Annotated in this window: 84 protein-coding genes, 3 tRNA genes and 6 pseudogenes; 55 read left to right on the top strand and 38 right to left on the bottom strand. The window is 72.6% G+C overall.

What is annotated here, in order from left to right; all coding sequences use genetic code 11:
- From ACWDUZ_RS29650 to ACWDUZ_RS29630, 5 genes and pseudogenes are all read left to right on the top strand, one after another.
- Positions 1–164: pseudogene (locus ACWDUZ_RS29650) on the top strand (flavodoxin-dependent (E)-4-hydroxy-3-methylbut-2-enyl-diphosphate synthase); the annotation flags it as partial.
- A gap of 30 nt (positions 165–194) precedes the next feature.
- Positions 195–2,147, top strand: a complete 1,953-nt coding sequence (gene dxs, locus ACWDUZ_RS29645; protein WP_451634861.1) for a 1-deoxy-D-xylulose-5-phosphate synthase — start codon at positions 195–197, stop codon at positions 2,145–2,147.
- Positions 2,144–3,526, top strand: coding sequence for an aspartate aminotransferase family protein (locus ACWDUZ_RS29640; RefSeq protein WP_451634860.1), 1,383 nt, complete (start codon positions 2,144–2,146; stop codon positions 3,524–3,526). The genes dxs and ACWDUZ_RS29640 overlap by 4 nt, the downstream gene beginning before the upstream one ends.
- A 166-nt stretch (positions 3,527–3,692) precedes the next feature.
- A complete protein-coding gene (locus tag ACWDUZ_RS29635) occupies positions 3,693–4,316 on the top strand; it encodes a helix-turn-helix domain-containing protein (RefSeq protein WP_451634859.1) in 624 nt (207 codons plus the stop codon).
- Positions 4,313–4,432 carry a DUF6126 family protein gene (locus ACWDUZ_RS29630; RefSeq protein ID WP_451634858.1) on the top strand — a complete coding sequence of 40 codons (120 nt, stop codon included), beginning with the start codon at positions 4,313–4,315 and terminating at the stop codon, positions 4,430–4,432. The genes ACWDUZ_RS29635 and ACWDUZ_RS29630 overlap by 4 nt, the downstream gene beginning before the upstream one ends.
- Before the next feature lie 31 nt (positions 4,433–4,463).
- On the opposite strand, the gene ACWDUZ_RS29625 is transcribed toward ACWDUZ_RS29630, so the two are convergent.
- Positions 4,464–5,261 (bottom strand): tyrosine-protein phosphatase, encoded by a 798-nt coding sequence (locus ACWDUZ_RS29625; protein WP_451634857.1) that lies wholly within the window; start codon positions 5,259–5,261, stop codon positions 4,464–4,466.
- 244 nt (positions 5,262–5,505) lie between these two features.
- Here ACWDUZ_RS29625 and ACWDUZ_RS29620 point away from each other — a divergent pair, with 244 nt between their 5' ends.
- A complete protein-coding gene (locus ACWDUZ_RS29620; RefSeq protein WP_451634868.1) occupies positions 5,506–6,291 on the top strand; it encodes an SGNH/GDSL hydrolase family protein in 786 nt (261 codons plus the stop codon).
- Between the two features lie 147 nt (positions 6,292–6,438).
- Here the strand turns inward: ACWDUZ_RS29620 and ACWDUZ_RS29615 are convergent.
- Positions 6,439–7,041: pseudogene (locus tag ACWDUZ_RS29615) on the bottom strand (TetR family transcriptional regulator C-terminal domain-containing protein).
- Between the two features lie 259 nt (positions 7,042–7,300).
- On the opposite strand from ACWDUZ_RS29615, the gene ACWDUZ_RS29610 reads away from it, so the two are divergent.
- Positions 7,301–8,485, top strand: a complete 1,185-nt coding sequence (locus tag ACWDUZ_RS29610) for an MBL fold metallo-hydrolase (protein WP_451634856.1) — start codon at positions 7,301–7,303, stop codon at positions 8,483–8,485.
- A gap of 566 nt (positions 8,486–9,051) precedes the next feature.
- On the opposite strand, the gene ACWDUZ_RS29605 is transcribed toward ACWDUZ_RS29610, so the two are convergent.
- The gene (locus ACWDUZ_RS29605) at positions 9,052–11,364 is read right to left on the bottom strand and encodes a hypothetical protein (RefSeq protein ID WP_451634855.1); all 2,313 of its coding nucleotides are present in this window, start codon (positions 11,362–11,364) and stop codon (positions 9,052–9,054) included.
- 209 nt (positions 11,365–11,573) lie between these two features.
- On the opposite strand from ACWDUZ_RS29605, the gene ACWDUZ_RS29600 reads away from it, so the two are divergent.
- Complete coding sequence (locus tag ACWDUZ_RS29600) at positions 11,574–12,083, top strand: hypothetical protein (RefSeq protein ID WP_451634854.1); 510 nt, start codon at positions 11,574–11,576, stop codon at positions 12,081–12,083.
- A 78-nt stretch (positions 12,084–12,161) separates the two neighbouring features.
- Here ACWDUZ_RS29600 and ACWDUZ_RS29595 read toward each other — a convergent pair whose 3' ends face one another.
- The 6 genes from ACWDUZ_RS29595 to ACWDUZ_RS29570 all read right to left on the bottom strand — a co-directional run bounded on the left by ACWDUZ_RS29595 (position 12,162) and on the right by ACWDUZ_RS29570 (position 20,041).
- Positions 12,162–13,688 (bottom strand): MFS transporter, encoded by a 1,527-nt coding sequence (locus ACWDUZ_RS29595; RefSeq protein WP_451634853.1) that lies wholly within the window; start codon positions 13,686–13,688, stop codon positions 12,162–12,164.
- Positions 13,689–13,740: 52 nt separating this feature from the next.
- Positions 13,741–14,097, bottom strand: a complete 357-nt coding sequence (locus tag ACWDUZ_RS29590; protein WP_451634852.1) for a PRC-barrel domain-containing protein — start codon at positions 14,095–14,097, stop codon at positions 13,741–13,743.
- 342 nt (positions 14,098–14,439) lie between these two features.
- Positions 14,440–15,963 (bottom strand): chitinase, encoded by a 1,524-nt coding sequence (locus ACWDUZ_RS29585; RefSeq protein WP_451634851.1) that lies wholly within the window; start codon positions 15,961–15,963, stop codon positions 14,440–14,442.
- A 234-nt stretch (positions 15,964–16,197) separates the two neighbouring features.
- Complete coding sequence (locus ACWDUZ_RS29580) at positions 16,198–17,220, bottom strand: acetamidase/formamidase family protein (protein ID WP_451634850.1); 1,023 nt, start codon at positions 17,218–17,220, stop codon at positions 16,198–16,200.
- A 57-nt stretch (positions 17,221–17,277) separates the two neighbouring features.
- Positions 17,278–18,699, bottom strand: a complete 1,422-nt coding sequence (locus tag ACWDUZ_RS29575) for an APC family permease (RefSeq protein ID WP_451634849.1) — start codon at positions 18,697–18,699, stop codon at positions 17,278–17,280.
- Positions 18,700–18,751: 52 nt separating this feature from the next.
- Positions 18,752–20,041 (bottom strand): ABC transporter substrate-binding protein, encoded by a 1,290-nt coding sequence (locus ACWDUZ_RS29570; RefSeq protein ID WP_451634848.1) that lies wholly within the window; start codon positions 20,039–20,041, stop codon positions 18,752–18,754.
- 48 nt (positions 20,042–20,089) lie between these two features.
- On the opposite strand from ACWDUZ_RS29570, the gene ACWDUZ_RS29565 reads away from it, so the two are divergent.
- The 13 genes from ACWDUZ_RS29565 (at position 20,090) to ACWDUZ_RS29505 (ending at position 32,198) form a co-directional block, all read left to right on the top strand.
- Complete coding sequence (locus ACWDUZ_RS29565) at positions 20,090–20,575, top strand: MarR family transcriptional regulator (protein WP_451634847.1); 486 nt, start codon at positions 20,090–20,092, stop codon at positions 20,573–20,575.
- Between the two features lie 278 nt (positions 20,576–20,853).
- Positions 20,854–23,193 (top strand): ATP-binding protein, encoded by a 2,340-nt coding sequence (locus tag ACWDUZ_RS29560; protein ID WP_451634846.1) that lies wholly within the window; start codon positions 20,854–20,856, stop codon positions 23,191–23,193.
- A gap of 203 nt (positions 23,194–23,396) precedes the next feature.
- Complete coding sequence (locus ACWDUZ_RS29555) at positions 23,397–23,831, top strand: roadblock/LC7 domain-containing protein (RefSeq protein ID WP_451634845.1); 435 nt, start codon at positions 23,397–23,399, stop codon at positions 23,829–23,831.
- Complete coding sequence (locus ACWDUZ_RS29550; protein ID WP_189904055.1) at positions 23,828–24,205, top strand: DUF742 domain-containing protein; 378 nt, start codon at positions 23,828–23,830, stop codon at positions 24,203–24,205. The genes ACWDUZ_RS29555 and ACWDUZ_RS29550 overlap by 4 nt, the downstream gene beginning before the upstream one ends.
- A complete protein-coding gene (locus tag ACWDUZ_RS29545; RefSeq protein ID WP_451634844.1) occupies positions 24,183–24,887 on the top strand; it encodes a GTP-binding protein in 705 nt (234 codons plus the stop codon). The genes ACWDUZ_RS29550 and ACWDUZ_RS29545 overlap by 23 nt, the downstream gene beginning before the upstream one ends.
- Positions 24,884–25,552, top strand: a complete 669-nt coding sequence (locus ACWDUZ_RS29540; RefSeq protein WP_451634843.1) for a GAF domain-containing protein — start codon at positions 24,884–24,886, stop codon at positions 25,550–25,552. The genes ACWDUZ_RS29545 and ACWDUZ_RS29540 overlap by 4 nt, the downstream gene beginning before the upstream one ends.
- 161 nt (positions 25,553–25,713) lie before the next feature.
- Positions 25,714–26,742 (top strand): L-threonine 3-dehydrogenase, encoded by a 1,029-nt coding sequence (tdh, locus tag ACWDUZ_RS29535; protein WP_451634842.1) that lies wholly within the window; start codon positions 25,714–25,716, stop codon positions 26,740–26,742.
- A gap of 38 nt (positions 26,743–26,780) precedes the next feature.
- On the top strand, positions 26,781–27,980 hold the full coding sequence (locus ACWDUZ_RS29530; RefSeq protein ID WP_451634841.1) for a glycine C-acetyltransferase: 1,200 nt from the start codon (positions 26,781–26,783) through the stop codon (positions 27,978–27,980).
- A 123-nt stretch (positions 27,981–28,103) separates the two neighbouring features.
- Positions 28,104–29,006, top strand: coding sequence for a LysR family transcriptional regulator (locus ACWDUZ_RS29525; protein ID WP_451634840.1), 903 nt, complete (start codon positions 28,104–28,106; stop codon positions 29,004–29,006).
- 79 nt (positions 29,007–29,085) lie between these two features.
- Complete coding sequence (locus ACWDUZ_RS29520) at positions 29,086–29,688, top strand: helix-turn-helix domain-containing protein (protein WP_451634867.1); 603 nt, start codon at positions 29,086–29,088, stop codon at positions 29,686–29,688.
- Between the two features lie 26 nt (positions 29,689–29,714).
- Positions 29,715–30,230 (top strand): N-acetyltransferase family protein, encoded by a 516-nt coding sequence (locus ACWDUZ_RS29515; RefSeq protein ID WP_451634866.1) that lies wholly within the window; start codon positions 29,715–29,717, stop codon positions 30,228–30,230.
- Positions 30,231–30,260: 30 nt separating this feature from the next.
- A complete protein-coding gene (locus tag ACWDUZ_RS29510) occupies positions 30,261–30,620 on the top strand; it encodes an MmcQ/YjbR family DNA-binding protein (protein ID WP_451634839.1) in 360 nt (119 codons plus the stop codon).
- A gap of 153 nt (positions 30,621–30,773) precedes the next feature.
- Positions 30,774–32,198 carry an MFS transporter gene (locus ACWDUZ_RS29505; protein WP_451634838.1) on the top strand — a complete coding sequence of 475 codons (1,425 nt, stop codon included), beginning with the start codon at positions 30,774–30,776 and terminating at the stop codon, positions 32,196–32,198.
- A 31-nt stretch (positions 32,199–32,229) separates the two neighbouring features.
- Here the strand turns inward: ACWDUZ_RS29505 and ACWDUZ_RS29500 are convergent, their stop codons facing one another.
- Together ACWDUZ_RS29500 and ACWDUZ_RS29495 are read right to left on the bottom strand one after the other, a co-directional pair.
- Positions 32,230–33,150 (bottom strand): transketolase family protein, encoded by a 921-nt coding sequence (locus ACWDUZ_RS29500; protein WP_451634837.1) that lies wholly within the window; start codon positions 33,148–33,150, stop codon positions 32,230–32,232.
- Positions 33,151–33,193: 43 nt separating this feature from the next.
- On the bottom strand, positions 33,194–33,901 hold the full coding sequence (locus ACWDUZ_RS29495; RefSeq protein WP_451634836.1) for a transketolase: 708 nt from the start codon (positions 33,899–33,901) through the stop codon (positions 33,194–33,196).
- A gap of 171 nt (positions 33,902–34,072) precedes the next feature.
- On the opposite strand from ACWDUZ_RS29495, the gene ACWDUZ_RS29490 reads away from it, so the two are divergent.
- Positions 34,073–34,146 (top strand) — tRNA-Pro (locus ACWDUZ_RS29490).
- A 167-nt stretch (positions 34,147–34,313) separates the two neighbouring features.
- Here ACWDUZ_RS29490 and ACWDUZ_RS29485 read toward each other — a convergent pair.
- From ACWDUZ_RS29485 to ACWDUZ_RS29465, 5 genes are all read right to left on the bottom strand, one after another.
- The gene (locus ACWDUZ_RS29485) at positions 34,314–36,131 is read right to left on the bottom strand and encodes a bifunctional metallophosphatase/5'-nucleotidase (protein WP_451634835.1); all 1,818 of its coding nucleotides are present in this window, start codon (positions 36,129–36,131) and stop codon (positions 34,314–34,316) included.
- A gap of 210 nt (positions 36,132–36,341) precedes the next feature.
- Positions 36,342–36,869, bottom strand: a complete 528-nt coding sequence (locus ACWDUZ_RS29480) for an NUDIX hydrolase family protein (protein WP_451634865.1) — start codon at positions 36,867–36,869, stop codon at positions 36,342–36,344.
- A 16-nt stretch (positions 36,870–36,885) separates the two neighbouring features.
- Entirely contained in the window at positions 36,886–38,070 is a 1,185-nt protein-coding gene (locus tag ACWDUZ_RS29475; protein ID WP_451634834.1) for an amidohydrolase family protein, read from the bottom strand.
- Complete coding sequence (locus ACWDUZ_RS29470; protein ID WP_451634833.1) at positions 38,070–39,473, bottom strand: glutamine synthetase; 1,404 nt, start codon at positions 39,471–39,473, stop codon at positions 38,070–38,072. The genes ACWDUZ_RS29475 and ACWDUZ_RS29470 overlap by 1 nt, the downstream gene beginning before the upstream one ends.
- A gap of 103 nt (positions 39,474–39,576) precedes the next feature.
- Positions 39,577–40,389, bottom strand: a complete 813-nt coding sequence (locus ACWDUZ_RS29465) for an SAM-dependent methyltransferase (RefSeq protein WP_451634864.1) — start codon at positions 40,387–40,389, stop codon at positions 39,577–39,579.
- Between the two features lie 299 nt (positions 40,390–40,688).
- Between ACWDUZ_RS29465 and ACWDUZ_RS29460 the strand changes: the two genes are divergently transcribed.
- Positions 40,689–41,594, top strand: a complete 906-nt coding sequence (locus tag ACWDUZ_RS29460; RefSeq protein ID WP_451634832.1) for a Cof-type HAD-IIB family hydrolase — start codon at positions 40,689–40,691, stop codon at positions 41,592–41,594.
- A gap of 4 nt (positions 41,595–41,598) precedes the next feature.
- Here ACWDUZ_RS29460 and ACWDUZ_RS29455 read toward each other — a convergent pair whose 3' ends face one another.
- From ACWDUZ_RS29455 to ACWDUZ_RS29440, 4 genes are all read right to left on the bottom strand, one after another.
- Positions 41,599–42,258 (bottom strand): endonuclease, encoded by a 660-nt coding sequence (locus tag ACWDUZ_RS29455; protein WP_451634831.1) that lies wholly within the window; start codon positions 42,256–42,258, stop codon positions 41,599–41,601.
- Positions 42,255–42,602: a DUF3140 domain-containing protein gene (locus ACWDUZ_RS29450; protein WP_451634830.1), complete on the bottom strand. Its 348-nt coding sequence runs from the start codon at positions 42,600–42,602 to the stop codon at positions 42,255–42,257. The genes ACWDUZ_RS29455 and ACWDUZ_RS29450 overlap by 4 nt, the downstream gene beginning before the upstream one ends.
- Positions 42,603–42,683: 81 nt before the next feature.
- A complete protein-coding gene (locus ACWDUZ_RS29445; RefSeq protein WP_451634829.1) occupies positions 42,684–43,166 on the bottom strand; it encodes a Dps family protein in 483 nt (160 codons plus the stop codon).
- Positions 43,167–43,277: 111 nt separating this feature from the next.
- The gene (locus ACWDUZ_RS29440; RefSeq protein WP_451634828.1) at positions 43,278–44,096 is read right to left on the bottom strand and encodes an alpha/beta hydrolase; all 819 of its coding nucleotides are present in this window, start codon (positions 44,094–44,096) and stop codon (positions 43,278–43,280) included.
- Between the two features lie 138 nt (positions 44,097–44,234).
- Between ACWDUZ_RS29440 and ACWDUZ_RS29435 the strand changes: the two genes are divergently transcribed.
- Complete coding sequence (locus ACWDUZ_RS29435; protein ID WP_451634827.1) at positions 44,235–45,422, top strand: thiolase family protein; 1,188 nt, start codon at positions 44,235–44,237, stop codon at positions 45,420–45,422.
- 192 nt (positions 45,423–45,614) lie between these two features.
- On the top strand, positions 45,615–46,388 hold the full coding sequence (locus ACWDUZ_RS29430) for a sulfite exporter TauE/SafE family protein (protein WP_451634826.1): 774 nt from the start codon (positions 45,615–45,617) through the stop codon (positions 46,386–46,388).
- A gap of 61 nt (positions 46,389–46,449) precedes the next feature.
- On the opposite strand, the gene ACWDUZ_RS29425 is transcribed toward ACWDUZ_RS29430, so the two are convergent.
- A complete protein-coding gene (locus ACWDUZ_RS29425; protein WP_229903750.1) occupies positions 46,450–46,623 on the bottom strand; it encodes a hypothetical protein in 174 nt (57 codons plus the stop codon).
- A gap of 198 nt (positions 46,624–46,821) precedes the next feature.
- Between ACWDUZ_RS29425 and ACWDUZ_RS29420 the strand changes: the two genes are divergently transcribed.
- Entirely contained in the window at positions 46,822–47,922 is a 1,101-nt protein-coding gene (locus ACWDUZ_RS29420; protein WP_451634863.1) for a protein kinase domain-containing protein, read from the top strand.
- Between the two features lie 53 nt (positions 47,923–47,975).
- On the opposite strand, the gene ACWDUZ_RS29415 is transcribed toward ACWDUZ_RS29420, so the two are convergent.
- A complete protein-coding gene (locus tag ACWDUZ_RS29415) occupies positions 47,976–50,783 on the bottom strand; it encodes an AAA family ATPase (protein ID WP_451634825.1) in 2,808 nt (935 codons plus the stop codon).
- Between the two features lie 214 nt (positions 50,784–50,997).
- On the opposite strand from ACWDUZ_RS29415, the gene ACWDUZ_RS29410 reads away from it, so the two are divergent.
- From ACWDUZ_RS29410 to ACWDUZ_RS29390, 5 genes and pseudogenes are all read left to right on the top strand, one after another.
- Positions 50,998–52,191 carry an epoxide hydrolase family protein gene (locus ACWDUZ_RS29410; RefSeq protein WP_451634824.1) on the top strand — a complete coding sequence of 398 codons (1,194 nt, stop codon included), beginning with the start codon at positions 50,998–51,000 and terminating at the stop codon, positions 52,189–52,191.
- A 186-nt stretch (positions 52,192–52,377) separates the two neighbouring features.
- On the top strand, positions 52,378–52,875 hold the full coding sequence (locus tag ACWDUZ_RS29405) for an ATP-binding protein (RefSeq protein ID WP_451634823.1): 498 nt from the start codon (positions 52,378–52,380) through the stop codon (positions 52,873–52,875).
- 107 nt (positions 52,876–52,982) lie between these two features.
- A pseudogene (locus ACWDUZ_RS29400) lies at positions 52,983–53,183 on the top strand (GNAT family N-acetyltransferase); the annotation flags it as partial.
- Between the two features lie 95 nt (positions 53,184–53,278).
- Complete coding sequence (locus ACWDUZ_RS29395) at positions 53,279–53,641, top strand: hypothetical protein (protein ID WP_451634869.1); 363 nt, start codon at positions 53,279–53,281, stop codon at positions 53,639–53,641.
- An 839-nt stretch (positions 53,642–54,480) separates the two neighbouring features.
- The gene (locus ACWDUZ_RS29390; protein WP_451634822.1) at positions 54,481–55,266 is read left to right on the top strand and encodes a class I SAM-dependent methyltransferase; all 786 of its coding nucleotides are present in this window, start codon (positions 54,481–54,483) and stop codon (positions 55,264–55,266) included.
- 107 nt (positions 55,267–55,373) lie between these two features.
- On the opposite strand, the gene ACWDUZ_RS29385 is transcribed toward ACWDUZ_RS29390, so the two are convergent.
- Positions 55,374–56,117, bottom strand: a complete 744-nt coding sequence (locus tag ACWDUZ_RS29385) for an AraC family transcriptional regulator (protein ID WP_451634821.1) — start codon at positions 56,115–56,117, stop codon at positions 55,374–55,376.
- A 54-nt stretch (positions 56,118–56,171) separates the two neighbouring features.
- On the opposite strand from ACWDUZ_RS29385, the gene ACWDUZ_RS29380 reads away from it, so the two are divergent.
- The 3 genes from ACWDUZ_RS29380 to ACWDUZ_RS29370 all read left to right on the top strand — a co-directional run bounded on the left by ACWDUZ_RS29380 (position 56,172) and on the right by ACWDUZ_RS29370 (position 59,343).
- Positions 56,172–57,347 (top strand): MFS transporter, encoded by a 1,176-nt coding sequence (locus ACWDUZ_RS29380; RefSeq protein ID WP_451634820.1) that lies wholly within the window; start codon positions 56,172–56,174, stop codon positions 57,345–57,347.
- Positions 57,348–57,521: 174 nt separating this feature from the next.
- Positions 57,522–58,778: an ATP-binding protein gene (locus ACWDUZ_RS29375; protein WP_451634819.1), complete on the top strand. Its 1,257-nt coding sequence runs from the start codon at positions 57,522–57,524 to the stop codon at positions 58,776–58,778.
- Positions 58,779–58,884: 106 nt separating this feature from the next.
- Positions 58,885–59,343 (top strand): RpiB/LacA/LacB family sugar-phosphate isomerase, encoded by a 459-nt coding sequence (locus ACWDUZ_RS29370; protein ID WP_451634818.1) that lies wholly within the window; start codon positions 58,885–58,887, stop codon positions 59,341–59,343.
- Positions 59,344–59,377: 34 nt separating this feature from the next.
- Here ACWDUZ_RS29370 and ACWDUZ_RS29365 read toward each other — a convergent pair whose 3' ends face one another.
- Entirely contained in the window at positions 59,378–60,649 is a 1,272-nt protein-coding gene (locus ACWDUZ_RS29365; protein ID WP_451634817.1) for an MGDG synthase family glycosyltransferase, read from the bottom strand.
- 168 nt (positions 60,650–60,817) lie between these two features.
- Here ACWDUZ_RS29365 and ACWDUZ_RS29360 point away from each other — a divergent pair, with 168 nt between their 5' ends.
- The 4 genes from ACWDUZ_RS29360 to ACWDUZ_RS29345 all read left to right on the top strand — a co-directional run bounded on the left by ACWDUZ_RS29360 (position 60,818) and on the right by ACWDUZ_RS29345 (position 64,618).
- Entirely contained in the window at positions 60,818–61,666 is an 849-nt protein-coding gene (locus tag ACWDUZ_RS29360; protein ID WP_451634816.1) for an SDR family NAD(P)-dependent oxidoreductase, read from the top strand.
- A gap of 90 nt (positions 61,667–61,756) precedes the next feature.
- Entirely contained in the window at positions 61,757–62,704 is a 948-nt protein-coding gene (locus ACWDUZ_RS29355; protein WP_451634815.1) for a DMT family transporter, read from the top strand.
- 157 nt (positions 62,705–62,861) lie between these two features.
- Entirely contained in the window at positions 62,862–63,737 is an 876-nt protein-coding gene (locus ACWDUZ_RS29350) for a polysaccharide deacetylase family protein (RefSeq protein ID WP_451634814.1), read from the top strand.
- Between the two features lie 134 nt (positions 63,738–63,871).
- Positions 63,872–64,618, top strand: a complete 747-nt coding sequence (locus ACWDUZ_RS29345; protein WP_451634813.1) for a cobalt-precorrin-6A reductase — start codon at positions 63,872–63,874, stop codon at positions 64,616–64,618.
- Positions 64,619–64,646: 28 nt separating this feature from the next.
- Here the strand turns inward: ACWDUZ_RS29345 and cobF are convergent, their stop codons facing one another.
- Positions 64,647–65,417: a precorrin-6A synthase (deacetylating) gene (gene cobF, locus ACWDUZ_RS29340; protein WP_451634812.1), complete on the bottom strand. Its 771-nt coding sequence runs from the start codon at positions 65,415–65,417 to the stop codon at positions 64,647–64,649.
- 95 nt (positions 65,418–65,512) lie between these two features.
- On the bottom strand, positions 65,513–66,052 hold the full coding sequence (locus ACWDUZ_RS29335; RefSeq protein WP_451634811.1) for a DUF309 domain-containing protein: 540 nt from the start codon (positions 66,050–66,052) through the stop codon (positions 65,513–65,515).
- A 100-nt stretch (positions 66,053–66,152) separates the two neighbouring features.
- Here ACWDUZ_RS29335 and ACWDUZ_RS29330 point away from each other — a divergent pair.
- A tRNA-Pro gene (locus tag ACWDUZ_RS29330) sits at positions 66,153–66,226 on the top strand.
- Positions 66,227–66,317: 91 nt separating this feature from the next.
- On the opposite strand, the gene ACWDUZ_RS29325 is transcribed toward ACWDUZ_RS29330, so the two are convergent.
- The 6 genes and pseudogenes from ACWDUZ_RS29325 to ACWDUZ_RS29300 all read right to left on the bottom strand — a co-directional run.
- On the bottom strand, positions 66,318–66,461 hold the full coding sequence (locus ACWDUZ_RS29325) for a SpoIIE family protein phosphatase (RefSeq protein ID WP_451634810.1): 144 nt from the start codon (positions 66,459–66,461) through the stop codon (positions 66,318–66,320).
- Positions 66,462–66,579: 118 nt separating this feature from the next.
- A complete protein-coding gene (locus ACWDUZ_RS29320) occupies positions 66,580–67,365 on the bottom strand; it encodes a GntR family transcriptional regulator (protein ID WP_451634809.1) in 786 nt (261 codons plus the stop codon).
- Positions 67,366–67,422: 57 nt separating this feature from the next.
- Positions 67,423–69,294 carry a 3D-(3,5/4)-trihydroxycyclohexane-1,2-dione acylhydrolase (decyclizing) gene (gene iolD / locus ACWDUZ_RS29315; RefSeq protein WP_451634808.1) on the bottom strand — a complete coding sequence of 624 codons (1,872 nt, stop codon included), beginning with the start codon at positions 69,292–69,294 and terminating at the stop codon, positions 67,423–67,425.
- Positions 69,294–70,199, bottom strand: a complete 906-nt coding sequence (iolB, locus tag ACWDUZ_RS29310) for a 5-deoxy-glucuronate isomerase (protein ID WP_451634807.1) — start codon at positions 70,197–70,199, stop codon at positions 69,294–69,296. Before iolB ends, iolD begins: the two co-directional genes overlap by 1 nt.
- Before the next feature lie 94 nt (positions 70,200–70,293).
- The gene (locus ACWDUZ_RS29305) at positions 70,294–71,172 is read right to left on the bottom strand and encodes a Cgl0159 family (beta/alpha)8-fold protein (RefSeq protein WP_451634806.1); all 879 of its coding nucleotides are present in this window, start codon (positions 71,170–71,172) and stop codon (positions 70,294–70,296) included.
- Between the two features lie 137 nt (positions 71,173–71,309).
- Positions 71,310–71,414 (bottom strand): annotated as a pseudogene (locus ACWDUZ_RS29300) (5-dehydro-2-deoxygluconokinase); the annotation flags it as partial.
- 352 nt (positions 71,415–71,766) lie between these two features.
- Here ACWDUZ_RS29300 and ACWDUZ_RS29295 point away from each other — a divergent pair.
- The 6 genes from ACWDUZ_RS29295 to ACWDUZ_RS29270 all read left to right on the top strand — a co-directional run bounded on the left by ACWDUZ_RS29295 (position 71,767) and on the right by ACWDUZ_RS29270 (position 77,965).
- Positions 71,767–72,780, top strand: a complete 1,014-nt coding sequence (locus ACWDUZ_RS29295) for a sugar ABC transporter substrate-binding protein (RefSeq protein WP_451634805.1) — start codon at positions 71,767–71,769, stop codon at positions 72,778–72,780.
- The gene (locus ACWDUZ_RS29290; protein ID WP_451634862.1) at positions 72,780–73,856 is read left to right on the top strand and encodes an ABC transporter permease; all 1,077 of its coding nucleotides are present in this window, start codon (positions 72,780–72,782) and stop codon (positions 73,854–73,856) included. Before ACWDUZ_RS29295 ends, ACWDUZ_RS29290 begins: the two co-directional genes overlap by 1 nt.
- 5 nt (positions 73,857–73,861) lie before the next feature.
- Positions 73,862–74,776 carry an ATP-binding cassette domain-containing protein gene (locus ACWDUZ_RS29285; RefSeq protein ID WP_451634804.1) on the top strand — a complete coding sequence of 305 codons (915 nt, stop codon included), beginning with the start codon at positions 73,862–73,864 and terminating at the stop codon, positions 74,774–74,776.
- 1 nt (position 74,777) lies between these two features.
- On the top strand, positions 74,778–75,680 hold the full coding sequence (locus ACWDUZ_RS29280) for a sugar phosphate isomerase/epimerase family protein (protein ID WP_451634803.1): 903 nt from the start codon (positions 74,778–74,780) through the stop codon (positions 75,678–75,680).
- A 177-nt stretch (positions 75,681–75,857) separates the two neighbouring features.
- A complete protein-coding gene (locus tag ACWDUZ_RS29275) occupies positions 75,858–76,463 on the top strand; it encodes a GOLPH3/VPS74 family protein (protein WP_451634802.1) in 606 nt (201 codons plus the stop codon).
- A 218-nt stretch (positions 76,464–76,681) separates the two neighbouring features.
- Complete coding sequence (locus ACWDUZ_RS29270) at positions 76,682–77,965, top strand: serine hydrolase domain-containing protein (RefSeq protein ID WP_451634801.1); 1,284 nt, start codon at positions 76,682–76,684, stop codon at positions 77,963–77,965.
- A 6-nt stretch (positions 77,966–77,971) separates the two neighbouring features.
- Here ACWDUZ_RS29270 and ACWDUZ_RS29265 read toward each other — a convergent pair whose 3' ends face one another.
- Genes ACWDUZ_RS29265 through ACWDUZ_RS29255 form a run of 3 tightly spaced genes read right to left on the bottom strand, consistent with a single transcriptional unit; the run spans position 77,972 to position 81,016 of the window.
- Positions 77,972–78,976 carry a Gfo/Idh/MocA family protein gene (locus ACWDUZ_RS29265; RefSeq protein ID WP_451634800.1) on the bottom strand — a complete coding sequence of 335 codons (1,005 nt, stop codon included), beginning with the start codon at positions 78,974–78,976 and terminating at the stop codon, positions 77,972–77,974.
- Positions 78,977–79,027: 51 nt separating this feature from the next.
- Positions 79,028–79,813, bottom strand: coding sequence for an SDR family oxidoreductase (locus ACWDUZ_RS29260; RefSeq protein WP_451634799.1), 786 nt, complete (start codon positions 79,811–79,813; stop codon positions 79,028–79,030).
- Between the two features lie 9 nt (positions 79,814–79,822).
- Positions 79,823–81,016 (bottom strand): phytanoyl-CoA dioxygenase family protein, encoded by a 1,194-nt coding sequence (locus ACWDUZ_RS29255; RefSeq protein ID WP_451634798.1) that lies wholly within the window; start codon positions 81,014–81,016, stop codon positions 79,823–79,825.
- Between the two features lie 120 nt (positions 81,017–81,136).
- Here ACWDUZ_RS29255 and ACWDUZ_RS29250 point away from each other — a divergent pair, with 120 nt between their 5' ends.
- Together ACWDUZ_RS29250 and ACWDUZ_RS29245 are read left to right on the top strand one after the other, a co-directional pair.
- Positions 81,137–82,186, top strand: a complete 1,050-nt coding sequence (locus ACWDUZ_RS29250) for a LacI family DNA-binding transcriptional regulator (RefSeq protein WP_451634797.1) — start codon at positions 81,137–81,139, stop codon at positions 82,184–82,186.
- Positions 82,187–82,464: 278 nt separating this feature from the next.
- Complete coding sequence (locus ACWDUZ_RS29245; RefSeq protein ID WP_451634796.1) at positions 82,465–82,977, top strand: hypothetical protein; 513 nt, start codon at positions 82,465–82,467, stop codon at positions 82,975–82,977.
- 115 nt (positions 82,978–83,092) lie between these two features.
- On the opposite strand, the gene ACWDUZ_RS29240 is transcribed toward ACWDUZ_RS29245, so the two are convergent.
- Together ACWDUZ_RS29240 and ACWDUZ_RS29235 are read right to left on the bottom strand one after the other, a co-directional pair.
- Positions 83,093–83,869, bottom strand: a complete 777-nt coding sequence (locus ACWDUZ_RS29240) for a DUF2690 domain-containing protein (RefSeq protein WP_451634795.1) — start codon at positions 83,867–83,869, stop codon at positions 83,093–83,095.
- A 203-nt stretch (positions 83,870–84,072) separates the two neighbouring features.
- Positions 84,073–84,513, bottom strand: a complete 441-nt coding sequence (locus ACWDUZ_RS29235) for an SH3 domain-containing protein (protein ID WP_451634794.1) — start codon at positions 84,511–84,513, stop codon at positions 84,073–84,075.
- Between the two features lie 241 nt (positions 84,514–84,754).
- On the opposite strand from ACWDUZ_RS29235, the gene ACWDUZ_RS29230 reads away from it, so the two are divergent.
- From ACWDUZ_RS29230 to ACWDUZ_RS29195, 8 genes and pseudogenes are all read left to right on the top strand, one after another.
- The gene (locus tag ACWDUZ_RS29230) at positions 84,755–85,285 is read left to right on the top strand and encodes a MarR family winged helix-turn-helix transcriptional regulator (RefSeq protein ID WP_451634793.1); all 531 of its coding nucleotides are present in this window, start codon (positions 84,755–84,757) and stop codon (positions 85,283–85,285) included.
- 124 nt (positions 85,286–85,409) lie between these two features.
- Positions 85,410–85,483, top strand: a tRNA-Pro gene (locus ACWDUZ_RS29225).
- A gap of 508 nt (positions 85,484–85,991) precedes the next feature.
- Positions 85,992–87,269, top strand: a complete 1,278-nt coding sequence (locus ACWDUZ_RS29220) for an ABC transporter substrate-binding protein (protein ID WP_451634792.1) — start codon at positions 85,992–85,994, stop codon at positions 87,267–87,269.
- Between the two features lie 142 nt (positions 87,270–87,411).
- Positions 87,412–88,302, top strand: a complete 891-nt coding sequence (locus tag ACWDUZ_RS29215) for a carbohydrate ABC transporter permease (protein ID WP_451634791.1) — start codon at positions 87,412–87,414, stop codon at positions 88,300–88,302.
- Positions 88,302–89,204 carry a carbohydrate ABC transporter permease gene (locus ACWDUZ_RS29210; protein ID WP_451634790.1) on the top strand — a complete coding sequence of 301 codons (903 nt, stop codon included), beginning with the start codon at positions 88,302–88,304 and terminating at the stop codon, positions 89,202–89,204. The genes ACWDUZ_RS29215 and ACWDUZ_RS29210 overlap by 1 nt, the downstream gene beginning before the upstream one ends.
- Positions 89,205–89,296: 92 nt before the next feature.
- Positions 89,297–90,010, top strand: coding sequence for an LmeA family phospholipid-binding protein (locus tag ACWDUZ_RS29205; RefSeq protein WP_451634789.1), 714 nt, complete (start codon positions 89,297–89,299; stop codon positions 90,008–90,010).
- A 137-nt stretch (positions 90,011–90,147) separates the two neighbouring features.
- Positions 90,148–90,921, top strand: a pseudogene (locus ACWDUZ_RS29200) (acyl-CoA dehydrogenase family protein); the annotation flags it as partial.
- Positions 90,922–90,969: 48 nt separating this feature from the next.
- Positions 90,970–91,428 (top strand): RrF2 family transcriptional regulator, encoded by a 459-nt coding sequence (locus tag ACWDUZ_RS29195; protein ID WP_451634788.1) that lies wholly within the window; start codon positions 90,970–90,972, stop codon positions 91,426–91,428.
- Positions 91,429–91,519: 91 nt separating this feature from the next.
- On the opposite strand, the pseudogene ACWDUZ_RS29190 reads toward ACWDUZ_RS29195, so the two are convergent.
- Positions 91,520–91,768: pseudogene (locus ACWDUZ_RS29190) on the bottom strand (ABC transporter permease); the annotation flags it as partial.

Here is a 91,768-nt window from a genome sequence, read left to right as displayed (position 1 = left end):
AGGGGCAGATCTTCGTCAAGGGCGAGGTCATCAAGACCGTCCCCGAGTCGAAGATCGTGGAGACCCTGATCGAGGAGGCCATGAAGATCGCCGAGGAGACGGAGCGGAACAAGGTCGCGGGCGCCCCCACCGTCATGGGGACACCGACAGTGACAGTGAGTTGATACACGGCACGGACCGAGAGGGGGCCCTGCGTGACCATTCTGGAGAGCATCCGGGGACCACGCGACCTGAAGGCGCTGTCCGAGGCGGAGATCGGGGAACTGTCCGACGAGATACGTGACTTCCTGGTGCACGCGGTAGCCAGGACCGGGGGTCACCTCGGGCCCAACCTGGGGGTGGTGGAACTCGCCATCGCACTGCACCGGGTCTTCGAGTCGCCGGTGGACCGGATCCTGTGGGACACCGGTCATCAGAGTTATGTGCACAAATTGCTGACGGGACGTCAGGACTTCTCCAAGCTGCGCGGAAAGGGAGGCCTGTCCGGCTATCCCTCGCGCGAGGAGTCCGAGCACGACATCATCGAGAACAGTCACGCCTCCACCGCCCTGGGCTGGGCCGACGGACTCGCCAAGGCGCGCCAGGTGCAGGGGGAGAAGGGCCACGTCGTGGCCGTGATCGGGGACGGCGCGCTGACCGGCGGCATGGCCTGGGAGGCGCTCAACAACATCGCGGCCGCCCGGGACCGGCCCCTGATCATCGTCGTCAACGACAACGAGCGGTCGTACGCGCCGACCATCGGCGGCCTCGCCAACCACCTGGCCACCCTGCGCACCACCGACGGCTACGAGAAGGTCCTGGCCTGGGGGAAGGACGTCCTGCAGCGCACCCCCGTCGTCGGCAACACGATCTACGAGTCACTGCACGGCGCCAAGAAGGGCTTCAAGGACGCCTTTGCCCCGCAGGGCATGTTCGAGGACCTGGGCCTGAAGTACCTCGGTCCGATCGACGGGCACGACGTGCGGGCCGTCGAGTCGGCGCTGCGCCGCGCCAAACGCTTCCACGGGCCGGTGCTCGTGCACTGCCTCACCGAGAAGGGGCGCGGCTACGAACCCGCCCTGGCCGACGAGGAGGACCACTTCCACACCGTGGGAGTGATGGACCCGCTCACCTGCGAACCGCTCGTCCCGTCCAGCGGCCCCTCCTGGACCTCCGTGTTCGGCGACGAGATCGCGAAGATCGGCGAGGAGCGCGACGACGTCGTGGCGATCACCGCCGCCATGCTGCACCCGGTGGGCCTGGGCAAGTTCGCCGAGCGCTTCCCGGACCGGGTGTGGGACGTCGGCATCGCCGAACAGCACGCCGCCGTCTCCGCGGCGGGCCTGGCCACCGGGGGCCTGCACCCGGTCGTCGCGGTGTACGCCACCTTCCTCAACCGCGCCTTCGACCAGTTGCTCATGGACGTGGCGCTGCACCGCTGCGGAGTCACCTTCGTCCTGGACCGGGCCGGCGTGACAGGCGTCGACGGGCCCTCCCACAACGGCATGTGGGACATGTCCGTGCTCCAGGTCGTGCCGGGCCTGAGGATCGCCGCGCCGCGCGACGCCGACCAGCTGCGCGCCCAGCTGCGCGAGGCCGTCGCCGTGGACGACGCACCGACGCTGGTGCGCTTCCCGAAGGAGACGGTCGGCCCCGACATCCCGGCCGTGGACCACGTGGGCAGCATGGACGTCCTGCACCGCGCGGAGCGGTCCGACGTGCTGCTGGTGGCCGTCGGCGTGATGGCACCGGTGTGCCTCCAGGCCGCCGAGCTGCTCCAGGCGCGTGGCGTCGGCTGCACGGTCGTCGACCCGCGCTGGGTCAAGCCGGTGGACCCGGCGCTGCCGGGGCTGGCCGCCGAGCACCGGCTGGTGGCCGTCGTGGAGGACAACAGCCGGGCGGCCGGGGTGGGCTCCGCGGTCGCCCTGGCGCTGGGCGACGCCGACGTGGACGTACCGGTACGGCGGTTCGGCATCCCCGAGCAGTTCCTGGCGCACGCCAAGCGCGGGGAGGTGCTGGCCGACATCGGCCTCACGCCGGTCGAGATCGCCGGACGGATCAGCGCGAGCCTGGCGGTGACGGACGCGGCCGGCGCCAGGCCGAAGCGTACGGTCCCGGCCCAGCAGAGCGCCCCGGCCGTCACGGCAGTCAAGGAGAAGACTGAATGACCACGGAGTTCGACCTCGGCGCCCTGCTGGCCGAGCGCGGCGCCGAGCGCTACGAGCTGCACGCCAAGCACCTGAACCACCAACTGCCGCGCATGCTGCACACCATCGGCTTCGACAAGGTCTACGAGCGGGCGGAGGGCGCCCACTTCTGGGACGCCGAGGGCAACGACTATCTGGACATGCTCGCCGGGTTCGGGGTGATGGGCCTGGGGCGGCACCACCCCGTGGTGCGCAAGGCGCTGCACGACGTCCTGGACGCCTCGCTCGCCGATCTGACCCGCTTCGACTGCCAGCCGCTGCCCGGGCTGCTGGCGGAGCGGCTGCTGACCCACAGCCCGCACCTGGACCGGGTGTTCTTCGGCAACAGCGGGACGGAGGCGGTGGAGACCGCGCTGAAGTTCGCCCGCCGCGCCACGGGCAAGCCGCGGATCCTGTACTGCGAGCACTCCTTCCACGGCCTGACCACCGGCTCCCTGTCGGTGAACGGCGAGGAAGGCTTCCGGGAGGGCTTCGCCCCGCTGCTGCCCGACACCGCCGTCCCGCTCGGCGACCTCGACGCGCTCGCCCGGGAGCTGAAGAGGGGCGACGTGGCCGCCCTGATCGTCGAGCCGATCCAGGGCAAGGGCGTGCACGAGGCCCCGCCCGGCTATCTGCGCGCCGCCCAGGAGCTGCTGCACAAGCACAAGGCGCTGCTCATCGCCGACGAGGTGCAGACCGGTCTCGGCCGCACCGGCGACTTCTACGCCTACCAGCACGAGGACGGCGTCGAGCCGGACCTGGTGTGCGTGGCCAAGGCGCTCTCCGGCGGATATGTGCCGGTCAGCGCAACCCTCGGAAGGGACTGGATCTTCAAGAAGGTCTTCTCCTCGATCGACCGGGTGCTGATCCACTCGGCCAGCTTCGGGTCCAACGCCCAGGCCATGGCTGCGGGGCTCGCGGTGCTGTCGGTGATGGAGAACGAGCAGATCGTGGCCAACGCGCGGGCCACCGGCGAGCTGCTGAAGTCCCGGCTGGCGGCACTGGTCGGCCGCTACGAGCTGCTCGCCGACGTGCGCGGCCGGGGCCTGATGATCGGCATCGAGTTCGGCCGGCCGAAGTCACTGAAGCTGCGCGGCCGGTGGACCATGCTCCAGGCCGCCCGCAAGGGCCTGTTCGCGCAGATGGTGGTCGTGCCGCTGCTCCAGCGGCACCGGATCCTCACCCAGGTCTCCGGGGACCACCTCGAGGTGATCAAACTGATCCCGCCGCTGGTCATCGGGGAGGCGGACGTCGAGCGGTTCATGGACGCCTTCACCGCCGTGATGGACGACGCACACGGCGGCGGACTGATGTGGGACTTCGGAAAGACGCTGGTCAAGCAGGCGGTCGCCAACCGGTAGGCACTGCGGCTCAGGCCCCTGTGGTCACACTCCCGCCCGCCCTGGGGGCGGGAGTGTGACGACAGGGGCCCGGCCAGGGCTCGGGCGGTACGGACCCGGTTCCTTCCGAGTTTGCCCCTCAGGCAAGAAATTTGCCTGAGGGGCAAGAGTGCGGCTCAATGGAGCCATGAGCTCCCCCGACTCCGGGCCCCCGGAGGGGCAGGCGCAGAGCCTGCCCGCCGTGGCGCCCCAGCTGCGGGCGCTGCGCCGACGCGCCTCTCTCACCCTGGAGGCCGCGGCACGCGCCGCCGGGCTGTCGCCCGCCCACCTCTCCCGCCTGGAGACCGGGCAGCGCCAGCCCTCACTGCCGATGCTGCTCGCGCTGGCCCGTATCTACGGTACGACGGTCTCCGAACTGCTCGGCGAGACGGTGGCCGACCGTGACGCGATCGTCCGCGTCGCGGACATGGAACCCACCGAGGCCGGCGGCTGGACCTACTGGCAGGCCGGCTCACCCGGCCGCGGGATGCAGGCGCTGCGGGTCCGTGTCCCGCAGCGCTCCCAGGGCGACATCGTGCGCGTGCACCCCGGCGAGGAGTGGCTCTACGTCCTCAAGGGACGGCTGCGGCTGCGCCTGGGCGACACAACGTACCTGCTCTCGCCCGGCGACAGCGCGCACTTCGACTCGCTGACCCCGCACCGTATCGCCGCCGAGGACCCCGACGGACTCGAACTGCTGTTCGTCCACACCCTGCTGCAGAGTCCCACCGCCACGCTGTGCCTGGGCCCTCACATAGGAGAGACGCCATGAGCAACATGGAAGACAAGTTTCCGCGCGCCCTGTGGGTCCGCCTGATCATCTACATCGCCGTCGGGCACCTGTTCGCCGCGTTCATCTGGCTGCTGTTCGAGATCGGCGCCAAGTAGCCGCCACGGGGCGCGGCCGCGCGGCAGCGACTCAGTCCAGCAGCCGCGCCCGCAGCCGCTCCCGGGTCTCGGGGGCGAGCCGCAGCCCCCGCTCCAGGTAGGCGTCGACGCCACCCCAGGTCTCCTCCATGGTCTCCATGGCCGCCGTCAGGTACTCGGCGCGGGCGTCGAAGAGCGGGTCGAGCAGCTCCATGACCTCGGGGGAGTAGGCCGAGGACGAGGTGCTGCTGCGGTGCACCTTGTAGCGGCGGTGCTTGGCACTGGACTCCAGGTAGTCCGCCACGATCGCGTCCCGCTCCACGCCCAGGGCGAGCAGGGTCACGGCGATCGAGAGACCGGCACGGTCCTTGCCTGCGGCGCAGTGCATCAGGGCCGGCACGCTGTCCTCCGCGAGCGCGTGCAGCACCTGGGAGTGCTCGCCGGTGCGCTCCTTGATGATGGTGCGGTAGGAGGCGACCATTCGGGCCACGCCCTTGCCGTCCGCGAGGATCCCCCGCAGCTGGTCGAGGTCGCCGTCGCGGACCATCTTCCAGAACTCGGCGCCGTCCGCCGGATCGCTCAGTGGCACGCCCACGTTGCGCACGCCGGGCAGCTCGACGTCGGGCCCGTCGAGCTTCTTGTCGGCCGCGTTGCGGAAGTCGAAGATCGTGTGCAGGCCCAGGGAGGCGAGGAAGGCCGCGTCCTCCTCGGTCGCGTGAGCCAGGTGGCCGCTGCGGAACAGCATCCCGTTCCGCACCCTGCGTCCGTCCACGGTCGGCAGCCCGCCCACATCACGGAAGTTGCGCACACCGGCCAGCTCCGGCTCGGTCGACGGGACCTGCTGCGTCACGGGGACTCCTCCCTCTCGGCCCCGCCGTCACCGTTCGCCGGCGGGCACGGCTTCGACGATACGACACGGCTTCCTGGGGCAACGAGGTGTCCCCGGGCCCCCGGTCAGGTATTCCCGGCCGGGCACCGAAGACGGAGTGGCTTTTCTCACCGCCCGTCAACCCTTGCCTACGGTCGCGTAGGTCACATTCCAAGGGGAATGATGGGCCGACGTGGCAGACGATTCGAAGAGTGACAGCAGATCAGTGATCGGGTCGTACGTGGCGGTGGGGGACAGCTTCACCGAGGGCGTCGGCGACCCCGGCCCCGACGGGGCGTTCGTCGGCTGGGCCGACCGGTTCGCCGTCCTGCTCGCCGACCGGCGGCCCGAGGGCGACTTCCAATACACCAACCTCGCCGTGCGCGGAAAGCTGCTCGACCAGATCGTGGCGGAGCAGGTCCCGCGGGCCGTCGAACTCGCCCCCGACCTGGTCACGTTCAGCGCGGGCGGCAACGACATCATCCGCCCCGGCACGGACCCGGACGACGTGGCGGAACGCTTCGAGAAGGCGGTCGCCCGGCTCGCCTCGGCCGCCGGCACCGTCATGGTGACGACCGGCTTCGACACCCGGGGCGTGCCCGTGCTCAAGCACCTGCGCGGCAAGATCGCCACCTACAACGGCCACGTACGGGCCATCGCCGACCGCTACGGCTGCCCCGTGCTCGACCTGTGGTCCCTGCGGGCCGTCCAGGACCGCCGCGCCTGGGACGAGGACCGGTTGCACCTCTCACCCGAGGGACACACCCGCGTGGCCCTGCGCGCCGGCCAGCTCCTCCATCTCGACGTCCCCGCCGACCCGGAGCAGCCCTGGCCGCCGCTGCCGCCCCGCGGCACCCTGGAGATCCGCCGCGACGACGTGCACTGGGCGCGGGAGTACCTGGTGCCGTGGATCGGCCGCCGCCTGCGAGGGCAGTCGTCGGGCGACCATGTGACGGCCAAGGGCACGCTGTCCCCGGACGACATCAGGACGCGGATCGCACCGGTGGCCTGACGGACACGGCCGCAAGGCGGGTGTGCCGGGGCGGGACAGGGCACCCGGGCCCGGCCCGCCCCTGCCACGCCGCACCACCTGCGCCGTCCCGGCCTCGCGCGACGCTGTCGGCCGCACCGTCACCCCGTGGCGGTGTCGGCCGTACCGTCACCGTATGACGGACGCAGTCAACGCCTCCCGCTCCAGACCGAGTTCGCGGGCGAGCGCCTCGTCCACCCACTCCCGGGCCCGGGCCCGGGACACCGTGCCCCCGTAGGACGTCAGTTGTACGGCCGGTCCGTCGAGCAGGGCCGTCAGACGCAGGGCCGTGGCCGCCGGGTCCGGGCACCGGAACCCGCCGGCCGCCACCCCGTCGGCGACGACGTCGGCGACGGCCGCCTTCCACTGCCGGTCGAGATGGCGTGCGACGTCCCGCAGAGCGGGCTCGCGCAGCGCGGCCGCCCAGCCCTCGATCCACAGCCGTTATCCCTTGGCCGTACCGGTGGGCGCGTACCAGCGCACGGCGGCCCGCAGCCGGCGCAGCGCCGTGATACGCCGGCCGAGCAACTCGCGCAGCCGGGCGAGGTCGTCCTCGGCCGCGTGCGCGAACGCGGCGGCGACCAGCTTCTCCTTCGTCGAGAAGTGGTAGAGGACCAGTGCGTTGCTCACCCCCAGCACCGAGGCCACGTCGGAGATCCGTACCGCCGCCACACCGCGCGCCTCGATCTGCCCGATGGCCGCACGCAGCAGTTCCTCGCGCCGCTCGGCCACGCTCAACCGCACTCTCGCCACGCGGTCACCTCAGTGGCTCCTGACCCGGAGGAAATGCGCGCGCGAGACCCGGCCGGAGACGAGCGCGGAGCGCGGGCGGCGGACGGGACGCAGCGCGGAACGCGGGGCAACGGGCGGGACGGAGAGCGGAAACGGACGACGTCCGGCCGCCCGCGGCGATTCGGCGCCCCGGCCCCGGCCGGGCCGTCGGAGGGTCCCTTCATAATGGAAGGCCTCACCGACTCCATTGGGAGGCACCGTGGCCGGCATCCGATCCCTGAGCTCCGGACTGCGTGCGCTGGGGCCCCCGGCCTTCGGCGCGGACCCCGACGGAGAGCGCATGGCGCGCATCCGTCGGTCCCCCCACTTCAAGGACGGCGTCTTCCAGAACCCCGGAGGCGCCGCGCGGATCCGGCCCTCCGGCTCGATGCTGGACTTCGCCAAGGTCTACTTCGACAAGGAGCAGCGCCCGCACCGCTCCCCGCGGGGCCCCGTACCGGTGCACCCGACCACGTTCGCCGACCTCGCCCGGCCCCCGGCGACGGGCCTGCGCCTGACCTGGCTCGGGCACTCCAGCGTCCTCGCGGAGATCGACGGCCACCGGGTGCTCTTCGACCCGGTGTGGGGCGAGCGCTGCTCCCCGTTCCCCTTCGCCGGCCCCCGCCGTCTGCATCCGGTTCCCCTGCCGCCGGCGGCCCTCGGCCCGGTCGACGTGGTCGTCGTCTCGCACGACCACTACGACCATCTGGACATGCCCACCATCAAGGAACTGGCCGGCACGGACACGGTCTTCGCCGTGCCGCTCGGCGTCGGCGCCCACCTCGAACACTGGGGCGTGTCCGCGGACCGACTGCGCGAACTCGACTGGCACGAGTCGGCCGAGGTCGGTGGGCTCACCCTGACCGCCACGCCGGCCCGCCACTTCTGTGGCCGCGGCCTGCGCAACACCCAGCACACACTGTGGGCGTCCTGGGTCGTCGCGGGCGAGGAGCACCGCGTCTACCACAGCGGTGACACCGGCTACTTCGACGGCTTCCAGCACATCGGCGCCGAGCACGGCCCCTTCGACGCCACGATGATCCAGCTGGGCGCGTACTCCGACTTCTGGCCCGACATCCACATGACCCCGAAGGAGGCACTGCGCGCCCACCTCGACCTCCAGGGCGGTGAGCCGCGCGGCGCTCTCCTGCCCATCCACTGGGCCACCTTCAACCTCGCCCCGCATCCCTGGGCCGAGCCGGGGGAGTGGACGCTGGCCGCGGCCGGTGCGGTCGGACAGGCGGTCGCTCTGCCCGTTCCAGGCCGGCCCTTCGAGCCTGCCGGCGACCTGCCGGCGCGTCCTTGGTGGCGGGACGTGTCCTTGCCGCTCAGCCGCGAGTGGCCGGTTCCGGAGATCCTGCCGGCCGCGTCACGCGAAGATCTGGATCTCGTGGGCGAGGGATGAGCGCGGGGGAGCTGCGGCGCCCGACGGAAATCCTCGCCGCCGTCTCGGAGGCCGAGCGAGAGCCGGTCCTGCGGGTCGTCGACGGGCCGGTGCGCCGGCAGATCCAGGAACGGGCCTCCGAGTTCCGGCCGCCGCCCACGGACAGCGCACCACCGCCGAAGGCTGTCGCAACCGGCTGGAGCAGTGGCGCGGCCCGGCCACACGATGCGACGACCTCGCCATCGCCGACCAGACCGCACTCACCTCGCCGCCGTGCCCGTCCGGGCACCGCGCCGACCGTGGCCAGCGGGTGTCAACAGTTTCGGTAGGGGTCTCGAAATCTTTCTGGCTGGTGAATTTTGCCGGTGAGATCGTAGTGCCTGGTCAAAGGCTATTTCTCGCGATCTGACCGGCGTTCTCTTTCGGGCAGGGCAAGGAGTTGCGCACCTGACGGATCGTCGACTGGTCTTGGGCTTCGAAAGTTTCGAGAGCCACTTGCGGCCGGCGGACGCGGTGGCACGGCAACGCGAGGGGCCCGCACGCCGGCTGCGTGCGGGCCCCAGGGTGGTGTTCCCTCGCCGGGGGAACTACTCCCGGGCGGTCTTCCGGCGCCGCATCCACCACAGCAGGGCTCCGCCGGCCACGGCGAGTACCGCGGCGATGCCGCTGATCAGGCCGATCGGGGCGTCGTTGCCGGTGTGGGCGAGGTCGCCGCCCGGCTCGCCGGGCGCGGGGGCCTGGGAGGTGGGGGCGCCGGCGCTCGGTGCCGGGGTGGGGGTGCTGCCGCCCTGACCGCTGTGGGTCGGGGAGGGCGTCGGTGCGGTGGTGTGCGACGGGGTGGGCGTCGGCGGTTCCCCACCACCGCCGCCGGTGTCATCGGCGGCGGTGGTGCCACCGAGGATCAGGCGTCCCTTCGCGTCGGTGTCGTCGGTGAGGGTCCGCACGCCGGTCTGCGTCTGCCGGGGCAGATAGCGGTGCTCGGCGGTGAAGCGGGCCTTGCTGACGTTCTGCTTGGGCTGCTTGCTCATGTCGACGCCGCCCACGATGTAGATCTGCGTGGTGCCGTTCGCGGGGATGTCGTACTGGAACTCGCCGTGCGTGTAGATGTAGCGGTACTTCTGGAACAGGGCCTCGCGGGTCCAGTTCTGGTTGGGGGCGCGCAGCGGCCAGCGGGAGACGTCACCACTGTCGATGATCTTGTGGTAGTCGGTGGGCGACTTGGCGTCCTGCTGGCGGATGTACTCGGCCGCGACCCGGGCGGTGTAGACGCGCCGCAGATCCGCGTACTGGGGCGCGGTGTTGATGGTCTTCTCCACCGCGGGCACGATCATGCGGTCGATGACGCGCTGGGCCGCCTCGGTCTCCGCCTCGTCCGGCGTGCAGATCGGTTCGCCGGGGCCCGGGGTGCGCGTGGTCTGCGCGGTCGACTTCAGGCGCAGCGGGGTGTCGAGGATGTAGATCCCGCCGTCCTGCTCGCGGACCTGCGCGGTCTTCGGCTCGATCCAGTTGCGCAGACCGGGCATGCACGGGCGGCCGTTCTCCTTGGGCAGGGCCGCCCAGTACCGCTTGCCCAGGTCGGTCCTGGGGTCCATGGCCTTGTAGAAGTCGTGCTTCATCTGGAGGTCGGCCTCCAGGAGCACGCGACCGGCGTCGGTCCTGCCGAACTTCGCGTCCATGATGCGGTCGGGCTCGTCCGGGTTGAGGTTGACCCAGAACTTGTCGGGGGTCAGGGCCAGCCAGGTGAAGAACGCGTCGGAGATGAGCTGGGCCTTCGCCTTGCCGCCCCAGCCGGACCGCTCGCTGGGATCCTCCTTCGCGTCGAACGCGAAGTCGACGCCCTTGCCCTTGACCGGCTTGCCGATGTACTTCAGGTCCAAGGTGGAGAAGTCCACACCGCCGGGGCCGCGCGGAAGACCGCCCGGATTGGCCATCCGGGTGCGCTCCAGCTGCCGCGCCATGTCCGCCGGAGTCGGCCGGGACTGGCGGATGAGGTCGGTGGCGCCGCCCCGGCTGCTGCCGGACCGGCCGGGTGGCTGCAACAGGTTGCTCGTCGCCCGCTGGCCGCCCTTCGGGGCGAGTTCCACGCGGTCGGAGCGGTAGTTGTACTCGGTGACCCGGTTGCCGCCGGCGGTCTGCCTCAGCTCTCGCAGGAAGTTCTTCGCGTCGCTCTTCTGCTCCTCGGCGAAGACATACTTCATCCGGGAGTCCTTCCAGGCGGGGTCCTTGGCCCACGCCCGGTCCTTGGGTATCCGCTCCCGCTCCGGGGAGCCGTTGGACTTGATCTCCAGGATCTGCTTCGTCCGCGTGTTGTAGGCGTCGAGCTTGCGCCGGTAGGTCTTGCCGGTGTCGGGGTCCTTGAACTCGACCTCCTTCTGGCAGATCCAGTCCGGTCCGACCAGCCCGTGGTCCTTGATCACCTTGCGTTCGAAAGCGTAACCCCGCGGGTAGTTCCCGGAGTTGGTGATGTACTTGGCGTCACGCCAGTCCGTGAACTTCGCCCACGCGCTGGGGTTCTTCTTCCTGGCCTGGAGCCAGGACCACCAGATCCGGTCGACCGGCTTGGACTTCGGAGGCTGCTTCGCCAGCTTGTCCAGCCGGTCGATGTCCTCCTGGGACGGGCCCTGGAGGCCGTCCCACTGCTTGGCCGGGTTGACGTACTCGTAGGTGTCCCACTGGGACTTGGCGCGGGAGGCGTCGAACCGCGGCAGCGGGACGGTCGGGCTGGTGCCGCTGGGCAGGCCGTACATCTCGTCGCAGCGCTTGCCCGGATCCAGCGGCTTGGGCGCCGGAGCGGCCTGCGCGGACGTCAGGCCGGTGACGGCCACGACGGATGCGCACAGCAGAGTGAGCGAGGAGCGGCCCAGAGCGCGCAGTCGCCCTGTTCTGGTCGATAAAGTCACGATGCGTGTGTCCCCCTGGGGGCCCAGCGAGGCAGGGCTCTGTGGCGTCAGGGGCCCCCGTGCTGTGTGTGACGTCGCAGAGCAACCCCTACCTTAAGAAGTTCCTGTGTGCGGGAGTCGCCGACCCGTTCGACGCGTACACGGTCAACTCGGTTCGTTCGCAGGACCGTTACAAGGGCGATTCCCGGCGGAGGCTACGGTCGGTTGTCATGACCGAAGAGGAGTACGAGAGCCTGCGGGAGCTGGACCGGCTGCGGTCGGACAATCCGCTGCTGAACGGCTGGCTGGAGTCGATGCGGAAGAAGTTCCCGGCCTGGAGCGAACGCCACAACGGTGGCTGGGACTTCGCGCCGGCGTCCATCGGACGCCTTCAGGAGCTGGTGCGGAACGTCTACGACGGCAGCTGCGCGAGGGCGGACGCCGACAAGGGCGGCGACTTTCTCCAGGTCGCCTCCTGGTATCTGGGGGAGGTCCACAACCGGCACTACGGGTCGGTGTGGCAGTGGCACCCGGACTCGCTCACGGTCGATCCGCCCGTCCACCCGTTCGTCATCCAGCCGTTCGAGCGGCTGGAGGAGTTCCCCGACGAGGACGGCGTCGAGGAGGACGGCCGCCCCGTGTACACGCCGGTGGACCGGCTGTGCGGGTTCATGCTCCCGGGCCAGGGGGACCTGGTCGAGGACACGCTGATCCACGTACCGCCTTCGGACCGCCCTTGAGGCCGCAGGACCGCTCGTGCGGGGTCCGTGCCTGTGGTTCCGGAGCCGTCTCGCGCCGGTCGGCCGGTCCGTGGACCCTCAGGCCGCTTCCCGGTCGGCGCGGTGGAGAGCCTCGGAAACGGTGATCAGTTCGCGCTGTTCCCGCTCGGAGCCCACCATCGGCTGAGAGCCGTTGAGCGGCACCTGGGCGCTCTCCGGCAGGAACTTCACGGTCAGCAGGCCGACGGCGCCGGCCAGCATCAGGTAGTAGGCGGGCATCATGGCGTCACCCGTGCCGTTGACCAGGGCCGCGGTGACCAGCGGGGTGGTGCCGCCGAACGCGGCGACGGCGAAGTTGAAGCCGATGCCCATCGCCGCGTAGCGGACGGCGGTCGGGAAGAGCGCGGGCAGGGTCGCGGCGCTGGGCGCGGCGAAGCAGGCCAGCAGGGAGGACAGGATCAGCACGCCGAGGACCGGCGGCCAGGTGCCGTGCATCCTGATCAGCAGGAAGGCGGGGACGGAGAGGACGATCATAGCGGCGGCCGCCACCGCGTAGACGGGGCGGCGGCCCACGTGGTCGCTGAGCCGGCCGATGAAGGTGATCAGCAGCACGATCCAGACCATGCCCACCAGCACCAGGAGGTCCGCGGAGCCGCTGGAGCGGTGCAGGGTCTCCGTCTGGTAGGTGGGCAGATAGCCGGTCACCATGTAGTTGGTGACGTTGTACAGCAGCACGATGCCCATGCAGACGAGCAACGCCTCCCAGTGGTTCTTGACGATGGCCCGCAGCTCGCTGCCCGCCGACTTCTGGGCGAGGCTCTTCTCGTGCTCGTCCAGCTGCTGCTGGAAGGCGGGCGACTCCTCCAGCTTCAGCCGCATGTACAGGCCGATGGCGCCCAGCGGCCCGGCGATCAGGAACGGGACGCGCCAGCCCCAGGCGATCATCTGGGTATCGGTCAGAGCGAAGTTGAGCAGGGTGACCAGGGCGGAGCCCAGCGCGTAGCCGACGAAGGTGCCGAAGTCCAGCCAGCTGGAGAGGAAGCCGCGGCGGCGGTCGGGGGAGTACTCGGCCACGAAGGTGGTGGCCCCGCCGTACTCGCCCCCGGTGGAGAAGCCCTGGACCATACGGGCCAGCAGCAGGAGCACCGGCGCCGCCAGGCCGATGCTGGCGTAGCCGGGAATGACGCCGATGCCGAACGTGCCGATCGCCATCATGATCATGGTGGTGGCGAGGACCTTCTGCCGGCCGAGGCGGTCGCCGAGGGGCCCGAACACCAGACCGCCCAGCGGGCGCACCACGAACGCCGCGGCGAAGGTCGCGAAGGAGGAGATCACCTGGGCGCCCGGTGAGGCGCCGGGGAAGAAGACCTTTCCGATGACGGCGGCGAGGTAGCTGTAGACGCCGAAGTCGAACCACTCCATGCAGTTGCCGAGGGCGGAGGCCCCGACCGCGCGCCTGAGCAGCGGCGGCTCCACGATCCGGACGTCCTCCTCGCGCAGGGCGCGTCGGCTCCGGCGGAGCCTGCGGGTCAGCTCCTGACGCACCTGACGGGGCAGGTGCGCGACGGCGTCCCGCAGCCGCTCCGCGCCGAAGGGGCCGCCCTGGCCCTCTGGAGTCACATCCACACCGCGCCGCCCTGCCCGCTCGTCCTGCGACCCTGACGGGTGCCTCGCCCGGTCAGCGGCGGGCCAGACGTCGCTCGCCGGCTGCGCCGGGGTTGTAGGCCAGCTCGTAGTGGCCGAAGACGGCGGGTTCCTCCGTGGCGGGCAGGACGCCGTCGGTGTCGATCGACGGTGCCTGCTTGACCACCTTCTTCGGGTAGGCGACCTTCACGTAGCTCGGGCCGACGGTCGCGCCGATGAGCGGGACGAACGCCAGGCGGCGCCGGGTCGGCACGCCCATCGTGACCGTGGCGAAGAAGGGCTGGTCGGTCGTGGTGTCGACATAGACGGACTCCAGCGTGCCGATCTTTGCGCCGTCCGTATCGACGACGTCGTGTCCGCGCCATTCGCGGATGTCGCCGGCCTCGAACATCACTGACCTCCTGGGGGAGCTGCTCCGGGATCTCCTTCTCGTGTTCCCCGCATGCCGGGCTTCATCGTGGTCCGCGCGGAGGGTCCGTCCGGACGGGTCACAAACCCGTGACCCGGTGGGGCCGGGTGAGGGGCCGCCGGGGCGCCGCCGGCCGCGTCCGGGCCGCCGGAAGCGGGCGAGCGCCCGGAGCCCGCCTCGGGGTGCGGGCTCCGGGCGCTCGCCGGGAAGGCGCCGGCGGTCGTGGGGGAAGGCGCCGGCGCCCCCAGGGGGTGTCCCGTCTCGATCAGATCGAGGCACCCCTTCGGGGGGACGGGAGGAGGTCCCGGGGGAGCGGGCCGCCGGTCAGCAGGGGCCGAGGTCCTGCCAGACGCCCCACTCGCCGGTGGTTCCGGGCTCCTCGCCCAGCGTCCACCACTTGGCCTTCCAGGTGTGGCTCTCGTGGGAGACCGTCTGCCCGCCGGTGTAGATCTCCGTCCTGTCCCAGGGGGCCGCGGTGCACTGGTTGCCGCTGCTGCCGGTGACGGTCAGCGTGTACGTCGCCGAGTGGCTGCCGGCGGGGCCGGCCCCGGTGACGGTCACGGTGTACGTGCCGTTGAGAGCCGCCGAGGTCGTGGAGAGGGTCAGTGTGGAGGAGCCGCCCGCCGTCACGGAGGCCGGGCTGAGGGAGGCGCTGACGCCCGCCGGAACCCCGCTGACGCTGAGGTTCACCGTCTGGGCGCCGCCCCGCGTCACGGCCGTCTTCACCGTGGCGGTGGTGGACCGGCCGGCCGCCACCGAGCCCGAGGCCGGGGCGAGCGCGACCGAGAAGTCGTCGGACGGGGTGGTGCTGCCGCTGGTGAAGGGCTCGAAGATGTGCGAGAAGTCCCAGGTGTTCTGTTGGATGCCGGAGCAGTTGTCCGCGGCCGAACCGCCCGGGCAGCCGCCGTTGTCCCGCTGGAGGGCCCAGAAGGACAGAGTGTTGATGCCCTTGGCGACCGCCCAGTCGTACACGGTGCGGGCGTTGGCCAGGCTGAAGGTCTCGGCCGGCCCGAAGTCGTCCACGCCCGGCATCTCGATGACGCCGATCATGTGCCACAGCTGCGCGGGAGTCTTGCTCGGGTAGAGCGAGGCCAGCGTGTTGTACAGCCCCTGGGCGGCGGTCTGGGTGTCCTTCGCCATGTCGTGGGGTTGGTTGTCGTAGTAGTCGAACGTCATGATGTTCACGACGTCCACCCGGGTGCCGTTGGTCACCGCGTTGCGCAGCACCGCCTCGGCGTTGTCCGCGAGGCCGCTGGTGGTGGTCGGCAGGGTGTAGGAGATCTCGAGCTTGCGGCCGTTGGCCGCCGCCCAGTCCTCGACCATCTTGATGGCCTTGTTGCGCCGGTCGATCCCGGCGGACCTGTCCAGCGAGTCGACCTCGATGTCCATGTCGAGCCGCGCGATGTCGTAGGTGGTGATGACCTTCTCGTACGCGGCGGCGATCTGCGAGACGTCGGTGCAGCTGTCGGCGATCTCGGTGCCGGTGGTGTCGGCGGTGTAGCCGCCGAACGACGGGATGACGTCGCCGCCGGCGGCCTGGATGGCCCTGATGTCACTGCCGAAGGTCGAGGCGGCGATCGGCATGCTCGTGTCGCCGTTCCAGTAGGGCGTGCAGGAGCCCGCGGAGGCCGTCTGCAGGAACGCCATCGTCAGGTGCTTGGCACCGGACTGCGCGGACAGGGCGGCGGGGCTCTCGCCGGTCCATGCCTCGAAGTAGGGGGCGAAGACATGGCTCGGCAGCGGTGTCGCCGCCTGAGCCGTGCCCGTGCTCGTCAGCGCGAGGCCCACCGAGGCCGCGGCCGTGGCGGCCGCGGTCAGGGCCACGCGGAAGGAACGCATGAGTCTCATGTCAGTCCCGGTGTGAGGAGGGGGGTTTCGCCAATTCCCTTACGCAGGGGAATGGTTGGTGTTCTCTGGGATATCGCCCGCTCCCCGGGTGGGTCAATGGTCTGGACCAAAAAGGGACTAGACCATATCCCGGCCCCGGGCCTCCTCCGCCTGAACAGAGCCCACGGGGCCGGGCTGGACCACCTGCGTCACGACATGGTTCGGTGCCCCTCGGCCCTGCCGGGCGCCGGTCGTTCAGCGCTTGCGCAGGTGATCCGCGCCCAGCGCCCGCAGCCGGTCATGGACACCGTCGTAGGCGCGGGCGCGGCCGAGAACGCGCTTGGGCAGCTTCGCGACCATCGTGTACTGGGTGTCGCAGACGTTCGCCGCCGGCGCCAGCCCGGCCTGACTGACCAACTGGTAGGCGTCCAGCTGGTCCAGCCCGAGCAGCTCCGCCGTCCACTGCACCAGGTCGTGCTGGCTGATCCGGAACGCGTCCTCGAGCGGCCGGGCGTGACCCGTGCTCAGCAGGAAGTCGTCGTTCTCCAGCCGTGGCACGGCCGGTGCGCCGCCCTTGACGAGGTCGACGGCCACCACCGTGTGCATGGCGGTCTCCACCGCCGTCCCGCACACCTCACCCTCGCCCTGCCGGGCGTGGCCGTCGCCGATGGCCAGCATGGCGCCCTCCACGTTCACCCCGAAGTAGACCGTGGTTCCGGCACGCACCTCGGGCGTGTCCATGTTGCCGCCGTGGACGCCGGGGGAGATGGACATCAGCCGTTCACCCGCGGCGGGGGCGACACCGACCGTGCCGTGCATCGGGTCCAGCGGCAGGTCCACCGCGAAGTCGCCGCGGGTCGCCTCGAAGCGGCAGGTGCCGGCCTTGGCGTCGATGGCGTAGACCCAGACCTGTTCCTCCAGCGCGGGATGCAGCATGGCCGTCGCGTGGGTGGCCGTCAACGCGCCGAAGTGCGGGAAGGTGCTGGACACACCCCAGTCGCGGCCCGGTGAGATGTCCACGAAGTGCACCGCGAGCGCGTCCCCGGGTTCGGCTCCGGCGACGGCGATGGGCCCGGTGACCGGGTTCAGGTACGGGAACGTGCACACCCGGCTGGGCAGGTCGCCCGCCCCGCGCACCCGGCCGCCGAAGCAGTCCTCGGTGGTCAGCTCCACGATGCTGCCGGGCGCCACGGTCACCACGGGCGACCCGCCGCCGAACGAGTAGGCGTACCGCTCCGGGTCGTCGGGAACGCTGATCACCTGGACGGGCGTGTTCATGCGGATGGTTCCTCCTGCCGAGCGGGAAACGGATGGGAAGTGCGGTGCCGGTGCGGGCTATCCGTTGCGGGGCGGCGCCGCCACCGGCTCGTCCGTGCTCTGCACCGCCGGCAGCTCCGGGCGCCGGCCGGCCAGCAGCAGCCCGGCCAGCACCACGACGCCGATGCCCAGCCAGACGAAGCCCAGCCGCTGCGCGGCGATGTCGGCGTTGACCACCACGTACGCCAGGATGGCGAAGCCGATGGCGGGCGCGATGAGGTGCCGCCAGTAGTCGCGGCTGCGCCGGCGGATCAGATAGTGCACGACCACGGACACGTGCAGCACCAGGAAGGTCGTCAGGGCACCGAAGTTGACCAGACTGCTGAGCAACGTCACCCCGTCGTCACGGGAGTTCATGTAGAGGCCGAGGCCCAGGGAGACCGCCGCCGTGAGCAGGGTCGCGTTCACGGGGACCCGGTGGCGCGGATGAACCCTGGCGAGGAACGAGGGCAGTTGCCTGTCCCGGGCCATCGCGTACAGCAGCCGGGAGGTGGCGGCCTGGGCCACCAGCGAGTTCGCGAAGCCCCACGCCACGGCGGTCGCCGCCGCGGTCAGGGTGGCCAGCCACTCGCCGGAGGCCACCCTGGCCGCGTCGTAGAAGGCGGTGCCGTCCGGGTCGCCCCGGCTGATGAGCCCGCCGGGGTCGGGCACCAGCAGGGAGGCCAGCCACGTCTGGACCACGAACAGCGCGCCCGCCAGCAGCAGCGCCGCCACCATGGACCGGCCGATGGCACGCGCGGAGTCCTTGTTCTCCTCGGCCAGCATCGAGATGCCGTCGAAGCCCAGGAAGCTCAGCACCGCGATGGAGACCGCGCCGAAGACCAGCGACCAGGAGAAGGTGTCGGCGTTGTAGACGGCCGTGAAGTCGAAGCCGCGGCCCTTGCCCTGGGCCAGCGCCACCACACCGACCACCACGAACACGGCCAGCACCAGCAGTTCGGCCAGCAGCATCACCTTGTTGACCCGCGCCGTCATCCGGATACCGGAGTAGTTGACGGCCGTGTTGAGCACCACGAAGCCCACCAGCCACAGCCACACGGGGACCGACGGCACCAGTGAGTTCATGGCGATCCCGGCGATCAGATACAGCAGCCCGGGCACCAGCACGTAGTCGAGCAGGATCATCCAGCCGGCCAGGAACCCGACCGGGGCGGCGATCCCGCGTCCGGCGTAGGCGTAGACCGAGCCGGACATCGGGAACGCCCGCGCCATCTGCGCGTAGCTCAGCGCGGTGAACATCATCGCCACCATGCCGATCGCGTACGTCAGCGCGACCATGCCGCCCGAGCCCTCGAAGACGCTGCCGAAGATCCCGAAGGGCGCGATCGGCACCATGAAGACCAGCCCGTAGACCAGCAGGTCACGGAAGCTCAGGGAGCGGTGGAGTTCCTGGCGGTAGCCGTAGCTCCCCAGTGAGCCGGGGGCCGGTTGTTCGGTCATCGCGTTCTCCTCGCTGCCGGGTGCCCGCGTCGCGGGGAGAGCGTACGGCCGGTTATTTCCAGATGGAAGTATCCGGTGCGGGGGAGGAGGCGCCCGATGCGGAGGAGCGGGCGGAGAACGGGAACGACCGGACGACCCGCAGCTCCGCGTCCTGAGCCCGGGCCAGGTGCATACGGGGGTGCGACGGCCCCAGCGGCGCCGACCGCCACGCCCGGCGGGCCGCCGCGTCCGTGCCGTGCAGCAGCCGGTGCACCGCCAGGGGCAGTCGGCCGTCCGGCCGCAGGGCCCCGCGCGCGGCCAGCGCCGCGACCAGGTGGACGCCGTCGTACAGGCCGCGCGCGTAGGCGTCCAGCACCGGCGCGGACGGGCCGAACAGCGCGCGGTGCCGCTCGGTCAACGCCAGCGCCCGGTCCTCGGCCAGCGAGGCGAAGGAGTCCATGCAGGAGTACAGGCCACCGGTGTCGTCCCCGCCGAGGGCCAGCAGCCCGTTCTCCTCCAGCGCCCCGGACAGCCGTATCAGCCGGCGATCGAGGCCGCTGTGCCGCAGCCCCCGGTTGAAGCACACCAGGTCCCGGCCGATCAGGCTCACCAGCACCGCGTCCACCCGGCGCCGGCGCAGCTCCTCCACCAGCCGCTGCAACGCCGGACCCACCCCGCCCAGAGGCACCCAGCTCTCCAGCACCACCTGGGCGTGCGCCCGCGCGATCGCCCGCCGTGCCGCCCCGTGCACGGCCCTCGGCCAGATGTAGTCACTGCCCACCAGGGCCCAGCGTCGCACCCGGTGACGTCGCGTCAGCCACGCGAGCGAGCCGGCGAGTTGCGGTCCGGGGTCGACGCCGGTGCACACCACGCCCGGCAGCCGGCCGCCGCCCTCGTGCGGCGGGGTGAAGACGTACGGCACCCGTCCGGACACCACCGGCTCGACGGCCCGGTGCACATCGCTGGCGTGGAAGCCGGCCACGGCCTCCACCACCCCGGCCCCGACCAGGCCCGCGACCTCCGCCGCCACCGCACGCGGCGCACGGCCACCGTCCACCAGCACCAACTCCAGCCGGCGCTCGGCGGGCCGGACCGGGACCGGCCGGGCGGCTCCGGTCGCCCCCGCGACCGTCCGTCCGCACCCCTCGCCCCCGCACACCTCGATGCCGCCCCCGGCGTTGACCTCGTGCGCCGCCAGCAGGGCCGCGTCCAGTGCGGACGGCCCGATCATCCCCAGCGCGCCGGACTGCGGCACCAGCAGACACAGCCGGAAGGCCGCCGGGTCCAAGGGCCCGTGCAGCGCGTCGAGCGGCTCCAGCAGCCGCGACTGGAGGTCCACGCCGAAGTCCCCGCCGAGATCCACGCCGCGAGTATGCTCCAGGAACGCGGGCGACGGAGGAGGTGAGTACGCATGGAGCGCGTACGGCCGACTCCGACCGGACCCGCCCCGGCACCGTCCGGCGCGGCGGACGGCGGCGACCGGCGGCCCGCCGCGACCCCGCTCGTCGAGGTGCTCACCCTGGCCCAGCGCCGGCTGGCCCAGGGCCTGGCCGCGGTGCTCGACGAGGAGCACTGCACGGTCGACCAGTGGCGGGTCATGCGCGCCCTCGCCGACGACGGCCGCGCGATGGGCGAGCTGTCCCAGGCACTGCTCATCCCGCAGGCATCCCTCACCCGGCTCGTCGACACGCTCGCCGACGACGGCTGGGTCCACCGCCGCCAGTCCGACACCGACCGGCGCCGCATCCGCGTCCACCTGTCCCGGCGCGGCCGGACCCGGCTCGCCCGGCTCGACGCGCTCGCCGCCGCCCACGAGTCGGCCCTGCGCGCCGCCGTCGGCACCGACGCCCTCGGCCCGCTGGTCACCCACCTCGCGGCAGGCCGCGAGACCCGCTGAATCACTGAGTGAGAGTGCCGGCCGAGCCGGGCGAGATCGGTCTGCCGTACGACCCGTGATTCCGGACTGCCGTACGACCCCTCATACCAGAGCGGGGTGATCCCCGGGCGATTTTGTCAACTGCCCACCGCACATGATGCGCGGGTGACTACGGTGAGTGGTCGTCGGGAGACGCTGTGCCGCTCTTCGCGGACCGGCCGACCGGCACAGCGATGGCGCATGCCCGCTCGCGCCCCACGTGCGAGCACACAGGCCCGACGGACCAGTACGAGGATCAGATGTCTCACCTCCGTGCACCGGCCGCCCGCGCAGACCGCCGTGAGGGCGGACGGCACGGTCGCCCGGTCGCCCGCACCGTCCCCTCGCTGCCCCAGACCCACATACGGCCCCAACTGCTCCGCCTCGCGGTGCTGCCACCGACCGCGGTCGCCCTCGCCGCGGGCGCCGCCGTGCTCTTCACGGTGCGCTCCGCCGGCGCCCGCCCCGGCCCCGTCCTGTGGGCGGTGCTCGCCGGGGCGTCGGCGGTGGCGCTCGCGGGCATCGTCACCGCCGCCGTCGCCGCGGGCCGGGCCGCCCGGTCCGTGACCGAGCGGCTCGACGCGCTGCGCCGCGGCACGGTGCGCCGCGAGGACGACCTGGGAGCCCTCGTCGACGCGCTGCGCCACGGCGAGAGCCCGCCCGAGCGCACGCCGCGCGGCGTACCGCCGGACGGCGCCGACGAGTTCGAACTTCTCGCCGCCGACCTGGCCCGCGCCCACGACGGGGCGGTCGCCGCGGTCGTCCAGGCCAGCAGGCTCTCCAGCCAGGCGGGCAGCGAGCAGAAGCTCGAGGTCTTCGTCAACCTCGCCCGGCGCCTGCAGTCCCTGGTGCACCGCGAGATCTCCATCCTCGACGAGCTGGAGAACCGGATCGAGGACCCCGACCTGCTCAAGGGCCTCTTCCACGTCGACCACCTCGCCACCCGCATCCGCCGCCACGCCGAGAACCTCGCCGTGCTCGGCGGCGCCGTCTCCCGCCGCCAGTGGAGCCACCCCGTCTCCATGACCGAGGTACTGCGCTCCGCCATCGCCGAGGTCGAGCAGTACTCCAGGGTCAAGCTCGTCCCGCCCGTCGACGGACGGCTGCGCGGCCACGCCGTCGCCGACGTCATCCACCTGCTGGCCGAACTCGTCGAGAACGCCACGGTGTTCTCCGCCCCGCAGACCCAGGTCCTGCTGCGCGCCGGCCTCGTCACCTCCGGACTCGCCGTGGAGGTCGAGGACCGGGGCCTCGGCATGCCCGTCGACGAACAGGTCAGGATGAACTCCCTGCTGGCCGACCCCGACCAGGTCAACGTCGCCCGTCTGCTCGCGGACGGGCGGATCGGCCTGTTCGTCGTCTCCCAACTCGCCAAGCGGCACGGCATCACCGTCCGGTTGCAGACGAACATCTACGGCGGCGTACAGGCAGTCCTGGTCATCCCGCAGGCGCTGCTGGGGGCCGGACCGGGGCCGGACGCCGACGCTCCCGCGGACGTACGGCCACCGCGGCGACCGCAGCCCGCGACAGGCGACGGCCCACACCGCACCGCGGCGGCAGGACCGCCGTACGCGGCCGGACCGGTCCCCGCTCCCGTCGGCGCGACCGGCCCCGGCACGCCCGCGCAGGGCGGCGCAGGGAACGACGGTGACCGCGGCGATCGCCGGACCGGGGACGGCGATGGACAGGGCGGCGTGCGTGACGGCCGTACCGGCAGGCACTCGGCGCCTCCGGCCGGGCGGGCACCCGGGCCGGCGTCCTTCGGCGGAGGCATCCCCACGGTGGCCGCCCCGAACGGCGTCCGCGTACGTCCTCCGGCCGGAACGCCCACCGGTGGCGCGCTTCCCCCGGTCGGCGGACACCTCCTCGGCCCCGTCCCGTCGGCAGGGGGCAACGGGACGGACGGGCCCGCGGTCACCGGCGTGGAGCCCGCCCGCGAGCTCCCGCCGGCCGGCCCACCGGCACCACCGGCGGCTGGCGGCGGTCCCGCGCCCCTGCCCCGGCGCGGCGCCCGTACGGGACGGGCGAACCCGGCGGAGGCGGTGCCCGGCATCCAGCCCGAGGACCGCGCCACCGTGGCCGCGAACGAGGGGGTCGTGCCCGGCCCGCGCGATGGCCTGGTACGCGGCACCATGGGCAAACCGCAACTGCCCCAGCGCCGTGCGCAGCAGCACATCGTGCCCCAGTTGCGCGGCGGCCCGGCACCCCGCCAGGGCGGCGAGTCCTTCGCGGGGCACGACCCCGGCCTGATGGCCGCGTTCCAGCGCGGGATCGGACTCGCCGATTCCGATCACCGCCGGCAACCGCACCCGCCGGACCAGGAGACCGCGGCCGAGGCGGGGACACGGGCCGACGGGGAGACGGCGGCGAACCCCCCGGACGAGGGGCCCGGCTCCGCCACCCTGCCGACCACGGCCGCGTCCTGGGGCGGCGCGCCCTCCACGGACACACCACCGCACGACACGCCACCGGCCCCGCAGGCCGTTTCGCCCGAACCCGTGCCGCCCACACAGGGGCGGCCCACGTCACCCCTGTCGGCGCCCATGCCGTCCGTGCCCGACCTCACCGCTCGGCACGACGGGAGCGCGCCGCCCGCATGACCCCCACCAGCACGATCGGCGTCACCGGCAGGACCGGCCCGCGGCCCCCTCGATCCCGGGGGCACGTCCCCGCCCGGGCCCCCTCGCCGGTCTCCGCGACCGCTCCCGTCCCCGAACCGGCCCCCACGTCCACCGCCAATCCCCCTGCCACCCCCATCTCCAGCGCTCCCGCAGACCTTCGTACCCCAAGGAGTCGATCCACCATGGCGAGCGATGCGCCGACCGGCCACGTGTCCGACCTCGACTGGCTGATGAGCGGCCTCGTGCAGCGTGTACCGCACACCACCAGCGCGGTCCTGCTGTCCTGCGACGGACTGGTGAAGTCCGTGCACGGCCTGGACCCCGACAGCGCCGACCACATGGCCGCGCTGGCCTCCGGCCTGTACTCCCTCGGCCGCAGCGCCGGGATCCGCTTCGGCGACGGGGGTGACGTACGGCAGGTCGTCGTCGAACTCGACTCGACCCTGCTGTTCGTCACCACGGCCGGCTCCGGCACCTGTCTCGCCGTGCTCGCCGGCCGTGAGGCCGACGCGGCGGTCCTGGGCTACGAGATGGCGATGCTGGTCAAGAGCGTCCGTCCCTACCTCGTGACCGCGCCCCGCCAGTACACCGTCGAACCCCCGGCGCTGCGGCCTTGAGCGCGGCGGCGGCCGGCGACGGGCCCTGGCTCGACGACGCGGCCGGACGGCTGGTGCGCCCCTTCACGGTCAGCAACGGCCGCACCCGGCCCAGCATCGCACTCGACCTCATGTCGCAGGTGATGGCGACCGGGGTGACGCCGCTGGGGTATCTCGGCCCCGAGCACGGGCAGGCGCTCGAACTGTGCCTCGCACCCGTCTCGGTGGCCGAGATCGCCGCTCATCTGAGGTTGCCGGCGGCGGTGGCCAAGGTGCTGCTGTCCGACCTCGTCGACTGCGGCGCCCTCACCACGAAACCCCCCGTGACCCACCACCACCCCACTGACCGGGCTCTTCTGGAGGCAGTGCTCGATGGACTACGACGACAGCTCTGACCACGGCGGCGGCCACCACCGCGGCGGCGGGTACGACGGCGGCGGGCACGACTACGGCGGGCACGGCCACGGCGGGCACGAGAACGGCACGCAAGCCCGGGGCGGCGGCTCCGACCCGTTTCCCACCGCGCTCAAGGTCCTGGTGGCGGGCGGGTTCGGCGTGGGCAAGACGACCTTCGTCGGCGCCGTCAGCGAGATCGCGCCGCTGAGCACCGAGGAACTCCTCACCACCGTCAGTGAGGGCACCGACAACCTCGACGGCGTCGAGAACAAGGTCGAGACGACCGTCGCGATGGACTTCGGGCGTATCACCCTCGACCCGCGGCACGTGCTCTACCTGTTCGGAACGCCCGGTCAGGAGCGGTTCTGGTTCATGTGGGACGAGTTGTCGGAGGGCGCGCTGGGCGCGGTGATCCTCGCCGACACCCGCCGCCTCCAGGAGTGCTTCGCGGCCGTCGACTTCTTCGAGCAGCGCGGTCTCTCCTTCATCATCGCCGTCAACGAGTTCGACGGCGCCTACCGCTACCACCCCGACGAGGTGCGCTCCGCCCTCGACCTCGACCCGGAGATCCCGGTGGTCCGTTGCGACGCCCGAATCTCCAGCTCGGGCGTGCAGACCCTGCTGACCCTCGTACGGCACCTCCTCGCCCAGACCCCGCACAGCGCCGGAGCCCGGCCATGAGCTACGACCCGCCGCGCCCGGCCGGTCGCCTGCTGCTCACTCCCGAGGACACCGAGGCCCCCGCCCGCACCCTGCGGCTGCGCGGCCTCGGTCTGGGGGAGCGTCCCGAGCCGGCCCTCGACGCCTTCGCGGACCGGCTCGCCGAGCGCACCCGGGCGCCCTACGCGATGGTCAACTTCCCGCACGAGAACGGCCAGTTCTTCGCCGGCCTGCACCGGCCGGCACGGGACGTCCTGAACGTCGACGCTCCCGCCCCCGTCGCCTCCGCCGACGGCGGCGACGGACGGGCGGCCCGTGCCGTTCCGGCGGACGTGACGGCCCTCGCTCCCGCCGACGGCGAGAGCCCGCGCCCCGAAGTGGGCCGCCACCTCGCCCGCGACCACAGCTTCTGCCCCCATGTGGTGGCCCGGCGCAGGGCACTGGTGCTGGAGGACGTGCGCGACTATCCGCGGTTCGCGGGCAACCCGGTGGTCGACGAGTTCGGCATCCGTTCCTACCTCGGTGCCCCGCTCATCGACAGCACGGGGATGGTGCTCGGCACGGTGTGCGTCGTCGACGTCGTGCCGCGCCCGTGGGGCCGGGAGGGCCTGGACACGATCAAGTCGGCGGCGGCCGAACTCACCCGGCGGCTGGAGGAGAGGGCGGCGGACGGCTTCGGCAGGTGAGGGGGTGTGAAGGAAAGCTGTGGCCGCGTTTAAGAAATCCTCGATGGACCCGCGCGCCGTCGTACGGCAGATTGCTGTCCGATCCCACCCCCTTCCCCGGACGCGGGTTCCTCCGGCATGCCCGGATCCCGCCCCGGGCGCCGAGTACAGGAGCCGTTGCGTTGAAGGCGCTGGTCAAGCAGAAGGCGGAGCCCGGACTGTGGCTCGCGGACGTGCCCGAGCCCGTCATCGGGCCCGGTGACGTACTGATCAAGGTGCTGCGCACCGGTGTCTGCGGCACCGACCTGCACATCCGGGCCTGGGACGGCTGGGCGCAGCAGGCGATCAGCACGCCGCTCGTGGTCGGTCACGAGTTCGTCGGCGAGGTCGTCGAGACCGGGCGCGACGTCGTGGACGTCAAGGCCGGCGACCGGGTCAGCGGCGAGGGTCACCTGGTGTGCGGCAAGTGCCGCAACTGCCTGGCCGGGCGCCGCCATCTGTGCCGGGCCACCGTCGGTCTGGGGGTGGGCCGCGACGGCGCCTTCGCCGAGTACGTCGCCCTGCCCGCCTCCAACGTCTGGGTGCACCGCGTCCCGGTGGACCTCGACATCGCCGCGATCTTCGACCCGTTCGGCAACGCGGTGCACACCGCGCTGTCCTTCCCGCTGGTCGGCGAGGACGTGCTGATCACCGGCGCCGGACCGATCGGCCTGATGGCCGCCGCGGTGGCCCGGCACGCGGGCGCCCGTAACGTCGTGATCACCGACGTGAGCGAGGAGCGCCTGGAACTGGCCCGCAAGATCGGCGTGAGCCTCGCGCTCAATGTCGCCGCGTCGACGATCGCCGAGGGGCAGCGCTCGCTCGGCCTGCGCGAGGGCTTCGACATCGGCCTGGAGATGTCCGGCCGTCCCGAGGCGATGCGCGACATGATCGCCAACATGACGCACGGCGGCCGGATCGCCATGCTCGGCCTGCCCGCCGAGAAGTTTTCGGTGGACTGGGCCCGGATCGTCACCTCGATGATCACCATCAAGGGCATCTACGGCCGTGAGATGTTCGAGACCTGGTACGCCATGTCGGTGCTCCTGGAGGGCGGCCTCGACCTCGCCCCGGTGATCACCGGCCGGTACGGCTACCGCGACTTCGAGGCGGCGTTCGCGGACGCGGCCAGCGGCAAGGGCGGCAAGGTCATCCTCGACTGGACCGCGTAACCCCCGTCATCCGCAAGCACTTTCAGGAGATCTGCCCCATGTTCGACACCGTCCGCGACGACCTCCGCGCCACCCTCGACGAGATCCGGGCCGCCGGTCTGCACAAGCCCGAGCGGGTCATCGGTACCCCGCAGTCCGCGACCGTCGAGGTCACCGCGGGCGGCCGCCCCGGCGAGGTCCTCAACTTCTGCGCCAACAACTACCTGGGCCTGGCCGACCACCCCGAGGTGATCGCCGCCGCCCACGAGGCCCTGGACCGCTGGGGCTACGGCATGGCCTCCGTGCGCTTCATCTGCGGCACCCAGGAGGTGCACAAGGAGCTGGAGGCCCGGCTGTCGGCGTTCCTCGGCCAGGAGGACACGATCCTGTACTCCTCCTGCTTCGACGCCAACGGCGGTGTGTTCGAGACGCTGCTCGGCCCCGAGGACGCGGTCGTCTCCGACGCCCTCAACCACGCCTCCATCATCGACGGCATCCGGCTGTCCAAGGCCCGCCGCTTCCGCTACGCCAACCGCGACATGGCGGACCTGGAACAGCGGTTGAAGGAGGCGAACGAGGGCGGCGCCCGGCGCAAGCTGATCGTCACCGACGGCGTCTTCTCCATGGACGGCTACGTGGCCCCGCTGCGTGAGATCTGCGACCTCGCCGACCGCTACGACGCGATGGTCATGGTCGACGACTCGCACGCCGTCGGCTTCGTCGGCCCCGGCGGCCGCGGCACCCCCGAACTGCACGGCGTGATGGACCGCGTCGACATCATCACCGGCACCCTCGGCAAGGCCCTCGGCGGTGCCTCCGGCGGCTACGTCGCCGCCCGCGCCGAGATCGTCGCCCTGCTGCGCCAGCGCTCGCGGCCGTACCTGTTCTCCAACACCCTCGCGCCGGTGATCGCCGCCGCCTCGCTGAAGGTGCTGGACCTGCTGGAGTCGGCCGACGACCTGCGGGTCCGGCTGGCCGAGAACACCGCGCTGTTCCGCTCCCGGATGACCGAGGAGGGCTTCGACATCCTCCCCGGCGACCACGCCATCGCACCGGTGATGATCGGCGACGCGGCCAAGGCCGGACGGATGGCCGAGCTGCTGCTGGAGCGGGGGGTGTACGTGATCGGCTTCTCCTACCCGGTCGTCCCCCAGGGCCAGGCCCGCATCCGTGTCCAGCTCTCCGCGGCGCACTCCACCGCGGACGTCGACCGCGCCGTCGACGCCTTCGTCGCGGCCCGCGCGGAGCTGGAGGGCTGAACGAGACGCACGGCTGACCGGCCCGCGGCCTCCCGGCCGGCGGCCTCCCGGCCCGCGGCCTCCCGGCCCGCGGCCTCCCGGCCGGCGGCCCGGACTGCCGGCGGTCTTGCGATAATCGATCTCATGATCGAAGCGCGGCGGTTGCACATCCTCCGTGCGGTGGCCGACCACCGTACGGTCACGGCGGCTGCCGCCGCGCTGTACCTGACGCCCTCGGCCGTCTCGCAGCAGCTGACGGCCCTGGAGCAGGAGACCGGGCACCGGCTGGTGGAACGCGGCGCGAAGGGCGTACGGCTCACCCCGGCCGGCGAGATCCTGCTCGGCCACACCAACGCCGTCCTCGCCCAGCTGGAGCGGGCGGAGGCCGAGCTGGCGGCCTACGGTTCGGGCGCGGCCGGCACGGTCACCGTCGCCTCCTTCGCCACCGGCATCGCCGAGGTGGTGGCACCCGCGGTGGCCCACCTGGTCGAGGCGGCGCCCGGCATCCGTATCCGCGTCCGGGACGCCGAGGGCGACGCCAGCCTTCCGATGGTGCTGGACCGGCAGGTCGACGTGGCGGTCGCCGTGGAGTACCGGGGCGCGCCGCCCGCGGACGATCCCCGCCTCGCCCACCTCCCGCTGTACGCAGAGCCCTTCGACGCGGTCGTCCCGGCCACCCACCGCGTGGCCGACGCGGCCGAGGTGCCGCTGGCCGAGCTGGCCAAGGACCCGTGGATCAGCCCCTACCCGGGCAACCCGTGCCATGACGTGGTGGTCCTTGCCTGCGAGAACGCCGGGTTCCAGCCCCGTATCGACCACTCCTCCGACGACTTCCGCGCGGTCGTGGCCCTCGCCGCGGCCGACGCCGGCGTGGCCCTCGTGCCGCGCTCCGCGCTGCGCGGCATGGACCTGGGGGGCGCGGTCGTCCGGCCGGTCGACGGGGTGGCGCCCACGCGCCGGGTCTTCGCGGCGGTGCGCCGGGGCGCCGAGGAGCATCCCCTGATCCGCCCGGTGCTGGACGCCCTGGGCGAGGCCGCCCGGGAATGAGGACTCCGTAACACTGCTGTCTCATATCCGGGGTAACTTCCCGGATATGAGACGCACCCAGGAGAGCTCACCGGACTCGATGAGCCTGCCCGACCGGACGACGGACCGGACGAGCCCGTCGAACCCGGATCCGGTGGACGCCCGACTCGGCGCACGGCTGGCCCAGCTGAGAACCGAGCGCGGCTGGTCGCTGGGGGAACTGGCGGAGCGCAGCGGAGTGAGCCGGTCCACCCTGTCGCGGGCGGAACGCGCCGAGACCAGCCCCACCGCCGCGCTGCTGAACCGGCTGTGCCACGTCTACGGGCGGACCATGTCCCAGTTGCTCAGCGAGATCGAGGCGGAGCCCGCCCCGCTGGTACGGGCCGCCGACCAGCCGGTGTGGGAGGACCGTGACTCCGGCTTCGTACGGCGCTCGGTGTCGCCGCCGCACACCGGACTGCGCGGCGAACTCGTCGAGGGCCGGCTCGCCGCCGGCGCCGACATCGCCTACGACCGTCCGCCCGTCGCCGGTCTGGAGCAGCACATCTGGGTGCTGGAGGGGGCCCTGGAGGTGACCGTGCGGGACACCGTCCACCGGCTCGGGGCCGGCGACTGCCTGCGGATGCGCGTGTGGGGGCCGACGCGGTTCCGGTGCGCGGACGACATGGGTGCGCGCTATCTGCTGGCGGTGGTGCGGCCGTGACGGCGCGATCCCCGGCCCCGGAGGCCATGGACCCGGACCGGCTGGAGAACATGGCCGAGGAACTGGCCGCGCTCCTGGTCGACACGGTGGACGGTGGCGCCTCCGTGGGCTTCCTCGCGCCCATGGAACCGGCCGAGGCCCTGCTGTGGTGGCGGGAGAGTGCGCGGGCCGTGGCCGCCGGGCGGCTCGCGGTGTGGGTGGCGTACGACGCCGGCGGCCCGGCCGGCACCGTGAGCCTCGCCCTCCCCGACAAGCCCAACAGCCGCCACCGCGCCGAGGTCGTCAAGCTGATGGTGCACCGCTGTGCCCGCGGACGCGGGCTGGGCCGCACGCTCCTGGCCACCGCCGAGGCGGCGGCCGCCGCGGCCGGGATCACCCTGCTGCACCTGGACACCGAGACCGGCAGCCCCGCCGAGGCCCTGTACCGCTCCGCCGGCTGGACCCGCGCCGGGACGATCCCCGACTACGCGGCGAGCCCCGGCGGCGGGCTGCGGCCGACGACCCTGTACTACAAGCACGTGGGGGCACCCGCCGGCGGCTGACTGTCAGTGCCCGCGACTACGGTGCATGCCATGCCGGACGCCGAAGACGTACGCCGTATCGCCCTTTCCCTGCCGGACACGACGGAGAAGACCGCCTGGAGCATGCCCACGTTCCGGGTCGCGGGCAAGATGTTCGCCACGCTGCCGGAGGACGAGACCTCCATCGCCGTGCGCTGCCCCAAGGAGGAGCGCGACGAACTGGTCCTGGCCGAACCGGAGAAGTTCTGGATCGCGGGCCACGAGGCCCAGTTCGCCTGGGTCCGCGCCCGACTCGCCGCGCTGGACGACGAGGAGGAACTGCGTGACATCCTCGCCGACTCCTGGCGCCAGGCCGCCCCGCCCCGCCTGCTGGAGGCCCACCCCGAGCTGGGACAGCCCACCGCCCGCTGAAATCCCCTCGGGCGCTGTCGGCGGGCCATGGCATGATCCGGAACACGGAGGCGGTCGGCGCGGAGGGGATCTCGGCTGCCGCCGCGGGGAGGAGACAGGGGCGAGCGGGGCACGGACCGGGCGGGGTCCGGCCGGGGAGGGAGTGTCGAGGGGATGACCGGGACATCATCGCAGTCGTCACCGGGGGAGGCGGCACGGCAGGCCGGCGGTGCCGGAGCCGGTGCGTCGCGCGCCGCCGGTGGGCGAGCCGACGCCGGAGCCCGGGCGGCGGCCGGGCCGGGGCCCGAGGACGGAGCGCGGGAGCGGCCGGTCTGGTCGCGGGACTTCGCGCTGTTCTTCGTCGCGCGAGCCGTCGCCCGTCTCGGCGACACCATGCTGCCCGTCGCGCTCGCCGCGGGCCTGCTGGAACACGGGTACGGTGCGGGCGCGGTCGGCCTCGCCATGGCCTCGACGGCCGCCGCCTTCGCCGGACTCGTGGTCTTCGGCGGGGTCATCGCCGACCGGTTCAGCACCCGCAAGCTGATGATCGGCGCCGACCTCGTCCGGCTCGGCACCCAGTCACTGGCCGCCGTCCTGTTCTACTCCGGGCACGTCGTGCTGTGGGAGATCTGCGCGATCGGCCTCGCCAACGGTGTGGCGGGCGCGGTGTTCCAGCCCGGCGTGGCCAGTACGGTGCCCCGGCTCGCCGCCGACATCCAGGGGGCCAACGGCGCCATACGCATTGCCGAGTCCGCCGCCCAGCTCGCCGGCCCGGCCGTCGCCGGCCTCCTCGTCGGCTTCGCCTCGCCCGGCGGAGTGTTCGCGGCCCACGCCGCCACCTACGCGGTCAGCGCCCTGTGTCTGCTGCTGCTCAGGCTGCCCGCGCTACCCGCCGGGAGCGACCCCACGGCCGGCCACGGCTCGGGGACGTTCAAGGCCGACCTGGTCGAAGGATGGCGGGAGTTCAGAGCCCGGACCTGGCTGTGGGGTGTCATCGCCGTCTGGTGCCTCTACATGATCGCCGTCTGGGGGCCGACCGTCCCGCTGGTGGCCACGGAAGTGGTCCAGCAGCACGGCCCGCGCTCCTACGGCCTGGTCAACTCCGCCCTGGGCGCGGGCACCGTCGTCGGCGGCTTCCTCGCGCTGCGGCTGCGGCCACGCCGGATGCTGCGGGCCGGCGCGGTCGCCCTCTTCGCCTTCGTCTGCTTCCCCGCGGCCGTCGGGGCCGGCCTGGGGGTGCCGCTGATGGCGGCGGGCGCCGCGGTCGCCGGTGCGGGCATGTCGTTCTGGGGTGTGATGTGGGCGACCAGCGTCCAGACCCAGGTTCCACCCGACGTCCTGAACCGCATCCACGCGTACGACGTGGCGGGTTCCCTGGCCATGATGCCCGTCGGCCAGGCCCTCGCCGGGCCCGCCGCCTCGGCCCTGGGCGCCGGCCATGTGCTGCTGGTGTCCGCCGCGGTCAGCCTGGTCGTGCCGACCGCGCTGCTCGCGGTCCCCGCGATACGCGACCTGATACGCGCCGACGCACGGCCTGCCGCCCCCGTGGCGGGCGCGATGGCCGGACCGGGGCGGCCACCGCACCCGGAGAGGCCGTAGCCCGCCGAACGGCACCGCGACCCCGTCGGTCTCACACGCGCCCCGGCACCGGTCCACCGCCGAGGAACGCCGAGATCCGCTCCCGCAGTGATCGGGCGTCGAGCCCGTGCGCGGCGGTGTGCTCCGCGACGGTTCCGTAGCGTCGCAGTTCGGCGCGTCCCACGCCGAGACCCAGGATGCGGTGCGGGACGTCGGACAGCGCCTCGTTCGCGGCGGCCGTCGAGGTGCCCGCCAGGTACGGTTCGACGAGGACGACGTCGGTCCCGGCCGTCCGCGTGGCCTGCCGCAGGGCGGCCGCGTCGAAGGGCCGTACGGTCGTCGCGTACAGCACGGTCGCATCGAGCCCCTCGGTCGCGTCGAGCACCGCGTCGAGGGACGGGCCCACGGCGACGACGACGCCCGAGCGGCCCTCGCGCAGGGTGGTGAAGCGCTCCCCGTCGACGGGGCGCGCCTGTGCGTTGGACTGCGCGGAGAGCCGTACGTAGACCTTGTCGTCGCCCGCGGCGACCGCGTGCCGCAGCAGGGTCTCGGCCTCGTCCGGATGGCCGGGCACATGGACGGTCCAGCCGTCCAGGGTGTCCAGCAGCGCCACATCGCCCGGCGCCATGTGGGTGTAGCCGCCCGCGGGCCAGTCGTAGGACGCGGCGGCGCTCACCAGCACCGCGCCCACGCCCTGGTGCCCGAGATCGAGTTTGACCTGCTCGAAGGGGCGCTCGACGAGAAAGCTCGCGAAGGTGTGCACCACCGGCCGCATCCCGGTCAGCGCCAGCCCCGCGCCGGCGCCGACCAGGAGCTGCTCACGGATGCCCACATTGATCACCCGGTCGGGATGCCGGCGCCGGGCCTCGGCGAAGCCGTCCTTGCCGATCTCGGCGAGGACGACCGCGACCCGCGGATCCTCGTCGAGCAGACGGGAGACGACGGGCGCGAAACGGTCACGCATGGTGTCCATGAGGATGGACCCTTTCCACGGAGAGGGAGAAGGCAGGAGGAGGTCAGGCGTTCTTCGGCTCGACCCGGGCCACCACCACGTGCGGCCGGCCGGGGTGCGGTGCGGTGAAGGCGGCGTACAGCGCCTCGTGGTCGCGGCCGTCGACCGTCAGCGCCGACCAGCCGGCCGCCTCGAAGCGGGCCGCGATCCCGCCCGGACGGGCGTGGCTGGCGGAGGCGTTGTCGACGACGACGGTGTGCAACTGCTCGAGTCCCGCCGGTCCGGCGAAGGCGAGCGCCTCGTGGTTGCTGCCCTCGTCCAGTTCGGCGTCCCCGGTCAGCACCCACACCCGGGGCCGGTCGTGCCCCTGGGCACGCAGCCCCAGGGCGGTGCCCACGGCGATCGGCAGTCCGTGCCCCAGCGACCCGCTGCCGATCTCGGCACCCGGCACGAGGGTGCGGTCGGGATGGTGCCCGAGCGGGGAGTCGTAGGCGCCGAACCGAGGCAGCCAGTCCACGGGCACGAAACCCTTCGCGGCGAGCACCGCGTAGTAGGCCATCGGTCCGTGCCCCTTCGACAGCAGGAACCGGTCCCGCTCCGGGTCGTCCCGCTGCTCCGGGCGGATGCGCAGCACCCGGTCGTAGAGGACCCAGAGCACGTCGAGCGTGGAGGTGGCGGCGGGTCCGTGCTTCTCGTCGCCCGTCATGAGCCCCATCAGGCGCGGCAGGTCGGCGTACCCGTGGGTGCGCCCGCGTTCTTCGGTGATCGGCATGGGTACGATCGTGCGACCTCAATCAAACTTGAGGTCAAGTGCCGTTGTCCTCGCCGGCGGGTGAAGCCCTCGCCGAGCGCGTCGGCCAAAAGGGGTGCGCGACCACCGGCCCGAGTGCGGTATTGTTTTCCTGCGCGTTCGGCCGGGGGAAACCCCAGGTCAGACGGGCAACGGGACGTGGCGCAGCTTGGTAGCGCACTTGACTGGGGGTCAAGGGGTCGCAGGTTCAAATCCTGTCGTCCCGACGTGTGAAGACGCAGGTCGGAGGCCGTGCCGGAGAAATCCGGCACGGCCTCTCCGTCATTCCGTCGGGTGCCCGCGCACCCGGCGAGGCGCCCACGCACCCGGGAGGCGCGCGGGCGCCTCACCGGGTGCCTCGAAGGGGTGAGGCGGGACGGTCGGTGGGGTGCCGCTACCGCAGGACGGTGATCCGGTCGGCGGGCGTCGGCGCGTACGGCGCGGACGGCGACGAGTGCGCCGTCAGATAGTCGACCAGCGCCGCCAGGTCGTCCTCGCCGACCAGCTGGTCGGTGCCCTTGCCCAGTTCGGTGAAGCCGTCGCCGCCGCCGGCCAGGAAGGAGTTCATGGCGACGCGGTAGGTGGCCGAGGGGTCGATCGGTTCGCCGCCCAGCCGGACGGAGTCCGCCACCACCCGATCCGCGCCCGACTTGGACAGGTCGAGGGTGTAGGTGAGTCCCTCGGAGATCTGGAGGATCTTCGGTGCCTCGGCGTTGCCGCCGCTGACCTGCTGCTGCAGCGCCGTGATCAGCTGGGCGCCGGTCAGCGACTTGATGTTGACGGTGTTGCTGAACGGCTGCACGGCGAAGCCCTCGCCGTAGGTGACGACCCCGTCCCCCTCGTCGCCGGAGGCGGCGTGGACCAGGTCCGCGCGGATGCCGCCGGGGTTCATCAGGGCCAGGTCGACGTCGCTGTCGACGGTCCTGGCGTAGGCCAGCTGGGCGTCGGCGATCAGGTCGCCCAGCGGCGACTCGGGCGCGCCCTGGGTGCCCCGCGTGATGTCGGCCGAGATGTAGCCGACGGCCTTGTCGGCGACCGGGGCGGCGAGCGTCTTCCAGTGGTCGATGAGCCGGGTCAGGTCCGGGGCCGCCTGCTGGGTGCGGTCGACGACGTGGTTGGCGCCCTTGACCGAGGTACGGACGATGTCGTGGGTGCGCCAGTCGTACTTCATCTCCAGCTCGGTGAAGAGCCGTCCGTAGGAGGCCGCGCTGGTCACCAGGCGCGGGTGGCCGGCCGGGTCGGGGACGGTGCAGACGTAGGCGTTGTGGGTGTGGGCGGTGACCAGGGTGTCGACCTCGGGCGAGACCTTCTGGGCGATGTCCACGACGGGACCGCTCAGGCCGGAGCCGTTGCCGCCCGCGTCGCAGTCGTAGTTGTACGCCGACGAGGCCGGGTAGCCGCCCTCGTGGATGAGCGCGACGATCGCGTGCACGCCCTGCCGCTGGAGGACCTTGGTGTACTTGTTGATCGTCTCGGCCTCGTCGAGGAACTTCAGCCCCTGGACGCCCTCGGCGGAGACGATGTCGGGGGTGCCCTCCAGGGTGACGCCGATGAAGCCGATCCTGACGCCCTTGACGTTCTTGACGCTGTAGGGCCGGAGCAGCGTACGGCCGGTCTTCTCGTCGATCACGTTGGCCGACAGGATCGGGTAGTCGGCGCCCTCGAAGGTGCGGCCCGTCTCGTAGCAGCCGTCGTCGGGGTGGCAGCCGCCGTTCTGCAGGCGCAGCAGTTCGTCCTTGCCCTCGTCGAACTCGTGGTTGCCCACGCTGGTGACGTCCAGGCCGAGCTTGTTCATGGCCTCGACGGTGGGCTCGTCGTGGAAGAGGCCGGACAGCAGCGGGCTGGCGCCGACGATGTCGCCGCCGGCCACGGTCAGCGTACGGGCGTGTCCCTTGCGCGCGGAGCGCAGACTGCTCGCCAGGTAGGCGGCACCGCCGGCGTCCACGGACTTCGTGGTGCCGTCCGGCTCCTGTTCGGTGACCCGGCCGGAGGATCCGGCGGGCGGCTCCAGGTTGCCGTGGAAGTCGTTGAGCGCGAGCAGTTGCAGGTCCGTGGTGTGGCTCGGGTGCCCGCCGGGGCGGCCCTGGGCGGAGCCGGCCTGGGCGGGAGAGGCGGCGCCGAGCGCGCCCAGCGTGGCCAGTGCGGCGGTGGCGGCGAGAGCGGTGGTGACGGCTCTTCTCGGGGTGCGGCGGCGTTGACGTGTCGGAGACATGGTCCCCCCTCTGACGTGACCGGATCAAGAACAGACCAGTGGCCGCAGCCTAGGGTCAACGCGCGTAGTTGTCAGGAGCTTTGCGCTGAACGGAGGAGCACACCTGAGCCGCATCTACGGCGAATTCGGCGACGGCGCCCGTGCGGGCGCCGTCGCCGGGGAGCAGCGCCGGCTGCCCCGAGGGGCGGGCAAGAGCGCGTGCGGGAAGGTTCAGTACACGTAACCGACGTGCGCGAGCGCCTGCTTCAGCAGCACCCCGTGCCCTCCGGGCATCTCGCTCTGCACCGCCGGGGAGGCCGCCTCCTGCGGGCTGAACCAGACCAGGTCCAAGGCGTCCTGCCGGGGGCGGCAGTCGCCGGTGACCGGGACGATGTAGGCGAGCGACACGGCGTGCTGGCGCGGGTCGTGGTACGGCGTGATGCCGGCCGTGGGGAAGTACTCGGCGACCGTGAAGGGCTGCAGGGAGGCGGGCACCCGGGGCAGCGCCACGGGCCCGAGGTCCTTCTCCAGGTGGCGCAGCAGGGCGTCGCGGACCCGCTCGTGGTGGAGCACCCGGCCGGAGACCAGGGCCCGGCTGACCGTTCCGTCCGGGCCGATGCGCAGCAGCAGGCCGATGCTGGTCACTTCGCCGCTGTCGTCGACGCGCACCGGAACCGCCTCGACGTACAGGATCGGCATGCGGGCGCGTGCCGACTCCAGTTCGTCGGTGGTCAGCCAACCGGGCGTTGTTTCGGTCATGTCAGACATCGCTTGATCATACTTTCCGGGTGGGGCGCCCGCCGGGGTCGCGGGCCGGTTCGGATAGGGGCGGTCCGTAGAGTCGGCGGGCGTTGTCGCGGCCCGTCCAGGCGACGATCCGCAGGGCGTCGGGCAGGCTCAACTCGTCGGCGTCCACGCGGCTCTGCAGCAGACCGGCCAGCCCCTGCCGGAAGGACAGCGCACCCAGGTGGTGGAACTCGGCCACCCCGTAGGCATCGGAGCTGTACAGCAGCTTGCGGAACGGGGTGATCTCCAGCGCCTCCTCCAGCACCGCGCGCGAGCGGGCCGGGCCGGTGTAGTGCAGCGCCAGCCCCACGTCCAGGTACACCTGCTCGAAGACCGTGGCGAGGTAGGCGGCCTGGCGCTGGTAGGGCCAGCAGTGCAGCAGCAGGACGGGGATCGTACCGGCGGTCAGCCGCAGCCAGTCGGTGAGCAGCGCCGGGTCGGCGCGGTGCAGCCGTACGTCCGCGTCGCCGAAACCGGTGTGCAGTTGCAGGGGCAGACCCAGGTCGACGGCCGTCCACAGCAGGTGCCGGGTCAGGACCGGGTCCACGAGGCGGCCGCCGTGCGCGAGCCAGCGGGCGGCCGCCCCGGTGACCTCCGCATCGGCGGGCCGCTCGGGGTCCAGGCCGAATCCGGTCCGGTAGGCCGCCACCGACTTCACCGCCACCACACCGGGCCGCCGCACGGCTTCCTCGGCGGCCGACCGCACCGAGGCCGCGTACTCGCCCGCCTCGACGCCCCGCGCGGCCACCGTCTCGGCGAGCTGCTCCAGCCGTACGACCTCGCGGCCCGCGGCGCCCGCGCAGCGGCCCAGTTCGGCGGGGGAGGTGACGGGGTGCGGGGCGTAGCCGGTGTCGACGAAGAACGACTCGGCTCCCGCGGCGGTCAGGAAACGGCGGTTCACCTCCTGCCAGCCGAGTGCCGCACGCCGGGCCAGGTAGTCGGCCGGCGACGCGTGCCGGGGGAGGTCCAGCAGGGGTGCGCAGTGGCGGCGCACGGCCACGCCGACGGGGCTGTCGAACGGCGAGACGCCGGGCCAGGCCTCGCCCTCGGTGATGAGGGACGCGAACTGCTCCGGGGTGAGGTCGGCCGTGACGGCGCCGTGGCAGTGGTGGTCCACCAGGCGCAGCGCGGCGAGCGCCTCGTGGACCGGCCCGGCTCCGGCCGGCCCACCCATCAGTACCTCCACCGGTAGGCCGCCGCCACCTGCTCGTCGTCGAACCCGGCGACGGCCGCGATCTCCCCTTCGCGCACGGCGGCCACCGCGTCGGCCAGGACGGGACCGAGGGCGGTGCGCAGCACGTCGTCCTCGCGGAACGCGGCGACGGCCTCCGCGAGGGAGGTCGGCAGGCGTCGTACGCCCCGGTCCGCCGCCTCCCTCTCGTCCAGCCGGGCCGGGTCGCCGGTGGTCTCCTCCGGCAGCGGCGCCGACGACGTGATCCCGTCCAGACCGGCGGCGATCAGGCAGCCGAGCGCCAGATACGGGTTGGCCGCGAGGTCGACCGGCTTGATCTCCAGGTTGGCGGCCCGGTCGCGCACCCCCAGGGTCCCGGTGACGACCCGCAGCGCGGCCTCGCGGGTCTCCCGGCCCCACGCGGAGAACACCCCGGCCCACTGGGAGGGCCGCAGACGCAGATAGCTGGCCGGGCTCGGTGCGGTCACCGCGGTGAGCGCGGGCAGGCGGGCCAGCAGACCGGCGGTGAAGGACTCCGCCTCGGCCGTCATGCCGTACCGGCCGTCGCCGCCGGCGTGCAGGTTCGTTCCCCCGCGCCACGCCGACAGGTGGACGTGGCCGCCGTTGCCGACGCCGTCGCCGCGGACGGCCGGGGCGAAGGAGACCCTCAGCCCGTGCCGCAGGGCCACCGCCCGGATCGTCTGCCGCACCAGCACGCTCAGGTCGGCCGCCGCCACCGGATCCAGGGCGCCGAACGACATCTCGAACTGCCCGGCCGCGTACTCGGGATGGAACTGGTCGACGTCGACGCCCTGCGCCGCGCAGGCCGCCAGCAGGTCGGCGGAGCAGTCGCTCAGCTCGACCTGGCGGATCGCCCCGTACGCGGGCCCCGACACCGCGGGCTCGAACGCCTCCTCCGGGGCGCTCGCCCGGCCCACGGCCCACTCGATCTCGACGGCCGCCCTGAAGGTCAGACCGTGGCGCCGCTCGGCGTCGGCGACGACCCGGCGCAGGAAGGTACGGCCGCAGCCGGGGTGGCGCTCGCCCTCCTGGGTGATCCGGTCCACCGGCGCCCAGGCCCAGCCGGGCTGCGCGGACAGCGCCACCACGCGGTCCAGGTCCGGGTAGAGCCGCAGGTCGCCGTCCGGGGAGCCGAGGACGTCGGTGGTGACGACCGAGTCGTCGGCCAGGAACGTGTCGAACACCGGCGACATCCCCACGCCCCAGGCCGCCGCCGCGGGCAGCTTCGCCACCGGGACCGTCTTGACCCTGCCGATCCCGGCCGTGTCCACAGAGGCCAGGACGACCCCGTGCACGCCCCGGCCGGCCAGTTCGCCGGCGAGCGCGACGGCCCGTTCTTCGTCACCGGGGCGCCCGCCGGGCACGGGATCGGCAAGGCGGGTCATGCGTCCTCCGTAAGTTGTTAGGCGGCCCGGGAGGGCCGGGTGTGGCTTATGCGTTCTTGCCTCAGTGGCTTCCGACAACTCGGGCGCGGTACGCGGACCTGCGTCAGGGTTTCACGGCCACCGCGCCGAACTGCGGCACCGCGGCGGGGGATCCCGACGCCGGCCGCCACCGGGAGCACGGAACCAGGCCCGGTTCCACCAGGTCCAGGCCCTCGAAGAAGGCCGCGACCTCGGCGCGCGAGCGGGCGGTGATGGCAGGCGTGGCGTTCTCGTTCCAGAAGCGCATGGCCGCCGCGTTGCCCTCGCCGCCGAGGTCGGCGTCGAAGGTGGGGTGGGTCAGGGCCAGGCAGCTGCCGGGCGGGACCGCGGCCATGAGCCGGCGGACGATGTCGCGCGCCCTGTCCGTGTCCAGGACGAAGTTCAGGATGCCGAGCATCATGACCGCGACCGGCCGGCCGAGGTCGAGGGTCGCGGCGGCGCGCTCCACGACGGCGTCCGGGTCGTTCACGTCGGCGTCGACGTAGTCGGTGCGGCCCTTGGGGGCACTGGTCAGCAGGGTGCGCGCGTGAGTGAGGACGATCGGATCGTTGTCGACGTACACGATCCGGGACTCGGGGGCGATCCTCTGGGCGAGTTCGTGGGTGTTGTCGACCGTCGGCAGGCCGGTGCCGATGTCGAGGAACTGCCGCACCCCGCGCTCGCCGGCCAGGAAGCGGACCGCCCGCCCGAGGAACTCGCGGTCCGCGCGGGCCACCTCCCGGATCACCGGGAACAGCCCCGCCACGTGTTCGCCGACCCGCTGGTCGACCAGGTAGTTGTCCTTGCCGCCCAGCCAGTAGTTCCACACGCGCGCGTTGTGCGCCACCCCGGTGTTCACGCTCGGCGACTCGCCCGAGGGGGAGCGGCTCTCACTCACGTCTGCGCTCACGCCTGCGCTCCCGTCTCGTGGTCGACCGTGTCGTCGGTCTCGCGGTACGTCCGTGCCGCCGCCATTGTGCCGCCCGGCGATCACCCTGTCCTGGGAATCGGCGCAGACGACGGCACCGGACCGGCCGCGCGGCGGGCGGGGCTCCGGGCCCGGCGGCGTGAGACGTGTTTGCCCCGGGGCCCTCGCACGTGTTTGCCTCGGAGATCGGCGCGGGCGCCGTCACCCACGGCGCCGGCCCACGACCCCCCGCCCCGGCGCGCCCCTCGCGCCCCGACCGAGACCAGGACATGCCCAGCACCTCCCCGCCCCTGCTCATCACCCCCGCGACCGACGCCGGGACCGGCCCCGGAGCCGCCGACGGTCCCGTCGACATACGGCTGATCGTCACGGACATGGACGGCACGCTCCTCGACGACGCCCATCGGATCCCGGCGGGCCTGTGGCCCATGCTGGCCGAGCTGCGCCGCCGCGGGGTGCTGTTCAGCCCGGCGAGCGGCCGGCAGTACGCCACGCTGGCCGAGCAGTTCGCGGGCGCGGACGAGGGCATGGTCTTCATCGCCGAGAACGGCACGTACGTCGTGCGTGACGGCCAGGAGCTGAGCTCGGACCCGCTGGAGACGGCCGTCGCCGTACGTCTCGTCGAGGCCGTGCGCGACCTCACGGCCCGGGGCGTGGACGTGGGCGCCGTCGTCTGCGGCAAGCGGTCCGCCTACGTCGAGCGCACCGACGAGGCCTTCCTGGCCGAGGTGCGCAAGTACTACGTGCGGCACCGGGTGGTGCCGGACGCGGCCGCCGTCGACGACGACGTGATCAAGGTCGCACTGTTCGACTTCGGGTCGGCGGAGCGGACCACCGCCCCGGCCCTGGCGTCGTTCGCCGCCACCCACAAGGTGGTCGTCTCGGGCGAGCACTGGGTCGACGTCATGAACCGCACCGCCGACAAGGGCGCCGCCGTACGCAGACTCCAGCGTGACCTGGGCATCACCCCCGCGCAGACCCTGGTCTTCGGCGACTACCTCAACGACCTGGAGATGCTGGACGCCGCCGAGTGGTCGTTCGCCATGGCCAACGCGCACCCCGAGGTCGTCCGCCGGGCCCGGCACCTGGCCCCCTCCAACAACGACCACGGCGTGCTGCGCACCGTCGCCCGGCTGCTCCACCTGCCCGAGCCGGGACGCCTGACCTCGCAGTGACGGATCAGGTGACGGACTCGGCCACCTTCTTGTCCAGCGCGGCCCGTACCAGCGCCGCCGCCAGGGTGTCCGGCTCCGTGTCCCCGGCCAGCTCCACGAGCCGGCCGGGGTCCTTGGGCAGCCCGAGGCGTTCGGCGCCGGAAAGCGTCTTGGCGTCCAGGTAGGGGGCCACCTCGGGCCAGACGTGCTGGACCTCGCGCAGGAAGATGTCCGCGCCGGCCGGGCCCAGGCCGGGGACCTCCTGGAGCAGCTCGCGCAGCGTGCCGACGTCGCCGTGGGCCTCGCGCCGCAGCCGGCGCAGATCGCCGCCCCAGCGTTCGGCCACCAGCTCGGCGCCGTCCCCGAGCTGGGTGGCGGTGCGCTCGTCGTAGCGCCGGTAGCCACCGCGGCCGAGCGCGTCCACGCGGTCCTGCCAGTCGGACCCGGCCATGCCTCGCGCGTCGCGCAGCCCCGCGTCGTACAGCTCGCGGGCGGCCGCGACGGCGACCGAGGCACGGATACGGGCGCTGAGCAGCACGGCGAGGACCAGCAGCCGGTACAGCGGCTGCGGGGTGTCCTTCAACGTGATGCCGGCCTCCTCGGAGAACGTCTCGCCGTGCGCCTCGACCAGCTCGTGCAGCACCCGCGACTCGCGGGAGCCACCGGAGTCGCGGGCTGCGTTCACCGGGTCGCCTTCAGCGCATCGTGGCCGACGGCCATCAGCCGGTGCCGGCGTTCGGTCCCCGCCGCGCTCTCGGGCTCGGGCTCGTTCTCCAGATCCGCCTCCGACGTGACGAGGTCGACCACCTCGTGCATCACGCGGACGTCGTCGTCGGTCAGGTCCATGCGCCGCTTCTGCAGGATGGCGAGGACATGCTGCCCGAGCGGCGAACCCGCCTCGTCGGGCACGGGTTCGGTCCGTTCGCCGGCGTCCCGGACCCGCAGCCATGCCGCGAGCTCCTGCGAGGTCATGTTCACCACGCGGTGGAACTCGTCCCACAGTGCGTCGGCTTCGAGGGGGTCGCTCACAGGTGCCCCTTTCGTGCGTGGTGCGCGGAGAGCGCGCTCGTCCCGTCCGAGCAGCACGGAGAGCGGGCGCGGGCCGCCGGTTCAGTCCTCCCGGGACACGTTCTCGGCGGCGAACATCCAGCGCTGCTTCTCGAGCTCGGCGGTGATCGTGATCAGCAGGTCCTGGGTGACCGGGTCGGGCGTCTCGGTCGCCTCGATGCGCTCGCGCAGCCGGGCGATGGCGGCCTCCAGGGATTCGACCATCACCTCGACGACGTCGTTGTCGCGCACCCAGCCGTCCTTGGGACTGGGCAGGGTGAAGGCGGAGGCGATCGTCTCCGGACGGCCGTCCGGCGGTACGCCGATGGCCGCGGCGCGCTCCGCCACGGTGTCGGCGAACTCGCGGGCCGCCGCCACCACCTCGTCGAGTTGCAGGTGGACGGAGCGGAACCGCGGTCCCACGATGTTCCAGTGCGCCTGCTTGCCGATCAGCGAGAGCCCGAGAAGATCCACGAGCGTGTTCTGCAACGCCTCCCCCGCGACCTGGCGGGCGGAATCGGGGAGCGTGCTCTTCACGACAGTCATACGGCGGTTCTCCTTGGAGGGTCGTCTCTGGCGGTACCGGGCGGGTGCCCCGTGCCTGCCACCGCAAACAAGGGCGCGCGAGGCGGGCCAGGGACGTCCCCGCGAGGCCGCTCAGACGGCGAGGACCCGGTCCAGGAAAGCCGTCACGTCCGCGAACACCTCGGCCCGGTTCGTCTCCAGGAACACCTCGTGCCGGGCACCCGGGTAGATCCGCTCGGTCAGCCGGCCGGGGGCGCCGCCGGTGAGCCGTTCGACGCCGATCCGGCTTCCGGGCAGCGGCACCAGCCGGTCGTCGTCGCCGTGCAGCCACAGCACGGGGAGCCGGCCCACGTCGCCGCCCTCGGCGACGGTTTCGAGGGTCCGTGCGAACGCCTCCACCGTGGGCCGCTTCATCGGTCCGTGCCACACCAGCGGGTCCGCCGCGTAGGCCGCGCCGACGGACGGGTCGCGGGACAGCGCGGCCGGGCTGACCGGCGTGTCGGGGATCTTTTCGAGGGCGAGCAGCCGCCCGGGCAGCTCCCAGGCGCCGACGACCGGGCCGGACAGCACCAGCGCGGCGAGCTCCTCGCCGTACCGCTGTGCGTAGCGGGACGAGATCAGGCCGCCCATGGAGTGGCCGACGAGCACGAGCGGCAGTCGGGGGTGCGCGGCCCGGGCCAGGTCCGCGACCGCGTGCACGTCGGTCACCACGTCCTCGAAGTCGGTGACGACCACGCGCTCGCCGGCCGATCTCCCGTGGCCCATGTGATCGGGCGCGTACACGGCCGCGCCGTGCTCCCCCAGGACGCCCGCCACCTCCTCGTACCGCCCGGCGTGCTCGCCGTACCCGTGGACCAGGAGGGCGACGTAGCGCGGCTGCGGGTGCGGCCACTCGTGCACGAGGAGCGCGCCCCGGGTTCCGGCGAGGGCGTGCTCGCGGGCGTCGGGCATGGTTCCTCCAGCGGCGTCGGCGGTCCGGGGGATGGCCGAGGGGATCTTCCCAGGCGGCCGGTCCACGGTCTATAGTCAAAAACTAGCAGTGCTAATTAACGGCCGTTGCGGCCATGAGCCGTCCGAGGAGTCCCGCCCGTGCGCCCCGTCCATTTCGCGGCCGCCCGCCGCACCCCGATCGGCAAGCTGCGCGGGGCGCTGTCCTCCGTGCGCCCCGACGACCTGGCCGCGACCGTGATCCGTACCCTCGTCGCCGACGTACCCGGGCTCGACCCGGCCCGCATCGACGACGTCTACTGGGGCGCCGCCAACCAGGCCGGTGAGGACAACCGCAACGTCGCCCGCATGGCCGCACTGCTCGCCGGGCTGCCCGACTCCGTGCCCGGCGCCACCGTCAACCGGCTGTGCGCCTCAGGACTCGAAGCGGTCACCGCCGCGGCCCGCACCATCGCCGCCGGCGAGGCCGACATCGTGCTCGCCGGCGGCTCCGAGTCGATGAGCCGCGCCCCCTTCGTGCTGCCCCGCCCCGACGAGGCGCTGCCGCACCGCATCGAGACCTACGACACCCGGCTCGGCTGGCGCCTGGTCAACCCGGCCATGAAGGACCTGCACGGACTGCTGTCCATGGGTGAGACCGCGGAGGAGGTGGCCGCGCGCCACGGCATCCCGCGCGAACGCCAGGACGAGTTCGCGCTGCGCAGCCACCGGCTGGCCGCCCAGGCCCGCAAGGACGGCCACTTCGACCACGAACTCCTGCCCGTCGAGTGCCCCGACCACGTGGTCGTCGACAGTGACGAGTGCATCCGCGAGGACACCTCATACGACAAGCTGGCGCGCCTCAAGCCCGTCTTCCGCGCGGGCGGCACGGTCACCGCGGGCAACGCCTCCCCGATGAACGACGGCGCCGCCGGCCTCCTCCTGGTCAGCGAGGACGCCCTGAACGAGCTGGGCCTGGAGTCCCTGGGCCGCTACGTCGCCGGCGCCTCCGCGGGCGTCCACCCGGACGTCATGGGCATCGGGCCGGTCCCCGCCACCCGCAAGGCGCTCGCCCGCGTGGGCTGGAGCATCGGGGACGTCCAGGAGGCCGAGTTCAACGAGGCCTTCGCGGCCCAGGCCCTGGCCTGCGTCGACCAGCTCGGCATCGACGAGGAGCTGGTCAACCCGAGCGGCGGCGCCATCGCCCTCGGCCACCCCCTGGGCTGCTCCGGCGCCCGCATCCTGACCACCCTGTTGCACCGCATGCGCCGCACCGGCGCGGCCCGCGGGCTGGCCACGATGTGCGTGGGCGTGGGACAGGGCACCGCCGTGCTCGTCGAGCGTCACTAGCCACCGGATACCGGCCACCGAGGAGTGCCGGGAACGCTAGTGCTGTGACCGGAAAGGTTCACCGGCTCGCGACGCCCGGCACGGCACCTCGCCGCGTTGTCGCATCACACCCAGGACGGCGGCGCCGGGCGGCCACCTGGTGAGACAGCGCTTTCGTCCGGTGCTTGTCCGGACATAGCATCCGGTCTCGGCATGAACACAATGACGCTCTGGCACATATCCGGTTGGGACTTCGCGGCGCTCGCCTTCGCGGCCCTGCTGGTCGGCTTCTCCAAGACCGCCGTCAGCGGGGCCAACACGGTCAGCCTCGCGATCTTCGCGGCCGTTCTTCCGGCCCGCGCCTCCACCGGGGTGCTGCTGCCGGTACTGATCACCGGGGACGTGCTCGCCGTCCTCACCTACCGGCGGCACGCGCACTGGCCCACCCTGTGGCGGCTGTTCCCCGCCGTCGGTGCCGGAGTGGTCGTCGGCACGCTGTTCCTGGTGTGGGCCGACGACACCGTCGTACGGACCTCGATCGGCGCGATCCTGCTGCTGATGGCCGCCGTGACGGTGTGGCGCCGCCGGGCGGCCGACCGGGCGGTGGAACCGGAAGCGGTCACCACCCGGACCGGCCGCGTCAAGGCCCGTTCCTACGGCGTCCTCGGCGGCTTCACCACCATGGTCGCCAACGCGGGCGGCCCGGTGATGTCGATGTACCTGCTGTCGGCCGGCTTCCGCAAGCTCGGCTTCCTGGGGACGTCGGCGTTCTTCTTCCTCGTCGTCAACGTCTCCAAGGTGCCCTTCAGCGCGGGGCTCGGCCTGATCGACGGCCGCTCACTGTTCCTGGACGCGGCGCTCGCGGTGTTCGTGCTGCCCGGGGCGCTGCTCGGCAGATGGGCCGTGCACCGGATCAACCAGCGGCTCTTCGAGCAACTGGTGATCGCGGCGACGGTCGTGGGCGGCGTGCAGCTGCTGCTGCGTTGACGGTTGGTCAGGGGGTGGTCAGGAGGAGGCGGTCAGGGGTCTTCGGGGGTCTTCGGGGTGTTCAGGGGGTGGAGGGAGCGGCGGCGGCCGCGCGTGCCAGTGCCGCCCGCAGACGGTCGTAGCGCTGTACGTCCGTCCAGTCGTCGGCGCGCCGTCGGCGCCCCGTGCAACAGCTCCAGAGGCTTGCCATGATCGCGGTTGCCAGCGGGATGAGCAGCCACGTCAAAGGGTCCAAGGTCGTCCTCCCTTTCCCGAGCGGATCAGCGGGTACGGCGACCATGACATACATGATCAGCTCTACATATTTGTACGTTGGCGATTCTGTGCATTTCACCCGTAGGGGCGCGGCCGGCGCCGGTCGTCGACATGCCAAGTGATCGTTAAGATGGGCCGGTTGAGGGCGGGACTTTCGGGGAACAAGGGCGGGTCACGGGTGCTGGTGGCGGATCGATACCGGATGGACGCGGTCATCGGGCGCGGCGGAATGGGCGAGGTCTGGCGGGCCCTGGACGAGGTGCTCGGCCGCCCGGTCGCGGTCAAACTGCTGTTGAACGACGCGGACGCCTCGGCCGAGGCGCGCTTCCGGCTGGAGGCGCAGACCTCGGCACGGCTGCACCATCCGCACGTGGTGGCCACGCTCGACTTCGGCACCTGGCAGGGACGCTGCTTCCTCGTCATGGAACTCGTCGAGGGCGACAGCCTCGCCGGGGAACTGGCCGTCGGCGGCCCGCTCGCACCGGACCGCCTGGCCCAGGTGGCGCTGCACGCGGCCGAGGGCCTGGCCGCCGCGCACGCGCAGGGCATCGTCCACCGCGACATCAAACCCGGCAACCTGCTCAGCGACCGCGACGGCTCGGTCCGCATCGGCGACTTCGGCATCGCGCGCTTCGTCGACGACCCGTCGGCGGGGCTCACCACCACGGGCCAGATCGTCGGCACCGGCCTGTACCTGGCGCCCGAACGCGCCATCGGCACCCCCGCGAGTCCGGCCTCGGACCTGTACTCGCTGGGCTGTGTGCTCTACCAACTGGCCGTGGGTCACCCGCCCTTCGAGGCGGAGTCCGCGACCATGCTGCTCTACCAGCACGTCGACGCCCCGCCCGTGCCGCCGCACCGACGCGGCGCCGTGCTGCCGCCCGCCTTCGAGGCCTACCTGCTGAGCCTGCTCGCCAAACGGCCCGAGGAGCGTCCCACGGCACGGCAGACGGCGGACTGGTTCCGCAGCGGCGCCTGGCGCGGCACCCCGGAACCGCTGCCGCCGGAACGGGCGGGCACCGGCCACGCACCCCACCCGGAGGTCCCGCCGGCACACCACCACGGCCCCGCCCACGGCGCCCCGGGACATACCGCACGGTCACAGCCGAAGCCCCCGGCCCCGGCGCTCGACGCCGGCTGGAACACCAGCGTGCACCGGGTGCCCGCGCGCCGGCCCGGCCTGCGTACCTCGCTGCGCCGTCACTCCCGCACGGTCGCCGTGGTCGGCGGCACGGTCCTGTTCGTCTCCGCCGTTCTCGTCGGCATGAACGTCTTCTAGGGGTGCTGTCCGGTTCGTCCTGGTCGTAGGCCGCGAGGTGCCGACCCCGGCCGTCACGGCGTGCGCGTCCCCGGGTGCCGCGAAGGAGACAGCGCCGACCGGAGGTGTCGGCGAGAGGTGACGCCGAGCTTGGTGAACACGTTGCCGAGATGCCACTCCACCGTGCGCGGGCTGATGAACAGCTGAGCGGCGATCTCCGCGTTGGTGTTCCCGTCACCGGCCAGCCTGGCGATCTGGGCCTCCTGGCTGGTGAGTCCGGCGACGGCGCCGAGCGTCCGCTTGCGTACGGTCTCCCCGGTCGCGAGCAGCTCCCTGCGGGCGCGTTCGGCGAAGCCCTCCGCTCCGATCCGGCCGAACACCTCGTAGGCGGGGCCGAGCTGAGTACGGCTTTCCTGACGGCGGTTCCGGCGGCGCAGCCACTCGCCGTACAGCAGACGGGCGCGGGCCAGCTGAACGGCGACGCGGCAGCGCCCGAGATGCTCGATCGCCTCCCGGTAGAGCGCGTCGGCAGCCTTGCCGTCGCTCAGCAGCGCGCGCGAGCAGGCGCCCACGCCCAGGGCCCACTCGGTACCGCTGGCGGCTGTCCGCTCGGTGAGCGCGTCCAGGGCGGAGGCGGCGGCCTCGGGCCGGCCACCGCGTACGGCGGCCTCGACCAGCTCGGCCAGCGCCCACCCGAAGAACCCCAGATCCTCGTACGCGCCGGCGCGCTGGGCGGCCGCCAGAGCGGTGTCGTAACGGCCGAGGCCGTTGTTCAGCAGTGCGGTCGCGTACTCCGCGAGGCCGAGCGAACGGCCCTCGCCCCGGGCGACCACCTCTTCGGCGGTGGTCCCGATGAGCTCCACCGCCTGGGTCTCCTGCGCGCGCCATGCGGCGAGCAGGAGCGAGGTGTACATCATGGGCGCGCCGCCCGTCGCCCGGGAGATCGCCGTCGCTTCGTCGATCAGAGCCGCCGCCGTGTCGAACTCACCGGTGTGCAACTGGAAGCACGCCTGGTAGGTCAGTGCCATCGGGAGGACGGCGAGCGCCCCCGCCGCACGGGCGAGGCGGACGGCGCCGTTGGCCAGGTCCTGCCAGGCGTCGTCGTCCCACAGGTCCGGCGCGAGAGGCTCGGGCGCCACACGGAACGCCAGCCACAGCCAGCGCCTGTCCCTGCCCCTCGCTCCGTTCCCCGCCTCCGCTCTCTGCGCGCGCCGGACGACGCCCAGTGCGCGCCTGAGCGCGTCGGCGCCCGCGGTGTGACCGTCGACGATCCGGCTCGCCAAGCCGTCCAGGAGGACGTCGACCATGCGCGGTGGTGTCGGTGGCGGCGGTCCGGCGCGAGCCGCCTCGGCCACCTGCCGCTGCCCGGGCCCTTCCCCCAGGCGCCCCGCGAAGATCGCGGCCCCCAGGGCTTCCAGCAGCGTGTCACGGGCGAGGCCGGCGTCGACGGGGGCCAGTCGATGCGCGGCGTCGAGCAGCAGCCGGGGCGCGTCGCCGCCGCGTACCTGGGAGAACACCAGACGGGCCCGCAGCCGCTCGAAGCGGGCGCGCTGCCGCTCGTCGAGTGGGCCCGCCTCCGCGGTCGCCAGCATGCTGCGCGCCCGGTCGGCCCCGCCGGCGTCGACGTGGGCCTCGGCCGCGGCCAGCGCACGGGCGACACGACGTGCGGGATCGGGGGTCGCTTCCGCCGCGCCCTGCAGGAACGCGGCTTCCGCGGCGGCCCCGCCCCTGCCGCGTGCCCGGTCGGCCGAGCGCTCCAGGTCCAGGGCGACGCTCTCGTCGGGACCACTGACGGCGCGAGCGCGATGCCACGCCCTGCGATCAGGATCGCGGTCGGGATCGGTGGCCTCTGCCAGCGCTCGGTGCGCCGCCCGGCGATCAGGCGCGGACGTCCCCCGGTAGACGGCCGAACGCACCAGAGGGTGGTGGAAGCGCACCCCGGTGCCGAACTCGACGAGTCCTGAGGCCTCCGCCGGCGCGGCGGCGTCCACCGGTATCCCCTGCGCACCGGCCGCGCGCCACAGCAGACCCGCATCACCGGTCGGCTCCGCCGCGGCGGTGAGCACCAGCCGCCGGCTGTCCTGGGGGAGGGATCGGAACCGCTGCTGGAAGGCGTCTTCGATGCGGCCGGCCAGGGGGCGCCTGCCGGGGAGCCAGAAACCGCCCGCGAGCTCCGCGGGTGCGTGCGGCAGGTGGAGCAGCGCCATCGGGTTGCCGTGGGCCTCGGCGACGATCCGGTCCCGTACCAGCGGGTCGAGCGGCGCGCGGACGGCCGAGGCCAGCAGGGCACGCGCGTCGGTCTCGCCGAGCCCCTCGACGGTCAGCTCCGGCAGACCACTCAGCGCGTGCGCGCCGCCCGGGTCCCGCAGGGCGAAGACCAGTGCCACGGGTTCGGCCATCAGCCGCCTGGCGGCGAACGCCAGGACCTGGAGGGATCCGTCGTCGAGCCACTGCGCGTCGTCCACCAGGCAGGCCAGGGGCTGAGCCTCGGCGGCGCCGGCCAGCAGACCGAGCACGGCCAGGCCCACCAGGAACCGGTTCGGCGGCTCGCCCTGCTGGAGTCCGAACGCGACGGACAGCGCCTCACACTGCGGTCCGGGCAGCTGACGCAGCCGGTCCAGCATGGGCCCGCAGAGTTGGTGAAGGCTCGCGAAGGGGAGCTCCATCTCCGATTCGATGCCGGCGACACCGGCGACACGGAACCCGACGGCCCTGCGCTGTGTGCGGTCCAGCAGCGCCGTCTTGCCGATGCCTGCCTCACCGCGGAGGACCAGCACCGCGCTGCTGCCCGATCGCGCTCGGGTCAGCACCCCTTCCAGAGCCGCCAGCTCACGGTCCCGGCCACGCAGCCCGACCCGCGGATCTTTGACAGGCATGCCCATGAGTCACTCCTGGTCCGCCGCCCGACCAGGATTTCACCGTAGTCGAGGATTCTCCATTCGATGAGGGGACGGGCACGGGCGGGAGCCCGCATCCCCGGGTCCGCGACCACGGGAGCGAACCCCGGGGTTTTCCCCGGGGCGACCCGGACCCGCCTGCGGCGACGGTGGATGAGCCGGTGACACGGGGTCGCCGGTGACACCTGAGGAGACCCATATGTCCTTCGCCGAGAAGTCGGCCATCCGGCCGTTCACGTTCGAGTTCCCCGAGACCGAGCTGGAGGATCTGCGGCGGCGCATCCTGGCGACGCGCTGGCCCGAGAAGGAGACCGTCGCGGATCAGTCGCAGGGCACCCAGCTCGCGACGGCCCAGGAACTCGCGCGGTACTGGGCGACGGAGTACGACTGGCGCGAGGTCGAGGCCAAACTGAAGGCGCTGCCGCACTTCATCACCGAGATCGACGGTCTGGACATCCACTTCATCCACGTCCGCTCCCGGCACGAGAACGCCCTGCCGCTGATCGTCACGCACGGGTGGCCCGGCTCGATCGTCGAGCAGCTGAAGATCATCGAGCCGCTGGTCGATCCCACCGCCCACGGCGGGAGCGCGTCGGACGCCTTCCACGTCGTCATACCGTCGATGCCCGGCTACGGCTTCTCGGGCAAGCCGGCCACGACCGGCTGGGGTCCCGAGCGCATCGCACGCGCCTGGGGAGAGCTGATGCGGCGCCTGGGCTACACCAGGTACGCGGCGCAGGGCGGTGACTGGGGTGCCATCGTCACCGACTTCATGGGTGTCCAGGAGCCCGAGGGTCTGATCGGTATCCACACCAACATGGCCGGTGTGATCCCGCCCGCCGTCGACGCCGCGCTGATCGCGGGCAACCCGCTGCCCGCGGACCTGTCGCTCACCGACGAGGAGAAGGCGGCGGTCGAGCAACTGGACTTCGTGTACCGGCACGTCTACTACGCGTACATGATGGGATCGCGCCCGCAGTCGCTCACCGCGCTCGCGGACTCTCCCGTCGGCCTGGCGGCCTTCTTGCTCGACCACGACAAGGCCAGCCTCGCGCTGATCTCCCGGGCCTTCGCGGGCCAGGACGAGGGCCTGACCCGGGACGACGTGCTGGACAACATCACCCTCTTCTGGCTGACCAACACCGCCCTCTCCGCGGCCCGCCTCTACGCGGAGAACACGACCTCCTTCTTCCGCGTCAAGGGCGTGAAACTGCCGGTCGCCGTGAGTGTCTTCCCCGACGAGCTGTACCAGGCGCCGAAGAGCTGGGCGGAGCAGGCCTACCCGCGCCTCGTCCACTACAACCGGCTTCCCGTGGGCGGTCACTTCGCCGCCTGGGAGCAGCCCGCACTGCTGGTCGAAGAGATCCGCACGGGCCTGAGGCCGCTCCGCTAGACAACCCGGGTCCGGCCTCCTGCCAAGCCCCGGTTTCGACAGCGCGGCCGAGTCGCTCGACGGCGAGCGCTCGGCCGCGCCCCCCGCGATCCGCAAGACCGCACGGAGACGACGCGCAATGTTCACCATCACCCACGCCCACCCGGTCCCCACGCCGAGTCCGGCACCGGCATCGGCGGCCCCGGCATGACCGGGCACGACAGCATCGCCGGCGCCCTCCGCCAAGCGCGCGGGAGCGGCGAGCCGCGGATGCCGCTCGCCCGGACGGAGGCGCTCCCCGCGGACCAGGTGCTGGCCACCATCCTGCCGGCAGGCCCCGAGGCCGTCCCGACGGCTCGTCAGGTCACCCGCCGCCGGCTGAAGTTCTGGGGGGTGGACGAGGAGACCGCCCGCACCACCGAGCTCATCGTCAGCGAACTGGTCGGCAACGCGGTCCGCCACGGCACCCCGCCCGTGCGTCTCCGTCTGATCCGTGACCGGATGCTGACCTGCGAAGTCGGCGACGCCGCCGCCGGCGCTCCGCGCGTCGGACAGGCCGGCAGTGTCGACGAGACCGGCCGGGGGATGTTCATCGTCGCGAGCCTCGCCGACCAGTGGGGCACCCGCCACGAGACACGAGGAAAGATCGTCTGGACCCGGCAGTCGCTGCGCGGCAGGCACGGGCCCGACGGGGAGATCCTCTGACGCGCGCGACAGGCCCGGTTTCGACGGCAGCCGGGCAGGCAAGGACATCGCCGATGTCGGCGGGCGGTGACGGCACCGCCGCGCGATCGAGACGCTGAGGACCTTCCGTGTCGCACCATGAACCAACGCTTGGCTACACCGAGGTCGCGGATCAGCACGTGCGCAGTCTGCCGGTGCGCTACTGCCGGCTGCGGACCGCTGAGGGCGAACCGGTCGCCGAGCTGCAAGCGCTGTCCTTCCGGCAGCGGTTCGGTGCGGTGGCCGTCGCCGCGGAGGGGATCGGCGGTGTGGAGACCTTGCCCGAGTTCCGCCGCCGCGGACACATGGGCCGCCTTCTCCGCCAGGCGTTGGCGGGCATGGCGCAGCGGGTGGACGTCGCCTTCGTGTCCGAAGGTGCCGAGGGGTGTACGAGCGGTTCGGTTTCGTCGGAGCCGTCGCCGAAGGGCACCTGGTCATTCCCGTGCGCAACGTCGAACAGGCGGCGGGAGGCGCTCTGGACGCACCGGTCCCCGGCGTCCGCAGCGGCTCTCCGGCCGATCTGCCCGCGATGATCCGGTTGTACAACACCGCGCACGCCCACCGGCCCTGGCCGATGAGGCCATCGGCCGGCTCCCGCACCGTGAACTCGCTCAGCCGCCGCTCCCAGCAGAGTCGGGCGACGGCCACGAGCAGCCGGCGTGCCGCGGCGGCGTTCTCGGCCACCAGTTCGTCCACGGTCACGGAACGCGAGGGGTCTCCGAAGGAGTGGCCCTCCAGCACGGCGTAGCCGGCGGGAGCACCGCCGGTCTGCAGGACCAGGGTCTGCGATCCGGGCGAGTGGCTCGCCAAATGGGCTGCGCCTACCGGCAGAGGTTTCCGCCGAGCGGCGGCATGATGGCCGCCGTCCTGAACCGCTCGTCCCTGATGCTCGAACTCGAGCCCGAACTGCGCCGCCGGGCCGCCGCGCGGCAGTCGGACAAGGTCTTCGCCGAGGGCTTCGACGCGCTGCGACGCGGCGACCTGATCCCCGATGACACGGCCCTCGTCCGGTTGCTCCTCGGCCACTGGTCGACCGATGACGCACACGTGCACCGCACGCCGATCCCGGAACCGTACCGGGAGCTCTGCACGGCCTGGTTCCCCGGCGGCGGCACGCCGTCACTGCCGGCCCCTTACGCGCACCGCCTGGACCGGTACCAGTGCTGCGAAAGGCACCGTTTGCCCGTTGAGGAGCGGCGTCCGGTGCGTGCTCTGGGTGTGCCGGCCGGAAGCACTCGACTGGGACGTACTCGGGCTTTCGGCCGGTGCGGCGAGAGGGCGTGCAGGGCGTCGCGACGGGGCGAACGTTGCCTGGCGCAGCACTGGCTAGCACCGCGGCACAGCACCGTCGGCCCTGTGGCGCCCCTGGAGAACTCGTCGAAAAAGTCTCCCCGCCGCAGCCGGGAACGGCCCCGTCCCGGCCCTCGACGACCGGCTGGGCGCACGGGAAACCAAGATCCGGAGTGGGCTGCCCGCCGGTCGTCCCGGGGGTTCGCAGCAGCCCGTTCCAGCCGTCGCCACACACTGTCTGAGCTGGTCTTTTGTCCTGCTCATACCTACGATCGAGATCGCTGGAAAGGGGGCCGGATGGACCGGACCGTACGCACCGTCGAGGACGTTCTCGCGCTCTTGGACGGGCTCTTCACCTCTGATCCCGAGGCCGGCGGCTTGGCGACGGGCGACGGCAAGGACTTCTGGGACCGCTTCTATGCGGACCGGTCGAGGCCGGTGCCGTTCTTCGTGCCGAAGCCGGACGAGAACCTGGCCGCCTACCTCGACCAAGGCCTGATCGCCCCCGGCCGGGCCCTGGACCTGGGATGCGGCCCCGGCCGCAACGCCCTCCACCTCGCCGCCCGGGGCTTCGAGGTGGACGCCGTGGACCTCTCCCCGGTGGCCGTCGCCTGGGGCGAGGACCGGGCTCGCGAGGCCGGAGTCGACGTCCGTTTTCTCTGCGGTGACGCTTTCGCTCTCCCCGCCGCCGAGCTGAGCGGCCCGTACGACCTGGTCGTCGACTCGGGGTGCTTCCACCACCTGCCGCCGCACCGCCGCGTCAGCTACCTGGCCCTCCTCGACCGGGTCCTCGCTCCCGGCGGCCATCTCGCCCTCACCGCCTTCGCCGCGGGCGAGGGAGGAATGGGGTCGGAACTCACGGACGCCGACCTCTACCGTGCGGGAGAGCTGCGGGGTGGCCTCGCCTACGCTCCCGCATCGCTGCGCTGGATCTTCTCCGACCTGGAGGAGGTGGAGCTGCGCCGCATGCGGAAGGAGCCCGCCGAGTCGGAACTGTTCGGCGAGGCCTTCCTGTGGACCGCGTTGTTCCGCCGGGGCGCTGCCGCCCCGGACGACGTTCACCCGGTTCACGAGTCCGCGTAGGCACTCGCCCTGGCCGGCGGCCTCCTTGGGACGACGCGGCGGCGCATCGTGCCGCCGCGTCGTCCCGGTGCGGCATGGCCGAACCGCGCCGTCGGCAGGGTCCGTTGTCAGACCCCGGGCCGGGAGCCGGGGGTCTGGCCGAAGGTGCGGCGGAAGACGTCGATGAAGGTGCTGGCGGATGACCAGCCGCACCGGAGGGCGACGGTCGTGACGGGGGTGTGGTCGGCCAGGAGGATCAGGGCGTGATGGAGCCTGAGCTGGGTGCGCCACTGGGGGTAGGTGAGGCCGAGGTCGTCGTGGAGGCGGCGGGAGAGGGTGCGGGCGCTGGCGCCGACCTGGCGGCCGAGTGCGTCGAGGGAGCGGTTGTCCGCCGGGTCGGCGCGCAGGATGTCGTGCAGTTCCCGCAGCAGCGGGTCGGTGGGGGTCGGCAGGTGCAGCGGTTGCTCGGGGGAGGCCTCGAGCCGGTCGAGCAGGACGGCGCGCAGGCGCAGACGGGGCGGGCTGTCGTCCTCGGGGGTGCGTGTGTACTCGATGAGGAGTTCGCGCAGCAGGGGGTCGACGGCGAGGACGGCCGGCTTGTCGAGGCCGAGGGGATTGTCGGTGGCGGACAGGCCGACGAGGTGGAGGTCGACGTCGCCGTGAGCCTGGTGGTGGTGGACGGTGCTTGCGGGGATCCAGATCGCGCGGGTGGCGGGGGCGACCCAGGAGCCGGCGTCGGTGGTGACGGCGATGGTGCCCCGGCCGGCGTAGGCGATCTGGTGGTCGTCATGGCGGTGGGCTTCGATCTCGCCGCCGGACGACAGGCGCCGGGTCCGGGTCGGCGCGACAGGCGTGTGGCGGACTTTCTGCATGACCTGGCAATCTATCGAAAGCGGGACACAGGCTGCTCCTCCCAGCATGAACGCATGCGCAGCAACACGTCGATCTCGCTGCTGGCCACGGGGCATGCCTGCGTCGACATCTACCAGGGTGCCGTCGCGGCGCTGGTCCCGTTCTTCGTGGCGGAGCGCGACTACAGCTATGCCGTGGTCTCCGGCATCGTGCTGGCCGCGTCCCTGCTGTCGTCGGTCACCCAGCCGGTGTTCGGCGTGCTCACCGACCGCTGGGCGATGCCGTGGCTGCTGCCGGCCGGCACCTTGCTGGGCGGTGTGGGCATCGCGCTGAGCGGCCTGAGCGGCTCCTACGGGCTCACCCTCGTCTTCGTCGCCGCCTCCGGGACCGGTGTCGCCGCCTACCACCCCCAGTCCGCGCGCGTGGTCCGGCTGGCCGGCCGGGGCAGCCACCGTGCGATGAGCTGGTTCGCCCTGGGAGGCAACATCGGCTTCGCGCTCGCCCCGATCATGGTGTCGCTCGTGGTCGGACACGGCTCACTGCGCTGGACCCCGGTGCTGGTCCTGCCCGCGCTCGTCGGCGTCGCCCTGTGCGTGCCGCTGCTCCGGACACTCGACCGACGTCAGGCCGGTACGTCCCCGAGGTCCGCGGACGCACGCGCCGACGACCTGGCATCGTTCGTGAAGCTGTCGTTGGCGGTGGTCTGCCGTTCCATCGTCTTCACCGGCTTGAGCACCTTCATCTCCCTCTACGCCCGGCAGCGCACGCACGGCGGCGCCACCGCGGGGAGCATCGCCCTGTTCCTGCTCTTCCTGGGAGGCGCCGTCGGCTCGGTGCTGGGCGGCTTTCTGGCCGATCGCTTCGGCCGGGTCCGTGTCTGCCGCACGTCCTACCTGGTCTCGATCGCCGCCGTCGCCGGGGTGATCTGCACGCCCGGTCCGGCCATGTTCCTCTTCGTGGCGCTCACCTCCGCCGGCCTGTACGTCCCCTTCGCTCTGCAGGTCACGCTCGGCCAGGACTATCTGCCCTCCCGCATCGGCACCGCGGGCGGTGTCACCCTCGGCCTCACCGTCAGCATCGGCGGCCTGGTCAGCCCCCTGCTGGGACGCGTGGCCGACTTCGCCTCCCTGCAGACGGCCCTGACGCCCCTGATCGCCATGCCCGCCCTGAGCTGGCTGCTCTTCCGTGCCCTGCCCGAACCCGTCGTCCTCGGGCCCCCGCCCGTCGCACCGGCGCGACAGGACGCCTAGCCTGCATGCACCGGCGCGGCAGGAGGCCTGGCCTGCACGGACCGGCCCGACAGGAGGCCTGGCCTGCACGGACCGGCCCGACAGGAGGCCTGGCCCGCACGGACCGGCCCGACAGGACGCCTGGCCCGCACGGACGGCCTTCGACCGGTCGTGGGTCGGGGGCACACTGGCTGTATGGCCAGCCCCGCCCCCGGAGGAGCTCCGGAATGCCGGCTCCCGCCGCGGCCACAGAGCGTGTCCGTGGCCCGGCGGTTCGTGCGCGATGTCCTGGAAGAGAGCCCACCGGATGTGGTGGACACGGCGCAGCTGCTGGTCAGCGAGCTGGTGACCAACGCGGTGGTCCATGCGAACACCGAGGTGGAGGTCCGGGCCTGGGCCACCGACGGCAGGGCGCACGTCCAGGTCAGTGACCGCAAACCCGCGCACGGCCTGGTGTCCCAGCGGTTCAGCAGCTATGCCAGCACGGGACGTGGCCTGGGGATGGTCGAGCAGCTCGCCTCCAACCACGGCGTACACATCGGCCGGGACCACAAGACGGTGTGGTTCGAGCTGTGGACCGGCACCGCTCAGCCGCCGACGCCGGGCTGGGACACCTCGTTCACGTCCCGCGGGCCGAACGTCACCGTGACACTGATCGACCTGCCGGGCGCGCTCCACAAGGCTGCCCAGCAGCACCGCGAGGCGCTCCTGCGTGAATCACTGCTCACCGCCCTGTCCGACGACCGGCCCACCTCCCTGCGGGACGACCTCCGCACCGCGCACGAGTGCAACCACATGGTCAAGGCGGCCCTGGCCGCCGCACCGGAACAACTGGCCGCCCACGGCGACCTGCGCACCCTGCGCGTACCGATCCCCGCCGACGCCGGCCCGTCCCTGCGCACCCTGGACCGCATGCTCGATCACGCCCAGGAGGAGGCCTGCGCGGGACGGCTGCTCACCCGGCCGGCCCTGCCCCAGACCCGTGCGGCCAACCACTGGATCCTCGACCAGTTCATCAGCCAGCTGGCAGGCCGACCCCCCACTGCCTGGACCTCGACCGTCCTCGAGCCCTGTGCGGTCCCGCCGAAACCGACACCATGGGACCCCAGCAGACTCCATGCCGGCCGCACCCCCACCGTCGCCGCCGACGACGCGGACCGGATCATCGCCGTGAACGCGCCGGCGGCCGACCTGCTCGGCTGGCCGGCGGACGAACTGGTCGGACAGCGCATCACCGTACTCATCCCCGAACACCTGCGTGAACGCCACATCGCCGCCTTCACGTCCCTGCTGCTCACCGGAGAGCCGCGCATCCTCGGCCGCCCGGTGACCATGACCGCGCTGCACCGCGACGGCAGGCTGATCCCCATCACTCTGCTCATCCAGACGCAGGAGGCGAGAGACGGCCGCAGCGTGTTCGTGGCCCGCCTCGACCCCGCCCGAGACCGATGATGACCGGCTTGTCCCCGGTCGACCCGGCGTGAGCCGACGCAGACGATGTCACGATCGACGCCGTGGAGCCGTTCGGGCTCCCCGACACGAGAGGACATGTCCGCGGATGAAGATCTCCGTCTCCTCCGACATGGACGAGCCCGTGGCCCGCGCCCTGGTCGCGAAGCTGCGTGAACGTGGGCACGAGGTCGTCACCCATGGCGCTCTGCGTCCCGGCGACGATCCGCAGTGGGCGGCGTGCTCACAGGCCGCGGCCCGGGACGTCGCCGAGGGCCGCTCCGACCAGGCGGTCGTGTGCTGCTGGACGGGTACGGGCGCGTCCATCGCCGCCAACAAGGTGCCCGGCGTACGGGCGGCCCTGTGCACCGACGCCTACACGGCGGACGGAGCGCGCCGCTGGAACGACGCCAACGTGCTCGCGCTGGGCCTGCGGCTGACCTCCGAACCCCTGCTCGCCGAGATCCTCGACGCCTGGTTCGCGGCGGCGCCCAGCCAGGACGACGAGGACCGCGAGAACGTCGCCCGTGTGCGGCGGATGGACTCCGGCAGGACGGTCCGGCCGTGACCGAGGACGTGCGGCGTCCACGTGACCTTCATGGCTACGGCCGGCGCGTCGGGCCGGGGTCCGGGGACGCCGACGCGCGCACGACCCACGACAGCGCGTCGCCCCGGAACAGCGCGCGCCCGGCCGCGATCCGCCGTTCGCGTTCCGGTCCCCGCGCCGTGAGCCGGGTCAGGGACAGCAGCAGGCCGGCCTCGTCCGGGGCGTGGTCGGACACCCCGAGGGCCGCCATACGGCGGACACCCTCCGCGCCGTGCCCGGGCAGCGGCCGGTATCCGACGACCGGGAGTCCGGCCGCGAGCGCCTGGGCGGCGGTCTGCCCGGCCGCGTTGTCCACCAGGGCCGCACACGCGTGCAGCAGCTCCGGCATGTCGCTCACCCAGCCAGGGGTGAGGACGCCCGGCACACCGGACAGCTCGCGCCGCAGCCGCTCGTTGCGGCCGCACAGCACCACGGGCTGGAAGCCGTGCGCGGCGAGCAGCCGCGCCGTGCCGGCCAGCTCCGTCCCGGCGCCCCAGGCGCCCGCGGAGACCAGCACGGCGGGCCGGGCCGGCCCGTGCCGTTCGAACCGGCGTCGCCACCCGGCCGACCCCGGCCCCCCGGTGAAGAAACCGGGAGCCACCACCGGCCCCGTCGCCTCGGCCGGCCGGTCCAGGGCGCGGCGGACCACGTCGGCGGCCTCCCGTGTCACACACAGGTGCAGGTCGTTGCCCGGATGCAGCCACTGCCGGTGCACGGCGAAGTCGACCACGACCACCGCGCTGGGTACGCGCAGCACACCCCGGGCCCTGAGATGGCCGGTGAGCTGCGCCGCCAGATGGAAGACGGGCACGACGACGTCGGCGCGCGTCTCACGGACCAGGCCCATCAGGCGGTCGCTCGCGAGCCGCGCCAGCGGAGTGCCGCTGGGCCGGGGCCGGGGGCCGGGGCGCAGGAAGACGTCGTAGATACCGGCGTAGACCCAGGGGCAGTGCCGCACGGCGCCCTGGTAGAAGCGGCGCAGCGCGGCCCCGAGGCCGTACGGCAGCAGCGCGAGCACGTCCACGACGTGCGCCTCCCGGCCGGTGGCGCGGGCCCGGCGCACCAGCTCGGCGGCCACCGTGTCGTGACCCGAGCCCATGCTCGCGCTGACCACGAGCAGACGTTCGGCCCCGGGCGGACCGGCCGCGGCGAGGGGTACGGGCGGATCGTCCGGGGCAGCGCGTACGGGCGCGTGCTCGGACTCCGGGCCGGGCCGGGCGGGAGGGTGCCCGCTCTGCGGGCCCCGGGCGGCGGGCAGCGGTGGCGGCACGGGCGTTTCGGACGACACTGATAGTGAGTAACCCTCACCCACCGCAGTCAAACGAACAGGCACACTCCCGCCCGTCCCACGTTTCGGGCCCGGCCTCCGGGATACTTCAGCCCGGCAGGACAAGGCCGGACCGCCGGGGCCGCACCGGCGGCCCGCGGTATCCGTCGACCCTCGAGGTGCGCCCCGATGTCCCACGCCCCTTCCCGCCCTCGGTCCGGCTCCGGGATCCCCTTGGAGGCACCGGCGACGCCCACCGCCGCGAGCCGGCGCGCCGCCGACGGCGCGCTGCCGGGCGGCGGCGCGCTGGTGACCGGCGCCTCATCCGGGATCGGGGCCGCCGTGGCCCGGCGGCTCGCCGCCGAGGGCGGCTGGCGGCTGGTGCTGAACGGGCGCGACCGGGCGCGGCTGGAAGAGGTCGCCCGGGGTACCTCGGCCGTCGTCTACCCGGCGGACCTGTGCGGCCCCGGCGCCGAACGGCGGCTCGCCGAGTTCGCCCTGGACCACGTCGGGCAGGTCGACCTGCTGGTGGCCGGCGCGGGCATCGGATGGGCCGGGCCGTTCAGCACCATGCCGCAACCCGCCATCGACGAGGTGTTCGATGTCAACGTGCTGGCCACCCTGCACCTGATCCGGCTGCTCCTGCCGCACATGGTCGGGCAGGGCACGGGCCGGGTGGTCATCATCGGCTCCCTGGCCGGCACGGTCGGCGTGCGGGACGAGGCCGTCTACTCCGCCGCCAAGGCCGCGCTGGCCGCGTTCGCCGACGCCGTGCGCTACGAACTGCGCGGCACCGGCGTCGGCATCAGCCACGTGGTGCCCGGCGTGGTGGACACCCCGTTCTTCGACCGGCGCGGGGTGCCCTACCGGCGGGCGCGGCCCAGGCCCGTCCCGGCGAGCCGGGTCGCCGACGCGGTGTGGGAGGCGGTCTCGCGCGGCCGGGACGAGGTATACGTCCCCGGGTGGACGCGTCTGCCCGGCCGGGTCCGCGGCGCCGCACCTGCCCTGTACCGGCGCCTCGCCGCACGGTTCGGGTGAGGCGGCCGGGGAGAGCCGGGTCGAGGCGGGGAAGGGCCAGGAGGAGGCGGCGAGGGACCGCATGAGGCGGGAAGGCGGAGGTCGGGCCGGGTGAACGTCATCACCGTCGTCCTCGCGCTGCTCGCCGCCTGCGCCAACGCGGCGGCTTCGGTACTGATGAGACGCGCGGCCACGGAGACGCCACCGGACGGGGCGGCCGGGCGGGCGCGGGCCGGGCGGGCGCGGGACAGGCGGAGAGGACGACGACGGTTGTTCTGGACGGCCGGTGCCGGGCTGCTCGCCGCCTCCGGGGTGGTGCAGGCGGCGGCGCTGGCCGTGGCGAGTCTGTCACTGGTTCAGCCACTGCTGGCCACCGAACTGCTGTTCACGCTCGCGATCGGCAGCGTCGTCTTCCACCGTCGGCCGGACCGGACCACCTGGTTGTCGTTCCTGGCGCTGGCCGTCGGGCTCGCCCTCTTCCTCGGGGCCGCCGCCCCGTCCTCCGGACGGACCACCATGGAACCGGGCCGCCGGCTCCCGGTCGGAGCGGCGGTGGTGTGCCTGGTGCTCAGGCCGGCGGGCGCGTCCCGGCTCGTGCGCGGTGCCCCGCGGGCGGCCCTCCTCGGGCTGGCCTCGGCCGTGATGTTCGCACTGACGGCCGCCCTGCTGAAACAGGTGACGGGACAGCTCCCGAACGGACTGACCCACCTGGCGGGCGACTGGACGCCGTACGCCACCGCGGTCACCGGACTGGTCGCCTTCGGGCTCCTCCAGTGCGCCTTCCGGGCAGGCACCCTGGTCGCCTCCCAGCCCGCCCTCACCCTCGGCGACGCACTCACCAGCGTGGCGCTCGGCTGGGCGCTGTTCGGGGAACACATCGCCCTGGGCGTGCGGATGGTGCCCGAGGCGATCGGCATCGGCCTGCTCGCGGCGGGCACGGCCGGCCTGGCCCGCGCTCCGGCGGTGTCCGGCCAGTGGGACACCGAGCCGACGCCGTCCGGCCGCCGCGGCCACCATGGTCGCCGTGAGGGCAGCACCGTACGGGCGCAGAGCACGTGAGCACGGACGAAGGGCGGCGGATCCGGGAGAGGAGCGCGCGAGTACGGGCGGGGAGCACCCGCCTGCGGCCGGAGAGCGCGTGTGGAGACGGGCGGAGACGGGCGCGTGTGGAGACGGACGCGGGAGAGGAGACGGGCGCGTGAGGAGACGCGGACACATGGGAGTGCGAGCAGGCGTGGCACGAGAGCCGCACCGCACGGGTGGGCGCCTGGCGGTGGGAGTCCTCGCCCCGTCCGGCGCCGCAGTGGCCGTCGCGGGCGCCGTCGTCGCGGGCGCGCACATCGTGCCGGCCGCCACCTGGCTGCCCCGCTTCCGCGCCGTCTGCTTCCCGCGCCTGGCCGGCCTCGGCCGCCCCGACCACGTGGCGCTCACCTTCGACGACGGCCCCGACCCCGGCTCCACGCCGCACTTCCTGGACGCGCTCGACCGGCTCGGCGTCCGCGCCACCTTCTTCGTCCTCGGCGAGAGCGTCGTCCGTTTCCCGGAACTCACCCGGGACATCGCGGAGCGCGGCCACGAACTCGCCGTGCACGGATGGACCCACAGCCGCCCCTGGGTCCCGGTCCCCGGCCGGGACCTCCGGGAGACCGCACGCACGGTTCACGCGCTGCACGAGATCACCGGCCGCCGGCCGACGTGGTACCGGCCCCCCTACGGGATCCTGACCGGTGGCCGCTGGGCCGCCGCCCGGCGGCTCGGCCTGCGTCCCGTGCTGTGGACCGTCTGGGGGCGGGACTGGACGTCGGACGCGACGGCCGCCTCCGTCCGCGCCACCGTGCTCGCGGACCTGCACGGCGGCGGAACGATCCTCCTGCACGACTCCGATCACGCCTCGTCCCCCGGCTGCTGGCACGCGGCGCTCGGTGCTCTACCCGGCCTGGTCACCGGAGCCCGGGACGCGGGATGGCGGGTGGGCCCCCTCGGCGAGCACGGGATCGCGCAGGACGACCGGCCCGGCGCCCCGGGCGCCGAGGCCGCCCGAACCGGGGACCGCACCCCGGCCCCGGGCCGGCCGGCCCGCCACCCGATGTGACCGCGGCACCCGGCCCTCAGACGCCGTCCGAGCCGAGAGCGTCGCGGGTCCGCCGACGATGCACCAGGCCCACACCGTCCGGACCGCCCGCCCCGAGCCGGGCCCGCTCCAGCGCGCCACATAGTCTCGGTCCCATGTCTGTGCACGTCCTCGTCCTCGGCGGCACCACCGAGGCGCGCGAGGTGGCCGCGGCGCTGGTGGGGCGCCCCGGAGTTCGGGTGACCAGCTCGCTGGCGGGGCGCGTGAGCCGGCCGGGACCGCTGGACGGTGAGGTGCGCGTCGGCGGCTTCGGGGGCGCGGACGGTCTGGCGGCATGGCTGCGCGAGCACCGGGTGGACGCCCTCGTCGACGCCACCCACCCCTTCGCCGAGTCGATCACCCGCAACGCGGCACGGGCCGTCACCGCCACCGGCGTACCACTGGTGGTGCTGCGCCGCCCCGGCTGGCGGCCCGAGCCCGGGGACCGCTGGCATCCGGTCGCCTCCATGGCCGCCGCCGCGCGGCTGCTGCCGGGACTGGGCCGACGGGTGTTCCTGACCACGGGACGACTGGACCTGGCGGCCTTCGCCCACCTCGCCGACCTGCACTTCGTCGTACGGTGCGTGGAGCCGCCAGAGCCCCCGGCACCGCCCGACGTCCGGGTGGTGCTGGCCCGCGGGCCGTTCACCCTCGCCGACGAGACCGACCTGCTGCGGGCCCACCGCATCGACGTGCTGGTGACCAAGGACAGCGGGGGAGCGGCCACGGCCGCCAAACTCACGGCGGCACGGCAGCTCGGACTGCCGGTCGTCGTCGTACGGCGGCCGCCGCTCCCGGAGGGGGTGACGACGGTGCCGGACGTGCGAGCCGTCCTGGAGCGGCTGCCCCTGCCCGCACCCTGACCACCTGGCACAGGCTGCCCCCGGCGGCTTACTCCTTCGGTCTGCGCCGCAGCAGATAGGTGTCCATGATCCAGCCCTTGCGCTCGCGCGCCTCGTTCCGCAGTCGCTCGATGCGCGGGGCGGCCTCGGCGATCGGTCCGGAGGCGAGGAGCTCGTCCGGGGTTCCTATGTAGGCGCCCCAGTAGATGTCGATGTCCTGGTCGGCGTACTGCCGGAAGGTCTGGTGGGCGTCGAGCATGACCACCACGTCGTCCACGCCCTCCGGGAGCCCTTCGGCGAGCCGCCGGCCCGTGGTGATCTGCACCGGCCGGGCCACCCGGTTCAGCCCCGTCCGGTGCCGGGCCGCCAACGCCGAGACGCTGCTGATGCCCGGCACGACGTCGTACGCGAAGTCCACCGCGCCGCGCGCCAGCACCGCCTCCAGGATGCCCAGCGTGCTGTCGTACAGCGCGGGATCCCCCCACACCAGGAACGCGCCCCGCTGCTGTTCACCGAGTTCCCCGGCGATCAGGCGCTCGTAGATGTCCGCGCGGGCGCTGCGCCAGTCACCGACGGCGGGGGAGTAGCCGGCACCGCCCGCCGACCGGTCCCGCTCCGGATCCGGCACCTCCACCACGCGGTAGGTCCCCTGCGGAACATGTGCGTGCAGGATGTCCCGGCGCAGCCGCACGAGGTCCGACTTCACCTCGCCCTTGTCCAGGACGAAGAACACGTCCGTGTCGCGCAGCGCCCTGACCGCCTGCAACGTGAGCTGGTCGGGGTCGCCCGCGCCGATGCCGATGACATGAATCTTTCGCACGCCCCCGAGTCTGCCGTACGGCACTGACAACGCGTGCACCGGTGCCGCACCCAGCGCTACGACGCCCGGCGGCGGAGCGCCCCGGGCCCGCTCGCTCAGCCGCCGCCGCGCAGCCGGGGCGCGTTCCGTGCCGCGTCCACGACCCCCGCCGACCCGCTCTCCGCCGCCCTCTCCACGGCGTCGGCCAGCTCGCGTGCCCAGGCGGTGAGCCCGGTCGCGTCCATGCCGTGGGGTTCCGGCACGCCCGTGGCGGTCACCCACTCCTCCACCGCGCCCGCCCCGCGCCGCAGCAGCCGGGCCCCGCCCGTGGTGTTGCCGCGGGCCGCGTGCGTGAGCCCGACCGCCAGCTGGGCCAGTCCCCGCCACAGGGTGCGCTCGCCCTCGGGTCCCGACTTCCAGGCGTCCTCGAAGACCTCGTGCGCGTGGAACGGCTTGCCCTCGTCCAGCAGCGCCTGCGCCTCGTCGACCGTCTCCTCGGGCGTACGCACGACACCCTCCGGCTGCCGCGGTACGCCGCCCGCGCCGTAGGGCAGGGGCCGCCCCAGCCCGTCCCGCGGCCGGGCGTTGCGCGCCCGCCCCGTACTGTCCCGGTCTCGTGCGCCGGCCGCCCGGCCGGAGGAGGAGGTGTCGCTCATACGCCGATTCTCCCCGAACCCGCGCCCTCTTCGGCGCCGCCCCCGACGTGCGGTAAAGTGACGTTCGCGCGATCACACGGGGCACCGTGCGGCAGCGCGACGGGACGTGGCGCAGCTTGGTAGCGCACTTGACTGGGGGTCAAGGGGTCGCAGGTTCAAATCCTGTCGTCCCGACTCGCGAGAGTCGCATCTCGGGGTCGTTCCGGAGGTCATCCGGGACGGCCCTTTCGCATGTCGGAGAGCGGGCGGTCCGATCCGATGAAGATCAGTGCCGGCGCGTCCGGCAGCCGGTCCAGTTCCGCCCGGAACCCCGTGCGAGCACCCGGGCGTGCAGCATGTTGCGGGTGGCGGCCATGACGGCCGCCGCGTGAAGGCCGTGGCCGACGACGTCGCCGATGACGACCCCCACGACGTTGCCGGGCAGGGGATGGCGTCGTACCAGTCCCCGCCGAGCTGACCGGGCTCGGCGGCGGGCCGGTGGACGGGTCCGCAGCCCGGACGTCCCAGGGGTGATCACGGACCTGCGCTCAGGGCCGTACCAGCAGCCGGAAGTCGAAGGCGTAGCGGGAGGCCCGGTACACGTGGGTGCCGTACTCGACCGCCCGGCCGGTGTCGGCGTAGGCCGTACGGCGCATGGTGAGGAGGGCGGCGCCCTGCCGTTCGTCGAGGCGTTCGGCCTCCTCGGGGGTGGCCGTGCGGGCCCCGACGGTCTGGCGGGCGCTGTGCAGGGTGATGCCCGCCGCGCGCATCATGCGGTACAGGCCCGTCGACTCCAGCCGGGCAATGTCGAGTTCGAGCAGGCCCGGGGGCAGGAAGTTGCACAGGAACGCCAGCGGCCGGCCGTGCGTGAACCGCAGCCGCTCCAGCGCCGTGACCTCGGCGCCCTCGGCAAGGTTGAGGGCGGCCGCGACGTCGGCGGTGGCGGGGACCGGTTCGAGGCGCAGCACGCGCGTGGTGGGAGCCTGCCCGGCCGTCTCCAGGTCGTCGTAGAGGCTGCTGAGCTCCAGGGGGCGCTTGACCCGGCTGTGCACCACCTGGGTGCCCACTCCGCGCCGCCGGACCAGCAGGCCCTTGTCGACCAGGGACTGGATCGCCTGGCGGACCGTGGGGCGGGACAGGCCGAGCCGTGCCGACAGGTCGACCTCGTTGCCCAGGAGGTTCCCCGGGGGCAGCGCCCCCCGCTCGATCGCCGCCTCCAGCTGCTGGGCGAACTGGTGGTACAGCGGTACCGGACTGGACCGGTCCAGCACGAAGTCCAGGGCCTCGAGCGGGGAGACGGCGGCGGCACGGACGCGGTCACCGGTCGTCGCCACGCCGGCACCTCCTTCGGGTCGGGCAGGCGTCGGATCGGTCCGCGGCCCGTCGCCGCGTCACAGGTGGCGGCGGCGCCCCGCCGCCTCGCGGTCGTAGCGTGCGCGGGCCAGCACGGCGGGCTCGCGGCCGGACACCTCGGCCACCGGCACGTCCCACCAGGCCTCGGCCGGCGGCGCGGTCGGAGCCGGGTCCGTCTCGACGTACACGCAGGTCGGGCGGTCGGAGGCGCGGGCCGCACGCAGCGCCTCGCGCAGCTCGCCGACGGTCTTGGCGCGCAGCACGTCCATGCCGAGGCTGCCGGCGTTGGCGGCCAGGTCCACCGGGAGCGGGGCGCCGGTGAAGGAGCCGTCGGCGGCGCGGTGCCGGTAGGCGGTGCCGAAGCGTTCGGCGCCTACCGACTCCGACAGGCCGCCGATCGAGGCGTACCCGTGGTTCTGCACCAGGACCACGTTGACCGGCAGGCCCTCCTGGACCGCGGTGACGATCTCCGTCGGCATCATCAGATACGTGCCGTCCCCGACCAGCGCCCACACCGGGGTGTCCGGCGCGGCCTGCTGCACGCCGACGGCGGCGGGGATCTCGTAGCCCATGCAGGAGTAGCCGTACTCCAGGTGGTACTGGCGCGGGGAGCGGGCCCGCCACAGCTTGTGCAGGTCGCCGGGCATCGAACCGGCCGCATTGATCACCACGTCCTCGTCGCCGACGACCGCGTCCAGTGCGCCCAGCACCTGGGTCTGGGTCGGCACGGCGCTGTCGTCGTGCGCGCGGAGCGCATCCTCCACCACCCGCTCCCAGCGTTCCTTTTCCGCGCGGTACCCGGCCTCGTAGGCGGCGTCCACGCGGTGACCGGCCAGCGCCTCGGTGAGTGCGGTCAGGCCCGCGCGCGCGTCGCAGACGAGCGTGATGGCCGCCAGCTTGTGGGCGTCGAACGCGGTGATGTTGAGGTTGACGAAGCGGACGGCGGGGTTCTGGAAGAGGGTGCCGGAGGCGGTGGTGAAGTCGGTGTGCCGGGTGCCGACGCCGACGACCAGGTCGGCGGTGCGCGCGAGGTGGTCGGCCACCGCGGTGCCGGTGTGGCCGATGCCGCCGACGTCGGCCGGGTGGTCGTACCGCAGCGAGCCCTTGCCCGCCTGGGTGGAGGCGACGGGGATGCCGGTGGCGTCCGCCAGCGTCCTCAGCGCGTCCTCGGCCGCGCTGTGGTGGACGCCGCCGCCGGCGACGATCAACGGGCGGGACGCGGACCGGATCGCGTCCGCCGCGGCGGCGAGTTCGTCCGCGTCCGGTGCCGGGCGCCGTGCCCGCCACACCCGCTCGGCGAAGAACTCCTCGGGCCAGTCGTGCGCCTCGGCCTGCACGTCCTGCGGGAGCGCGAGCGTGACCGCGCCCGTCTCGGCGGGGTCGGTGAGGACCCGCACGGCGTTCAGCGCGGAGGCGATCAGGGCCTCCGGGCGGGTGATCCGGTCGAAGTAGCGGGAGACCGGGCGCAGCGTGTCGTTGACGGACACGTCGGCCTCGACGGGGTGCTCCAGCTGCTGGAGCAGCGGGTCGGCGGGGTGCGCGGCGAAGTAGTCGCCGGGCAGCAGCAGCACCGGCAGGCGGTTGATCGTGGCCAGTGCCGCGCCCGTGACGAGGTTGGTGGCGCCGGGACCGATGGACGTGGTGACCGCCTGTGTGGACAGCCGGCCCCGCTGGCGGGCGTACCCGACCGCCGCGTGCACCATCGCCTGCTCGTTGCGGCCCTGGTGGTACGGCATGAGGTGCGCGTGTTCGACGAGTGCCTGGCCGAGGCCCGCCACGTTGCCGTGACCGAAGATGCCCCAGGTGCCGGCGATCAGCCGCTGTCGTACGCCGTCCCGCTCGGTGTACTGCGCGGCGAGGAACCGCACCAGTGCCTGAGCGGTGGTCAGTCGGTGGGTGGCAGTGCTCATCAGGACCTCTCCGGTGCCGTGTAGAGGGGGAGGCGGGGGTCGACGGGCTGCTCGGGCCAGGTGGAGCGGATCCAGGCGTGGTCCGGGTGGTCGCGGATCAGCCAGGCGCGTTCGTCGTCGGGGCCCGCCATGACGTTGAGGTAGTACATGTGGTGGCCGGGCACCGCCATGGACGGCCCGTGCCAGCCGTCGGGGATCAGGACGACGTCCCCGTCGCGCACCTCGGCCAGCACGTCGGTGTCCCGGCCCGGACCGGACGGGGAGACCCGCTGGTAGCCGAGGCCGGGCGTGGCGCCGTGGGCCGCGAACTCGAAGTAGTAGATCTCCTCCAGGACCGACTCCTCGCCCGGTCGGTGCTCGTCGTGCTTGTGCGGCGGGAAGGAGGACCAGTTGCCGCCGGGGGTGATCACCTCCACGGCGATCAGCCGGTCGCAGTCGAAGACCCCGGCGGCCGCGAAGTTGTTCACCTGGCGGGAGCAGGCGTCGGTGCCGCGCAGCTCCACCGGCACGCCGGAGGCCGGTCCGTGGCGGGCGGGCAGCCGGCGGGTGCAGCGGGCGCCGGTCAGCGCGAACCGTCCGCCGGCGGCGGAGGTGACGGTCGCACGGGCGTCCCGCGGGACGTAGGCGAAGTCGCTGACGCCGCTGAACACGTCGTCACGGCCGGACAGTTCGAAGGTGTCGTGGCCGAGGTCGTCGGCGCAGGCGACCGTGCAGCCGCCGCTCAGCGGCAGCACGATCCACTCGCTCTCGCCGGTGTCGAAGGTGTGCGAGCCGCCGGGCGCGAGCTCCAGGACGCGCAGACCGGAGTATCCCCAGCCGGCGGATCCGGGCGTGACGTGGACGGCGTAGGGGCCGTCGGCGGCCTTGGGCGCGGGGAGGTGGTAGGGGCTGGTCGGGCTGGTCATGCGGTGCGTCGCCTCCTTGTCACGACGGGACCGGCGAGGGCGCGGTCACGACGGAGCCGGTCACGGCTCGCCACGCCTTCGCCGCGGGCTCCGGTCACAGCAGGCCCACCGCCGTGTCGACCGCGTCCTCGACACTGCCGTCGGCCGGGTACAGCAGGGAGCGGCCGACCACCATGCCCTGCACGGTGGGCAGCCGCAGGGCTTTGCGCCAGCGCTCGTAGGCGCCCTCCTGGTCGTCGCCGACCTCGCCACCGAGCAGTACGGCCGGCAGCGTGGAGGCCTGGAGGACCTCGGCCATGTCGTCCGGGTCCTCGGTGACCGGCAGCTTCAGCCAGGTGTAGGCGGAGGTGCCGCCCAGGCCCGAGGCGATGGCGATGGAGCGGGTGACGGCCTCGGCCGACAGGTCGTTGCGGAGCCTGCCGCCGACGCGGCGGGAGATGAACGGTTCGACGAAGACCGGAAGGCGCAGTTCGGCCATCTCGTCGATGACGCGGGCCGTGGCCGCCAGGGTGGCCAGTGAGCCGGGATCGTCGTAGTCGATGCGCAGCAGCAGCTTGCCCGCGTCGAAGCGGAGCCGCGCGATGTCGCGGGGGCGGTGGCCGGTGAAGCGGTCGTCCATCTCGAAGGACGCGCCCGCCAGGCCGCCGCGGTTCATGGAGCCCATGACCACCTTGCCGTCGAGCACCCCGAGGAGCAGCAGGTCCTCCAGTATGTCGGCGGTGGCGAGCACCCCGTCGACGCCGGGCCGGGACAGTGCCACGCACAGGCGCTGGAGCAGGTCGGCGCGGTTGGCCATGGCGAGCCGGCGGTCGCCCACGGCGAGCGCGCCGCGGGCCGGGTGGTCGGCGGCCACGATCATCAGCCGACCGTTGTCGCCGAACAGCGGTCGCCGCACCCGGCGGGCGGCGGCCTCCGCGATGGCCTCGGGGTGCCGGGCTCTGACCGCGGTGAGGTCGGGGATGCTCACGCTCAAGGGATGGCTCCGTTCAGGCAGTGGCTCGCGTGGGAGGCCGCCGGCGCGCGGTACGGGTGGCGTACGACGCCGGGGAGGCGGCGCACGGTCCCGCGCTCCCCGGCCGAGCGTGCTTCTCGGTGCTCCGGCCGGGCGGACGTCTCCGCTCCCGACAGGGGTACGCCGGAGCGTGGCGGGTAGAGATCCACTCCGATGCGGCCGATCGTGATCGGATCGAAGGACAAGGCGGACGAGGGCGACAGGGACCGGGAGGCGACAGGCCGATGAGGTGGGGCGGGCTGGACGGGGCGGACTCGACCGGCCCCGGCGCCGGAGCCCGCCGCGCTCCCAGGTGTAGGGCCCCGGGACCCCCACTGTCAATAGTTTGTACTTACATTCGGACCTGAGCGTGAAAGGATGTCTTGACAAAGTTGTTGACAGCGGGCGCGCCAGGGGATTGGATCCCGTCCCAACACAGCCGAACAGCCGGCCCGCCGCGCCGCCCAGGCGGCAGGCGCTCGGCCACGTTCCGGAACCGGTCCGTACCGGCTCCGGTCCACCGGATCCCTCCCGATCCCCCCCTTCCCCCTCGTCGCACAGTGAGGTGCCGGAAAGATGGACCGTTCTTCTCGCTCCCGCAGACTCCTCCCCGCCGTGGCCGTCGCCGCGGCGGCGGCCCTGACCCTCGCCGGCTGCTCCAGCAGCTCCGGTGGAAAGAAGGCCACGGAGGGCGGGGGCGCCGCCTCCGCGGGCAAGGCCACCACGCCCCGGATGACGGTCGCGCTGGTCACGCACCAGGCGCCCGGCGACACCTTCTGGGACATCGTCCGCAAGGGCGCCGAGGCAGCCGCCGCCAAGGACAACATCAAGCTCGTCTACTCCGCCGACCCCAACGCCGGCAACCAGGCCAACTACGTGCAGAACGCCATCGACCAGAAGGTGGACGGCATCGCGGTCACCCTCGCCAAGCCGGACGCCCTCAAGAGCGTCGTCGGCAAGGCGATCGCCGACGGCATACCCGTGGTCGGCCTCAACTCGGGTCTGAGCGACTGGAAGAACCTCAAGCTGCTGGAGTTCTTCGGGCAGGACGAGAGCGTGGCGGGCGAGGCGTTCGGCAACAAGCTGAACGAGGTCGGCGCCAAGAAGGCCGTCTGCGTGATCCAGGAGCAGGGCAACATCGGGCTCACCCAGCGCTGCGACGGCGTGAAGAAGACGTTCAAGGGCACCACCGAGATCCTGTACGTCAACGGCACCGACATGCCGTCCGTGAAGTCCACGATCACCGCCAAGCTGAAGCAGGACAGCGGCATCGACTACGTCGTCACCCTGGGCGCCCCCTTCGCCCTGACCGCGGTGCAGTCGGTGGGCGACGCGGGCAGCAAGGCGAAGATCGCGACCTTCGACCTCAACAAGCAGCTGACCGGCGCCATCAAGAAGGGCGACATCCAGTTCGCCGTCGACCAGCAGCCCTACCTCCAGGGCTACCTCGCGGTCGACTCCCTGTGGCTGTACAAGAACAACGGCAACTACAGCGGCGGCGGTGCGCAGCCGGTGCTGACCGGCCCCGCCTTCGTCGACAAGTCCAACGTCGACAAGGTCGCCGAGTTCGCCGCGAAGGGCACCCGGTGATCGACATGTCCCAGCAGGCCGCGCCGGCGGTGGGCACACCGCCGGCTCCCGGCGGCAGGCAGACCGACGGCCGTACGGTACGGCGCTCACCGGTCCTGCGGCTGCTGGCCCGCCCCGAGGTCGGCGTCTTCCTCGGCGCCGTCGCCGTCCTCGTCTTCTTCCTCGCCGCCGCGTCCTCGGTCCGCCAGGGCAGCTCGATGGCGACGATCCTCTACCAGTCGTCCACCATCGGCATCATGGCCCTGCCCGTGGCCCTGCTGATGATCGGCGGCGAGTTCGACCTGTCCGCCGGTGTCGCGGTGATCACCTCGGCGCTCACCGCGAGCATGCTCAGCTACCAGCTCACCATGAACGTGTGGACCGGCGTGATCGTCGCCCTCGTCCTCTCCCTGGCCATCGGCGCGTTCAACGGCTGGATGCTGGTGAAGACCGGACTGCCCAGCTTCCTGGTCACCCTCGGCACCTTCCTCATCCTCCAGGGCGTCAACCTGGCCGTCACCAAACTGGTCACCGGGAACGTGGCCACCGACGACGTCAGCGACATGGACGGCTTCCGCCAGGCCAAGGCGGTCTTCGCCTCCTCCTTCCACGTCGGCGGGGTCCAGGTGAAGATCACCGTCGTCTGGTGGCTGGTCTTCGCCGTGCTCGCCACCTGGGTGCTGCTGCGCACCAAGTACGGCAACTGGATCTTCGCGGTCGGCGGCAACAAGGACAGCGCGCGGGCGGTCGGCGTCCCGGTGACGTTCACCAAGATCTCGCTGTTCATGCTGGTCGGCTTCGGGGCCTGGTTCGTCGGCATGCACCAACTGTTCTCCTTCAACACCGTGCAGTCCGGCGAAGGCGTCGGCAACGAGCTGATCTACATCGCCGCCGCGGTGATCGGCGGCTGCCTGCTGACCGGCGGCTACGGCTCGGCGATCGGCCCGGTCTTCGGCGCGTTCATGTTCGGCATGGTCAACCAGGGCATCGTCTACGCCGGCTGGAACCCCGACTGGTTCAAGGCGTTCCTGGGCGTGATGCTGCTCGGCGCCGTACTGATCAATCTGTGGGTCCGGCGCACGGCGACCCGGAGGTGACCGACATGACCACGGACAAGACAGCGGCCGCCCCCGGCACGGCCGTGAAGGACACCCCGCCCGAGGGCGCCGGCCCCCTCGTCGAACTCCGGGGCGCAGGCAAGTCCTACGGCAACATCCGCGCCCTGCACGGCGTCGACCTCGCCGTGCACCCCGGCCGGGTGACCTGTGTGCTCGGCGACAACGGCGCCGGCAAGTCCACCCTGATCAAAATCATCTCCGGCTTGCACCAGCACACCGAGGGGGAGTTCCTGGTCGACGGGGACCCGGTGCGCTTCACCACTCCCCGCCAAGCCCTGGACAAGGGCATCGCCGCCGTCTACCAGGACCTGGCGACGGTCCCGCTCATGCCGGTGTGGCGCAACTTCTTCCTCGGCTCGGAGCTCACCAAGGGCCCCTGGCCGGTCCGCCGGCTGGACATCGCCCGCATGAAGCGGACCGCCGACGAGGAACTACGCGCCATGGGCATCGTCCTGGACGACCTGGAACAGCCCATCGGCACCCTGTCCGGCGGCCAGCGCCAGTGCGTGGCCATCGCCCGCGCCGTCCACTTCGGCGCCCGCGTCCTCATCCTCGACGAGCCCACCGCCGCCCTCGGCGTCAAGCAGTCCGGGGTGGTCCTGAAGTACATCGCCGCCGCCCGCGACCGCGGCCTCGGCGTCATCTTCATCACCCACAACCCCCACCACGCCTACATGGTCGGCGACCACTTCAGCGTGCTGCGTCTGGGCACCCTGGAACTGTCCGCGGCACGCAGCGAGGTGAACCTGGAGGAGCTGACCAACCACATGGCCGGCGGTGCCGAGCTCGCCGCCCTCAAGCACGAACTGTCCCAGGTCCGCGGCGTCGACGTGCAGGGACTGCCCGAGGCGGAGGCTCTCACCGCACCCCGGCCGGACTCCGTCGAAGGGAACTCCTGACATGGCCCCCGTGCTGGACCGCATCCGGGTCGGCTCGGCCCCCGACTCCTGGGGCGTCTGGTTCCCCGACGACCCCCGACAGGTCCCGTGGCAGCGCTTCCTCGACGAGGTCGCCGAGGCCGGGTACTCCTGGATCGAGCTCGGCCCCTACGGCTATCTGCCCACCGATCCCGCCCGGCTCACCGACGAGCTGGCCCGGCGCGACCTGACGGTCTCGGCGGGCACGGTCTTCACCGGACTGCACCGCGGACCGTCGGTGTGGGAGTCGACGTGGGAGCACGTCGGCCGGGTCGCCGCCCTCACCCAGGTCATGGGCGCGCACCACCTCGTCGTCATCCCCTCCTTCTGGAGGGACGACAAGACCGCCGAGATCCTGGAACCGCCGGAGCTGACGGGCGAACAGTGGGCCCACCTGACCAAGGGCATGGAACGCCTCGGCCACGAGGTCAAGGAGACGTACGGCCTCGACATCGTCGTCCATCCGCACGCCGACACCCACATCGACACCGAGGCGCACGTCGAACACTTCCTGGACTCCACCGACTCCGACCTGGTCAACCTGTGCCTGGACACGGGGCACTACGCCTACTGCGGCGGCGACAGCGTCAAGCTGATCGAGACCTACGGCGAACGGATCGGCTACCTGCATCTCAAGCAGGTCGACCCGGAGATCCTGGCCGACGTGGTGGCGGGCGGGGTGCCGTTCGGACCGGCGGTCCAGCGCGGTGTGATGTGCGAACCCCCCACCGGCGTGCCGGAGTTGGAGCCGGTACTGGCGGCCGCGCAGCGCCTCGGCGTCGACCTGTTCGCGATCGTCGAGCAGGACATGTACCCCTGCCCGCCCGACAAACCCCTCCCCATCGCCACCCGCACCCGCCGCTTCCTGCGGTCCTGCGGCGCGTGACGCTCCGGGGCCGACGGCGGACACACGAGCGTCGGCGGCCCCGTCCTCCTCCGAGGTCCGGGCATCCCCGTGCGCGGTCCGGCTACAGTCGGGCCGGTAACGGGAAGCCCGGCGGCACGGACCGCGCCGGCGGTCCGGGAACGCGGCGGCGGTACGCCCTCCGACGAGGAGAGCCTCATGAGCACAGCGCGTGACCTGATGATCGTGGCCCTGGGCCTGACACCGAGCCGGCCCCTGCGGCGCGGCGACCTCTCGCTCGCGCTGGCCGGGGCCGAGGCGTACGACCTGCTCCGCGCCGAGGCGATCGAGCTGGTGGGCGAGCGCATGGTCCCGCGTCCGCCGCCGGACCTCGAGGATCCCCTGCTGGACGCGGCCGCCTCCGCGCTGGTGCACGAGGCGCCGCACGAGTCCCTTCAGGACTGGCTCTGGCGCCGGGGACGCGACCTGGCGGCGGCGTACCTGACCGCGCTGGAACGCGAGGGACAGGTCGCGTGGGAACGGCACCGCTGGTTGCCGTTCCGCGGTGGCCGCGGCGTGCTCGGCGACACCGAGGCGCGGCGCCGGGCGATGTACCGCTGGGCGGCGGACGAACCGGTGCTGCTCGCTCTGGCCGCGGCCGTCGGGATCTGTGACGAGCCGGCGCCGGCCGACCTGTGCGTCACCGACGACGCGGCCCTCGGCGTGCTCGCCGCCGTGCACGACGCGGTCATGGAACTGGAGGCCGTGCGCCGCAGACGCGCCATCGAGGAGGCGGCGTTCGCCAACGTCTGGCGGGGCGCCTGAGAGCCGGGCCCGACAGGCGGCGGGGCAGAGCCGCTCCTATGCTGAGGACGTCGGTTCGGGTGCCGAGGACATCGGGACGTGAGGTCCGCGAGACGGCGGGCACTCCGCCCGCGTCGTGGCCCCTCCCCTCGGCGTCCGCCGCGCAAGGGCGCCCTCCGCAGCCCCGCGTCCCGTCCCCCGGCGGCGCGGGCGACGTCTCACGCGCTCGGAGTCGGCCCATGACACTCGCGTGCACCACAGGACTGCGCCGCGGCGCCGTCACCGCGACCGCCGTGGGGGTGCTCGCCGCCCCGCTCGCGGCGGGTCCCACCGTGGCGACCGCGGCCGTTCCCGCCGGCCCCGGCGTGCCGGGCGTGGCCCCCGCCGCCGCACCGGCCGATCCGTCCCCGCCCTCCCCGTCGGCCTCCTCGGACGTGCGCCCCCTGACCCCAGATGTGGTCCGGCAGGTCGACCAGGCCGTCCGGCGCGTCATGCACCAGGCCGACGTGCCCGGAGTGATCGTGGGGCTGTGGACACCGGACCAGGGCCGCTATGTGAAGTCGTTCGGAGTGGCCGACAAGAGCACCGGCCGCCGGATGTCCGCCGACCTGTACATGCGCATCGGCAGTGAGACAAAGACGTTCACCGTGACCGCCCTGCTGCGTCTCGTCGACCGGCACGAGGTGAGTCTGGACGACCCCGTCGGGAAGTACGTCGACGGCGTGCCCGGCGGCGACCGGATCACCCTGCGGGAACTGGCCGGCATGCGCAGCGGGCTGTTCAACTACTCGGAGGACGAGGACTTCGTCAAGGCGCTCACCGCCGACCCGCGGCGCTCGTTCACCCCTCGGCAACTGCTGGCGTACGCCTTCGCCCACCCCGCGCTCTTCCCGCCGGGCCGGCAGTTCGACTACTCCAACACCAACCTGATCCTGCTCGGCCTGGTGATCGAGAAGGTCAGCGGCCGGTCCCTCGCCGACTACGTCCGCGCCGCCGTCCTGGAGCCGGCGGGCCTCGATCACACCTTCTTCCCGAGCGGCGCCGAGTTCCCGCGGCCGCACGCGCAGGGCTACACGAACCAGACCGCGTCCGGGCAGGTGCAGGACGCGGCGGACTGGAACCCGTCCTGGGGCTGGGCGGCCGGCGCGATGATCTCCGACCTCGACGACCTGCGCGTCTGGGCCCGCACCGTGGCCACCGGCGTGCTGCCCGACGGCCGCACGCTGATCAGCCCCGCCACGCAGAAGCAGCGGCTCACCGCACCGCCGTCGGCGATCCCCGGCGCCGGATACGGCCTGGGCATCTTCGACGTCCACGGCTGGCTCGGTCACAACGGCTCCCTGCCCGGCTACGAGTCCCTCACCGTCTACCTGCCCTCCGCCCGGACCACTCTGGTGGTCCTGCTCAACACCGACATCGACCACCAGGGCAGCGAGCCCAGCACGCTCTTCGGCAAGGCCATCACGGAGATCGTCACGCCGGGGCACGCCTTCGACCTCCCGGCACAACCCGCCGCCCGGTGACGCGCGTCAGACGGCGCGGATCTCCTCGATCCGCACCGGGCGGTGCTCGTGCAGCGACAAGGTGCACGCCTCCGCGATCCACCCGGCCTCCAGCGCGTCCGCGACCGTGCACGGCGACGCCAGACGCCCCGCCACGACCTCGGTGAACGCGGCGAGTTCGGCCCGGTAGGCGGCGGCGAAGCGGTCCATGAAGAAGTCGTGCGGGGTGCCGGCCGGGAACACCACCCCCGGCTCGAGGGACCTGAGCGGCAGCTTGTCGTCCAGGCCGACCGCGACGGAGTCGGCGAAGCCGTGCAGTTCCATGCGCACGTCGTAGCCGCGGGCGTTGTGCCGGCTGTTGGAGACCACCGCGATCGTGCCGTCGTCCAGGGTGAGGACCGCGCCGGTGGTGTCCGCGTCGCCCGCCTCCTTGATGTACTCCGCGCCCCGGTTGCCGCCGACGGCGTACACCTCGGTCACCTCCCGGCCGGTCACCCAGCGGATGATGTCGAAGTCGTGCACCGAGCAGTCGCGGAAGATGCCCCCGGAGGTGGCGACGTACGCGGCGGGCGGCGGGGCCGGGTCCAGCGTGGTGGACCGTACGGTGTGCAGCCTGCCCAGCTCACCGCCGTGCACGGCCGTGCGGGCGGCGACGAAGCCGGCGTCGAAGCGGCGGTTGAAGCCGATCTGCACGGGGACGTCACCGGCCTCGACGGCCTTGAGCACCTCCAGTCCCTCGGCCATGGTGCGGGCCACCGGCTTCTCGCAGAAGACCGGGACGCCGGCGTCGACCGCGGCGCGGATCAGCGCCGGATGCGCGTCGGTCGCGGCCGCCACCACGACGCCGTCCACCCCGGCGGCCAGTACCGCCTCGGGCGAGGCCGCTACCTCGGCCCCGAAACGTTCCGCGGCGGCACGGGCCGCCTGAGCCACCGGGTCGGCGACGACGAGCGACTCGACGGCGTCGAGTCCGGACAGTGTCTCGGCATGGAAGGCGCCGATGCGGCCGAGGCCGAGGATTCCGATGCGCATGATGGTGCGGCTCCTGAGGTGCGGTGGTGCGTGCGGGGTGCCGGGCAAGCCCTAGTCGAGGCCGCCGAGGACGTTCTGGTCCCAGTCGATCACCGATCCGGTGACCACTCCGGACCGGTCGGACAGCAGGAAGACGACGAAGTCGGCGATCTCGTCGGGCTGGCCGAGCCTGCCCATCGGAAGTCCCGCGGCGGCCTCCTCCCGCCAGTCGTCGCCGGCGCCGTGGAAGGCACGCTGGGTGGCGTCCTCTCCCTCGGTGGCGGTCCAGCCGATGTTCAGGCCGTTGATACGGACCCGGTCGAAGCGGTGCGCGTGCGCGGCGTTGCGGGTCAGTCCCACCAGCCCGGCCTTGGCGGCCACGTACGGGGCGAGGAAGGGCTGACCGCCGTGCGCCGAGGACGTGATGATGTTGACGATGGTGCCGGGGGCCTTGCGCGCCACCATGTCGGTCACCGCGGCCTGCATCGCGAAGAACGGCCCCTTCAGATTGACCGCGACGTGCGCGTCGAACAGTTCGGGCGTGGTGTCCAGCAGCGTGCCGCGGGAGGTGAGCCCGGCCGAGTTCACCAGGCAGTCGATCCGACCGTAGTCGTCGACCACCTCGGCCACGGAGCCCTTGGCCTGCTCCGCGTCCGCCAGGTCGGCCTGGACGAACATCGCACGGCCGCCGGCCGCGGTCAGCTCCGCCACCAGTGCCTCACCCGGCTCCGTGCGCCGCCCCGTCACGGCCACCACGGCGCCCTCGCGGACGGCGGCCCGCGCGATCGCGGCGCCCACGCCCTGGGTGCCGCCGTTGACGAGGACGACCTTGCCGTCCAGAAGTGCGGTGCGTGCCATGAACCCTCCTCAGTCGCTGCTGCGGCGCTCGGCGGCGGCCCGGAGTTCGTCCCGCAGAGCGCCCGGGGCCCACTCCTCCCGCAGTGCCCGCCGGACGAGGTCCGCCTGCGAGGACGGGGCCAGACCGTCGACCGGTGGGTCCCTGTCCAGGTCGGTGGGGAACGGGTAACCCTCGGCGCTCGCGGCGATCACATGCTCCAGCCAGTCCTCGCCCACGCCTTGTGCCTTGCGCTTGAGCAGCACCGGGTACACCGCGTTCACCACCGCCTCCCGGTCCACCGTCTCCATCGCGCGGCCGAAGGCGGAGGAGATCTGGAGCAGGTTGGCCATGCGCCGGATGTCCGGGGACCGGTTCGCCCCGGCGGCGTGGAAGAGCGCCGGGTTGAAGAAGACGGCGTCGCCCTTGGCCAGCGGAAGCTGGACGTGGTGCTCCGCGAAGTACGCCTGGAACGCGGGCAACCGCCAGGCCAGGTAGCCCGGCTCGTACCGCTGCGAGTACGGCAGGTACGTCGTCGGGCCGGACTCGAGCGGCATGTCGCACTGCGCCACCGCGCCCTGGAGGGTCAGCACGGGGGAGAGGCGGTGGACGTGCGCGGGGTAGGCGGCCGCGGCCTCGCCGGTGAGGAAGCCGAGGTGGTAGTCGCGGTGCACGGTCTGGGCGGCGCCCTGCGGGTTGACCACGTTGACCTGCGAGGTGACCTGGTAGCCGGGGCCCAGCCAGGCCTGCGAGACGAGGGCCAGGACGTCGTTGGCGTAGTAGTCGGCGAAGCTCTCCGGGTCGTACCGGGCAGCCTTCTCCAGGGCGTTCCACACGCGGTCGTTCGCGCCCGGCCGCGCGAAGTGGTCTCCGGGGGCGGTGCCCGCCGCGCGCTGCTCGTCGATCAGCGCGTCGAAGACCGTGGTGGCCCGGTCCACCACCGCCGGGTCGGGGAAGGCGCCTCGTACGACCAGGACGCCGGGCCCCTCGTCGAGCACGCGGACCAGTTCGGTCTGCACGGCGCGCCGGTCCCCGGCCGCGACGAGCCGGTCGCGGTCGTAGACGAGGACGCCCTGCTCGACGGCAGAGGCGTGCGGATGACCGGCGAGGTCGGTGGTGCGCTCGACCAGCGCCCGGAAGGCGTCGAGGTTGCAGTCCCGCTCGGTGAGCCAGGTGCGGCGGCGCGGGGAGTGCTGCGGGGAGCCGTGCGGCGGGGGAGAGGACATCGTCGTCCTTTCGGGAACGGGGGCGACGCGGCCCTGTCATTCTTGTCAGTACAAACCCCTCGAACAACCATCAGCAAGCCATCAAAAACCCCTCAAGCGCGCCAGGCGAGGAGCCGTTCCGTGGGCCATCCCTTCCCGATCCGCGAGATAGCCCGTCAGGCCGGGCTGAGCGAGGCCACCGTCGACCGCGTGCTCAACGGCCGGGGAGGGGTGCGCGAGAGCACCGCGCGCGAGGTGCGCCGGGCGATCGCCGACCTGGACCGCCAGCGCACCCAGGTGCGGCTGGTCGGCCGTACGTTCATGGTGGACATCGTGATGCAGGCCCCCGAGCGGTTCACCACCGCCGTGCGGGCCGCTCTGGAGGCCGAACTGCCGTCCCTGCACCCGGCCGTGGTCCGCTCCCGCTTCCACTTCCGTGAGACCGGCCCGGCGGACGAACTGGTCGCGGCGCTGGACCGGATCGCGCGGCGCGGCTCGCAGGGCGTGATCCTCAAGGCCCCGGACGTCCCCGAGGTCGGTGCCGCCGCCGGCCGGCTGACGGCGGCCGGGATCCCGGTCGTCACGCTGGTCACCGACCTGCCCGCCGCCGCCCGGCTCGCCTACGTCGGCAGCGACAACCGGGCGGCGGGCGCCACCGCCGCGTATCTGACGGCCCAGTGGCTCGGCGACCGGCCCGGCAATGTGCTCACGTCGCTCAGCAGCGGCTTCTTCCGTAACGAGGAGGAGCGCGAGATGGGCTTCCGCAGCGCCATGCGGGCCGCCCGGCCGCGCCGCACCCTGGTCGAGATCGCCGAGGGTCAGGGCCTGGACGCCACCCAGTACGACCTCGTCCGCGCCGCTCTGGAGCGCGACCCCGAGATCCGCGCGGTCTACTCGATCGGCGGCGGGAACATCGCCACCCTGCGGGCGTTCCAGGACCTGGGCCGTGAGTGCGCGGTGTTCATCGCCCACGACCTCGACCAGGACAACACCCGCCTGCTGCGCGAGCACCGCCTGTCCGCCGTGCTCCACCACGATCTGCGCCAGGACATGCGGGAGGCCTGCCGGCTGGTGATGCGCGCCCACGGCGCTCTGCCGCCCGCCGGGCCGGCCCTGCCGTCCGCGATCCAGGTGGTGACCCCGTACAACATGCCGCCGCAGGCCCGCCCGGACGACGGCGGCGTGGCCTGAGGGCTGTCCCGCGATCCCCGGCGGGCGCGCGGCGTCGGCTACGGCACCTCGCCGCGTCGTGGGGACGTCCGCATACGCCCGGTGTGCGGACGTTCCTCCGCCGTGCGACGCTCCCCCACTGCCTGAACGGCGTGGGAGGTGCTTCCGGCATCCGACGCCGCGCGCTGATCCACCGCGGACAGGGGGACAGCTCTTGGACGGCCGCGCGGTGGCGAGGGCCGGCGGCTTCGGTGATCGTTGAGACGACCGTCTCAGCACGCCCGGGAAGGGAGCAGCCCATGGCAGACCCTCCGGCGGCCGGCCCGCAGCGGGCCGCGCACGACACCCGCTCCCTTCTGCTCTTCGGCGGCGTCTACGGCGCCGTCATCGCCTGTGCCATGGTCGCCGCGCTCACCGTGGCCGGACACAACTCGGCGGCCAGCCGCCGCTACGACTCCGCCTGGCTGCTGGTGACCGCGTTCGCCTCCGCGCTCGCGCACGGCTACGCCCACTACATCGCCGAACGCGGCCCGCACCGGCGCGGCCAGGCCCTGCGTGCGCTGGCCGCCGAATGGCCGCTGGTCGCCGCCACGCTGCCCAGTGTGCTGATCCTGGCGGGCGGGGGCTGGGGCTGGTGGCCCGCGGACGGGGTGGAGTACCCGGCGTTCACCTTCAACGTGGCCCTGCTGTTCGTCCTGGGTCTGGTCTCCGCCAGGTGGGCGGGGCGCAGCTGGCCGACTGCGCTGCTCACCGGGGTCGGGGACGCCGTGTTCGGCCTGATCGTGGTCGTGGCCAACGCGCTCATCAAGTGACGTCGTCACCGGCGTCGGGGCCGAGCGTCCACCGAAACGGTCTCCGCCGGGCACGACGGGAGGGGATCCGAACAGGAGCCGCGCCCAGGGCGGTCGCCGAGCGACCCGGGCCGCCTCAGGGCCGGTCGTCCGCATCGGCGTCCAGGCCCGTGCACGCCACCTTGCCGTTCACCTCCGCGCACGCCTCGACGCCGTTCGGTGAGGACACGGCGAGCATCGGGCTCGTGTCGCCCCGGCCGTCGGCGGCGGAGTACGTGGCCGACAGCACGTCCCCGCCCGTGCGCACGGAGACCTCCCGGGCCACCGCGCCCCGCACCCGCACCTGGGACCAGGCGGTGCCGCAGGAGGGGGACCAGCGCAGGAGGACGGTGTACGCCGCGTCGCTCACGGCGCTCTCGGTCCGCGCGTCCCCGGCGCACGCCGATGCGCCCGGCAACTCGCCCTGGCAGGAACGGTCCTGACAGTGCCGGGAGACGGGCTCGACCCGCGTGCCGGGTGCGGTGCCGCGCGAGGAGGCGGCGAGGGCCGTGGCCACCGCCGCGACAGCCGTCAGCAGGGTGAGCGTCGGCAGCAGCGGCAGCCGTCCCCGGCGCGTCCGCGGCGCACCGGCGGGTTGCGACGCGGGCACCGTGGGCGCGGGCGCCGCATCGTCGCCGGCCGCCTCCCACAGGGCCAGGACCGGTGCCGGATCGGCGCCCGCGAGCCGCGCGAGCGCCTCCACGGCCGAGCGGGGCGGGTACTTGGCCCCGGTCAGGTAGCGGTGCCAGGCGGACTTGCTGTAGGGGGTGCGCGTGGCGAGGGCGGCCAGGCTCAGGCCCGTACGGTCCCTCAACTCGCGCAGGGTCGCCGCCAGCGGCCCGATCGACGGTTCCGCTTCCTGGGCCTGCCGCATCATGCTGCTCCCGACTCGACTTCCGTTATGGGCGTTTCACCCCCAGTTGTCGAGATGGATTCCCTGGTTCGGGTCACCGCCACACATCCGCGCGGTGTGAGGTCGCGGCGTCGGTGCGGCATGCGGCACGCCGGGGCCCGTCCGCCGGCCCGCGGTGCGGCGGAACGGGCCCCGGCCTCAGGATGTGGGGAGCCGAGGGGGCGTCAGCACCAGGGGACGGTGCCGCGGACGCGCAGGTAGCGCGCCGAGACGTAGCCCCGTACGTGTGCGAGCCGGTACCACTGACGGGCGCCGCGCACCCAGGACCCGTACGTCCGGCACTTGAGCGCGACCAGTCGGCCCGTGTGCCGCACGCCGATCACCCGGTACCCGGTGCCGGGGCCGGAGCGGACGTTCAGCGGGGAACGGTGCGTGGTCACCCGGCCGAGGGGGTGACTCGAACGTGAGTGCTCGGCGCGGTGGTTGACGTGGTGTGGGTGCCGTACGCGATGCGTGGCGGGCAGTGCAGGGAGCGATTGCCGCTCGGTCACGGCCGAGGCGGGGCGGGCGGTGGGCGCGGCCGGGGCGGCGTCGGCGGTCGCGGGCACGAGCGCGAGCATCGCGACCGTGGCCAGCAGGCCGCCGGTGAGGGTCCGTCGGATCATGGAAGCCTCCGGGCTGTCGTTCCGGTGACCACATGGCGTGATCACACGTCGCCCAGCGTTTCCGCGGTGGCCGCCGGCGATGCCGTCCCCGTGTCCCGGGGACGGCGGGGACGTCCCGCGGGACCTGCGGCCGCGGGCGGTTCCCCGGCGCCGCCCGCGGCGAGCCGGCGAACGAGGGTCGCAACAGCGAACAGCCCAGCAAACTACTTGAGTAAGTCAACGATATGGTAGCCTCGGGGTCATGTCCACCGCATCGTCGCCCACCGGACCCGTCATCTCGCCCGAGGTGGCCGAGATCGAGCGCGCCCTGACGCGCATCACCTATCTGAGCACACGGGCCCGGCAGCACGAGCGGCTGATGGGGTTGGCCGGTGTGCCTCTGGACCGGGCCGCGGTGGCGCTGCTGCGCCAGATCGCCGACTCCGAGCCGCAGCGGCCGGGCGAACTGGCCAACCGCCTGGGCGTGGAGGCCTCTCATGTGACGCGTACCGTCCAACAGTTGGAGAAATCCGGCCATGTCACCCGCGTCCCCGATCCGGACGACCGCAGGGCCCAGCGCATCCGGCTGACCGAAGCGGGCCGGGAGGCCGTCGCCCGTGTCCGCGAAGCCGGCGCCCGCGGTATGCAACTCGCTCTGTCCGGCTGGTCCGCCGAGGAACTCCACCAGCTGGCCACGCTGTTCCACCGCATGGTGGACGACTTTCTCGCGTACGCCAACGACATGGACGCGGCGCAGGACATCCCGGACGCGGCGCGGCGGCGCACCGGCTGAGCGCGGCGGTGCACCGGCTCGGTGCGGTGCCGCCCCCGCCGATCGGGGCCGACCGCCATGGGCCGCTCACGTACGGTAGGGTTTACCCGGGTGCTCGGCGCGGATGATCGCGCGAAGTGCCCGACGGGACGTGGCGCAGCTTGGTAGCGCACTTGACTGGGGGTCAAGGGGTCGCAGGTTCAAATCCTGTCGTCCCGACTTTTCGAAGTCGCGGGTCAGGGGCCGTTTCAGAGGAGATCTGAAACGGCCCCTCTGCCATGTCCGGGGCCGATCGTGGCCGGATGGACGTGATCGACAGCAGCCGTCGAAATATTTCGATGCGGCGCCCTGCGAGGCATTCGGAAGTTTCGAAGAACTTTCGGAAACTAGTCATTGACTGCCGCTCCGCGGCTCGCGCATACTCACGATCGATCGAAACCCCCCGTAACGGAGACGACTCCGTACGGTTACACCCGTCCACCAGGCACGTCCACACGTGCATGCCCGGTGCCGGGGAAGCACGGGTTGCAGTGATCGTCGCGAATCCGCGCGCGTGACCGACCCTCACTGTTGCCACGGCCGACCGCCCTGTCGAACACCAGGATCACCGCACGTACGAGAAGACTTTCGACGCCCAACGGGCCATTAATTCCGGCAGATATTTGCACTCATTGTGCCTATGACGACAGATCAGGGAGATTTCACGATGGCGAGGAAGATACGCGGCGTGACGGCTGCAACGATCGGCTTGAGCGTCGCACTCGCCGCCACCGGTTGCGCCGGCAACGGCGACAGCGGCGGCGGCAGCGGTGGCAGCGGCGGCAAGGTCACCGTGACCGTCTGGCACAACGCGCAGCCCGGGCCCGGTGCCGTGTACTGGCAGACCGCCGCGAAGGAGTACCACAAGCTGCACCCGGACGTCACGATCAAGATCCAGGCGGTCCAGAACGAGGACCTCGACGGCAAGCTGCAGACCGCGCTCAACTCCAACTCCGCCCCGGACGTCTTCCTCCAGCGCGGTGGCGGCAAGATGCAGGCCATGGTCAACGCCGGCCAGCTCCAGGCGCTGAACCTCACCGATGCCGACAAGAAGAACGCCAGCGAGGCCGCGATCGCGGGCTACTCGATCGACGGCAAGGTCTACGCCATGCCGGTCGACACGCAGCCGGAGGGCATCTACTACAGCAAGGACCTGTTCAAGCAGGCCGGCATCAGCTCGACGCCGACGACGATGGACGAGCTCGAGGACGCCGTCGCGAAGCTGAAGAAGATCAACGTCGCGCCGATCGCGGTCGGCGCCAAGGACGCCTGGCCGGCCGCGCACTGGTACTACAACTTCGCCCTGCGCGAGTGCAGCCAGGACACCATGAACGACACCGCCAAGTCGCTCAAGTTCGACGACCCCTGCTGGACCAAGGCCGGCGAGGACCTGTCCGCGTTCCTGAAGATCAAGCCCTTCCAGAAGGGCTTCCTGACCACCTCCTCGCAGCAGGGCGCCGGATCGTCGGCGGGCATGCTGGCGAACCACAAGGCGGCCATGGAGCTCATGGGCAACTGGGACCCCGGTGTGATCAAGAGCCTGACCAAGGACCAGAAGCCGCTCCCCGACCTGGGCTGGTTCCCGTTCCCCGCCGTCCCCGGCGGCAAGGGTGAGCCGTCCGCCATCATGGGCGGCCTCGACGGCTACTCGCTGTCCAAGAACGCGCCGAAGCAGGCCTTCGAGTTCCTCGAGTGGCTGCTGACGAAGGAACAGCAGGAGGAGTACTCCAAGGCCTTCGTCACGATCCCGGTGAACAAGGAGGCCCAGGGGGTCGTCACCGACTCGTTCAACGTCTCGGCGCTCGAGGCCTTCAACAAGGCCGCCTACTCCATGATGTTCCTTGACACCCTGTACGGCCAGAACGTCGGCAACGCCATGAACACCGCCGTCGTGAACCTGCTGGCCGGCAAGGGCAGCGCCGCGGACATCCCCAAGGACACCAACGCCGCTGCCGCGAAGGGCTGAGTAAGCGACAATGAGCAACCCCCTGGGTACTGACACGGCCACGGGCCGCCAGTCGCAGGGCACGCCTGAAGTCGGGGGCGCGGCCACGGCCGCGGCCCCGGCTTCGCCGCGAGCGGCTGCGCGCCGCCGCGGCCGTGCCAAGGTGCGGCTCGAGATCGCGCTCCTGTCCGGGCCGGCGATCCTGATGTTCCTGGCGTTCGTGATCTTCCCGGTCGCGCTCGCCGCGTTCTACGGTTTCTACCGGTGGCACGGCTATGGAGCGCCCACCGACTGGGTCGGCCTGAACAACTACAAGCTGATCCTCACCGACCCCGCGTTCCAGCAAGTGCTGTGGCACAACGGCCTGATCCTCGTGCTCTCGCTGGTCATCCAGGGCCCGGTGGCGATCGCCCTCGCGCTGCTGCTCAACCAGAAGATCCGCGGCCGCTCGATCATCCGCGTCCTGATCTTCGCGCCGTACGTGATCTCCGAGGTCATCGTCGGCACCGGTTGGAGCCTGATGCTCCAGAGCAACGGCGCGCTCAACGACATGCTGTCCCACATCGGCCTGGGCTTCCTGCAGGAGGAGTGGCTCTCCAACCCGAAGCTGGCCCTCTGGACGCTGATGGGCATCATCTCGTGGAAGTACATCGGCTTCGCGGTGATCCTGATGCTCGCCGGCCTGCAGTCGATCCCCGACGAGCTCTCCGAGGCCGCATCGATCGACGGCGCCTCCTACTGGCAGATCCAGCGCCGTATCACGTTGCCCCTGCTGGGGCCGACGATCCGCATCTGGGCGTTCCTGTCGATCATCGGCTCGCTGCAGCTCTTCGACCTCGTCTTCATCATCTGGGGTCCGTACGTCTCGAGCACCGCGGGCACCTCGACCATGGCGATCTACATGGTCGCCCAGGGCCGCAACGCGGGCAACTACGGCTACGGCAGCGCCATCGCGGTCGTGATGTTCCTGATCTCGCTCGTCGTCGCGCTGCTTTACCAGCGCTTCGTCCTGCGCCGCGACCTCAAGGGTGCCGTCACCGAAGGAGACTTCTGATGAGCGCGACGACCGCCAACTCCTGGACCTCCTCCTCCACGGAGTCGAAGGGGCCCACCGGCCGTCGCGGGCGTCGTGACAAGCCGCAGAAGTGGGGTACTCCCTTCACCTACTTCATCGCCCTGCTCTTCGTCGGGGTCTGCGTCGCACCGGTGCTCTACATCGTGCTCGGTGGGTTCCGCACCAACTCGCAGATCTCCACGAGCCCGGCCGGCCTGCCGCACCCGTGGGTCTTCGACAACTACATCAGCGTCCTGAAGACGGTGACGTTCTGGGGCGAGTTCGCCAACTCCCTCATCGTCGCGCTCGTCAGCACCGCCGGCACCGTCATCCTCGGCCTGATGGCGAGCTTCGTGATCGCGCGCTACGACTTCAAGCTCAAGGGCGCGATGTACTCCCTGTTCGCCGCCGGCCTGATGTTCCCGCTGGTCATCGCGATCACCCCGCTGTACATCGTGGTCAAGGACCTGGGCCTGGTCGACAACCTGCTCGGCGTGATCATCCCGCAGATCGCCTTCGGCCTGCCGATGACCGTCATCATTCTGGTGCCGTTCCTCAGGGCCATTCCGAACGAGATCGAGGAGGCCGCCGCGATCGACGGTGCGAGCCGACTCGGGTTCTTCTTCCGCATGGTGATCCCGCTGTCGCTGCCCGGTGTGGTGACCGTCGGCATCCTCGGGTTCATCAACAGCTGGAACAACTACGTCCTGCCCCTGTACGTCCTCAACTCGAAGGCGAACTACACCCTGCCGCTCGGCGTGCAGCAGTTCTCGACCGAGTACTCCGTGGACACCGCGAAGGTCCTCGCGTTCACCTCGCTCGCCATGCTGCCCGCACTGGTCTTCTTCTCGATCTTCGAGAAGCGCATCGTGGGCGGTCTCACCGGCGCCGTGAAGGGCTGAACCGGGATTGTCGCGCGCGGCGGCGGCCGTGCATGATCGGTTCCCGGACCGATCATGCACGGCCGCGAGGCCGTGACAACGGGGAGACGCACATGAGAAGCCGCTGGGTCAAGATTCTCGGGATCACGGTGCTGGTGCCGGCCGTTCTCTTCACCGTGGCCGACCGGGTCGCCGTGCACTACGCCGACAACGAGGCCGGCCGTCTGGTCGCGGAGAAGTACGGCTACAGCAACAGCACCGACGGCGACCTCGACGTGTCCATAGCGGGATTCCCCTTTCTGACGCAGGCGTTCAGCCAGAGCTTCGACCATGTCGAGCTGAAGGCGTCGAAGTTCACCATCGACACCGAGAGCAATGCCCGGGGCGGCTACCTGCCCGTCGAACAGTTCCAGCTCGACCTGCGCGGCGTGCAGGTGACCTCGCTCGCCGCCCGCAGGGCCGAAGCGAATCTCGCCACGGGCTCCTTGATGCTGTCGTACGACGCGCTGTCCGGCGTGGTCACGCGACTGGCGGGCCGCGGCGGCTCCCTCCGGATCGCGCAGGCCCCGGGTTCCACGGAGCAGGCGGCGCGGGTCGAGGTCACGGGCACCGCGGGGGGGAGCGACGTGAACGGTACGGGCACTGTGCTCGCCCAGGGAACGGAGATCTCCCTGAACCTCCCCGGCAGCGAACGGCCGGTGGCCACGTGGCGGGTGCCCCTCCCCGAGAACGTCGGCTTCACCTCGGCACGGGCCACCTCGAAGGGCGTGCTGATCAGCATGACCGGTCACCTGGTGAACCTCGGCTCGTCGCGTTTCACCAGGTGATCCGCCGCGCCACCGGCCACGGGCCGGGGCTACGGGCCGACTTCGGCCCCACGGCGACCGTCCGGGGCGCGCCCTGGGCCATTTCCCAACTAAATCACTAGGGAAATGAGGTACGTGGTGACGAGGGGAGTGAGGACGAGAGGTACGGCGCCGGGGTGGGCATCGCCGACCGGCTGGTGGTTCGAGCGGCCAGGTACGGCACCGGTGAGCCGCTGGCCGTCCTCGTCGACGCCACCCTCCCGGGCGTCGTGAGCGGCAGCTCCGGGCACACCTTCGGCCTGCGGTCGGCGGCCGACGGCGGCGTGGAGTTCGACTCCGTCCCCGTCGCGCCGGACGACGTCTTCGGCTCCCTCTCGCCCGACGAGGACGTCCTGTCACCCTTCGCCTCCCTGGCCGCGCCGACCGCGCGGCTGGTCTCCGTCCAGTTCTGTCTCGGTCTCGCCGAGGGACTGCTGTCCGAGGTCCGCGAGTACGGGCGGTCCGCGCGATTCTCCTGGCAGCCCTTCTCGCCGCAGCCCTGGCCGGTCGGTGCACCGCACGACCCGCACGCGCTGACCGCGTACGGTGAGCTCGCCGTGGTCGCACGTGCCGCGTCCGCCCTCGCCGACCAGGCGGTGGACGCCCTGATGTGCGGTCTCGCACGGGGTGAGGACCTCGACGGCGAGGAGTGCGCGGAGATCGCCGTCCTCGCGAGCGTGGCCGAGGCCGCCGCCTCCCGCGCCGCGCAGGAGATCACCACCCGTGCCCTGGACGTCATCGGAGCCGGCGCCGCCTCCTCCCGCCACGGCTTCGACCGCTTCTGGCGCGACGCCCGGACGCACACCCTCCGTGAGCCGGTCGCCCAGCGGCTGCGCGAGGTCGGGGACTACTTTCTCAACGGCGCGCATCCGCCCTTCACCCTGCCCGGCTGACGGTGCAGCCGGTGATGTGCGGACACGGCCGTGATGGATAATTGCGGCATGCGGATCTCGGCGCGAGCGGACTATGCGGTGCGAGCGGCACTGGAGCTGGCCGCGGCGGCGGACGACACCTCGCTCAAGGCCGAGGCGATCGCCGCCGCGCAGGGCATCCCGCACAAGTTCCTCGAAGGCATTCTGGGCGACCTGCGCAGGGGCGGCCTCGTGGTCAGCCAGCGAGGCGGAAAGGGCGGCTACCGGCTCGCCCGCCCGGCGGACTCCATCGCCATCGCGGACGTGATCCGCGTGGCGGACGGGCCCCTGGTCTCGGTGCGAGGCGTGCGCCCGCCCGAGCTCTCCTACAGCGGCCCGGCCGAGTCGCTGCTTCCCCTGTGGATCGCCGTACGCGCCAACGTCCGCAAGATCCTCGACGAGGTCACCCTGGCGCATGTGGCGGCGGCCAGGCTGCCCGACGACGTCGTGACGCTCACGGAGGACGCCGAGGCCTGGACGAATCCCTGACCGTCGCCCGGCAGCCGCGCCGGGTCGCGCGGCGTCGCGCGTGCGCATGCCGTTCGACCGGCACGCTCCGGCTCGACCGGGAGGGGTTCGTTCAGCGGGTGACCAGCAGGCCGCGGCTGCGCAGTACCCACCGCTCCAGTGGACTGAAGATCAGCAGGTCGATGGCGATGCCGACGAACAGGATCAGGACGATGGCCTGGAAGACCATGGACATGGAGCTGGCGTTGCGGCCGTTCTCCAGGAGTGCGCCCAGGCCGATGCCGAGGTCGGGGGAGGAGGCGATGATCTCGGCGGCCATCAGGGAGCGCCAGGAGAAGGCCCAGCCCTGTTTCAGGCCGGC

This window comes from Streptomyces sp. NPDC003393, assembly GCF_053589015.1.
Note: the sequence above shows the minus strand (reverse complement) of the source record. Positions and strands in the feature narration are given on the sequence as shown.

Bases quoted from the DNA above. Each gene is read 5' to 3' on its own strand.
- ACWDUZ_RS29640 (WP_451634860.1), top strand. From the start codon at position 2,144: ATGACCACGGAGTTCGACCTCGGCGCCCTGCTGGCCGAGCGCGGCGCC.
- ACWDUZ_RS29635 (WP_451634859.1), top strand. From the start codon at position 3,693: ATGAGCTCCCCCGACTCCGGGCCCCCGGAGGGGCAGGCGCAGAGCCTG.
- ACWDUZ_RS29630 (WP_451634858.1), top strand. From the start codon at position 4,313: ATGAGCAACATGGAAGACAAGTTTCCGCGCGCCCTGTGGGTCCGCCTG.
- ACWDUZ_RS29600 (WP_451634854.1), top strand. From the start codon at position 11,574: ATGACCGAAGAGGAGTACGAGAGCCTGCGGGAGCTGGACCGGCTGCGG.
- ACWDUZ_RS29590 (WP_451634852.1), bottom strand. From the start codon at position 14,097: ATGTTCGAGGCCGGCGACATCCGCGAATGGCGCGGACACGACGTCGTC.
- ACWDUZ_RS29585 (WP_451634851.1), bottom strand. From the start codon at position 15,963: ATGAGACTCATGCGTTCCTTCCGCGTGGCCCTGACCGCGGCCGCCACG.
- ACWDUZ_RS29580 (WP_451634850.1), bottom strand. From the start codon at position 17,220: ATGAACACGCCCGTCCAGGTGATCAGCGTTCCCGACGACCCGGAGCGG.
- ACWDUZ_RS29575 (WP_451634849.1), bottom strand. From the start codon at position 18,699: ATGACCGAACAACCGGCCCCCGGCTCACTGGGGAGCTACGGCTACCGC.
- ACWDUZ_RS29565 (WP_451634847.1), top strand. From the start codon at position 20,090: ATGGAGCGCGTACGGCCGACTCCGACCGGACCCGCCCCGGCACCGTCC.
- ACWDUZ_RS29560 (WP_451634846.1), top strand. From the start codon at position 20,854: ATGTCTCACCTCCGTGCACCGGCCGCCCGCGCAGACCGCCGTGAGGGC.
- ACWDUZ_RS29555 (WP_451634845.1), top strand. From the start codon at position 23,397: ATGGCGAGCGATGCGCCGACCGGCCACGTGTCCGACCTCGACTGGCTG.
- ACWDUZ_RS29545 (WP_451634844.1), top strand. From the start codon at position 24,183: ATGGACTACGACGACAGCTCTGACCACGGCGGCGGCCACCACCGCGGC.
- ACWDUZ_RS29540 (WP_451634843.1), top strand. From the start codon at position 24,884: ATGAGCTACGACCCGCCGCGCCCGGCCGGTCGCCTGCTGCTCACTCCC.
- ACWDUZ_RS29530 (WP_451634841.1), top strand. From the start codon at position 26,781: ATGTTCGACACCGTCCGCGACGACCTCCGCGCCACCCTCGACGAGATC.
- ACWDUZ_RS29525 (WP_451634840.1), top strand. From the start codon at position 28,104: ATGATCGAAGCGCGGCGGTTGCACATCCTCCGTGCGGTGGCCGACCAC.
- ACWDUZ_RS29520 (WP_451634867.1), top strand. From the start codon at position 29,086: ATGAGCCTGCCCGACCGGACGACGGACCGGACGAGCCCGTCGAACCCG.
- ACWDUZ_RS29515 (WP_451634866.1), top strand. From the start codon at position 29,715: ATGGACCCGGACCGGCTGGAGAACATGGCCGAGGAACTGGCCGCGCTC.
- ACWDUZ_RS29510 (WP_451634839.1), top strand. From the start codon at position 30,261: ATGCCGGACGCCGAAGACGTACGCCGTATCGCCCTTTCCCTGCCGGAC.
- ACWDUZ_RS29505 (WP_451634838.1), top strand. From the start codon at position 30,774: ATGACCGGGACATCATCGCAGTCGTCACCGGGGGAGGCGGCACGGCAG.
- ACWDUZ_RS29500 (WP_451634837.1), bottom strand. From the start codon at position 33,150: ATGGACACCATGCGTGACCGTTTCGCGCCCGTCGTCTCCCGTCTGCTC.
- ACWDUZ_RS29495 (WP_451634836.1), bottom strand. From the start codon at position 33,901: ATGCCGATCACCGAAGAACGCGGGCGCACCCACGGGTACGCCGACCTG.
- ACWDUZ_RS29485 (WP_451634835.1), bottom strand. From the start codon at position 36,131: ATGTCTCCGACACGTCAACGCCGCCGCACCCCGAGAAGAGCCGTCACC.
- ACWDUZ_RS29480 (WP_451634865.1), bottom strand. From the start codon at position 36,869: ATGACCGAAACAACGCCCGGTTGGCTGACCACCGACGAACTGGAGTCG.
- ACWDUZ_RS29475 (WP_451634834.1), bottom strand. From the start codon at position 38,070: ATGGGTGGGCCGGCCGGAGCCGGGCCGGTCCACGAGGCGCTCGCCGCG.
- ACWDUZ_RS29470 (WP_451634833.1), bottom strand. From the start codon at position 39,473: ATGACCCGCCTTGCCGATCCCGTGCCCGGCGGGCGCCCCGGTGACGAA.
- ACWDUZ_RS29460 (WP_451634832.1), top strand. From the start codon at position 40,689: ATGCCCAGCACCTCCCCGCCCCTGCTCATCACCCCCGCGACCGACGCC.
- ACWDUZ_RS29445 (WP_451634829.1), bottom strand. From the start codon at position 43,166: ATGACTGTCGTGAAGAGCACGCTCCCCGATTCCGCCCGCCAGGTCGCG.
- ACWDUZ_RS29440 (WP_451634828.1), bottom strand. From the start codon at position 44,096: ATGCCCGACGCCCGCGAGCACGCCCTCGCCGGAACCCGGGGCGCGCTC.
- ACWDUZ_RS29430 (WP_451634826.1), top strand. From the start codon at position 45,615: ATGAACACAATGACGCTCTGGCACATATCCGGTTGGGACTTCGCGGCG.
- ACWDUZ_RS29415 (WP_451634825.1), bottom strand. From the start codon at position 50,783: ATGGGCATGCCTGTCAAAGATCCGCGGGTCGGGCTGCGTGGCCGGGAC.
- ACWDUZ_RS29410 (WP_451634824.1), top strand. From the start codon at position 50,998: ATGTCCTTCGCCGAGAAGTCGGCCATCCGGCCGTTCACGTTCGAGTTC.
- ACWDUZ_RS29405 (WP_451634823.1), top strand. From the start codon at position 52,378: ATGACCGGGCACGACAGCATCGCCGGCGCCCTCCGCCAAGCGCGCGGG.
- ACWDUZ_RS29390 (WP_451634822.1), top strand. From the start codon at position 54,481: ATGGACCGGACCGTACGCACCGTCGAGGACGTTCTCGCGCTCTTGGAC.
- ACWDUZ_RS29385 (WP_451634821.1), bottom strand. From the start codon at position 56,117: ATGCAGAAAGTCCGCCACACGCCTGTCGCGCCGACCCGGACCCGGCGC.
- ACWDUZ_RS29380 (WP_451634820.1), top strand. From the start codon at position 56,172: ATGCGCAGCAACACGTCGATCTCGCTGCTGGCCACGGGGCATGCCTGC.
- ACWDUZ_RS29375 (WP_451634819.1), top strand. From the start codon at position 57,522: ATGGCCAGCCCCGCCCCCGGAGGAGCTCCGGAATGCCGGCTCCCGCCG.
- ACWDUZ_RS29370 (WP_451634818.1), top strand. From the start codon at position 58,885: ATGAAGATCTCCGTCTCCTCCGACATGGACGAGCCCGTGGCCCGCGCC.
- ACWDUZ_RS29360 (WP_451634816.1), top strand. From the start codon at position 60,818: ATGTCCCACGCCCCTTCCCGCCCTCGGTCCGGCTCCGGGATCCCCTTG.
- ACWDUZ_RS29350 (WP_451634814.1), top strand. From the start codon at position 62,862: ATGGGAGTGCGAGCAGGCGTGGCACGAGAGCCGCACCGCACGGGTGGG.
- ACWDUZ_RS29345 (WP_451634813.1), top strand. From the start codon at position 63,872: ATGTCTGTGCACGTCCTCGTCCTCGGCGGCACCACCGAGGCGCGCGAG.
- ACWDUZ_RS29335 (WP_451634811.1), bottom strand. From the start codon at position 66,052: ATGAGCGACACCTCCTCCTCCGGCCGGGCGGCCGGCGCACGAGACCGG.
- iolD (WP_451634808.1), bottom strand. From the start codon at position 69,294: ATGAGCACTGCCACCCACCGACTGACCACCGCTCAGGCACTGGTGCGG.
- iolB (WP_451634807.1), bottom strand. From the start codon at position 70,199: ATGACCAGCCCGACCAGCCCCTACCACCTCCCCGCGCCCAAGGCCGCC.
- ACWDUZ_RS29295 (WP_451634805.1), top strand. From the start codon at position 71,767: ATGGACCGTTCTTCTCGCTCCCGCAGACTCCTCCCCGCCGTGGCCGTC.
- ACWDUZ_RS29285 (WP_451634804.1), top strand. From the start codon at position 73,862: ATGACCACGGACAAGACAGCGGCCGCCCCCGGCACGGCCGTGAAGGAC.
- ACWDUZ_RS29280 (WP_451634803.1), top strand. From the start codon at position 74,778: ATGGCCCCCGTGCTGGACCGCATCCGGGTCGGCTCGGCCCCCGACTCC.
- ACWDUZ_RS29275 (WP_451634802.1), top strand. From the start codon at position 75,858: ATGAGCACAGCGCGTGACCTGATGATCGTGGCCCTGGGCCTGACACCG.
- ACWDUZ_RS29270 (WP_451634801.1), top strand. From the start codon at position 76,682: ATGACACTCGCGTGCACCACAGGACTGCGCCGCGGCGCCGTCACCGCG.
- ACWDUZ_RS29265 (WP_451634800.1), bottom strand. From the start codon at position 78,976: ATGCGCATCGGAATCCTCGGCCTCGGCCGCATCGGCGCCTTCCATGCC.
- ACWDUZ_RS29260 (WP_451634799.1), bottom strand. From the start codon at position 79,813: ATGGCACGCACCGCACTTCTGGACGGCAAGGTCGTCCTCGTCAACGGC.
- ACWDUZ_RS29255 (WP_451634798.1), bottom strand. From the start codon at position 81,016: ATGTCCTCTCCCCCGCCGCACGGCTCCCCGCAGCACTCCCCGCGCCGC.
- ACWDUZ_RS29245 (WP_451634796.1), top strand. From the start codon at position 82,465: ATGGCAGACCCTCCGGCGGCCGGCCCGCAGCGGGCCGCGCACGACACC.
- ACWDUZ_RS29240 (WP_451634795.1), bottom strand. From the start codon at position 83,869: ATGCGGCAGGCCCAGGAAGCGGAACCGTCGATCGGGCCGCTGGCGGCG.
- ACWDUZ_RS29235 (WP_451634794.1), bottom strand. From the start codon at position 84,513: ATGATCCGACGGACCCTCACCGGCGGCCTGCTGGCCACGGTCGCGATG.
- ACWDUZ_RS29230 (WP_451634793.1), top strand. From the start codon at position 84,755: ATGTCCACCGCATCGTCGCCCACCGGACCCGTCATCTCGCCCGAGGTG.
- ACWDUZ_RS29210 (WP_451634790.1), top strand. From the start codon at position 88,302: ATGAGCGCGACGACCGCCAACTCCTGGACCTCCTCCTCCACGGAGTCG.
- ACWDUZ_RS29205 (WP_451634789.1), top strand. From the start codon at position 89,297: ATGAGAAGCCGCTGGGTCAAGATTCTCGGGATCACGGTGCTGGTGCCG.
- ACWDUZ_RS29195 (WP_451634788.1), top strand. From the start codon at position 90,970: ATGCGGATCTCGGCGCGAGCGGACTATGCGGTGCGAGCGGCACTGGAG.